Source organism: Flagellimonas maritima (genome assembly GCF_003269425.1).
Classification (GTDB): Bacteria; Bacteroidota; Bacteroidia; order Flavobacteriales; family Flavobacteriaceae; genus Flagellimonas; species Flagellimonas maritima.
In genome coordinates this window covers 3115685-3231027 of sequence record NZ_CP030104.1, presented here as the reverse complement: position 1 = coordinate 3231027, position 115343 = coordinate 3115685, and the positions used below count along the sequence as shown (strand labels likewise).

General features: G+C 35.9%; 97 protein-coding genes and 1 tRNA gene (1 of these 98 cut by a window edge). 51 read left to right on the top strand and 47 right to left on the bottom strand.

All coding sequences use genetic code 11. The features are described 5' to 3' along the window. Window positions 1-10: the 5' end (the start) of a DUF493 family protein gene (locus tag HME9304_RS14325; protein ID WP_112379233.1), read on the bottom strand. Its footprint begins 278 nt before the window's first position; 10 of the gene's 288 nt are visible here — the first part of the coding sequence; it begins with the start codon at window positions 8-10; its stop codon lies off the left edge, out of view. A gap of 88 nt (window positions 11-98) precedes the next feature. On the opposite strand from HME9304_RS14325, the gene HME9304_RS14320 reads away from it, so the two are divergent. The 5 genes from HME9304_RS14320 (at window position 99) to HME9304_RS14300 (ending at window position 4638) form a co-directional block, all read left to right on the top strand. Next, window positions 99-662 (top strand): AAA family ATPase, encoded by a 564-nt coding sequence (locus tag HME9304_RS14320; protein ID WP_112379843.1) that lies wholly within the window; start codon window positions 99-101, stop codon window positions 660-662. Beyond that, window positions 662-2554, top strand: coding sequence for a RecQ family ATP-dependent DNA helicase (locus HME9304_RS14315; protein WP_112379232.1), 1893 nt, complete (start codon window positions 662-664; stop codon window positions 2552-2554). Before HME9304_RS14320 ends, HME9304_RS14315 begins: the two co-directional genes overlap by 1 nt. Continuing rightward, a complete protein-coding gene (gene fmt / locus HME9304_RS14310) occupies window positions 2538-3500 on the top strand; it encodes a methionyl-tRNA formyltransferase (RefSeq protein ID WP_112379231.1) in 963 nt (320 codons plus the stop codon). Before HME9304_RS14315 ends, fmt begins: the two co-directional genes overlap by 17 nt. Window positions 3501-3675: 175 nt before the next feature. Further along, window positions 3676-3948, top strand: a complete 273-nt coding sequence (locus tag HME9304_RS14305; RefSeq protein WP_112379230.1) for an HU family DNA-binding protein — start codon at window positions 3676-3678, stop codon at window positions 3946-3948. Between the two features lie 129 nt (window positions 3949-4077). Then, complete coding sequence (locus tag HME9304_RS14300; RefSeq protein WP_112379229.1) at window positions 4078-4638, top strand: YqgE/AlgH family protein; 561 nt, start codon at window positions 4078-4080, stop codon at window positions 4636-4638. Here HME9304_RS14300 and HME9304_RS14295 read toward each other — a convergent pair. Together HME9304_RS14295 and HME9304_RS14290 are read right to left on the bottom strand one after the other, a co-directional pair. Then, a complete protein-coding gene (locus HME9304_RS14295; RefSeq protein WP_112379228.1) occupies window positions 4635-5486 on the bottom strand; it encodes an aminotransferase class IV in 852 nt (283 codons plus the stop codon). The two genes, HME9304_RS14300 and HME9304_RS14295, sit on opposite strands and share 4 nt — an antisense overlap. A 51-nt stretch (window positions 5487-5537) precedes the next feature. Next, window positions 5538-5921: an START-like domain-containing protein gene (locus HME9304_RS14290; RefSeq protein WP_112379842.1), complete on the bottom strand. Its 384-nt coding sequence runs from the start codon at window positions 5919-5921 to the stop codon at window positions 5538-5540. 135 nt (window positions 5922-6056) lie between these two features. Between HME9304_RS14290 and HME9304_RS14285 the strand changes: the two genes are divergently transcribed. The 3 genes from HME9304_RS14285 to HME9304_RS14275 all read left to right on the top strand — a co-directional run bounded on the left by HME9304_RS14285 (window position 6057) and on the right by HME9304_RS14275 (window position 8556). Continuing rightward, window positions 6057-6130: transfer RNA gene (locus tag HME9304_RS14285), tRNA-Met, on the top strand. 286 nt (window positions 6131-6416) lie between these two features. Then, a complete protein-coding gene (locus tag HME9304_RS14280) occupies window positions 6417-7538 on the top strand; it encodes a helix-turn-helix domain-containing protein (protein WP_112379227.1) in 1122 nt (373 codons plus the stop codon). A 73-nt stretch (window positions 7539-7611) separates the two neighbouring features. Continuing rightward, window positions 7612-8556: a Vgb family protein gene (locus tag HME9304_RS14275; protein WP_112379226.1), complete on the top strand. Its 945-nt coding sequence runs from the start codon at window positions 7612-7614 to the stop codon at window positions 8554-8556. 51 nt (window positions 8557-8607) lie between these two features. On the opposite strand, the gene HME9304_RS14270 is transcribed toward HME9304_RS14275, so the two are convergent. Then, on the bottom strand, window positions 8608-10380 hold the full coding sequence (locus HME9304_RS14270) for a MutS-related protein (protein ID WP_112379225.1): 1773 nt from the start codon (window positions 10378-10380) through the stop codon (window positions 8608-8610). A gap of 151 nt (window positions 10381-10531) precedes the next feature. Between HME9304_RS14270 and HME9304_RS14265 the strand changes: the two genes are divergently transcribed. Both HME9304_RS14265 and HME9304_RS14260 read left to right on the top strand, forming a co-directional pair. Further along, window positions 10532-12451 carry a DUF294 nucleotidyltransferase-like domain-containing protein gene (locus HME9304_RS14265; RefSeq protein ID WP_112379224.1) on the top strand — a complete coding sequence of 640 codons (1920 nt, stop codon included), beginning with the start codon at window positions 10532-10534 and terminating at the stop codon, window positions 12449-12451. Continuing rightward, on the top strand, window positions 12451-13128 hold the full coding sequence (locus HME9304_RS14260) for a 3'-5' exonuclease (RefSeq protein WP_112379223.1): 678 nt from the start codon (window positions 12451-12453) through the stop codon (window positions 13126-13128). Before HME9304_RS14265 ends, HME9304_RS14260 begins: the two co-directional genes overlap by 1 nt. 6 nt (window positions 13129-13134) lie before the next feature. Here the strand turns inward: HME9304_RS14260 and acs are convergent, their stop codons facing one another. From acs to HME9304_RS14210, 10 genes are all read right to left on the bottom strand, one after another. Beyond that, entirely contained in the window at window positions 13135-15042 is a 1908-nt protein-coding gene (acs, locus tag HME9304_RS14255) for an acetate--CoA ligase (RefSeq protein ID WP_112379222.1), read from the bottom strand. Between the two features lie 40 nt (window positions 15043-15082). After that, the gene (locus HME9304_RS14250; RefSeq protein ID WP_112379841.1) at window positions 15083-15445 is read right to left on the bottom strand and encodes a response regulator transcription factor; all 363 of its coding nucleotides are present in this window, start codon (window positions 15443-15445) and stop codon (window positions 15083-15085) included. A 2-nt stretch (window positions 15446-15447) separates the two neighbouring features. Next, window positions 15448-18135, bottom strand: coding sequence for an ATP-binding protein (locus HME9304_RS14245; RefSeq protein ID WP_112379221.1), 2688 nt, complete (start codon window positions 18133-18135; stop codon window positions 15448-15450). Further along, entirely contained in the window at window positions 18128-18328 is a 201-nt protein-coding gene (locus HME9304_RS14240) for a hypothetical protein (protein ID WP_239023294.1), read from the bottom strand. Before HME9304_RS14240 ends, HME9304_RS14245 begins: the two co-directional genes overlap by 8 nt. 81 nt (window positions 18329-18409) lie before the next feature. Further along, the gene (locus HME9304_RS14235) at window positions 18410-20125 is read right to left on the bottom strand and encodes a sodium:solute symporter family protein (protein ID WP_112379219.1); all 1716 of its coding nucleotides are present in this window, start codon (window positions 20123-20125) and stop codon (window positions 18410-18412) included. Between the two features lie 20 nt (window positions 20126-20145). Further along, on the bottom strand, window positions 20146-20409 hold the full coding sequence (locus HME9304_RS14230; RefSeq protein WP_112379218.1) for a DUF4212 domain-containing protein: 264 nt from the start codon (window positions 20407-20409) through the stop codon (window positions 20146-20148). 15 nt (window positions 20410-20424) lie between these two features. Then, window positions 20425-21654 (bottom strand): hypothetical protein, encoded by a 1230-nt coding sequence (locus tag HME9304_RS14225; protein ID WP_112379217.1) that lies wholly within the window; start codon window positions 21652-21654, stop codon window positions 20425-20427. Between the two features lie 98 nt (window positions 21655-21752). Beyond that, on the bottom strand, window positions 21753-22166 hold the full coding sequence (locus HME9304_RS14220) for a transposase-like zinc-binding domain-containing protein (protein ID WP_112379216.1): 414 nt from the start codon (window positions 22164-22166) through the stop codon (window positions 21753-21755). Between the two features lie 139 nt (window positions 22167-22305). After that, on the bottom strand, window positions 22306-23262 hold the full coding sequence (locus tag HME9304_RS14215; RefSeq protein ID WP_112379215.1) for a phosphoribosylaminoimidazolesuccinocarboxamide synthase: 957 nt from the start codon (window positions 23260-23262) through the stop codon (window positions 22306-22308). Between the two features lie 187 nt (window positions 23263-23449). Then, window positions 23450-24403: a PhoH family protein gene (locus HME9304_RS14210; RefSeq protein WP_112379214.1), complete on the bottom strand. Its 954-nt coding sequence runs from the start codon at window positions 24401-24403 to the stop codon at window positions 23450-23452. A 123-nt stretch (window positions 24404-24526) separates the two neighbouring features. On the opposite strand from HME9304_RS14210, the gene HME9304_RS14205 reads away from it, so the two are divergent. The 5 genes from HME9304_RS14205 (at window position 24527) to dnaN (ending at window position 29391) form a co-directional block, all read left to right on the top strand. Continuing rightward, on the top strand, window positions 24527-25357 hold the full coding sequence (locus tag HME9304_RS14205) for an SAM hydrolase/SAM-dependent halogenase family protein (RefSeq protein ID WP_112379213.1): 831 nt from the start codon (window positions 24527-24529) through the stop codon (window positions 25355-25357). After that, a complete protein-coding gene (locus HME9304_RS14200; RefSeq protein ID WP_112379212.1) occupies window positions 25358-25657 on the top strand; it encodes a putative quinol monooxygenase in 300 nt (99 codons plus the stop codon). A 98-nt stretch (window positions 25658-25755) separates the two neighbouring features. Further along, window positions 25756-26487, top strand: a complete 732-nt coding sequence (gene gldF / locus HME9304_RS14195; RefSeq protein ID WP_112379211.1) for a gliding motility-associated ABC transporter permease subunit GldF — start codon at window positions 25756-25758, stop codon at window positions 26485-26487. Next, the gene (gene gldG / locus HME9304_RS14190) at window positions 26484-28151 is read left to right on the top strand and encodes a gliding motility-associated ABC transporter substrate-binding protein GldG (protein ID WP_112379210.1); all 1668 of its coding nucleotides are present in this window, start codon (window positions 26484-26486) and stop codon (window positions 28149-28151) included. Before gldF ends, gldG begins: the two co-directional genes overlap by 4 nt. 121 nt (window positions 28152-28272) lie before the next feature. After that, a complete protein-coding gene (dnaN, locus tag HME9304_RS14185) occupies window positions 28273-29391 on the top strand; it encodes a DNA polymerase III subunit beta (protein WP_112379840.1) in 1119 nt (372 codons plus the stop codon). Between the two features lie 53 nt (window positions 29392-29444). Here dnaN and HME9304_RS14180 read toward each other — a convergent pair whose 3' ends face one another. Then, the gene (locus HME9304_RS14180; protein ID WP_112379209.1) at window positions 29445-29804 is read right to left on the bottom strand and encodes a DUF4870 domain-containing protein; all 360 of its coding nucleotides are present in this window, start codon (window positions 29802-29804) and stop codon (window positions 29445-29447) included. A gap of 86 nt (window positions 29805-29890) precedes the next feature. Between HME9304_RS14180 and mnmE the strand changes: the two genes are divergently transcribed. Together mnmE and HME9304_RS14170 are read left to right on the top strand one after the other, a co-directional pair. Then, window positions 29891-31261 carry a tRNA uridine-5-carboxymethylaminomethyl(34) synthesis GTPase MnmE gene (gene mnmE, locus HME9304_RS14175; protein ID WP_112379208.1) on the top strand — a complete coding sequence of 457 codons (1371 nt, stop codon included), beginning with the start codon at window positions 29891-29893 and terminating at the stop codon, window positions 31259-31261. A 241-nt stretch (window positions 31262-31502) separates the two neighbouring features. Further along, window positions 31503-32642: a site-specific integrase gene (locus HME9304_RS14170; protein ID WP_112379207.1), complete on the top strand. Its 1140-nt coding sequence runs from the start codon at window positions 31503-31505 to the stop codon at window positions 32640-32642. Between the two features lie 217 nt (window positions 32643-32859). Here the strand turns inward: HME9304_RS14170 and HME9304_RS14165 are convergent, their stop codons facing one another. Continuing rightward, window positions 32860-35157, bottom strand: a complete 2298-nt coding sequence (locus HME9304_RS14165; RefSeq protein ID WP_112379206.1) for an ABC transporter permease — start codon at window positions 35155-35157, stop codon at window positions 32860-32862. Between the two features lie 667 nt (window positions 35158-35824). On the opposite strand from HME9304_RS14165, the gene HME9304_RS14160 reads away from it, so the two are divergent. The 5 genes from HME9304_RS14160 (at window position 35825) to HME9304_RS14140 (ending at window position 38747) form a co-directional block, all read left to right on the top strand. Beyond that, entirely contained in the window at window positions 35825-36112 is a 288-nt protein-coding gene (locus HME9304_RS14160; RefSeq protein WP_112379205.1) for a helix-turn-helix transcriptional regulator, read from the top strand. Then, complete coding sequence (locus tag HME9304_RS14155) at window positions 36109-36966, top strand: toprim domain-containing protein (protein WP_112379204.1); 858 nt, start codon at window positions 36109-36111, stop codon at window positions 36964-36966. The genes HME9304_RS14160 and HME9304_RS14155 overlap by 4 nt, the downstream gene beginning before the upstream one ends. A gap of 158 nt (window positions 36967-37124) precedes the next feature. Next, window positions 37125-37421 (top strand): mobilization protein MbpA, encoded by a 297-nt coding sequence (mbpA, locus tag HME9304_RS14150; RefSeq protein ID WP_099544857.1) that lies wholly within the window; start codon window positions 37125-37127, stop codon window positions 37419-37421. Window positions 37422-37426: 5 nt separating this feature from the next. Further along, window positions 37427-38287: a relaxase/mobilization nuclease domain-containing protein gene (locus HME9304_RS14145; RefSeq protein WP_313789982.1), complete on the top strand. Its 861-nt coding sequence runs from the start codon at window positions 37427-37429 to the stop codon at window positions 38285-38287. 4 nt (window positions 38288-38291) lie between these two features. Continuing rightward, complete coding sequence (locus tag HME9304_RS14140) at window positions 38292-38747, top strand: DUF6730 family protein (protein ID WP_112379202.1); 456 nt, start codon at window positions 38292-38294, stop codon at window positions 38745-38747. Between the two features lie 269 nt (window positions 38748-39016). On the opposite strand, the gene drt3b is transcribed toward HME9304_RS14140, so the two are convergent. The 6 genes from drt3b to HME9304_RS17030 form a co-directional block, all read right to left on the bottom strand. Beyond that, window positions 39017-41056: an antiviral reverse transcriptase Drt3b gene (gene drt3b, locus HME9304_RS14135; RefSeq protein ID WP_112379201.1), complete on the bottom strand. Its 2040-nt coding sequence runs from the start codon at window positions 41054-41056 to the stop codon at window positions 39017-39019. Next, a complete protein-coding gene (drt3a, locus tag HME9304_RS14130; protein ID WP_112379200.1) occupies window positions 41057-42385 on the bottom strand; it encodes an antiviral reverse transcriptase Drt3a in 1329 nt (442 codons plus the stop codon). Between the two features lie 210 nt (window positions 42386-42595). Next, window positions 42596-44431 carry a DUF2779 domain-containing protein gene (locus tag HME9304_RS14125; RefSeq protein WP_239023292.1) on the bottom strand — a complete coding sequence of 612 codons (1836 nt, stop codon included), beginning with the start codon at window positions 44429-44431 and terminating at the stop codon, window positions 42596-42598. A 175-nt stretch (window positions 44432-44606) separates the two neighbouring features. Continuing rightward, complete coding sequence (locus tag HME9304_RS14120; protein ID WP_112379198.1) at window positions 44607-45587, bottom strand: nucleotidyl transferase AbiEii/AbiGii toxin family protein; 981 nt, start codon at window positions 45585-45587, stop codon at window positions 44607-44609. After that, window positions 45584-46315 carry a DUF6088 family protein gene (locus tag HME9304_RS14115; RefSeq protein ID WP_112379197.1) on the bottom strand — a complete coding sequence of 244 codons (732 nt, stop codon included), beginning with the start codon at window positions 46313-46315 and terminating at the stop codon, window positions 45584-45586. The genes HME9304_RS14120 and HME9304_RS14115 overlap by 4 nt, the downstream gene beginning before the upstream one ends. Before the next feature lie 381 nt (window positions 46316-46696). After that, window positions 46697-46855: a hypothetical protein gene (locus tag HME9304_RS17030; RefSeq protein ID WP_164674853.1), complete on the bottom strand. Its 159-nt coding sequence runs from the start codon at window positions 46853-46855 to the stop codon at window positions 46697-46699. Between the two features lie 66 nt (window positions 46856-46921). On the opposite strand from HME9304_RS17030, the gene HME9304_RS14110 reads away from it, so the two are divergent. The 3 genes from HME9304_RS14110 (at window position 46922) to HME9304_RS16835 (ending at window position 48154) form a co-directional block, all read left to right on the top strand. Continuing rightward, complete coding sequence (locus HME9304_RS14110; protein WP_112379196.1) at window positions 46922-47146, top strand: ribbon-helix-helix domain-containing protein; 225 nt, start codon at window positions 46922-46924, stop codon at window positions 47144-47146. 6 nt (window positions 47147-47152) lie between these two features. Beyond that, window positions 47153-47512, top strand: coding sequence for a helix-turn-helix domain-containing protein (locus tag HME9304_RS14105; RefSeq protein WP_112379195.1), 360 nt, complete (start codon window positions 47153-47155; stop codon window positions 47510-47512). A gap of 435 nt (window positions 47513-47947) precedes the next feature. Then, the gene (locus HME9304_RS16835) at window positions 47948-48154 is read left to right on the top strand and encodes a hypothetical protein (RefSeq protein ID WP_123877526.1); all 207 of its coding nucleotides are present in this window, start codon (window positions 47948-47950) and stop codon (window positions 48152-48154) included. Window positions 48155-48300: 146 nt separating this feature from the next. On the opposite strand, the gene HME9304_RS14100 is transcribed toward HME9304_RS16835, so the two are convergent. The 4 genes from HME9304_RS14100 to HME9304_RS14085 form a co-directional block, all read right to left on the bottom strand. After that, window positions 48301-49407 (bottom strand): AraC family transcriptional regulator, encoded by a 1107-nt coding sequence (locus tag HME9304_RS14100; protein WP_112379194.1) that lies wholly within the window; start codon window positions 49405-49407, stop codon window positions 48301-48303. A 47-nt stretch (window positions 49408-49454) separates the two neighbouring features. Continuing rightward, window positions 49455-50153: a hypothetical protein gene (locus tag HME9304_RS14095; RefSeq protein ID WP_123877523.1), complete on the bottom strand. Its 699-nt coding sequence runs from the start codon at window positions 50151-50153 to the stop codon at window positions 49455-49457. Between the two features lie 204 nt (window positions 50154-50357). Then, window positions 50358-51068 carry a LytR/AlgR family response regulator transcription factor gene (locus HME9304_RS14090; RefSeq protein ID WP_112379192.1) on the bottom strand — a complete coding sequence of 237 codons (711 nt, stop codon included), beginning with the start codon at window positions 51066-51068 and terminating at the stop codon, window positions 50358-50360. Beyond that, a complete protein-coding gene (locus HME9304_RS14085) occupies window positions 51065-52114 on the bottom strand; it encodes a sensor histidine kinase (protein WP_164674852.1) in 1050 nt (349 codons plus the stop codon). The genes HME9304_RS14090 and HME9304_RS14085 overlap by 4 nt, the downstream gene beginning before the upstream one ends. A 224-nt stretch (window positions 52115-52338) precedes the next feature. On the opposite strand from HME9304_RS14085, the gene HME9304_RS14080 reads away from it, so the two are divergent. Then, window positions 52339-54744: a TonB-dependent receptor gene (locus tag HME9304_RS14080; protein ID WP_239023291.1), complete on the top strand. Its 2406-nt coding sequence runs from the start codon at window positions 52339-52341 to the stop codon at window positions 54742-54744. 137 nt (window positions 54745-54881) lie between these two features. Here the strand turns inward: HME9304_RS14080 and HME9304_RS17025 are convergent, their stop codons facing one another. From HME9304_RS17025 to HME9304_RS14055, 5 genes are all read right to left on the bottom strand, one after another. Next, window positions 54882-55052: a hypothetical protein gene (locus HME9304_RS17025; RefSeq protein ID WP_164674851.1), complete on the bottom strand. Its 171-nt coding sequence runs from the start codon at window positions 55050-55052 to the stop codon at window positions 54882-54884. Between the two features lie 116 nt (window positions 55053-55168). Beyond that, on the bottom strand, window positions 55169-55858 hold the full coding sequence (locus tag HME9304_RS14070; RefSeq protein ID WP_112379188.1) for a LytR/AlgR family response regulator transcription factor: 690 nt from the start codon (window positions 55856-55858) through the stop codon (window positions 55169-55171). Then, the gene (locus HME9304_RS14065) at window positions 55855-56838 is read right to left on the bottom strand and encodes a sensor histidine kinase (protein WP_123877520.1); all 984 of its coding nucleotides are present in this window, start codon (window positions 56836-56838) and stop codon (window positions 55855-55857) included. Before HME9304_RS14065 ends, HME9304_RS14070 begins: the two co-directional genes overlap by 4 nt. A gap of 53 nt (window positions 56839-56891) precedes the next feature. Further along, complete coding sequence (locus tag HME9304_RS14060; RefSeq protein ID WP_112379186.1) at window positions 56892-57575, bottom strand: 3-keto-alpha-glucoside-1,2-lyase-like domain-containing protein; 684 nt, start codon at window positions 57573-57575, stop codon at window positions 56892-56894. Between the two features lie 18 nt (window positions 57576-57593). Beyond that, a complete protein-coding gene (locus tag HME9304_RS14055) occupies window positions 57594-59912 on the bottom strand; it encodes a TonB-dependent receptor (RefSeq protein WP_112379185.1) in 2319 nt (772 codons plus the stop codon). An 858-nt stretch (window positions 59913-60770) separates the two neighbouring features. Here HME9304_RS14055 and HME9304_RS14050 point away from each other — a divergent pair. The 5 genes from HME9304_RS14050 to HME9304_RS14030 all read left to right on the top strand — a co-directional run bounded on the left by HME9304_RS14050 (window position 60771) and on the right by HME9304_RS14030 (window position 64623). After that, window positions 60771-61700, top strand: a complete 930-nt coding sequence (locus HME9304_RS14050) for a sensor histidine kinase (RefSeq protein WP_123877517.1) — start codon at window positions 60771-60773, stop codon at window positions 61698-61700. Next, window positions 61691-62401 (top strand): LytR/AlgR family response regulator transcription factor, encoded by a 711-nt coding sequence (locus tag HME9304_RS14045; protein ID WP_164674850.1) that lies wholly within the window; start codon window positions 61691-61693, stop codon window positions 62399-62401. Before HME9304_RS14050 ends, HME9304_RS14045 begins: the two co-directional genes overlap by 10 nt. 176 nt (window positions 62402-62577) lie before the next feature. Then, on the top strand, window positions 62578-63681 hold the full coding sequence (locus HME9304_RS14040) for a pyridoxal phosphate-dependent aminotransferase (protein WP_112379182.1): 1104 nt from the start codon (window positions 62578-62580) through the stop codon (window positions 63679-63681). Between the two features lie 14 nt (window positions 63682-63695). Beyond that, complete coding sequence (locus HME9304_RS14035) at window positions 63696-64136, top strand: nuclear transport factor 2 family protein (RefSeq protein ID WP_164674849.1); 441 nt, start codon at window positions 63696-63698, stop codon at window positions 64134-64136. Between the two features lie 10 nt (window positions 64137-64146). Then, complete coding sequence (locus HME9304_RS14030; RefSeq protein WP_112379180.1) at window positions 64147-64623, top strand: nuclear transport factor 2 family protein; 477 nt, start codon at window positions 64147-64149, stop codon at window positions 64621-64623. A 650-nt stretch (window positions 64624-65273) separates the two neighbouring features. Here HME9304_RS14030 and HME9304_RS14025 read toward each other — a convergent pair. Genes HME9304_RS14025 through HME9304_RS17020 form a run of 4 tightly spaced genes read right to left on the bottom strand, consistent with a single transcriptional unit; the run spans window position 65274 to window position 69889 of the window. After that, window positions 65274-67091, bottom strand: coding sequence for an OmpA family protein (locus tag HME9304_RS14025; RefSeq protein ID WP_112379179.1), 1818 nt, complete (start codon window positions 67089-67091; stop codon window positions 65274-65276). 2 nt (window positions 67092-67093) lie between these two features. Continuing rightward, window positions 67094-69076, bottom strand: coding sequence for a flagellar export protein FliJ (locus HME9304_RS14020; RefSeq protein WP_112379178.1), 1983 nt, complete (start codon window positions 69074-69076; stop codon window positions 67094-67096). Between the two features lie 7 nt (window positions 69077-69083). Then, entirely contained in the window at window positions 69084-69707 is a 624-nt protein-coding gene (locus HME9304_RS14015) for a hypothetical protein (RefSeq protein ID WP_123877514.1), read from the bottom strand. A 26-nt stretch (window positions 69708-69733) separates the two neighbouring features. Further along, a complete protein-coding gene (locus tag HME9304_RS17020) occupies window positions 69734-69889 on the bottom strand; it encodes a hypothetical protein (RefSeq protein WP_164674848.1) in 156 nt (51 codons plus the stop codon). 775 nt (window positions 69890-70664) lie between these two features. Between HME9304_RS17020 and rimK the strand changes: the two genes are divergently transcribed. Together rimK and HME9304_RS14005 are read left to right on the top strand one after the other, a co-directional pair. After that, window positions 70665-71540 (top strand): 30S ribosomal protein S6--L-glutamate ligase, encoded by an 876-nt coding sequence (rimK, locus tag HME9304_RS14010; RefSeq protein ID WP_112379176.1) that lies wholly within the window; start codon window positions 70665-70667, stop codon window positions 71538-71540. Beyond that, window positions 71530-72495, top strand: coding sequence for a succinylglutamate desuccinylase/aspartoacylase family protein (locus HME9304_RS14005; RefSeq protein WP_112379175.1), 966 nt, complete (start codon window positions 71530-71532; stop codon window positions 72493-72495). Before rimK ends, HME9304_RS14005 begins: the two co-directional genes overlap by 11 nt. 185 nt (window positions 72496-72680) lie before the next feature. Here the strand turns inward: HME9304_RS14005 and mgtE are convergent, their stop codons facing one another. From mgtE to HME9304_RS13990, 3 genes are read right to left on the bottom strand one after another with little or no spacing between them, the layout of a single operon-like run. After that, window positions 72681-73994, bottom strand: coding sequence for a magnesium transporter (gene mgtE / locus HME9304_RS14000; protein ID WP_112379174.1), 1314 nt, complete (start codon window positions 73992-73994; stop codon window positions 72681-72683). Window positions 73995-74004: 10 nt separating this feature from the next. Continuing rightward, window positions 74005-74817 carry a CBS domain-containing protein gene (locus HME9304_RS13995; protein ID WP_112379173.1) on the bottom strand — a complete coding sequence of 271 codons (813 nt, stop codon included), beginning with the start codon at window positions 74815-74817 and terminating at the stop codon, window positions 74005-74007. Then, complete coding sequence (locus HME9304_RS13990) at window positions 74814-75611, bottom strand: mechanosensitive ion channel family protein (protein WP_112379172.1); 798 nt, start codon at window positions 75609-75611, stop codon at window positions 74814-74816. The genes HME9304_RS13995 and HME9304_RS13990 overlap by 4 nt, the downstream gene beginning before the upstream one ends. Before the next feature lie 457 nt (window positions 75612-76068). On the opposite strand from HME9304_RS13990, the gene HME9304_RS13985 reads away from it, so the two are divergent. From HME9304_RS13985 to HME9304_RS13975, 3 genes are all read left to right on the top strand, one after another. After that, on the top strand, window positions 76069-76896 hold the full coding sequence (locus HME9304_RS13985) for a phosphatase PAP2 family protein (protein WP_239023287.1): 828 nt from the start codon (window positions 76069-76071) through the stop codon (window positions 76894-76896). Between the two features lie 87 nt (window positions 76897-76983). After that, window positions 76984-77553 (top strand): phosphatase PAP2 family protein, encoded by a 570-nt coding sequence (locus HME9304_RS13980; protein WP_112379171.1) that lies wholly within the window; start codon window positions 76984-76986, stop codon window positions 77551-77553. A gap of 49 nt (window positions 77554-77602) precedes the next feature. Further along, window positions 77603-78346, top strand: a complete 744-nt coding sequence (locus HME9304_RS13975) for a tyrosine-protein phosphatase (protein WP_112379170.1) — start codon at window positions 77603-77605, stop codon at window positions 78344-78346. Between the two features lie 54 nt (window positions 78347-78400). Here HME9304_RS13975 and HME9304_RS13970 read toward each other — a convergent pair whose 3' ends face one another. Genes HME9304_RS13970 through HME9304_RS13955 form a run of 4 tightly spaced genes read right to left on the bottom strand, consistent with a single transcriptional unit; the run spans window position 78401 to window position 84657 of the window. Beyond that, window positions 78401-80767 carry a GumC family protein gene (locus tag HME9304_RS13970; RefSeq protein WP_112379169.1) on the bottom strand — a complete coding sequence of 789 codons (2367 nt, stop codon included), beginning with the start codon at window positions 80765-80767 and terminating at the stop codon, window positions 78401-78403. A 47-nt stretch (window positions 80768-80814) separates the two neighbouring features. Continuing rightward, window positions 80815-81606, bottom strand: coding sequence for a polysaccharide biosynthesis/export family protein (locus HME9304_RS13965; protein ID WP_112379168.1), 792 nt, complete (start codon window positions 81604-81606; stop codon window positions 80815-80817). Between the two features lie 28 nt (window positions 81607-81634). Further along, window positions 81635-83572, bottom strand: coding sequence for a polysaccharide biosynthesis protein (locus tag HME9304_RS13960; protein ID WP_112379167.1), 1938 nt, complete (start codon window positions 83570-83572; stop codon window positions 81635-81637). Further along, complete coding sequence (locus HME9304_RS13955) at window positions 83572-84657, bottom strand: DegT/DnrJ/EryC1/StrS family aminotransferase (protein WP_112379166.1); 1086 nt, start codon at window positions 84655-84657, stop codon at window positions 83572-83574. The genes HME9304_RS13960 and HME9304_RS13955 overlap by 1 nt, the downstream gene beginning before the upstream one ends. A 551-nt stretch (window positions 84658-85208) precedes the next feature. Here HME9304_RS13955 and HME9304_RS13950 point away from each other — a divergent pair. The 6 genes from HME9304_RS13950 to HME9304_RS13925 all read left to right on the top strand — a co-directional run bounded on the left by HME9304_RS13950 (window position 85209) and on the right by HME9304_RS13925 (window position 92478). Next, window positions 85209-86225 carry an NAD-dependent epimerase gene (locus tag HME9304_RS13950; RefSeq protein ID WP_112379165.1) on the top strand — a complete coding sequence of 339 codons (1017 nt, stop codon included), beginning with the start codon at window positions 85209-85211 and terminating at the stop codon, window positions 86223-86225. A gap of 218 nt (window positions 86226-86443) precedes the next feature. Beyond that, entirely contained in the window at window positions 86444-87442 is a 999-nt protein-coding gene (locus HME9304_RS13945) for an SDR family oxidoreductase (RefSeq protein ID WP_112379164.1), read from the top strand. A gap of 7 nt (window positions 87443-87449) precedes the next feature. After that, entirely contained in the window at window positions 87450-88778 is a 1329-nt protein-coding gene (locus HME9304_RS13940; RefSeq protein ID WP_112379163.1) for a UDP-glucose dehydrogenase family protein, read from the top strand. 2 nt (window positions 88779-88780) lie between these two features. Then, a complete protein-coding gene (locus HME9304_RS13935) occupies window positions 88781-90061 on the top strand; it encodes a nucleotide sugar dehydrogenase (protein WP_112379162.1) in 1281 nt (426 codons plus the stop codon). 401 nt (window positions 90062-90462) lie between these two features. Next, complete coding sequence (locus HME9304_RS13930) at window positions 90463-91335, top strand: glycosyltransferase family 2 protein (RefSeq protein ID WP_112379161.1); 873 nt, start codon at window positions 90463-90465, stop codon at window positions 91333-91335. Window positions 91336-91368: 33 nt separating this feature from the next. Next, a complete protein-coding gene (locus HME9304_RS13925) occupies window positions 91369-92478 on the top strand; it encodes an EpsG family protein (RefSeq protein ID WP_112379160.1) in 1110 nt (369 codons plus the stop codon). Between the two features lie 457 nt (window positions 92479-92935). Here HME9304_RS13925 and HME9304_RS13920 read toward each other — a convergent pair whose 3' ends face one another. Continuing rightward, window positions 92936-94057, bottom strand: coding sequence for a glycosyltransferase family 1 protein (locus HME9304_RS13920; RefSeq protein WP_112379159.1), 1122 nt, complete (start codon window positions 94055-94057; stop codon window positions 92936-92938). Window positions 94058-94382: 325 nt separating this feature from the next. On the opposite strand from HME9304_RS13920, the gene HME9304_RS13915 reads away from it, so the two are divergent. From HME9304_RS13915 to HME9304_RS13905, 3 genes are all read left to right on the top strand, one after another. After that, complete coding sequence (locus tag HME9304_RS13915) at window positions 94383-96308, top strand: right-handed parallel beta-helix repeat-containing protein (RefSeq protein ID WP_112379158.1); 1926 nt, start codon at window positions 94383-94385, stop codon at window positions 96306-96308. 511 nt (window positions 96309-96819) lie between these two features. Continuing rightward, complete coding sequence (locus tag HME9304_RS13910; RefSeq protein WP_112379157.1) at window positions 96820-98358, top strand: oligosaccharide flippase family protein; 1539 nt, start codon at window positions 96820-96822, stop codon at window positions 98356-98358. 11 nt (window positions 98359-98369) lie between these two features. Beyond that, entirely contained in the window at window positions 98370-99434 is a 1065-nt protein-coding gene (locus HME9304_RS13905) for a glycosyltransferase (protein ID WP_112379156.1), read from the top strand. Window positions 99435-99437: 3 nt separating this feature from the next. Here the strand turns inward: HME9304_RS13905 and HME9304_RS13900 are convergent, their stop codons facing one another. After that, complete coding sequence (locus HME9304_RS13900; RefSeq protein WP_112379155.1) at window positions 99438-100412, bottom strand: glycosyltransferase family 8 protein; 975 nt, start codon at window positions 100410-100412, stop codon at window positions 99438-99440. Window positions 100413-100919: 507 nt separating this feature from the next. On the opposite strand from HME9304_RS13900, the gene HME9304_RS13895 reads away from it, so the two are divergent. The 3 genes from HME9304_RS13895 to HME9304_RS13885 all read left to right on the top strand — a co-directional run bounded on the left by HME9304_RS13895 (window position 100920) and on the right by HME9304_RS13885 (window position 105370). Next, window positions 100920-102095, top strand: a complete 1176-nt coding sequence (locus HME9304_RS13895) for a glycosyltransferase family 4 protein (protein ID WP_112379154.1) — start codon at window positions 100920-100922, stop codon at window positions 102093-102095. Between the two features lie 355 nt (window positions 102096-102450). Beyond that, window positions 102451-104697 (top strand): NeuD/PglB/VioB family sugar acetyltransferase, encoded by a 2247-nt coding sequence (locus HME9304_RS13890; RefSeq protein WP_112379153.1) that lies wholly within the window; start codon window positions 102451-102453, stop codon window positions 104695-104697. A 67-nt stretch (window positions 104698-104764) separates the two neighbouring features. Further along, window positions 104765-105370 carry a sugar transferase gene (locus HME9304_RS13885; protein WP_112379152.1) on the top strand — a complete coding sequence of 202 codons (606 nt, stop codon included), beginning with the start codon at window positions 104765-104767 and terminating at the stop codon, window positions 105368-105370. 24 nt (window positions 105371-105394) lie between these two features. Here HME9304_RS13885 and HME9304_RS13880 read toward each other — a convergent pair whose 3' ends face one another. Next, a complete protein-coding gene (locus tag HME9304_RS13880) occupies window positions 105395-106801 on the bottom strand; it encodes a phenylacetate--CoA ligase family protein (RefSeq protein ID WP_112379151.1) in 1407 nt (468 codons plus the stop codon). Between the two features lie 849 nt (window positions 106802-107650). Between HME9304_RS13880 and HME9304_RS13870 the strand changes: the two genes are divergently transcribed. Together HME9304_RS13870 and HME9304_RS13865 are read left to right on the top strand one after the other, a co-directional pair. Further along, a complete protein-coding gene (locus tag HME9304_RS13870; protein ID WP_112379149.1) occupies window positions 107651-109903 on the top strand; it encodes a TonB-dependent receptor in 2253 nt (750 codons plus the stop codon). 1 nt (window position 109904) lies between these two features. Continuing rightward, complete coding sequence (locus HME9304_RS13865) at window positions 109905-110270, top strand: heavy-metal-associated domain-containing protein (RefSeq protein WP_112379148.1); 366 nt, start codon at window positions 109905-109907, stop codon at window positions 110268-110270. A gap of 33 nt (window positions 110271-110303) precedes the next feature. Here HME9304_RS13865 and HME9304_RS13860 read toward each other — a convergent pair whose 3' ends face one another. Both HME9304_RS13860 and HME9304_RS13855 read right to left on the bottom strand, forming a co-directional pair. Then, window positions 110304-111668 carry a tyrosinase family protein gene (locus tag HME9304_RS13860; RefSeq protein WP_112379147.1) on the bottom strand — a complete coding sequence of 455 codons (1365 nt, stop codon included), beginning with the start codon at window positions 111666-111668 and terminating at the stop codon, window positions 110304-110306. A gap of 29 nt (window positions 111669-111697) precedes the next feature. Further along, window positions 111698-113527, bottom strand: a complete 1830-nt coding sequence (locus tag HME9304_RS13855; protein WP_112379146.1) for a fibronectin type III domain-containing protein — start codon at window positions 113525-113527, stop codon at window positions 111698-111700. Window positions 113528-114209: 682 nt separating this feature from the next. On the opposite strand from HME9304_RS13855, the gene HME9304_RS13850 reads away from it, so the two are divergent. Next, a complete protein-coding gene (locus tag HME9304_RS13850) occupies window positions 114210-115262 on the top strand; it encodes a GNAT family N-acetyltransferase (RefSeq protein ID WP_112379145.1) in 1053 nt (350 codons plus the stop codon). Window positions 115263-115343 lie beyond the last annotated feature (81 nt).

Genomic DNA, 115343 nt, shown 5'->3' with positions numbered 1-115343 from the left:
CTTTATCCATGTTTTAATTTTATACAAATATATGGGTTAGTCCACGATTTTTTTTCCTAGTGCCTAATTCATTACTTTGCGTGGAAAAAATATATTTTTTGAACACGAAAAAAGTAGTCATTACAGGTGCCCCCGGAACAGGAAAGACATCCCTGATCAATAGATTGGAAGATAAAGGGTTCTATTGTTTCCATGAAATCATTAGGGACATGACCTCAAAAGCCAGGAACAATATCAAATCTGATGTTGTAGGATCAAATCCATTGGTCTTTGTTAAGGATGCACGGCAGTTCAACAAAGATTTGCTTTACGCCAGAACCCAACATTTTAAAAAATCGCTTGATTTGGATATCGCCATCAGTTTTTTTGACCGAGGGATCCCAGATGTGCTTGCTTATATGGATTTCTTTGGACAAGATTATAATGAGGATTTTATAGCTGCCTGTGAGAACAATCGCTATGATGAAATTTATATTGTACCGCCCTGGAAAGAAATCTATGTTTCTGACAATGAACGCCTTGAAAGTTTTGATGAAGCTGAAGAAATCCATGAAGTGCTTATGGGCACTTATACTCGATTTGGTTACAAGCCGATTACAGTTCCAAAAAATACCGTTGAAGAACGAATATCGTTTGTTTTGTCAACTCTCAACCCAATCTAGTGCAGAAGCAACCTAAATCTATTTTAAAGGAATTTTGGGGCCATGATGCGTTTAGGGGGTCACAAAAGAAAATTATCGATTCCGTAATTACGGGTAATGATGTTTTGGCGTTATTGCCCACTGGAGGCGGTAAATCTATCTGTTACCAAATTCCCGGTCTGGCCAAAGAAGGTATTTGCATTGTAGTATCACCTTTAGTGGCTTTAATCCAAGACCAAGTAAATCAATTAAAATCAAAAGGAATAAAAGCTATTGCCCTAATTGGGGGTATATCTCATGAAGAGCTGATCAATCTACTGGATAATTGTTGTTTTGGAAATTATAAATTTCTTTACCTATCTCCTGAGCGTTTGCAACAGACCATGGTGCAAGAAAGAATAAGAGAAATGAACGTAAACACCATTGCCATTGATGAAGCTCACTGCATCTCACAATGGGGCAATGATTTTAGACCTGCCTATTTGGACTGCGCAATCTTAAAAGAACTCGCTCCAAAGGCACCCATGATAGCCCTTACGGCAACAGCTACGCCTAAAGTTGTGCAGGACATTTTAGAAAACTTAAAACTGGAACAGGTTCAGCTATTCAAGGATTCTTTTTCAAGGTCTAATATAAGTTTTAAGGTAAAACAAACCGAGGATAAACTATATCAACTAAAAAAATACTTTTCCACTTCCAAGGGTAGTGGAATTGTTTATGTAAGGTCACGGAAAATGTCCGTATCACTTTCGGAATTTTTGAATAAAAATGGGTTTACAGCCTCTTTTTATCATGGCGGCATTGCCAAGATTGAAAAAGAGGAGAAATTGAATTTGTGGCTAAAAGAAGATATTAAAATTATAGTAGCTACAAATGCTTTTGGAATGGGTGTGGACAAATCAAACGTTCGCTCGGTTTTACATTACCAAATTCCTGATAGTTTGGAGAGTTACTTCCAAGAAGCTGGCAGAGCTGGTAGGGATGGCCAGAGAGCTACGGCACTAATGCTGATTACTAAAGAGGATGAAGACTTGGCAAAACAACAGTTTTTATCTTCTTTGCCGAATGTAGGTTTTGTAAAAAGACTATATCTTGAATTGAACAACTATTTTCAAATTTCCTATGGTGAATCAACCATGGAGACATTCGGATTAGAGTTTAATTTATTTTGTAAGCGATACAGTTTTAATCCAAGCATGACCTATAATGGGCTGAGAATTCTTGACCAAAATTCTGTAATAGCATTATCAGATCGGTACAATGAAAAAAACATGCTTAGGTTTATTGCTTCAAAAGAGGGGATTTTTGATTACTTGAACCACAACAGAAAAGTTGCACCGCTTATACAGACAATTTTAAGGACTTACGGCGGAATAACTGAATACGAGACCAAAATCAATATTCATTTGATTTCACAAAAAACGGGGAAGACCGAAAAATATATAAAAATTATTCTTCACCAAATGCATATTGACGGGATTGTAGCATACAAAAGCTCATCCAACGATTTAGAAATAACTTTTTTGGTGCCTCGTGAAGATGAACGTACGATAAACATTTTCGCGAAAAAAATCACTGATTTCAATATCGTGAAAGAAAAAAATATGCGAACTATGTTGGATTATGTTAACAATTCCAGTTTATGCAGAAGTACCTTCATATTGAGGTATTTTGGTGAAAAAACCAAAGAAGATTGTGGTTCTTGCGATATTTGTCTGGAAAATAAAGGCGCTGCGCAAACAGATATAAAGGAAGAAATCATTAATTGTTTAAAAACCGAACCTAAAACTTCAAGAGAACTTGTTCCCTATTTTGCTGTTGAGGAAAAGGTACTTTTGGAAAATCTTCGACAATTACTTGAAGACGAAGTGCTACTATTGAATCATAACAACGAATATGTCATCAAACAATAAAAAGTCATTGCGAATAGTATTCATGGGAACTCCCGACTTTGCCGTTGGAAGTTTAAGAACCATTGTAGAATCAGGTTACTTGGTAGCGGCTGTCATTACGGCACCTGATAGACCTGCAGGCAGGGGAAGAAAGATTCAAGAATCCGCAGTTAAAAGTTTTGCGGTAGCTCAAAATTTAAAGGTGCTACAGCCCGTTAATCTAAAAGACGAAAGTTTTCTGGATGAACTCAAGAGCTTAGAGGCCAACCTTTATATTGTGGTCGCCTTTAGAATGTTGCCAAAGGTTGTTTGGCAAATACCAAAATATGGGACATTTAATCTTCATGCATCCCTACTCCCACAATACAGGGGAGCCGCTCCAATAAATTGGGCTATCATCAATGGCGAAACCGAAACCGGGGTCACTACGTTCTTTATTGATGAAAAGATAGATACGGGAAGCGTTATTCTTCAAAAAAAAGAAAAAATACATTTGGACGATACGGTAGGTACACTTCATGACAGGTTGATGGACCTTGGTGCCAAACTGGTTGTGGAAACCTGTAAAAGAATTGCCGATGATGATGTTTCTATTACGGTACAAAAGAATTTTGAAAATTTGAAACCTGCTCCCAAACTCAATAAAGAGAATCGTAAAATTGATTGGAATATATCACTGAAAAAAATTCATGACTTTATAAGAGGCTTGAGTCCTTACCCTGCTGCATGGTGTTACATTGTTAATGGCAAAAAAGAAGAGCCCATCAAAATTTACAAGGCCAAAATGGAACCTACGGAACATGACTATGAAATTGGAAAGTTGATTTTAGAAAAAAAGGAATTGAATGTTGCCACAAAAGATGGTTTTTTAAGAATCCTGGAAGTACAATTGCCCGGGAAGCGAAAAATGGAAATAGCTGATATTCTGAACGGTCTTAATCTCGATAAAAATGCATATCTCCGCTAAGCCTTATTTTTACTAGGCTCATAAATGACCTCTATTTTTTTCTACTTTATCAACAAACGTTTCAAGTTATTAACAAAAAACCCTATTTCCCTTGGTTTTACTTGCGTTAAACACAAATCCATATAAATTTGTTCAGCATTAAAGTTATTTTAACAACAATTAATTTAATTCCATTATGAACAAAACAGAATTAATCGATGCTATGGCAGCTGATGCAGGCATCACTAAGGCAGCAGCCAAAAAAGCATTGGAATCTTTCTTAGGAAATGTAGAGGGATCGCTTAAAAAAGGAAACAGAGTTTCTTTGGTTGGATTTGGTTCTTGGTCAGTATCCAGAAGAAATGCAAGAGAAGGTAGAAATCCACAAACTGGAGCTACTATTAAAATTGCAGCTAAGAACGTAGTTAAGTTCAAGGCAGGCGCAGAATTGAGTGGTGCAGTAAACTAATCAATTAGGTTTTAAAATATATTGGAGCACCTCTTAATTAAGAGGTGCTTTTTATTTTGACCATATTATGGCGTTTCTTGTAATTATCATACTATTATATTACATTTAGTAATATGAATTTATATTTTTATGGTTAGCCTTAAGCCAAAAAAAGGGAAACTACTGGTTGCTGAACCTACATTGACAGGCGACGTTTCTTTTAATAGGTCAGTAGTTTTGCTTGCTGAACATAACAATGAAGGATCAGTAGGTTTTATCCTCAACAAACCTTTGGATTATACTTTAAACGACCTTATTTCAGAAATAACCGTTCCATTTGAGGTTTTTAATGGAGGTCCCGTAGAACAGGATAATCTATATTTTATTCACAAAGTGCCACATCTGATCAAAGACAGTATTGAAATTTCCGATGGTATATTTTGGGGAGGGGATTTTGAAAAAACGGTAGAACTTATCAATAGTGAGACCATTACCGCACAAGATATACGATTCTTTTTAGGTTATTCGGGCTGGGATTCAAGTCAATTGGACCAAGAACTTTCTTCAAAATCTTGGATAGTTGTTCAAAATGAATATGAAAGCGGTATTTTAGAAAAATCTTCCAATGCTTTTTGGAAAGAAAAAATGGTGGAACTTGGTGGTGACTATCTCTTATGGTCCAACGCACCGGAAAATCCATCATTGAATTAAAACTGATCTATTCTGGCCTTTGCGTTCAGTTTTCCCAAAAGGCTTTTGCCCGTACTATTTCTATAATCCTTTTTTCTGTATTTAGTTATCGGTCGTATACCACTTATACTATTGGTAATAAAAAGTTCATCGGCCTTTTGAAGTTCAAATGGGGAAATCGAATCCTCTTGTAATTCAAGACCTTCGGTTTTCTTAATAATTTCGATTAATTTTTTTCTGATTATCCCGTCCAAACAACCATCGCTCAAAGGTGGGGTTTTTATTGCATTATCTTTTACCAAGAAAAGATTGCCGTTGATGACCTCAACGACTTGTTTATCATTATTTATGAGAATACAATTTTCATATCCGTTCTCCTGTGCATAAACGCCTGCAACTACATTTAGAATTTTATTGGTGGTTTTTAGATTGGACAGCATATCCTTATTTACAAAATAATCCTTAAAAAGCTCAACTTCATAACTATCGGAGCTAAGAAGGTAGAACGGAGACTCCAATGTACCTACCTCTATTAAATACGACACGTCATTGGTTATAGGACTGTAAAGACCACCATCTTTTCTGAATATTGTAAGTCTAACTCTTGCAGCAGTATTTTCCAAACCGTTGTTTGCAACTACTTTCTTTATCTCTTCTTCCAAAAATTCCAAAGTAAATTCCATTGGGATTTCCATTCTTAAAATACGCATGGATGACATTAACCTAAAATAGTGATCCTCCCAAAAGAAAACGTTGCCATTAATGCAGCGAATCGTTTCAAAGAGCGCATCACCGTATTTAAATCCTCTATTGTTGTAATTTAAGATCTCTCTGTCTTTGGAAAAGAGTTCCCCGTTAAAATTGAACATAAAAAAGTCCCGATTTTTATCGGGACCAAATATAAGGTATAGTTAAGAATTTTATTTTGAACCCAGTACTTGTTTTAAATCGGAAACTTGATTTTCCCATAACATTTTAGCTTCATCAACCTCATCTTCATCAGCAAAGTCAGTTATAAAAAGGGACACATCTTTTGTAATCTCATCTACAATTATGCGAATTTCAAAAAAACTATCATCATCATTTTCCTCCCAAGAAAACTTAACGAATTCATCACTTTTTTTCTTTAGCATTTTTGCATTTTCTTCAGAACCATCCCATATGAAAGTAAATAATTCACTACGGGAATTTACGTTGTCCGCATACCATTCAGATAGACCGGAAGGGGTAGATATGTACTGGTAAAGTAATTGTGGCGAAGCTTGAATAACAAATTCTATTTCAAATTTAATCTTATCACTCATTATGATACTCAATTTTTCTTTCAATATTGATATAATTTGGGAAGATATAAAAATTAATATCAAATAATAAATTAATAATGAATTTTGATTGAGCAAAAATTAAACTTTATATTTGCACCCGCTAAAAAGCACCTTGGCGAGGTAGCTCAGCTGGTTAGAGCGTCGGATTCATAACCCGGAGGCCGAGGGTTCAAGTCCCTCTCTCGCTACATTTTAACTAAGAAAATCCAAGATGTACATCTTGGATTTTCTTTTTTTCCCAAATATTCAATGCTTTGCTCCAGAGAATGATAATCGTTATTTATTATTAACATTCCAAAAGCAAAAAAATGCAATTTCAAGATAATCAGTATTTATACGAATAGCATTTAATTCTTCTTAAAATGAATCATAGCAAAATTATGTGCTATTATAAAGTTTATATGGTACGATTCTATATATCCGCACGTGCTGTCAAACTTTAAAGAATAAATTTGTGCAATCCAATAATCTTTTATGAGCAGTTTTAATTTTGTTGATGTAATTTTTTTGATAGGTATAGCCCAAGGTTTGTTTTTAGGTATTACTTTACCTATAGTCCACCAAAAGAACACTTCTGCAAATATCATTCTTTCGCTACAATTGATTTTTGCCTGTCTTATGCTTTTAATGAGGATGATTATCTACAAAGCGGAAGAAATATGGATTATACGGTATATCTGTATTGTAGAGACCTTTATTTTTATGTATGGCCCTTTGGGTTATATGTATTTAAAAAGACTTTTAGAAAAAAATCAACAAAACTACACTTTGGGTTGGGTTCACTATATTCCTGCCCTACTGTACTTTTCTTTTTTACTGGTCATTGCGAATTATACCGATAAAGAATATATAAGTAGATTGTCATCAGGTAAGTTTTATATTCCATTTCTTGTTGCTGAGACTGCTGCATTGATTTTGAATATTTATTATTGGTACTTGTGTGGCCGCCTTTTTTTATCGTACCAGAAGAATCAAAAGCACCAACTATCCTTTTCACAGCGAGCTATATCTTTTGTGAAAATTGTCCTATTCGTGATTGGGAGTATTTTATTTTTATGGGTTTTGGGTTTTATCAGTAAATACTTTTTAAACTACAATATCGATATTATCAGTTATAATATCATTTGGATCGGAATACCTATTTTAATTTATGTTGTAGGATACTATGCATTAAGGCAGCCCGAAATATTCAGGATTTCCACAAATAAAGACAAGCCCAATGCTGTTAAGTTCAAATTGGAAGATGAAGAAATTATTCATTTAAAACAGAATTTGGAAGTACTTATGGATAAAGAGAAAGTCTATCTGGACAACGAACTTACGCTCGTTGAACTTTCTAAAAGGTTGAATACCTCAACCAACAATCTTTCTTGGTTATTGAACAATATTTATAAAAAAAGCTTTTACAATTATATAAACCAACAAAGGGTAAGTGCTTTTTTGAGAAAGATCAAGAATAGGGAGCATTTGAGCAAAACCCTATTCTCACTTTCTTTAGAGGTTGGTTTCAACTCTAAGTCAACGTTTAATAAAGCTTTTAGGGAAGTAGTTGACGATACACCAAGTGGTTACATAAAAAAACATGCTATAAAGTAGTTCTACTCTATATAAACGGGCGATTTTCACTAGTAAATGAATTAGAATTGTTGAAATTTTAATTCAAAATATTATGAATGTAGTCAACCGTATCAAAAAGTTTAAATTTTTAATTTTAGTTCTTGCGGCCTTTACGGGAATACAATTTTCCTGTACCGAGGATTTTATTGGTCCAGTGCTTAAAAAAGCCCGAGTGGAAACCATTGTAGCTGACTTTCCGGCAAACGATGGTCTTTCTGTTGACCGATCAGGAAACGTTTATGCCAGTAATTTCTCTGGATATAGTGGAACGCAAATTTTCAAGGTAAATCCAAGAACAGCATCTGTTGAAGCAGCCGTAGATAGTCTAGTGGCGCCAACAGGAAACGTAATCGATAAAAATGGGTCTATATATGTAGCGAATAACATAAGAAAAATTGCCCCTGACTCTGGTCTGTTGCAAGGAGACATAGTACGAATTGATAGTGACGGTACTCGAACGGTTTTGGCAACCTTACCAGGTTTTCCATCTGGAATAGCTATTGACCGTAAGGGTAACATATTTGCCGCAAACTATTATTTTCCAGGAGTGCACAAAATAACCCCAGAAGGTGAAGTCAGTGTTTTCGTTAGCGACCAAAGGTTATTGTATTGTGTAGGAATAACTTTTGATGAAAAGGGAAATCTTTTTGTTGGAAATTTTAATAGTGGAGAAATATTGAAAATTAATAGCGATGCTTCCATTGAATCATTGGCAACTCTACCGACTGTTGTAGAAGGACTGGTTATTGGATATATTACCTATTTTGCAGGTTCTATATTTGCAACGGGAATAGGGGAAAATGTGATCTACAGGGTTTCAATGTCAGGTGAGGCAAAAATATTTGCGGGTAGCGGGGAAAAAACAACAACGGATGGCAATCTGATGCAAGCATCTTTTGATAGGCCAAATGGTATCACTGCAGATCATTTGAGAAAAGTTCTTTACATAACCGAATCTGGTGATTCTGTTTCTTTACGGGCAATAAAATTTAAGTAAACACATAACTGCTCAAATAGTTTATAACTTGTGAATGCTTCGTTCTAAAATCTACGTAATATTCATTTTACGCAACAAGAACGAGGCATTCATATTCTTGCACACCCCCTGTTTTAGTTTATAATCAAAAAAAAGTTCATCATCCCGTATTTCAGTTTCAAAAAAATAGTTCTTTACACTTTCTAGATTATCGGCTATTTTACAAAGACTTAGATCATGCGTTGCTATAATACCGGAAACGCCCATCTCCACTAATTTCTCAATGAGCTTTTTGGAACCTGCGGCTTTATCTATACTGTTGGTCCCTTTTAAGATTTCATCCAATACCACTAGGTAAGAATCTTTTTGTAACTGTTTAACAATAAACTGCAATCGTTTTAACTCCGCAAAAAAGTATGAGCTATTGTCTGTTAACGAATCGCTTGTTCTCATGCTGGTTATAAGTTTAGTAGGCTTATAGTAGCTTTTCTCTGCGCAAACTGGAAGACCCGCATTCGCCATTATTATAAAAAGTGATACTGATCGTAAAAAAGTACTCTTACCGGCCATATTTGCACCCGTAATTATAAAAAAATCGGTACTGTCCAAGACCAAATCACTTGTAACTCTATCTTCATAAGGTATCAAAGGATGCCCCAAAGATTTTATATCAATTGATACAGTATTGCTTTCACGTATATCCGGGTAAGCAAAATTTGGATGGTTATATGCAAAGGTTGCAAATGAGTTAAATGCATCAAAAAATGCAATGGTCGTAAACCATTGGTCCACTGTATCCCTATACTTCAAAATCCATTTTTCTATTTTCAAAGAACATTGTATATCCCAGAGAAAAAGTCCATTTCCCACCAAAGCAACTATGAGATTGTTTCGATTGTCCAATGCATCGAGTGCTTTTGAAAAGTTTTTAAAAATCCGGGAGGCCATTAACCCCTTAGATCTTATCTTATCCTTTTCCTCTTTTAGAAGTGGTGAAATGAATTCTGTTTCTTCTATTATATCAAGTAATTGGGCGTATTGCTGAATGGTCTCTTTTATTCGACTGGTTTTTAAACTTAAAATATTAACCTTTCTTACATAAACTAAAGTAAGCGCCAAACCGAATATAAACCAACAGAGCAGCAGTAATGGGTTTATAAGTTTTAAAACCAAGCCTAGTATCAAGAGTGTTGAAACCAAACCAAATGACATGACCACCCATTTATAAAAACCGGGAAGAAACGGTTTATAATTGTTTAGCCATTGGATTATTGATTCATTCGATGTTTCGCTCTTAATTGTACGGGCGATAGCAGTATACTTTTGTCTCCATTCATTTTTGCCCGAAAGTTCTTTTATGCCAGCTTGTCGTTTTTCAACATCACAAATACTGTTTGCCGTGAGTAGTTCAACTAATTTTTTAGTACCTTCTGTTAGTCCTGTTCTATTGGTATATTGAAAAAAAGAACCCCTACCGAACAAATCAATGTCCGAACTGAAAAAATGCATCGTATCATCAAATTCAGAACCATCAAACCGTTCTAAATAATCATTATCCAGAATTTTAATTTCTTCTTCATTGATCGCTATTAATTCTTTGTTGAAATTATATTGGTGCTTACGGGACACATACATTTTCAATAGTAAAAGAAAAAGTGAAATTCCAACAATCGCGATTGCCCATGCCAAATAGCTATTTTCAAAAAATAAGTAGACCAATAAAACAGTGCCCACAAAAACGGATAATCTTAGAAAACTTATGAGATTGAGAGCACTTCGATTTTTTTGTATCTCTTGTTCAAGTATTTTAATGCGCTCATTGTAATAGGAAATAGGCTGTTGCATAGACCAAGATGCTAAATGTATTCAAATTGAGTTGAATGTTTCTTAAATCAACACTTTTTAATCTAAAATCGCTAAGATAAAATCTAAATAATTAAAAGCTGTTTTTCATTTTCAGTATCCAAACTAATTCGACTTGGATTAAATTTGTGATATGAAAAATACTGTTTCAGAACGGGTATCGGATTTCTTGAAGAATTATCCACCTTTCAATATCCTTGAAGAAAATCAACTACAAAAACTATCTTACGAGGTTTCGATTATATATAAAGAGAACAATAGTATAATATTTACCGAGAAAGAAGTTCCGCACGATCATTTTTATATCGTCCATAAAGGTGCAATAGCATTGGCAAAAAAGGATTCCAAAACTATAATGGATATCTGTGATGAGGGCGATATTTTTGGTCTACGCCCACTAATGGCGAACGAAAAATACAAACTTGAAGCAAAGGCCCATGAAGAAAGCATTTTGTACGCTATCCCTATAAAAGAATTTAAACCATTGGCTCTTGAAAATCAACGGGTGGGGAATTTTTTGATAGAAAGCTTTGCTTCCAATACCCGTAACCCATACTCCTTAAAACATCGTGGTAAGTTGTATGGGCTACCAAACGATACAAGCAACCCACCTGAAAATAAACTTTTGGATTTACAACCTGTTGGGTATTCAACCAATTTGGTCACCTGTTCTGAAACTACCACTATTAAAACTCTGGCAAACAAAATGACAGCTAACAATGTAGGCTGTATTTTGGTTGTAAAAGATAATTTACCCGTAGGGATTATTACTGACAAGGATATTAGAAATAAAGTTTTTTCCGGTAATGTTCCCGTTACCGGGACCGCAAAAAAAGTTATGACAACACCTGTCATCACCTATCCAAAAAACTTGACCATTACTCAGGCACAAATGGCCATGATGAAAAGCAACATAAGTCATTTGTGCCTAACAGAAGATGGCACACCTGAAACTCCAGCTGTTGGAATCTTATCCAAGCATGATGTCATGCTTGCAGTGGGAAATAATCCTGCAGTAATGATGAGGGCCATAAAAAGATGTAAGGACACTCAAAAATTAAAGTCTGTAAGGCGTGCCATGATGAACTTGCTTAGAGGTTATCTAGACCAGAATATCCCTATACGATTGGTTTCTAAAATTATCTCTGAACTAAATGACGCCATTATAAAACAATTGATATACGTGGTAGTTAAAAAGATGGAAAAACAACCCCCTGTCAATTTTGCTTGGTTAGCGATGGGCAGCCAAGGAAGAGGTGAACAATTATTGACCACCGATCAGGACAATGCCATACTATTTGAAGATGTTCCTAAAAATAAATCAAAAGAAACACAAGCTTATTTTTTAAAATTGGGGAGCCTTATTACAAAAGAATTGAATACCATAGGTTACGAATATTGTCCAGCAGAAATGATGGCCTCAAATCCATTGTGGTGCCATAGTCTTAGCGAATGGAAAGATGTAACTTCCTACTGGATCGGTAACCCGGGCCCTGACGAGGTGCTCCTCTCCTCAATCTTTTTTGACTATAATGTGACGTATGGCGATAAGTCCCTTGTTACGAAATTATCGGCCCATATATTTCAACAAATAAAAAAGCATCCCTTGTTTTTAACACATTTGGCAAGCGGAGCATTGCAAAATCCCTCTCCAACAGGTTTTTTTAGAAGTTTTTTGGTAGAACAAGATGGAGCGCACAAAGATTTCTTCGATTTAAAACTTAGGGCGCTAATGCCCATGATAGATGCTGCAAGGGTCTTAATCCTGTCGCATTCCATAAAATCTATAAACAACACATCAGAACGCTATGAAAAACTTGCAGAACTAGAACCCCAAAACAAAGAATTTTACCTCTCCTGTTCTTATGCGAGCAAAGCTTTATTGAAATTTAGGACTATCCAAGGACTATTACATAACGACTCGGGAAGATTTATTGCTTTGGATAAATTAAATAAAGAGGAAAAAATAAAATTGAAAAGAACTTTTAAAACAATCAAGGAAATACAGGAATTGCTGCAATTACGGTTTCAGGTAAAGAATATTTTGGGGTGATGGGATTCTTCAAAAAGAAAAGCAAATTAAAGTTACCCGTGTTTTGGTCAAATTATTACGACTATTTCAAAAATAAGTTGCCCGATACTATTGAAGCGAACCAATTTGTAGTTTTTGATACCGAAACCACTGGTTTGGATTATAAAAGGGACCGAATACTTTGTATTGGAGCCCTAAAGTTGAAAAATAATAAAATATCGGTAAAAGAAAGTTTGGAAATTTATATTTCACAAACACACTATGATGCTGAAAGTGCTGAGATTCATGGTATTCTTAAGAAAGATAAAAAAGCACAAATCTCTGAATTGCAAGCCTTGGAACTATTTCTTGGGTATATAAAAAATCACGCTTTGGTGGGGCATCATGTCATGTTCGATGTAAACATGGTCAATGAAGCCTTAAAACGAAATGGTCTGCCCAAACTTAAGAACAAAACTCTGGACACTGCTTTACTCTACAAGAAGACACTCTTGACTACCACCCTACTTCAGCGAAAAGAGCAATACACTTTGGACGATTTGGCCGAAAAATTCAGTATCTCAAAAAAAGATAGACACACTGCATTGGGTGATGCATTGATTACTTCCATTGCCTTTCTTGCTATTGTCGATAAATTAAAGCCAAACAATCTCAAGGAGCTTATTAAAAAACAGCATCCTTCTAAATATAGTCTTTGATATCGTCTATAAACTCTCTCGCATAATTATATCCACTACTTCTGGATTCAGCAGTGTTGATGTATCCCCTAAATTTCCGGTGTCCTTAGATGCAATCTTTCGTAAAATACGGCGCATAATCTTACCGCTACGGGTTTTTGGAAGTCCAGGTACAAACTGAATTTTATCCAACTTCGCTATAGGACCAATATGCTCGGTAATCACTTGATTGATTTCTTTCTTTAGATTATCCCTGTCACGCGATTGGCCGGTTTCCTTTAAAATTACATAACCATAGAGTGCATTTCCCTTAACATCATGAGGGAATCCCACAATTGCGGATTCTGCAACAGCTGGGTGCTCATTAATCGCATCTTCGATTGGGGCAGTACCCAAATTGTGTCCTGAAACAATAATCACATCATCTACCCTACCCGTAATTCTGTAGTAACCGACCTCATCCCGTAAAGCGCCGTCACCCGTAAAATACATACCTTTAAAAGCACTAAAATAGGTATCCTTGTAACGCTGATGATCACCCCAAATAGTCCTAGCAATAGAAGGCCAAGGAAACTTTATGCATAAACGTCCGTCAACTTGGTTCCCCTTGATTTCCTTTCCATTTTCATCCATCAAAGCAGGTTGTATCCCTGGCATTGGTAAGGTTGCATATGTTGGTTTGGTAGGTGTCGAAAATGGAATTGGGGAAATTAGGATTCCACCGGTTTCTGTCTGCCACCAAGTATCTACGATTGGGCATTTTTTTTCGCCTACATGATCATTGTACCAGTGCCAAGCTTCTTCGTTGATGGGCTCGCCTACGGTACCCAAAACTTTCAAGCAAGAAAGGTCGTATTCGGTAACAAAATCCAGATTTTCTTTGGCCAATGCCCTTATCGCTGTTGGTGCCGTATAAAATTGGTTGATTTTATGTTTTTGAACAACGTCCCAAAAGCGACCAAAATCAGGATAGGACGGTACTCCTTCAAACATTACCGTAGTTGCCCCGTTCGCCAAAGGGCCGTAAACGATATAAGAATGTCCTGTAATCCAGCCAATATCAGCCGTACACCAGTACACATCCTCTTCACGATATTGGAATACATTTTTAAAGGTGTAGGCCGTATAGACCATGTAACCACCTATAGTATGCATCATTCCTTTTGGCTTACCCGTGGAACCGGATGTGTAAAGAATGAAGAGCGGATCTTCGGCATCCATAATATCTGCTGTGTAATCAGCGTATGCTTTATCCAATAAAGGTTGTAACCATTGATCTCTACCTTCCTTCATGGTTATCTTTGATTTTGTTCGCTTTGCAACCAAAACGGTTTCCACGCCAGGGCATTTTTCCAAAGCTTCATCTACAATTCCTTTAAGGTCAATGGTCTTTGCACCACGGTATGAGCCATCAGACGTTACTACCATCTTTGCTTTACAATCATTGATTCGGGTAGCCAGGGCAGTTGATGAAAATCCAGCAAAAACCACCGAGTGTATTGCTCCAATGCGCGCGCAGGCCAAAAGTGAAACGGCCAATTCTGGAATCATCGGTAAGTATATCACCACCCTATCCCCTTTTTCGATACCATTATCTTTCAATACATTGGCAAACCTACATACCTTTTCATGCAATTGTTTGTAGGTAATGTGTTGGGCCTCTTCTTTTGGGTCATTCGGCTCGAAAAGTATTGCCGTTTTATCTCCCCTAACCGGTAAATGGCGGTCAAGACAGTTTTCGGTAATGTTCAACTTAGCGCCTTGAAACCATTTGATTTCAGGTTTGGAGAAATCCCATTCCAGAACGCTGTCCCATTTTTTTCGCCATACAAAATGTTCTTCGGCAACTTCTTCCCAAAAATTTTCTGGATTTCTGACCGATTTACGATAGACTTGATAGTACTCTTCAAAGTTTTTAATATGGTAGTTGCTCATGATTTGTTGTTTTAGTTATGTTTATTTAAGCTTTACTTTTTTACATTATTAATTTTTCTACATCGGCTACGACTTTTTTAATGGAAAAAGGTTTGGTCATATAACTGTCAGCTCCCATTTCAAGTCCTTTTTCAACATCTGCCATTTTGCTTTTCGCGGAAAGGAAGATAACCTTCGTCTTTTCCAGGTATTTATTGGCTCTTAACTTTTTTAAGGTTTCGTAACCATCCATTTGCGGCATCATGATATCCAAAAGAATTACATCTGGCAACTGTTTTTCGGAAATTTCCAAGGCCTCTGTTCCATCCCTGGCCACAAAAACCTCAAATGCTCTTTTTTTAAAAGCATACTCCAACGACATTACAATATTTGGTTCATCGTCAACAATTAATATTTTCTTTATACTCATCTTGCTTTAGGTATTGTAAACACTAATCTTGCTCCCTTCTTAAAGTTCTTGTCCGCCCAAATACTACCACCATGGCTTTCCACAATCTTTTTACAGATAGCCAACCCAAAACCACTGCCTTGTGGTTTTTTGATGTTTTGGTTTTGTGATTGGTAAAACTTATCGAATATATATTTTAGTTCTTCCTTTGGAATTCCCTTACCATTATCTTCCACTACTATGGTTACTTCCTTTTCATTGTCTTGTGTTGCAATGCGAATTATCCCCTTTCCATATTTCACAAATTTCAAGGCGTTGGAAAGCAAATTGGTCAATACCTGCAATATTCTATCCTCATCATAAAGTCCTTGAGAATTGTTTCCTTCCTCGAATTTAATCTGAACACGGTTTTTGGAAGCAATCTGCTCAATTCCCTTAATGGCCTTGGCAATTGTTCTATTGATTTCCCGTCTTTTGATATCAAGTTCCGCCCGCTTACCTGATAATTTTTCTAAATCGAGAATATTATGGATCAAGATTGCCAAACGCTCTGTATCCCTACCGATATTTTCCAAGAATTGTTTTCGCAGTTCTGAAGGCATTTCATCATCTTCCAATACTTCTGAGGCAGCTTTTATTGATGTAATAGGGGTTTTTAATTCATGCGCCACAGTATCCAAAAACTCATCCTTAAGCTTATCCAAAGAACGAAGCTCCTCATTGGCCATCTGTAATTGTTCGGTCATGATGGAGAGTTCTTGTGACTTTTCCGTGAGCAGCTTGTTACTCTCTTTTGTTTCTTTGCTTTCCTCTAAAATCTTGATTACTTCAACCAAGCTGATCGGCTTTTCCTTAGACACCGATGCCAGTAAAATTTTAGCCGAAGCACTACCAATACTTCCTGTCAATAGTTTTTCTGAAAAATTGATGAGTCTGGCATCAGCTTTCTCCTGTTGTTCGGGAATATTATATTTTCTGTTGAAAATATTGAGCGCACGGTCTGTTCTCTGTATACCAAGAAATCGATATAATAGTTTTTTTATATCTGCCACGTACGCTTCACCCTTCCATATAAAAGCTTCTTCTTGTAAGTTTTCGTAATTGGCATTGTTCACGAACATTTCGGCATAGTTCCGTTCTCTGTAATTACCTTTGGCCAATAAGGAAAAAATCGCGAAGCCAAGTGTATTGAATGTAAGGCTCCATAAAAAAGTATTGCTCTCTGGGGTTAAGTATTCCAAGCCAAACAGTTGGGTTGGTCTAAGCCAGCCGTAGCCGAAAAAACCTTCGTTCAAAAAACTAATATTTGGTGAGATTGCATTTGCAACTATCGGAAAAATAAGCGTGTAGCATACCACTAAAAGTCCTACGACTATTCCTATTTTGGCCGCTTTAGCCGTTCCTCTTCTCCAAAAAAGTCCCAAAAAAAACGAAGGTGCCAATTGTGCGATCACTACAAAAGAAATCAACCCTATCGAGTAAAGTGATAGCTGGGTGGAAAACTTTATGTAAAAGAAATATGCGGAAATTATTAATATAAAGATGGCAATCCTTCTAATGTTCTTAATGCGTTTTGCATTTTCTTCTGGATTGCCTTCCACCAACTTTTTTATAAAGCCGTAAGGAATAATGACATTATTACTCACCATAGTGGACAAAGCAAGTGTAGAAACCACAATCATCGAAATAACAGCTGAAAAACCTCCAATAAAAACCAACATGGAAAGAAAAATATTTCCTTCTTGCAAAGGCAGCAATAGTGAATAGTAATCAGGATTTAATGTATCCGGTAATTTTAATATTCCTGCCCAAGCGATGAAAATTACAAATACATTGAACAACAGCAGATATAAAGGAAAAAGCCAAATAGCCTTTTTTAAATGTTTTTCTTTTTGATTTTCTACCACGGCAACGTGAAATTGTCTGGGCAACAAGAAAATAGCAAAAAAAGATAGGCATATGGTAAACAACCAATTAAACCCATTTTCCAGTCCCCCGAAAGAGGACAACTGTTTAAAATTTTCAGATTGGGCTGCCTTTTGATATAAATCCGTGGTTCCGTCGAATAAATAGAAGGTAACGTAGATCCCTACAATTAGAAAAAAAACCAATTTCAAAATGGATTCCAAAGCCACCGTTGCCATAATTCCCTTCTTTCCCTTGGATGCATCGGTGGAGAGTGTGCCAAAAAACGCCACGAAAATTGCAATCAACAAGGCGATATAAAAAGTGGAGTCGTCCAAAATACCTGTAGACATATAGCTATTGGCACTGGAAACGATATTAAAAGTTTCTGAAATCGCTTTTATCTGTAAAGCGATATAGGGTATAATTGCCAAAAGGCAGGTAATGGTCACTAAGGCCCCTAAAGGTCTATTGTTGCCGTAACGCATGGAGATGAAATCCGCTATACTGGAAATTTTATGCTGCTTCGATATACGTATTACCTTTCGCATCAACACAATCCAAAGCGGTAAGGCAATCACGGGTCCCAAATAAATGGTCAAAAAACTGATTCCGGATTTGGAAGCAATGCCCACACTGCCATAGTATGTCCACGCCGTGCAATAAACGGCCAAGGACAGTACATAGATGTATGGATTATTTATCCATCTGCTGTTTCTGTTTCTTTCGGCGAAATAAGCCAGTCCAAAAAGTAAGCCTAAGTAGCATATGATGACCAATATCAAACCATAATTACTCATAGTACTTTCTTAGAATAATATAGGATACGATAACCGCTATAAACCAACTTACGAAAATGAAAATGTAAAAAGCCGGAAATCCCATAATCTGATAATCCACATCAAAAATGGTAATAAACGGAACATTCCATAAAAAGAAAATCAATATGGAAAGTACAACAAGTTTCTGTTGATGCCTTTTTTTCATCTTCATAGAAAGCGATATTCTTTTAAAATTATAAAAAAAACGGCGTGGTGAAGTACCAAACCGTTTTTTACAACCAACTAATTATTATCAATGTGATGAAGCATCACCTGCACCACTAGGGATTCTTATGTTCTCAACGATTTCCTGTACTTGTTCTGGCGGTGCGTTAGTAAATTTATTTACCACCAAAGAAACCGTAAAATTGACCAGCATGGCAATGGTACCAAAGCCTTCAGGCGAAATACCGAACCACCAGGACGCTTTTAAACCTTCTACCGCAGCTTTACCTCCATCAAAAATTCCAAATTTAAATTTTAACATATAGAACAGCATGAGCAAAATACCGACCACCATTCCCGCTACTGCACCTTCCTTGTTCATTTTTTTGTAGAAAATACCTAGCACAATGGCTGGAAAAAATGAAGCGGCCGCCAGACCAAATGCCAACGCAACCACGGCTGCAACGAAACCAGGTGGATTGATTCCAAAATAACCAGCAATAACGACAGCAACGGTAGCGGCACCCCTGGCTGCCCATAGTTCTCCTTTTTCGGATATGTTGGGAACGAAGATCTTCTTGACCAAATCGTGGGACACCGATGACGAGATTACCAGTAGAAGACCAGCAGCAGTGGAAAGTGCTGCCGCCAAGCCACCAGCGGCTACCAAAGCGATCACCCACGCTGGTAAATTTGCAATTTCAGGATTTGCCAATACCATGATATCCCTATCAACTGTCAACTCATTCTTTGCCTTATCCGCAACATATTGGATTTTTCCATCCTTATTCTTGTCATCGAAAGCAAGCAGACCAGTGCCTTCCCAATTCTTGAACCATTCAGGCATTGCGGAGTATTCTTCGTTGCTAACGGTCTCAATCATATTCGTTCTTGCAAAAACAGCAACTGCCGGTGCTGTTGTATAAAGTATGGCAATCAAAAGAAGTGCCAATCCAGCGGATTTACGTGCATCTTTCACTCTTTTCACGGTGAAAAATCGGACTATTACATGGGGGAGTCCAGCTGTTCCCACCATTAATGCCAAAGTAATGGCGAAAACATCTATCAAACTTTTAGAACCAGATGTATATTCGGAAAATCCAAGTTCGGTTGACAAGCCATTCAGTTTATCCAGTAAATACATTCCTGAACCATCATTCACAGTACCTCCCATTCCCAATTGTGGAATAGGATTGCCCGTCATCTGTATCGAAATAAAAATTGCAGGAACCATAAAGGCAAAAATCAATACACAGTATTGGGCAACCTGGGTATAGGTAATACCTTTCATACCACCCAAAACTGCATAGAACAGCACAATTACCATCCCAATAATAACTCCTGTATTGATATCAACTTCCAAAAATCTCGAAAAAACAACACCTACGCCTCGCATTTGACCTGCAACGTAAGTAAAGGAAACCAACAAGGCGCAAAATACGGCCACCATTCTGGCAGAATTCGAATAATAGCGGTCACCAATAAAATCTGGAACCGTAAATTTTCCAAATTTCCGTAGGTATGGTGCCAATAAAAGTGCCAATAACACATAGCCCCCGGTCCATCCCATTAAATATACCGATCCATCATAGCCTGCAAATGCAATGATTCCGGCCATGGAAATAAAGGAAGCGGCTGACATCCAATCTGCCGCTGTAGCCATGGCATTCGCCAGTGGGGAGACCCCTCCTCCTGCTATGTAAAATTCTTTGGTAGATCCCGCTCTGGACCATATTGCGATTCCTATGTAGAGACCAAAGGTTAGTATAACCAACGCATAGGTCCAAATTTGAACATCATTCATGTGATATTTTTTTTAGTTAGTTAATCGACGTCGTAACCGTATTTTTTATCCAGTTTGTTCATTAACCTCACGTAAACAAAAATGAGTATAACGAATACATAAATGGAACCCTGTTGGGCAAACCAAAACCCGAGCTTAAATCCTCCGATCTTGATATTGTTCAATACATCTTTGAAAATGATTCCAGCTCCATAGGATACCGCGAACCATATGGTCAAAAGTATCAACAGATACCTTAGATTTTCTTTCCAATAGGCAGTTGCCTTTTTTTGTTTCTCTGACATAATTAGTTGTGGTTTTTATAAATAAATCATTGCTTGCACCGTGAACACTCCGGTGCTATCATTGTCGCCATATTTAAAATTGGAATACTCAAAAGAAAGTTTGGAGTGGTGTCCAGTGAAGTAAATATTCCCTCCTATTCCAAGTCGATTTGCGGAATCATCCATGGCGTCGACATTTCTATTTTGGAAAGAAACATAGGGTTGAAATCTGGTCTTGTCGGTTTCCCCTGCAAGTAAATATCCAACATGGGCATACAACATATTGCCCGAGTCGTATGTAGTTCCTAACGTAAAGTCCCTTCCGTAGTCATTGTTTTGATATACTGCATATGCTGTAATGGCACTACCGTCAGCTCCCAAAGGAGCATCATAAAAAACGTCGACCGCAAAAATCGAAACATCTTCTCCTGATAAATCACCAGCTGTATTAGCAACTACCGAACCGTTCGGATGTACCAAAAAACCAGCACCGATATTGAACACTTCCTTACTGCCTAAATAAGATCCAACTTTATAGGGTAAAAAATTCGATTCCTGATCTAAAAAGTTGTAGGCGAAATAACCTTGAACCAATTTTCCAGCATCTCTGGAACCTAGTAATCTTCTGCCTCCATAAATTGCTGCGCCATCGGGTGTTGGTACTATATCTGCCTGAAGATTGTTAGTACCGGCCTCATCCAAAGAAAGATTGTAAAACAATTTGCCGAATTTTCCCTTCATATATACACCTATGTGTCTTGCGAACTGATCTGAAAGACCAAGTACTGCCCATGACTGTCGGTTATTGTCCAATGTCATAAAATTGAGTGTACTTGCGCTGTTCAATCGTGAAATACCGTTCCAATAATGAAGCCCTGCACCAATTTGATGTTTGTCATCGTAAGACCATTCTCCCCAGAAATCATGAAAGAACAATTGCGAATTGGACCCAGTACCTATTGCACTTTGATTATTTCCATTTAAAGAGTTTAAACCGAAATGTGTCAATATCAAAAACTTTTTGTTCAACTGCGTATAGGTCAAGAGTCTCGCCCTACGTACACTTAGGTTGAACTTGCTCGCGTCATCAGCAACATTGTCGTTGTATTGTGCCCAAAACTGGCCCCAAGCGATAATCCTGAAGTATTTAGAACCATCTTCGTTTAACTTCACCTTATACCCACCACTATACTCTGTACTACCCTGAGAATGAATTACCTGTATAACCAGCAAACTGATTGCCAGTCCAAAGACTATTTTTTTCATTTTTAGTTGTTATTAGTGATTTGTTGCATGCACTACGAACATCCTAAAAATAAAGTGTGAAATAAAAATTAATATACTTTTTTGGTAACTTAGTATAGTTATTCCCTGAAACGCTCCCACTTAATGAGCATAAACTTATCACCTAGCTCCGTAACCAGAACGCCAGCTCCTTTTATATTAGACGTCTTTTGAAAGTAATCCCGAAGTTCTGAATGATTCAAAATCCTATACGTTGGATGATATGCCGTGTTATATGGCCGCTTAATGTTATATTTACGGACCCAGTTCATTATAGACACGTGTGAAACCCCTAAAATGCGTTCTATCTCCCTATAAGTGAGTCCCTCCAAGTACAACTGTAAAGCCTTGTTGACGTAGTAATCATCAATTCGTTTGCCTAACTTACCTGTTGTAAAAAAATAGCCACATGATTTGCATTTGTAACGTTGTCTATTCTTGATTATTCCAGCCTTAATGAACGTATCTGACTGACAATTAGGACATGCATCCATAATAGCTATACTTAATTAGCATAAATATACTAATTTAGCACGTATATATGGAATGTTAAACTTTTAAGATCATGTAGTTAAACGAAATTTTTGATGCCAAGTAGACAACAACTACGTTAAAATCTTAAAATAAGAGGTGTTAATTGATGGTTTTTAGATATTCCGTGACATTCGCCAGTATACGTTCTTCTATATTAGCTAGATTGGCCTTCACAAAGGTTTCGCCAGTAATACTTTCATATAATTCTATGTAGCGCTCTGAAACAGACTCTATGTAAGAATCTTCCATTTTAGGGAGTTTTTGTCCTTTCAATCCTTGAAAACCGTTTGAAATAAGCCACTGGCGTACAAATTCCTTGGAAAGCTGTTTTTGGGCCTCTCCCCTCGATTGTCTTTCTGAATATCCTTCAGCATAAAAGTAACGTGAAGAATCTGGAGTATGAATCTCATCAATCAGGACAATCTCGCCATCCTTGGTTTTTCCAAATTCGTATTTGGTATCCACAAGAATCAACCCGCGTTCAGCTGCAATTTCAGTTCCTCTTTGAAATAAGGTTTTTGTATATGTTTCCAGTACTTCGTAATCCGATGCGGAGACTATTACCCTATCCAATATTTCCGTTTTGGAAATATCTTCATCATGATCTCCTTTTTCGGCCTTGGTTGCTGGAGTGATTATGGGATCGGGAAACTTATCATTTTCCTTCATTCCATCTGGCATAGGCTCCCCACAAAGTACTCTTTTCCCTGCCTTGTATTCACGAGCAGCATGGCCAGAAAGATACCCCCTTATGACCATTTCAACCTTAAAGGGCTCACATGCTTTTCCGACCGCTACGTTTGGGTCAGGGGTTGCCAATAACCAATTGGGAACAATATCTTCGGTAGCTGCCATCATTTTTGTAGCAATTTGATTGAGGATTTGTCCCTTGTAAGGAATACCTCTTGGCATTACCACATCGAAAGCGGATAAACGATCTGTTGCTACCATCACGAGAATATTATTCTCCAAAGTATATACTTCACGAACTTTTCCCTTGTAGACAGATTTTTGCCCTGGAAATTGAAAATTGGTATCCATCAAGGTACTTTTCATGTTATAGTTTTATAAAAGACTTTTAAGCGGTTTTAAAACGACATAAATCTCACGAATTTTCACGAAGGACTTAATAAGCATGCATTTCATTAAATCTAGTTCAGATTAGATTATACGAAGAATACGGTGTAGACAAGCTTCATATTTCTTACTTCTGACCTCGTAATTCTAACTTCATATTTTACAACTAGTTATGGTGTTCAATATTCTTATATGCGTCTATGACTTTTTTGACGAGTTTATGGCGAATCACATCTTTGTCATCCAAATAAATCATACTGATTCCCTCAACGTTCTGTAAAATCAAAAGCGCTTCTTTCAATCCTGAAATTACCCGTCTTGGCAAATCTATCTGTCCTGGATCCCCTGTTAAAAGAAACTTGGCATTCTTTCCCATACGTGTTAGGAACATTTTCATTTGCGCATGGGTCGTGTTCTGCGCTTCATCCAAAATAACAAAAGCATTATCCAAGGTTCTACCGCGCATAAATGCCATAGGTGCTATTTGAATTGTACCATCTTCAATATACTTGTCCAAACGTTCCGGTGCTATCATATCGCGCAATGCATCGTATAAAGGCTGCATGTAAGGGTCTAGCTTTTCTTTTAGATCCCCTGGAAGAAAACCAAGATTTTCGCCAGCTTCTACCGCTGGCCTGGTTAAAATGATACGGCGTACCTGTTTTTCCTTTAAAGCTTTTACCGCCAACGCCACACCTGTATATGTTTTTCCGGTTCCGGCAGGGCCAATGGCAAAGACCATATCGTCTTTTTTACAGGCATCCACAAGCCTACGCTGATTAACTGTTTGTGCTTTTATAAGCTTACCACTGACTCCATGTACCAAAACATCTCCGCTGCTTTTTGATGAGGCATGATCTTCTTTACCGTCACTGGTAAGCAAGCGCTCAATGGAATTCTCATCCAACTTATTATATTTGGCAAAATGGGAAGTGAGCATATCAAAGCGTTTGTCAAACTCCTCTAAGAGTTCTTCGTCCCCGTATACTTTTATTTTGCTCCCTCTCGCAACAATTTTTAGTTTGGGGAAATATTTTTTAAGTAGTTCAATGTTCTCATTTCGCTGACCAAAAAATTCTCGGGGGCTGATTTCCGTAAGTTCTAATATTAATTCGTTCAAAAAGAGTGGGCTGTTTATAAGGTTATTTTTGAAGAGACTTTATTGTTTCTTTTTAGTTAATTTTACTTCGCAAACTTAACCAAAAATCAATTTGAACAGACAAAAACATATCAACAGTATTGCATGGCAATCATAACATTAACTACAGATTTTGGGTATAAAGACCACTTTGTAGGTGCCATTAAAGGTACTATTTTAAATAATCTGCCAGGAATCAGTGTTGTTGATATATCCCATGCCATCAGTCCGTTCAATATTCAAGAGTGCGCATATATCCTCAAGAACGCATATCGATCATTTCCTTCTGGAACCGTTCATATTGTTGGTGTTGACTCTGAATTGTCTCCAGAGAATCAGCACATAGTGGTTCAAGTGGACGGTCATTATTTTGTTAGTGCCAACAATGGTGTAATTTCTTTGATTACTTCAGAAATAAAACCAGAGAAAGTTGTAGAATTGAACATTCCGAATATAAACTCCGGCTCTTTTCCTGTTTTAAATGTTTTTGTACAGGCTGCCTGTCATATTGCAAGGGGTGGAAAATTGGAAGTTATAGGAAAACCTTTCGATGCACTTAAAGAATTAAGGCAATTTGAGCCTAGGATACTAAATAATGGCAAAACGATTACGGGCAATGTGATATACGTTGATAATTATGGTAATGTAATCACCAATATTCAAAAAAGTCTTTTTGAAGCATACCGAAACGGAAGGGATTTTGAAGTAATAGCCAGAACCAATAAGTTGAAAACCATTCAGGAAAGTTATAACGACATCATCAATTTTGATTTGGATAAAGCGCAGCGCAAAGGACCAGGTGATGCTTTGGCTCTTTTCAATTCTGTTGGGTATATTGAACTCGCCATCTATAAAAGTGATTTGAACACCGTTGGTGGCGCTTCAACCTTACTAGGGTTAAATTATAGGGATATCGTAACCATAAATTTTCTGTAAATGTTGATTCGCATTGTAAAATTGACTTTTAAACCCGAAAATATTGCTAGTTTTAAGCAGATTTTTGAAGAATCAAAACCAATTATTTTGCAGTTCAATGGCTGTACCTTGTTAGAATCATATCAGGACATCAATAATCCAAATATATTTTTCACTTATAGTCATTGGGCTACTGAATCTGATTTGAACAATTACAGGGTTTCGGATTTTTTTAAAAATGTTTGGGGGGATACAAAAAAACTGTTTTCTGAAAAACCTGAAGCATGGAGCGTTGAGAGGGTTCAAAAAATTAGTAGTTAGAAAAAGACTTGTCATGCTTAAGTGGAAAAGAAGAAATTGTAAAACGTGTAATCATACCCTACTGAATATTAATTTCTGCTTACTTACAACTGAATATTATGTTCGCAATATTTAAGCGAGAAGTACAATCCTTCTTCACTTCGCCGATAGGGTACTTGATCGTTGGACTTTTTTTGCTCCTTAATGGACTTTTTTTATGGGTTTTTAAAGGTGATTATAATATTTTTGAGTATGGTTTTGCAGACCTTGGCAATTTCTTTTTATTGGCTCCGTGGATTTTCATTTTCTTGGTTCCTGCAATTACGATGAAGAGCTTTTCCGAAGAGCGAAAAGTAGGCACATTGGAATTATTGCTTATTAAACCTATATCATTGTGGAAATTGGTTTTGGGCAAATTCTGGGGTGCTTTTATTTTATGTGTAATCGCCATTATACCCACAATAATCTATGTTTTTTCAATTTCCGATTTAGGTATAATAGAAGGAAATTATGATTTAGGTGTTGTTTTGGGGTCATATTTTGGCCTTTTGTTCCTGATTGCATCATATACAACTATTGGTCTTTTTTCTTCTACGTTATCGGACAATCAAATTGTATCATTTATAATAGGAGTGCTAATCTGTTTTTTAATTTATAATGGATTTGATGCTATGGCATCAGTATCAAAAGATGGAGAAACCCAACGGTTCATTCAAAATATTGGGGCGAGAACACATTTTGACAGTATTGCAAGGGGTATTTTGTATACTAGCGACTTGATTTATTTTATTTCGATAAGTCTGTTTTTTTTATATCTCACGTTTGTTAGACTTAAACAATTACCAAGATGAGGGCAGCTTTTTTGATTTCGGTTTTTAAAGCACTTGCGATTGTAGTTCTTTTAAATATAATTGGTAGCTTTTTGTCCGCTCGTTTCGACCTTACAGAGGATAAACGTTTCACTTTGTCACAACCGGCCATTGAAGTGGCAGAAAAATTTGATGCTCCCGTAGTTATCGATATTCTTTTAGAAGGTAATATTCCTGCTGAGTTTTCAAAACTAAAAATCGAGACTCTTCAGTTGATAAAATCCTTTGCTGCTAAGAATAAAAATATCGAGTACAATTTGGTCGATCCCTTGGAAAATCAATCACAAAATCAACAGACCATTGCAGATTTGCAACGTATCGGACTTACTCCTGCAAATATTACGGTTGAAGAAAACGGAAAAGTTACCCAAGAAATGGTATTTCCTTGGGCAATGGTCAATTATAAAAATCAGACCGTAAAGGTCCCATTGCTCAAGAATAAGTTGGGATCGTCTATTGAAGATAGAGTAAATAATTCGGTACAGCAGTTGGAATATGTTTTTGCAGACGCCTTCACCAAGCTTAATATCAAAGAGAAAAGGCGTGTGGCTGTAATTAAGGGAAATGGCGAACTGGAAGATAAGTTTTTAGCGGATTACTTGACCACAATCAAAGATTACTATAATATCGGAGCAATTACTTTGGACTCGGTCGCTACCAATCCACAAAAGGTTTTAGAGCAATTAAAAGGTTTTGACCTAACTCTTGTAGCTAAACCTACAGAAGCATTTTCAGATGAAGAGAAATACGTTTTAGATCAGTACATAACAAACGGGGGCAAGTCTATCTGGTTGATTGATCAAGTTGCGATAGAACTGGACAGTATTTTCAAGAACGGGGGTAGTGCCTTGGCATTGCCCCGTGAATTAAACCTTAGTGATTTCTTCTTTAAATATGGTGTTCGAATCAATCCCGTTTTAATAAACGATCTATATTTTACTCAGATAGTATTGGCATCCGGTGAAGGTAATGATTCACAGTACAATCCTGTGCCATGGTACTACAATCCTATGGTGTTTTCAAGAAACGACCATCCTATAAATACGAATATTGAAGCAGTCCGTTACCAGTTTACGAACGCTATGGATATTCTTGAAAATGATTACGAGAAAACCATTTTATTGCGTAGCTCTCCATTATCAAAGACAGAGGGCACTCCCAAACAAATAGGACTTGACGTTTTGAACAATCCGCCCAATAGAGAATTGTACACTAATGGTAATCAACCCCTTGCCGTATTGATTGAAGGTAAATTCAGTTCCACGTTTAAGAATAGGGTAAAACCTATAAAACTTAAGAATACTTTAGAAGAAGGCCCTAATAATAAAATGATCATTATCTCTGATGGTGACGTAATTAAAAATCAGATAAGAAATGGTCGTCCTTTGGAATTGGGATATGATAAATGGACCAATAGCTCATATGGCAATAAGGAATTTTTGGTAAACTGTATTAATTACCTTTTGGATGACAACGGACTTATAAACATTCGAAATAAGAAAGTTTCCATTCCATTGCTAGATACTGAAAAAATTATCGAGCATAAAACAAAATGGCAGCTTTTAAATATAGGGGTTCCTGTATTATTGACATTGGTTTTAGGTATATTTTTCAACTTCCATAGAAAAAGAAAATTTGCCGCTTAGGTGTTGATAAATTTGTTTCTTTTCTAAAGCGTTTTAAGATATATTTGCTTTTATCGATTTTAATGGCCCTGTCCAAGAAAAAATGGTCAAAAGGGCAATCAATTTAAAAAGAATTTCTTCAATGAAGTTTATTGTATCCAGTACATATTTATTAAAACAATTACAGGTTTTGGGAGGTGTAATCAATAACAGCAATACCTTGCCCATTTTAGATAATTTTTTATTCGATTTAAAACAAAATAAGCTGACGGTTTCCGCTTCAGATTTGGAAACAACAATGAGTTCCGTTTTGGATGTTGATTCTGATGCCGAAGGTACAATTGCGGTACCGGCAAGACTCTTGTTGGATACGTTGAAAACGTTCCCGGAACAACCTCTGACCTTTGTTGTAGAGGACAACAATACCGTGGAAATCAGTTCCAATCATGGTAAATATGCCCTTGCCTATGCAGATGGCGCTGAATTTCCGAAGGCTATAGAAGTTTCCAATCCTAGCTCCACTACCCTGCTTGGAGATATTTTGGCAACAGCAATCAACAAAACGATCTTTGCCGCTGGAAACGATGACTTGCGCCCTGTAATGAGCGGTGTTTTTTTTCAGTTTTCAACAGAAAATTTGACTTTTGTTGCTACTGATGCACATAAATTGGTGAAATATCAGCGAAATGATGTAAGTGCCTCCGAGGTGGCAGAATTTATTATGCCAAAGAAACCATTGAACCTTTTAAAGGGTATTCTCTCGGGCTCTGAAACGGAAGTTACCATCGAGTACAATGATAGTAATGCAAAGTTCATTTTTGATGACTCAGAATTGATCTGCAGGCTTATTGATGGAAAATATCCCAACTACGAAGCTGTCATTCCAAAAGAAAATCCTAATAGATTGTCCATCTCAAGAAATCAATTTTTGAGTTCTGTGCGTAGAGTTTCTATTTTCTCAAATAAGACCACGCACCAAATTCGCTTAAAAATTGCGGGAGCTGAATTAAATATTTCAGCAGAAGATGTCGATTATAGCAATAAGGCAGAAGAGCGACTTTCTTGCTCTTACCAAGGAGACGACATGCAAATTGGATTCAATTCCAGGTTTCTCGTAGAAATGCTAAACAATTTGACTTCAGACGAAGTTTCTTTGGAGATGAGCCTACCGAACAGAGCAGGAATATTGACACCGACCGATGGACTTGACGAAGGGGAACATGTTACAATGTTGGTGATGCCCGTCATGCTAAATAATTAACTATATTCCAACCTAAATACTTGAAAAGCTAGAGCAATTGCTCTAGCTTTTTTTTACACAAAAGGAATGGTCATAAAGTTTGATGGCGATTCCCCGTTTGCAGCGCGTACCGCGTTGATTATAGGAAGTACAAAACCAAGGATGGCAACTCCTATCAAGCCTAGAATTCCAAGTCCCAATAATAAAATCGCAGGAATACTTATAATAATGTATAATAATAAGCTCAATTGAAGGTTAATAACGGATTTTCCATGCTCGTCCATTCCTTCAACAGTTTTTCTTGATGTCAACCAGATAATCAGAGGTACAATAAAACCCCCAAATCCAGTAACATAGTGCAATAATTGTGTAAGGTGTGTGATGGATAACAATGTATTATCCTTTCTAACTACATTTTGATTAATAATTTCCATTTTTGATTGATTTTAATGATGTATTATATCAGTATATATATTCAAGAAAATGTTACAACGATTCGCTAATTTGTACTTTTGCGGATATGTCCAATACAGAAACGATCATAGCTTTAGCAACACCTTCAGGAACAGGGGCAATAGCGGTTATTCGGGTTTCAGGACCTAGTTCCATAAGTATTTCGGATACGGTCTTTAAGTCCATTAAAAATAAAAAATTATCTGATCAGAAGAGCCACAGCATCCATTTGGGACACATTACCGAAAATGGCAGAATTTTGGATAAGGTACTGATTTCTTTATTTAGAGGGCCGCACTCTTATACTGGAGAAGACGTCATTGAAATTTCCTGCCATGGTTCGCCATACATTCAACAACAAATTATTCAACTGTTTTTGAGAAAGGGCTGTAGGACCGCCTCCGCGGGTGAATTTACGCTACGGGCTTTCCTAAACGGAAAAATGGACCTAAGTCAGGCAGAAGCTGTAGCAGATTTAATAGCCAGCAATAGTGAAGCCGCCCACGAAATAGCCATGCAACAAATGCGGGGTGGTTTTAGCAATGAAATTCAAAAATTACGTGAAGAACTACTGAATTTCGCTTCGCTTATTGAGCTGGAATTGGATTTTTCCCAAGAGGATGTTGAATTTGCAAATCGTAGCCAATTTAATGCATTGTTAAACCGTATCAGTGAAGTCCTAAAAAAACTTATCGACTCCTTCACCCTTGGTAATGTTATTAAGAATGGTATTCCTGTGGCCATTGTTGGACAGCCAAATGTTGGTAAGTCAACCCTGCTAAATGTTCTATTGAATGAAGAAAGGGCCATAGTGAGCGATATTGCAGGTACCACCAGAGATACGGTTGAAGACCAAATTACCCTTAATGGAATAAATTTTAGGTTTATCGATACTGCAGGGATTCGAGAAACAGAAGATGTAGTTGAGCAAATAGGAATCAAACGAACTTTCGGTAAAATTGAGACGGCAAGACTTATTATTTTTCTTTTTGATACTATTGATTTTGACCGGTCTGAACTGAAACGAATAGAAACAAACTACCCAAAAAAGGAAATCTTACCAATTTGTAATAAAATCGATATGCTAACAAATTCGCAGCTGGATTCTTTGGAAAAAGAATTTCCAAATGCAATTTTTCTCTCGGCTAAAAATCGGGTTGGCATAGATGATTTAGAAAATAAATTACTTTCCTTAGTGGATTCAGGTTCTTTAACGGGTGATAGTACGATTATTTCCAATAGCAGACATTATGACGCTCTATTGAAAGCTCTTGAGGAAATACAAAAAGTAAAAGAAGGAATGGAAATAGGATTGGCCAGTGATTTGATGGCCATCGATATTCGACAGGCTCTTTTTCATTTGGGAGAGATTACTGGTAGTGTTACTACGGACGATTTGTTGGGAAATATATTCTCAAATTTTTGCATCGGGAAGTAACTGCTGGTTTTATTTGGTCTCATTTGGTTTCATTTGATTGCAAATCAGATAGTTACAAAAATTTTTATCCTCGTTTATTTTCCTTTTTCTACCCATTTTCATACTTTTAGTACACCTCCAGTACACCTCGAACCCAATTTTAACAAAAAGGTGTACCAAAGGTGTACCAATTTCACCTCAGGTACTGTAATTGTTGTCTTTGAGATTTTTTTCGAGGTGTACTCATCTAAAAATTAAGGTTATGATTATAAGTCTAAAGCGGAAAAAACTTAAAAGTGGAAAGTCCAGTTTGTACCTCGAATACTATGGTGGAAGCCGAAAGGACAAAAATGGTACGAAAAAGCACGTCAGGAGTTTTGAATATTTGAAACTATACGTCTATAACAAACCTCAAAATGCAGAACAACAACGAAAGAACAAAGAGGCATTGAAATTGGCAGAAAGTATTCTTACCATTCGTCAGTCAGATTTCATTAAGGGGAAATATAACATGCGGAATGAAAAGAAAGGGCAAATCACTTTTTTGGATTTCTTTCGCCAGATGAAAGAAGAGCGCTATGAAAGCAATGCCAACTATGGCAATTGGGATGCCGCTCTAAAACATATCGAAAGATACTGCCCAGAGCATGTGCAATTGAAAGATATAGATTCCGATTTCGTAAAAGACTTCAAGAAATATTTGGATACCAAAGCTATGACCAAAGGAGGTACTCCCCTATCCCAGAATTCAAAATACACCTATTTCAATAAATTCAGGGCTGCACTTCGTGAGGCCTATAACGAAAGTTTTATCCTGCAGGATGTTGTTAAGTCAGTAAAAAGTTTCGAGCAAGCGGAATCGGTACGGGAATATCTTACCCATTCTGAATTACAGGCGTTGTCCCATGCACATTGTAAATATCCTGTTTTAAAAAGTGCCTTTATCTTTAGTTGCCTTACTGGATTACGATGGAGCGACATCGCCAAATTGAAATGGTCTGAGGTCAGGGACGAAGACCAAGGCGCACGAGTCATTTTCCGGCAGAAGAAAACCGATGGATTGGAATACCTCTATATTTCAGGACAGGCAAGAAAATTACTCGGTTATCGAAAAAACCCTAGTGACAAGGTGTTTAAAGGCCTTAAATATGGTGCGCATTTCAACGCTCAAATCCTTTCTTGGTGCATGCGGGCGGGAATAACCAAACATATTACTTTCCATAGTGCCAGGCATACCAACGCCGTATTGCTGTTAGAAAATGGAGCGGATATTTATACGGTGTCCAAAAGATTAGGACATCGGGAAATTCGAACCACAGAAATCTATACCAAGATAATTGATGAAAAAATGAAAGCAGCGGCAAACATGATCCCAGAATTAGAAATGAACATTGCAGTTTAAAGCAGCCAGCCAATTTGGGTCTAATGGAATTTTATAAAAGGTTACTTTGTTAAACTATTAAAAAAGAGGAAAATGAGACTGAGATAAATATGTGTTATACTACTTCTATAAGTCTTGCAAGATGGCCGTTTTATTTGAATTCGTGAAGAAAATGCACTGTTTACCGTAAATTGTTACAAAATAAAAAATCGAAGCCCTTTAGTTGATACAACAATTTCTACTCAGTGCTTATTTCCTCGATTGGATTTTTTCTTGTCGCTTTTATTGTTTGCATACTTAAAGTCAACACAGAAATTAAAATTACAATAAGGCCCGATAGAATAAAAATCCATATGCTGAGATCAATCCTGTTTGCGAAACGTGTAAGCCATTGATGCATCAAATAATAGCCCATGGGGATTGCTATTATGAAAGCTAGGAGTATACGTTTGCTAAACGCGTAAGTCAACAAGTTCACAATATCTCCTGTCGAGGCTCCTAGTACTTTTCGAATTCCCATTTCTTTAGATCTACTTTGAGTAACTGCCCATGACAAAGCAAACAAGCCGAAACTTGCCAATATCATACTTATAATTGCAAAAGTCACAATGATATTATAGAAAAATGTGTCCTCTTTATACTTCTTCATGAGTTCTTCTTCAAGAATTTTGTAAGAAAAGAAATAATCTGGAAATAGTTCTTTCCATTTTGTTTCAATTTCCGGAAGAAGTAATCCTAAGTTAGTGCCTTGGTAATCAATGAGTAATGAAGGTCCATCCTCATAGTAAGCTATTATAACTGGCGGAATCTCCTCTTTAAAAGAACCACATGTAAAATCTTCCACAACACCAACAATTAAATCCTCAGTACCGGGCACTTTTTTTCCAATTGGATCACTTAGGTCAAACTGACGGATCAGTTTTTGATTGACAAGTTTACCGTTATGTACTGCCGAAGGCAAACTACCTTCGATTAAATTTAAATTAAGCGTTTCAATGAAATCTTTATCACCCCCAAATAAAAAGGGTGTATAATACTTTTCATTTTCAAGTTCATATCGCACAATTCGATTTCCGGATATCGGGTTTCCACCACTAACGGTTACACCTTTAACATTTGGCAACTGACCAATTTTCTGTTTGAGGACAGGAAGAACTTTCGAGTATTTCGGGTCGGGGGTATCAAGTTGAATAATATTTCGGTTGAAACCGAGCGGAGCATTCTCAATATAGTTCATTTGTTCAATAATCGAGATGGAGCATATTGTTAGTGTAATTGAAATAATGAACTGGAAAGTGAAGAGAAATCCACTAAAGGTAACCTTGGAGGATTCGTTTTTCATTAAATTGACAGGTTTCATCCTCCATTGTTTGGATACGGAAAATGTTACTATCAAGGCGGCCGAGAAAAGAATGACTAAAGCTATATGTGAAGCAACCTCTATATTCAACAAATACTCTGGTGATAGGTTCGCCTCAAAAACAGAATTGAATACAGGAATTGTTAGAAGTGTTATAATAAGCGATAATAAAAAACTAGTAATAATGTAAAATCCTGCTTCTGCTATTGAGAAGTAGAACAATCCTTTTTGAGTAATTCCAAGAGTTTTTTTAATACCCATTTCCTTTCTTCTATCCTGCCAAAAAAGCAAGAATAGATTTATGAAATTAAAGCTTGCAATAAAGAGAATCAAGCCGCAAACTATATACCCGACCTTCAAAAAGGTAGGGTTTCTTGTTTTCATGTATTTCATTTTATTTTCAGCGGTGAAATAAGAATTACTTAAGGGCTCAAAGAAGTAGTCCATTTTGCCAGGGCCAAGTAATCCTGGTCGTATACTATCTGCCTTGATCTTGCTTTGCAAGGCTTCCGTAGAACTATTGCTCGTCATTAAAGCATAGCTGGGTCCGCCATTCCATCTATTTTCAAAATTGGAATGATGCACTAAGGCATCAAAAGATAAATGACTATTCGAGTTCGACTTTTTTGCAATAGCCGAAACGGTCATTTGCTGGATAGTATCGGGAGTAATTAAAGAAACAGACTTACCGACCGCTTCCGAATCCCCAAATAAAATAGCAGCCTTTTCTTGTGTGAGTACAATATTACCAGGTGACAATCCCCCACTTTTATTTCCTTGACCAATAGGGAAATCAAAAACTGAAAAGAATGACTCATCGGCCAACAAAATATTTAAATCTTTAAAAATGGTTTTTTCAACCTCAATTGAAGCTTTATCTAAATTTCCAATCTGACTTACATCGGCAATTTCTGGATAATTGTTGGTTAAATAGCCATAAAGAAACTTGGGTATATAGGGAATGCGGCCACTTTCGCCAAATGGATCATTACTGAATACTTGGAATATCCTATCTTGCTTGGAATGAAATTTATCCGTATTTGTTTCATAAACGAGAAATGATATGAGGATATTGCAACATACAAAAGCCACTACTAGGCTCAATAGAATAATAGAAGTATATATTTTATTTGCCCACAAATTCCTGATTATAAGTTTAAGATTATGACGTATCATAGAATGTTCAATAATTTAAAATATCCTATAATTAATGCTTGTAGCATAACTCACATTAATTATATACTTCTTTATTAAAAATAACAAATCCCTTTATAGTAACATATATCAAGGAATAAAATTAATCTCGAGCTAACTTCACAGCAATGAGTTTTGCTCATTTCGTGAAGTTTATTCAAAGATTTTGACTCCTGCTATTAAGTCGATATATTAATCGGTATTGACTAGAAAGAAAATTTCTTTATTTCTTTGGTCTCAAGAAGCAAACCTTTAATATAATAGAACAGCATCCTTCATATGCATGTTAACATTCTTCAAATAGCAACTATGTAATGGCCTGCTCCTAAAACAATATAATCGACCCTTTTTTAAACTAACATTTTCGTATTTAGCTATCTCAAATTGTTGATAACTCAAAATTCTTTGATTTTTGCCAAAAATCAAATGATAGCATTTGAAGCCATTTGAAACCAAATCTAAATTTCCAAATTATATATGATTTCATTTGAATTCATTTAACATAAGTCATTGTATATCAGTTTTTTGTGGATAACTTAAATCAAAAAATCTAGCTTCCCCCTTTCCTTTATTTTACCTTTATCCCAAGAATTATTTAAAAGAAAACAAAAGCGCTTTTGTTCATTTCGTAACCCTAAAAAGGAAACCAATGGACAATTTTTTAATCCTTGAACGACTTGATCGTTTAGAACGGCTTTTAACAGCCCATAAGGAAGTACTCACCTTTGAAGAAACCTGTGACTATACCGGAATATCGAGAAGCTATCTGTACAAATTGACAGCATCTGGAAATATCCCACACTCAAAACCCAACGGTAAACTGATATTCTTTGAAAAGGCCAAACTCAATACGTGGCTTTTACAGAACAGTCGAAAATCAATCTCGGAAATCGAAACGGAAGCCCTGAACTACACCTTTAAAAATAAGCGCAGATGAAAAAGGAGCCGATATGCTGGGAAAAAGTCCGTGCCGTTTGCATCGTAAAAACGATGGCCAAAGCCGGACACTTTCCGAAAAGGGAGACGGAGAAAGAAGCTTGGTTCCTAAGTCCATTTCGGCCGGAAACCCATGCCTCTTTCAAGGTGTCTAAAATCAAGAACCTATGGTTTGACCACGGTGCTGGTTTTGGGGGAAACGTTCTCGATCTGGTCATCCGGTTTTACGACTGCCGTCTTCGAGACGCGCTCGACTTCTTGTCGGACGTACCGCCCTCTCTTTCTTTTCACCCGCAACCGTTTATTCCGCCATCCAACAATAAATTGATTATAAAAAGTGCCAATCCTATTTGGCACTACGGACTGAAAGTTTACTTGAAGAAACGAAACATAACCCTAGAAACCGCAAATAAATACTGTAAGGAAGTCCATTACTCCCGAAAAGGAAACCACTATTTCGCCATTGGCCTACAAAACGATTCGGGCGGTTGGGAACTTCGAAACATATACTACAAGAGTTCTTCCTCCCCAAAGGACATTACCTATTTTTCAAACGGATGTATGCAGCTAGTGGTAACGGAAGGAATGTTCGATTTTTTAACGGTCACCAACTTCTGCCACGACAACATGTCCTTTCTCATTTTAAACTCGCTGTCCTTTCTTAAAAAGGCCATGAAACACATAGAAATGTTCAAGGATGTGAAACTGTATCTAGACAATGATAAAGCAGGAAAAGAAGCGACAAATTGGTTGATGCAAAACCATAAAGGATGCATCGATAAATCTTATTTATATAAAGATTACAAAGATATTAATGAGATGTGGATAGGGACGAATGGAGGATACGGAACGTAGCTGTAAAAATACGTCTGAGTAAGAATTCAAGATGTGTCATTGTCATGACAAATCTTGCTTTTGCTCCCGTTGGTCGCAAAAGAGTAGGAACTATTAACTGAGTTATTGATTAATGATTTAGAAAAACGTACTTCGATTTAAAAGATAAAAAGGCTAAAGTGAAAAAGGAATTTGTACAATTTCGATGTTCCATTTATGAGAAGAAACTGCTCAAAATTAAGGCCAAAAAGAGCGGACTTTCCATAAGTGAGTACTGTCGTCGTGCCGCCTTTGACCATAGAATTGTCGAACGGTTTTCCGATGAACAAATCGATGTTTATAAATTGTTGGTCCAGTATCAAGTCAACTTTAAACGTATAGGGAATATGTACCGAAAACGAAATCCGAAATTGGCCGATGAAGTGGTACAACTGGCCAATGAAATACGCAAACATCTTTACAATTTTAAAAAATGATAGGCATGGGAAAATCCATATCGCATACGGGAGCCTCCATGGGTTATGGGTGGAACGAAGAGAAAGATGCCAAGGTGGTTTATCGCGAACATTTGGCTGGCGACAACCCCAAAGAGATTACACAAGAATTCAAAATCATTCAATCACAAAACCATCGCTGTAAAAAGAATACGTTGAGTTTCGTCCTTAGTCCCACGATACAAGATGGACAAAAATTAAAAGAAAAAGAACTGAAGGAAATTACAGAAAGATTCATTAAAGAAATGAAACTACAAGAACGACAGGCCATCGCCTTTGTACATCAAGATAAAAGTCATTTGCACATCCATTTATATGTGAACCGCATCGGTTTTGACGGCAAGGCCTTCAAGGACAACTATATCGGGAAACGAAGCCAACAGGCGGCAGAAAAAGTGGCTCAACAAATGGGTTTGACAACGGTAAAACAAGTGCAACAGGAAAAGTTGAACGAAATTAATTATGTACGCCTGGAAATAAAGCAAGTCCACGAAAAGGTTATTGCGGATATGAAGCCCAAGGATTTTGACCAATACATCAAATACATGAAACAAAGGAATGTAGAAGTCATTCCAAGCATCAATAAATCGAATCAGTTGCGGGGTTTCCGTTTTGAATACAAAGGCCAAAACCTTAAAGGAAGTGAAGTACATCGTTCAATGTCAATGGGGCGAATTGCCGAACGGATTGGTTTTGATAGAAATGTTGCCCAAAAGATAGCCAAGGAAAACTCCCTATCAATGCTCGGAAAAACTGTAGAGATAACGCCCAACTTGGCAACGAGCATCACAAAAAAGGCACTCAAATTGGCTGTTAAGAAAACAATTGGATTAGGAATGGAAATTTAATATTATGGCAAAACTAGACGAAATAGCAGAATTGCTAACAGAGGAAATCAAGGAATTCGAAAACTCGATAAGTCGCTTAGAAGAGATGCAAGCTTTTTTGAGAAACTATAAAATCAAGCCCGACACCACGGACATTGACTTTATCCTACGACGTTACAATGACGACCAAAAGAAAGCCATTGATGACCAACACAAACTAATGGGTAACGTGGTCTACTATATAAAAAAGTCCATGACTTTTCCGAAATGGGCAGTCAAATTGTTCGTGGGGTTAATGGTTTGCGTAATTTTGGTGCTAGGATTCTCCATTTATAAAGTCTCCCGAATCCCTGAAATAAAGCAGGAAGCTTATGGACAGGGAGAAGAAAAGGCGGTCGGGCATTTCAGGGCTTTCTTCGAGGCAAGCCCAGAGGCCAGCGAACTCTATAAAGAATGGCTAAAACCCCAAAGCAAAAAGTAGGGTGCGCCCTATCCGGTTTTTGCTTCACGCTAATCTGCCGGAATCACTACAAAAACCGGACAGGATCCACGCGCAAAGTTTTGGGGTAAGATTTGGGACTGAAATTATCTAGGCAATTACAACCTTTAATTCCGTCACTATAAATAACCATAAAAAAACAGCCCGCTCAGGCTGCTTCTTTATATTTAATCTTCTTTTATCGAAGGTCAAATAGAACGCTTGTGTGTGAACCCTCGAAAGAGTCATTTATTTGAGCGGAGCGTATATTTTTAGTACACTTCTTGGCTTTTTTTAGCCTCTAACTCTTTCCCAAAATTAAAGTTATCCCATTTAGTAAACCAATACTTTCTATAATTAATAATACTAGTCCTGAGCCTTCCCTGAGTAGACGGAATCCCAAAAAGTAAAAATAGCTTGTTTTTAAATACTCTATCAATATAGGGACAGCTTAACAAATCGAAAAACAATAAGATCAGTTCTGTTTTTCTAAATCTATTTTCTTTTGAGACATTGGACATTAGTTCCAAAATATAATTTTCTAAAATCTTTTTCGTTTTCACATATCTGGCTTTGTTACCTAAATAAAATAGCAATACCGTGATTGTAAAGTAGTGCAATTCATAATTGCACTTTTTCTTTGACAAATCGATGCAAAAATAAAAACACAGAACCTCTTCTTCCAGTCGATAATCTCTACCTAAATCATTAAGTGTAATAAGAAGATATAATGTCTCAATTTGAACATGCTCTTGAATTCTTGATTTTTTGAGCACCAAAAATATCTCATCATAAATTTTCTTAAATATTCGGTTCTTTAAATCCGAGTTTAAATTAAGTTTCGCAAATTGAATAACCTTACTCAATATTGAACACAATTTAATTGTGCTGTTTACTCGTGGAGTGACCGCATAAACGAAGAATGCAAAATCTAGAATTTCCAAAAAGACCTTTCCTAATTGTTTCTCGTTTTGAACAGTATCGGAGCAAAGATGAATAAAGCTTATTACTTTGTTGTCAATACAGCCAAGTGTAAAGTTTTGAATATCCTTGTAATTAATGTCTGCTGACTTTAAAATAATTTTAAACTCAGTAATTAAAGTACTAGAACTGACATAAAAAGTTAGAATATTATCGTCAGAATCATTGGCAAGGGAACTTGTCTCTTGTTTAGACTTAAAAGACATTTTTTTATCTAGAAGCTTGACTATTCCGACCTTGGCAGCGGTTATTCCTGTTAGTATTGGCTTTTTGTACTCTTCCGATTTTCCCTCATTCAGTCCTAATTTGTAATCTCTTAGATGTAATCTAAAAAGCCCAAGTACCTCTTCTTTAACGTATACATCATTATAAAAAATAAAGTAGTCGTCAACATATCTGAAAACTTCATAATCCTTTCTGAAAATTATTGGTTCGTTTCTATTCGAAAGCTTTAACTGAACCGTTTTATCAATTTTCTGTAGTATAATTTCAGCAAAAATTCTAGAAAACTCAGGGCCAATGACAATACCGTTTGTCTCTCCATAATTTAAATCTTGCATTAACCTGTCAAATTTGCCCCCAAATGTTAGCTTTGAAATTGGTATTTCATCTTTAACCATATCCTTATCTAGCAATGCCCAAGTAATAGAGTGAGAATATATACTATCGAAACATTTTGATATGTCAAACTTGAAGAGGTTTTTATACTTTTTCTCGCACCGATGATATTTATAGGATTCATAAAATTTATGAATGTTACTAATTTCTTTGTACGAAAAAAATGTTTTCAAATTTTCGTATTCCTTGTCAAACTCCTCGACCCCAACCACTTCGTGATCTTGAGCCAATTTATCGTAGTGAAGTCTATCCTTGAAATAAGTGAATTTAGCCGTTTTAAATGGTTTCCTTATAGAGAATTTGCTCTCATCGCAATAGTAAAGAATTAACTCCTTGCATAAGTCATAAAACTCAATAACCGCTAGTTGATTTTTTGGATGAACAACGGTAAGCTCCCGAAATTCCTTTTGTTTATGTGAAATTTTGTAGTGAAAAGGTATTGCTTTAAGTGCGCCTGGGGACAAAGTTATTTTTCCATCCGTTTCATTCGCAATCTCTTTAGGACCAAGAGCAAATATTAATTTGACGATTTTATTTAAAGTCTGATTTCCACTTCTCCAAGTCAACACATTCCCCCTCAGTTCGATACCATTTGATATCAAAAAGTCATAAAAATATCGATTTGAAAATGTTGCAGGTGTTTCAAAGGGTAAAATATCGGATAATACCGCTCTTTCCTTTTTGTTTGTAATATTCTTTTTACTCTTTGGCATTTATTTCCAAATTTGCATTATTGCTTTTAGTTCATCGGAACTGAAAGAAGAGAAATTCCTGTTCTCAAAACTGTCTATGAAATCATACCTATTTAGTCTTTTTTTGAGCGATACAGATGTAATTCGTGTATTTATTTGCCTTTTTAGTCTTGCATTTAACCTTTTGATTTGCCCCATTTCTGTAAGAGAACTATTTGAATAATAAATACCAATTAAAATTTTTGCCTTATTGTTGGCCAATCTAGTATTGCCAGTTAAAAACCTAATCCGTTTCACAAGTATTTTTCTTGCTTCCTTTTTGTTAACTTTTGAAAAATTTACATAGTGGTCAAATGCCAGTTCAGTTCTTTTTTCCAGTTTATCAAACTTGGCTGATGTCAGCTTGGTCTTTACTTTGCCATGTTGTATGATAAATTCGTATCCTAAAAATTCAAAATTGTGTTTGATGCTTAAATCAACAATGGAAAGTGGAAAAGTTTTAGCAGGATTCGTTCTTATGGAACTATTTTTTTCGATAGCATATTTCACTTCATTTAGATATACTCTGCCTGGTTCATTTGGATTTGGAGTAAAAATTACCACAATGTCATCAACAAATCTGGCATAATATGTAACACCCGGAATACTTCTAATGGTTTGATCAATTCTACGCATAAATAATTCTGATAAATATGCGCTTACCCCTATCCCACGAGGTACGCCTTTATTTGAGCCGGAGAGAACCTTGTAGCTCCTAAGAATACTGTTTATTATCTTTCTAGATTTTGGGGATAGCAAATTATCATGATTTATATGCTTTGCTAAAGATTCATGGTCTATGGATTCGTAAAAGCTAGATATGTCTGTTCTAATAACAGTCTTGGGAAACTTGTCATTAAGTAATGTGAATAGCTGTTCAACTATGCTATGACGATTAGATTGTTTTACTCCAAACAGTCTTGAAATGTTAAATTGAGCCTGCTTTATTGCAAAGAAATACTCAGGCTTATTTGTAATGGTATACAAATCTTTTCCTCCAGGGATTTTAATTTGTTTCAATTCGATTTTAAAATCGCTCTGTGATATTATTAAGCTGATTTCTTCAAGTACATTATCAATTTCAACATTCCTTACTTCTCTCAACTGCTCCTTTACTTCATTAAAAAAATGAGCAAGTACTTTATTTCCAGATTTATTATAGCTTTTTGCTAGGTTGCCATAAACCTTAATCTCCTCGGTTACTTTTCTTATTGAACTTAAACTCAATTTATCTTCTACAAAAAAGCCGTTTCTATTTGAGATGTCAAATATGATTCTAAAGTTCTTCGCTGAAAATGATTGGTCTAACATAAGCTTAAAAAGCTATTAGCACATTCATTGTAAACCTTTCTGAAAGATTGTTGGCCTGGATGTATGAGGCACTTCTTAAGTACTAAATCTTGTAGTAGAATCATCTGATTGGTTAGGATTGTTTAGGTCTCTAAAAATAAAGTATTTTTCTGATTGAAGGAAAAATCAATCAAATGACTGCGGAATTAATCCATGAAAATAGCAACTACTCTAGACCAGCTCCTTAAAATGCTCAAAAATCATAACCATAGCTAGGGTGTCGAGTTCACAATAACGAAGGAGAGCATTTTCCAAGACACCTCTTTCTTCAACAGAAACATCTTCAAATTGCAATTTTGCATAGGCCGTAAGAGCCGCCCCACCATCGGAAATTATACCAACGCCTGTTAAAGCATTTTCTAATTGGTCCTGCGTCCAGTCTTCGTAAACTGGAGGAAGTGCTGCATATGGGTTTATTGCATTTCCATTTTCCAAGTGTAGAAATATGTAATCAGGCGGAAAGTTTTTAGAGGTAATGTTAATAGAGCCTATATCGTTTTGGCACTTTTTCTTAATAAAATGACTTGTATTTAAAATAGCAGGTAGAACCGCCTTTATGGACAAACTACCATTCATCGCGGGGTTAAAATAGTAGTTTTTAATTACTTGATACAAATCGATCATATCTCTATCGCCACACCACTTTTTGCTCGAACTATCGGTATTATGGCTTATATTTTCAATAAAGTCGATTAGTTCTTCTTTATCTGACTCTGAACTTGCCAAAAGTTGTTCATGAATCTTATTTAAAATAATATTTTCATGGTTGTGATATCGAAAAATACTACCCTCATTTATAGACAGTGTTTTCTTTAGAGCTCTTATGAAATCAAAATTTGGGAAGTGGCCTACGGTTGTATCAAGATACTCATTGAAATGTTCGATTCGACCATCTTCAAAAAAAATATGATGACTAAACTGAAATGCTAGCTGTTCATAGGGGTGTCTGCCCGCCGTAAACGGAATAGCTACCGCTGTAGTTTCAAAATCAATAAAATTCAATGGATAAATCCATTTCGCCATTTCAATTTTTAACCCATCCAATTCTACAAATGGCTCGCTGCTATTTTGTTTTGTCTTTTCAATCTGTAACCATCGTCGTTCTGAATTACTTATAATACCAGCTTCTGGTTCTATCTCTATTTGATATTCTTGAATTTCATCCATAAAATAGACACCCTCATCCATAAGTTTTTTACTTCCACGAAAATTCCAAACTTCATACACTTTTGGTGCATCGACACGGGTTTTTGAAATTGAAAGCTGAGACATCCAGCACTCGTGAAAACCACTTTTTAAATTTTTATCGATACCATCGCAATGAAACTCACAACCATCACAATGCTTACCAATAGGTGTTTGTATTTTTATATCGTTTGCGTAATGTTCTTTGAAATTAGTAATACTATCTTCAAAAGATTCACTATTAAATGCTGGGTTCTCATCAAATATCAATTGAATCTCTTGAGAAACATTTATCAAACACAAAATTGGATTGCCAATATCCATTTTGGTAAGTCCCTCAGCTTTTAATATTCCTGTTCTCATTTCCGAGTTCTGAACAATCTTAAACTTTTGATTTAAGCCATCAACAGAAGTTAATTTAGATTTATCAACTAGGTTAAGATATGGCGTTACATTCCAAGCGGGATAACATTTTTGTATTACATATTTTTGGAAGGCCACATCGTACAAATATTCTAGCCAACTTAATCCACCTCTTTTTGTAATAAAGCTCTGATGTAAAGTACTATCAACTGATTTTGATTTGACTTCAATTAGCTGAATTTCAGAACCATGTTTTACTAAAATATCAACCCGGATGAATAGTCCGTTTACTAGAAAAGCTGGTTCAAAAATGACAACATTTTCTTGTTTTAGTAATTCATTTGTTCTAGCTACTAATGTATCATAATCCCAATCCCTTCCTAGAATGGCAACACCTTTGGGGTATTCCATTCGTGCTAATTCTTCTACTTGGAAACCACCTTGGGCCAAAGCCTCCAAAAAAGTATCGGTTTTACTTGTATTTTCATAATCTGTCTTATTTGCATAAAACAGTTTGGTAGGGCAGCTCAGTGCCAATTTAAATCTTGATTTGGTTAGGTAGCGTGGTTTGGTCATAATATTAAAGTAAATACAAGTACGAGAATAAAACCATTAGAGTTGAAAGTTCATTGTTTTATTTTAGCAATATTGACCATTTTACTTTTTCCAATCTCTCAGAAACCTTAATAATTACTTTCAATACGCTTTCCTCTTTTGGCAACTCCCCATAAACCAAAAACTTAAAGTCATTCTGATAGGTGTCTTTAAGTTGGTTCCACGTTTCTTCAAGTTCTTTAAAAATCAACGCTTTTTTTGGGTGGTGTTTTAACCAATCGTTGTTGTTCTTAAAACTTTGTACGTCATCATGAGCTACTTTTAAAAGCATCGTATCAAAGGCATCCGAAGTAAAAAACCCTTGCACCGTTTCATCCTTTAATAATTGATGAATATCATACACATGCCTGATTTTAGCATTCAAGTCGATAATTGGTTTTTCAGTATATGAAAACCGAACTAAACTCATTATCTTTTCACAAAGCGTCCTACGAGAATCCAATACAAGTACTTCAAAAGGCAGTAGGTTATATTCTTCCGCCAATGTCATTTGGTTGGTGGCATTCATCATATCATAGATATAGGTATTCAGGACTCGCTTAGTGAATGGTTCAAAATGGCCCAACCATGTTGCTTCTATGATAATGGCATCTCGTACCTGTCCGTAATTTCCTTTAAAAATTTTGGGGTAGTTATATGCTATCTTTCGAATCATTCCCATTTTGTTGGTAATCCCTTCCATTTCTACCTCTACGAATGGCGCGGTTATTTCCTTAGTAATTTTTTTGAGCTTCGTCTTTAGTTGGTTCCCTGTTTCTTCTTCCCTGCGCAATACGACTAGATCAATATCCTCGGAAAAACGTTCGATGAATTTATAACACTTTGACAAGGCCGTGCCGCCCTTAAATATGACTTCATCTTTGATTGCACTATCAAAGATCAGTTTTAAGGCATAGCATACCCAATAGTCCTTTTCGATGTAGATATCTAAAATACCCATCCGTTGTGCGGTTGCTTGTACCGCTTGCCTGAAAAGTTGTTCGTTCTCGTGCAGCTTCATTTTATATTCCAGTATTTAGCATTTGACAACACCTTTTCAGGAATTTCAAGGTTATAAACTGTTATTGGGTTTAAACTATCTTGAAGGTCTCTCAGTTCAGGCACTGCCTTGCAACCCATCTCGCTTAGCAATGCACCTAATAAAGCTCTGGTTGCTGGAGAATATTTAAAAGCCAATTTTATTAGCTTTATTTTTTCGCTGGTTTTCAATTCGTGCAATAATGCCATCAATCGAATACAGCTTTTCTCAATGGTGGTATCGGGTATTTTCTTGATGTAGCGTATGGCATCCAACAATCGTAGTAAAGGAATATTTTCCTTATTTATGGTATTCTTCTGTTTGATGAACGAAATTCTAAAACGCCCTCTTTTAAAAGAGGGGCGTATCTCCCGTTTGCCTATCTGTATCGTGCTACTTACTTGTGTGGTAAGTCCGAGGGAATTATAAACGCTATACCCCGTAATATATCCGACAAGTTTGCCATCTTCTTCCAATAAGTCTTTTACAATCTGGTGTTGGTCTGGCAACAACGTACCAAATACGGTTTCTTGCGGCTTGAAGTATTTCCCCTTGGATAGCTTGTTTATCTTACGAGAAGCAGCCATTCTATTCAGATGTTTAATGATGGCTTCCCTCCTAGTCACCTCATTCATAAAATCCATATAGGTGAATACATACCCTTTGGGCAACTTATTAATCTTATCTTCAATGTATTCAGAGGTTTTCATTGGAAACTATTTATACAAAGGTATTTAAAATGTCCAGTTTATTTGTTAAAAAACTGGACATATTTTAATAAGTACTGATAACTTTAGTTGCATTTTGCATGTAACCCTTTTACCTTGCGGGCTTCTTAACTGCCCGCAAGGTAAAAGGGTTACAGTATAGTATCGCTTAGTTTATTCACAAACTACCCATTCAATTTTTTCTTCCGAAAAGTAACTAAAGGCAACAAGTCAAGTTTTTTGCGCAAAAAACTTGACATTAAAAATGCCGACATAATTCTTAATCTTATTTGACAGCTATTCTATCATAATGATTGACAATACTGATGAACCCTATAAACATAGGCAACAGCTTATTTGACCGTTATTTGATGATTAAGGTAATTATCGGTTTATTGCGGTTTCCGTCTTATAACTCCATGTTCCTTCGGAAGTTGAAAAACCTACGGGTTTTCCAACACCCTCGGCACCGCGCATAACCGCATGGAGCGCGAAAAAACGCTCCATGCCCTTATCTTTCCCACGCTCAATGATTATAATCAATAAACATTTTGGATCTGAAATCGGAAATTGAATTAGATTGTATCTTTATGACTCAAAGCTATAGCAATGAATATCACTATTAATAAAAGACAACAGGATTATATAACCAAACTAGTTAAGTCTGGCGAATATCAAAATAATAGTGAAGTGGTAAGGGATGCTATCAATTTACACCGCATTTACCGTGAAACAATAATCAAAGATTTAAGAGAAGAAATCAGAAAAGGTTGGGAAGGCCCTATTAGCAGTAGGACCATAAAAGATATTATTGCTTCCAAGAAAAAATCTTAATCTTCTATGACTACAGTATCACATAAAGAATACGTCAAAGCCTGTCTTCGCTTAGAGGAATTGATAAAAGTTGTAGATGATAGCACTCCATTGGAAAACCCATTATCCAAAGAGTTTATAGAAGTCAGCAATATCGTTGAACGATATGAAGAAGTCCACTACCCTATCGGCTTACCCAGTTTGCGAGAAGTAATCGAGTTGCGAATGCTGGAAATGAACCTGAAAAGAAAAGATTTAGCCGCTCTTTTAAACACAAGCGAATCTAAAATAAGTGGGTATTTGAAAAGCGAAAGCGAAATAACTTTTAAGCAAGCCAAAATAATTCATAAAGAATTGAACATTGATGGCGATATTATTCTGCAATAATTGATTTGAATTTACAATTTCCAACATTGACCAATCCATCAAATTCAAAATTTACAATTTCAAATAAGGGGTATTTTTAGCTCAAAATCGCACAATTTTTATACCTTTAAAATGTTAAAGTTTTGCGCGGGAATATTTTCGAATAGTTGCAGGAAAACATTAAAAAATAAGTACACCTCGGGTACACCTTTCCCTTCCGAGACCCGATGCCACAAGGGTTAGTTAGTTACTGCATCGGGAAGTAACCGCTAGTTTATTTTGTCTCATTTGGTTTCATTTTATTGAAAATCAAATAGTTATAAAAATTATTTTCGTTTAATTTCTCACTTACCCCCTATTCCGACTTTTAGCAACTCTATTCCAATACATTTGGGGCTGCTCTTTGTGAAGCCTATAATAAAAGTTTAATCCAGCATGATATGGTGAAATCGGTAAGTGAATATCTTACGCATTCCGAATGACAGGCTTTGCCAAAGTGCATTGAAAATATCCTTTTTAAACGGAGTAGATATTTATATCATTTCAAAACACCTCGGGCACCGTAAAATTCGCACCAGAGAAATCCATACCAAAATCATTGATGAAAAAATAAAAGCAGCGGCAAACATGATTCCTGAATTGGAAATGAAAATTGCAGTATAAAAATAGCCCCGCAATTGATTCTAATAGAGTTTCATAAAAGTCAACTTCACGAGACTATTAAAAAATACGGAAAATGAAACCGTATTGAATAGATTCTGCACGACTTCTAATAAGCTTTGTAAATAGGGCATTTTATAATACAAAGATTATAGTTTTTCATTGAAATAGGCAGAAGGAGAAGTGCCCATTAAACTCCTAAACGCCTTGTTGAATGTTGTTTTTGAATTAAACCCGGCCTCTTGTGCCAAACCAAAAAAAGTAAGTTCTTTTGCCTTATCCGTTTTAGCCAGTACTATAAACTCCTTAATCCGATAATAGTTCACAAAATCAAAGAAATTCATACCAATACGTTCGTTTAAAAGACGTGCCAATTCTGGGTTGCTTATTCCTAACATAGATGCAAGTTCGGCCTTCATCAACTTGGTGTTCAAATAGGGTTTTTTGGCAGTCATCATCTGCTCCAGCTGTGTCTTCAATATATCTAAGTCCTTATGACTCAATTTTGACTGACTATATTTTTGAGAAAGGTTTAACGATTGTATTCGGAATAAATCTGGTGCTATCATTCCATAATATGCAATGAAAAGAATGATAAAAGCGATTCCTAACCAAATGAATTTTCGCGCCTCTCTTTCTATGGTTTCCAGCCCAAAAAGACTGATGAAATACATACTTATCCAAACCAAAAGACAAGCCCCTATAGCAATCAAAAAATTCAAAAAGAATTGTGTTTTTATCGTATAACTAAGTTCATTTTTAAGGCTGTTCCTAAATTTTAAAAACTGTCTTAAACTTAAAAACCAATAGGTACAATTAAACGTAAGCCCAATCCCTACTAAAACATTAACTACGGCGTATAATTCTCCTCGTTGTATTCTGGCAACAATCACTTCATCCGAAGGTATCATAAAGTAAAAGACCACAAATAAAATGTAGCCAATAGCCGGAATATAATGGACTAAATCCCTTGCAATAAAACGTTGATTGGTTAGAGATGATTTGGTAAAAAGAAAAACGGTTGCTCCAAAAAGAAGAATAGCAAATTCAGAGATGGCAATTAAACGAAAATTATCTCCAAATACTTTAGACATGTGCAACACACGGCCACTTAATCCGATAAATAGCACAAAAATTAAAAAAGCGATGTATCCATTCACGTTTTTACGATTCTTAGCGGAAAACAGATACACACCTAACAAGAATAGGCTTTGAAAAAAGCCAAAATAGACCAACTGATTTAAAAGTGTTTGCATATTTTAAAATGAGCTGGCAAGCATAGTTAACTTGCCAGCTTTATTGCTTATTTGATTATAAATTGGTTCACGTTCTGGATTCCCTTTTCGCCCATTTTCATGCTTTCTTTAGAAAAAGCATCAAAGGCCGCTCTATCATTCCACTCCGTTAATACTATAAAATCTGGTTTGTACATGTAACCAACTGTAGACATTGGGTCATTTAATTCCAACAGTACTTTTCCTCCGTTATTCTTAGCTGTTTTAAGCCATTCTTTTTTAAAGTTCATAAAAGTGTTAGTATCGTCCTTCCAGTAAGATGTAGCGACTAATATCTTATCAGGATTAGCCTCAAATGAAATGTCTTTTGTTACTTCATAATATGCCAAGTTGAAAGAAGACCACATTCCTCTTCTTTGCTGGTGAAAATCTGGAACTCTATTTACTACTTCATTAACAAATGCTTTTCTACCAGCCAAATTCGTCCATTTTCCAATTACATAAGTATCTGGTTGATATCCTCCTTGCGTAGTTTCTGCAACTGCGAGCAATGGTTGCGGTTGATATCCTTTTTCAAGTGCAAAAGCAAAAGCGGTTTCCTTATACCTTGGGAAAAGCTTAGGTAATTCAGGTTTTCCATTAAAAAGCAGAATATCCAAGACCTCTCCCTTTTTAAAATCCCATTTTTTGGTTTTTGATTGTGCGTTTACCAACAATCCACCAAGAAAAATTACGGTAAATACAAGAACTAATTTTGTTTGTTTCATACTGAAAATTTTAATTTTTAAATTCATGTGGCTAATGTAAAATGAGCTCATTAGCTGACAAAAGAAAATAGGTTGAGATGGGTGCGCATACGGTATACGTTCTTGTTTTAAGGGTGTTTCAGCGATTTTCGACCAAATATGTACATGTCTAGCATGAATACAAAATCACGTTCACCTGAGAAAAAATCAAGTGTGATCTTGAGATTAAATCGATTTTAAAAAGGGGAGTAGATTGTCTTTGTAATTGTTTCCAATCGGGATTTCCATCCTTCCGATTTCAACATCATTTTTGGTGTAGGCGGTAATTTTTTCGCTGTTCACAATATAGGAACGGTGCAAACGAATAAACCGATTATCCAATCGCTTTTCAAAAGCAGAGATACTTTCTTTTACGGTTAATGGATCTTCTTCTTGAAAGTGTATTTTAATATAATCCTTAAGACTCTCGGCATACAAAATAGTATCAAAAACAACCTTAATCTGTTTTTTGGCCTTGTTTACAAAGAGGTAGTCACTTGCATTGGAGGTAGTATTATTTGAGTTACTTACTTCAGTCTTTTCTACCTGTTTTAAAAATTTCTGAATTGCCTGAAAAAAGCGTTCAAAGAAAATCGGCTTCAATAAGTAATCTAGCGCGTTCAGTTCAAAACCGTCGACCGCATAATCTCTATAAGCCGTGGTGAAAATTACCTCGGGTTTATGAACCAAATTTTTAAAGAAATCTGTGCCCTTTAATACTGGCATTTCAATATCTAGGAATAAGAGGTCAACCTTGTTTTTGCTTAAAATAGTACTTGCATCGATAGCACTTGGGCAAGAAGCCACGAGTTCAAAATCCGGAATCTTCTCGAGGTAGCCTTCAAGTAACTCCCTTGCCAATGGTTCATCATCTATAATTACACATTGGTAACTCATGCCATGGCTAGTTTAAGATTGGCGGAAAATGTACTTTTCCCATTTTCTATAATAAGGTCGTAAGCCTTAGGGTATAAAAGCTCTAATTGCTTTTTTATGTTTTGAAGTCCAATTGATTCTTTATTTTCCAATTTTTCGGATACCGCGGGCTTGCTGTTTTCAACTTTAAAAAGCAAATCTTCTCCTTTTTTAGAAATGGTAATATTTATATGGGCCTGATTTATCTCATTGGCAACACCATGCTTAAAGGCATTTTCCACAAAGGTCAGCAAAAGTAAAGGTGCAATTTTTTCCTGGCCAGTTATATTTTTACTGAACTCGATTTTCACTCTATCCGCATAGCGTATTTTTTCTAAGGAGAGGTAGTTTTCAATAAGCTCGATTTCCTTTTCCAGCGAAACATAGGATTCATTGCAGCGGTACAGTATGTAATCCAATATTTCCGATAATTTGCGAATGACTTTTGGGGTGTCTTCCGATTTCTTCAATGCCAATGCATATAGATTATTCAATGTATTGAACAAAAAGTGTGGATTTAATTGGTTTTTCAATGCGGCAAGTTCGGCAGTTTTCTTCTGTTCGTTCAATTTTAGCAATTGCTGCTTTTCGGTATATAACTTTAGTACTAAGATTAAAAAGGTGGGATAAAGCAAATACAATGATTTGGAAACGAATTCACCAAAATTTAAAAAGCGTCCAGTAAATGAGGGGTCTTCAAACCGCTTGATATAGTTCACATAAGTTGACGGAAACATTGGTTCAAAGAAGTGAATGAAAATAAGGTTGCAAATGGCATAAAATGAAAAGAGCACCAATGTAACGCCTACTATAAATGCACTTGTTTTCCCTCTACTTAAAAGTTTTGGAATTAAAACCTCAACAATAATGAAAGCCATTGCAATTTGAAGTGACACCCTAACACCAAAAGTCACCACTAATTCATAGGTGCTTGTATAGTACCAACTTGAAGTTGATGCGGAGAAAGCAAAAATCAAAAGCGCAAATACCAGGTATTTGTACTTTGAAACTTCTAAAAAATGCTGCATTCTTTGCCACATATTTATTGCTTTTGTCATAAAGATACAAATCTAAAGTAGGGCTCTTTAAATAACCGACCAATAGCGTATTAGCGATGCCAGAAACTTCCCTTTTGTAGACCAAAATATTCAGCCCCATTTGTGTGGTATTTAACATCCTTAACTGGCTATGTAACCTCACAGGTAAAAAGGTGCCATTTCTACTTCTAGTTTCGTCTAAAATTTAATTTTTCATGATGAAGCATTTTCCAAATTCTTATTTTTTAGTAGTCGCTCAAAAGAGTTTAAAGTTCCTTTTTATATCGATTTTCATATTGTTTTCCTTTTTTAGTTTTGGTCAAAAAGGAGTTATTTCAGGCTCGGTGTTCGATACTGGTACACAAGAACCTATCCCATATGCCAATGTGATTCTGAAATCGGGCGATTCTATTGTTACAGGGGGCATCACAGGGGAGAACGGTAGTTTTGACCTAGATAATATTTTATTCGGAAACTACAATTTTGAGGTCCAATATATCGGCTATAAAACACACGTTAAAACACTAACTCTCGATACCGATCTTAAAAAATTGAGCTTGGGAGCTATTTTTATAGAAGAAGATGCTGTGGCATTGGAAGCTGTCGAGGTCTCTGCAGAACGTTCTACGATAGAGCAGAAAATTGATAGAAAGGTCATCAACGTTGGGAAGGACCTTACCACCGCCGGTGCTTCCGCAAGTGATATAATGGGCAATATTCCATCGGTGAGTATTACCCAAGATGGGGATTTATCTCTACGTGGCAATGAGAATGTACGTGTGCTTGTAGACGGTAAACCTACAAATATTAGTTCTCGAGAGCTTTTACAACAGATACCCTCCACATCTATTAAAACCATTGAACTGATTACGAACCCATCTGCAAAATACAATCCTGAAGGGATGAGCGGTATCATTAATATCACTCTGAAAAAGAATACCAGCCTAGGGTTCAACGGTTCTATAAATACCGGTTTTACCTATGGGGAACGTGCTCGCTACAATAATTCCCTGAGCTTAAATTATAGAAACGGAAAAGCCAATTTCTACGGTAGCTACGGCAACAGATTGGGAGAGGGAGTTACCAACGGATTCATCAATAGAACCGTGGAACGCACGGGCCAAGATATTTTAAGTGTTGCCGACCGCACTTCGCACTTGTTCAAATTTGGGGTCGACTACTATATCAATGACAAAAACACATTATCTGTTTACACCAATCAGAATATATTTGATGCTATATCGAATGCAGAACGAAACATTACATTTTTAGACGATCCAGGTTCAGATTTTAATCAGTTCGATTTGATCAATCGGGATAATACCAATGCCTCCTACAATGTAGATTTTAAGCATGATTTTTCAAACGAAGGACATTTCGTAGAACTGGAAGTTGATTATAACACCTTAAAAAGTGACACCAATAATGATTTGGATTTTACTGGAAATACGCCCCTAGCAAACTATGATGAATTTATTGATGACACCCGAACCAACACCACCATAAACTTGGATTATGTAAATCCGCTCTCCGAAAATGCAACTCTAGAAATTGGTCTGGAAACTCGTTTACGACGCACGGAAAATACTTATATCACTGACCGTTCCGATTTTAGGAATTCAGATTTTAGATATGATCGTGATATACATTCCTTTTACACCACTTTTAGCCAAAGTTTAGGTAAATGGCAATATAATCTTGGAATTAGATTAGAAGATTACAATGTGGATACCCAATTCAACGAAGTTTCGGAAGCGCCATTTAATTTTACCGATAAGCTTTTTAATATTTACCCATCAGGTTTCTTAAAATATAGTCCTAGCGAGGAGAGCAAAAACTCGTATCAGTTGAGTTTTAGCCGAAGAATTGACCGCCCTTCTTTAAATCAGATCAATCCTATCAGGCAGTTAAGTACACCACAGTTAATCCTTACGGGAAATCCAAGTTTGGTACCTCAATTCACCAATTCGGTAGAACTCAATTATAGCAGAAGACTTGAAAAAGGCAATTTTACGTTTGGCGGTTTTTATAGAAGAATCAATGACGAAATCAATAGAAGAGGGTTTTTCGATGAAGACAATCCTACGGTCTTAATCGTTGATTACGATAACTTTGATAGCAATGACGCCTACGGAGTTGAATTATCCGCTACTTATCGGCCTACCCATTGGTGGAGCCTTAACGGAAGTTTTGATGTGTACTCAAGAACCCAAAAAGGTTTTATCGAGGGAGAAAGCGTGGAAGTGAACAATACGTTAATGAATACGAAGCTGAATAACAGTTTTAAAGCCACAAAGGACCTCACCTTTCAATTATTTACGTTTTATAGTGGAAGGCAAAGTGTTTTACAATATGATTTAAAAGATAACTTCTTTATGAATGCCGGTGCCCGCTACAATTTTGCCAAAGGCAAGGGAACACTTAGTCTAAACTTCAATGATATTTTTAGAACACAACGCTTTGCTTTTGAAACCTTTAGAACCATCATTCAGGAGGGACAGTTTAAAACAGATTCACGTTCTGTTTACTTAGGCTTAGCATACCGCTTTGGAAGTGGAAAGAATAAAAGTGTGAAAAGGAAAAATAGGGATAAAAACGAGAAGGCAGATAAGCTTCTGTAGCATTTCTATTTACAAAAATTTGGATTAGTGTTTTAAATTCTCCCTATCTATGGCCATGTGTCATGGGTAGGGAGTTTTTTATAGTTATGCTTTTTAACTAAGGTGCCTCAAAGGCCCTACCAATTTGGGGTATAGATTTAAAATTCTTTAGGGATGTCTACTTTTTCATACCTGCTACTATAGTTTTCATCTCCAAATTCCAGAAAATTGGCAGTATGTTTCTTTAGTCTTTCTTTTATGAATCCGCTACCTTGAGGACTGTGAAAGTAGGTTTGTATCGTAAGTCCCGCCCTGAAATAAGTTGACACAAAATTGATTTGCAATTAAATTAAACATGAAAAATAGGACAATTGCTTAATCGGTATGGTTTAAGTGGCAATGTACGCCGTAAGTGTTGCTAGAAAGTTGACAACTGTAGACGATCTTAAAAAAGCCCTGTTTTTTGTAAAGCCTCTAAAAAATCTTGTTTATAGGTTCTGCCAATGGGAAGAGTATTACCCTTTACGAAAACTTGATTTCCAAACACCTTTTCTATCTGGTCTAGGTTAACCATATAGGAACGGTGTATTCTTCTAAAACTAAACGGATTCAATTTCTCGACCCAATTATTCAAGCTATCTAAAACCAACACTTCCCTTTCTTGCGTCACAACGTTGACGTAGTCTATCTCGGCTTTCAAATAAAGAATATCCTCAATGGCAGTTTTGTATATGGTTTTATCAGCATAGAGAAACACCTGATTTTTCTTGTCTTTTTTGTGTTGTTCCAACAGAGAACGAGCCCTAGCAAGGGATTTATAAAAGCGTTCATAAGAAAATGGTTTAACCAAATAATCGGTAACCGCTTCTTCAAAAGCTTCAATGGCATAATTTGGATAGGCCGTTGTAACGATAACCATTGGAGGGTTTTGCAAAGTTTTTAAAAAGGATAGCCCATTTAACTCTGGTAACTGAATATCTAAAAACAGTATGTCTGCTTCTTGCAATTGTTTTGGAGGAACATCCAATCCGCTTTCATAAACACCTAAACAATGTAAAAAGGGTGTTTTTGCAATAAAGGCTTCCAATATTTCCACAGCGGACGGCTCGTCCTCTAAAATCACACATTGAATCATAACTGCATTTCTAATTTCACATTAAATACCTGTTTTTCTTCTCTTACTTCCAATGTGTGATTTTCAGGATATAATAGCTGTAATCTATTCTCGGTGTTCTTTATCCCGACACCACTTTCCTTCCAATCCACATTAATTTCTTCAACTGCTTTATCATTAAATGGATTGTTGCAAAGAAAACTTAGCTTTTTGTTTTGCAGCTTTATGTTCATATCAATTTTGTGCCCTTCTCCTTTTAAGATACTCGTGTATTTGAAGGCATTTTCTACAAAACCGATACATAACAAAGGTGCGATTTGCTGTGTTTCATCATCTATGTTAGTGGAAAAATTTACAATCACTTTCTTCGCCAATCGTTCTTTTTGTAGATGCACATAATCCTTTAAGTGTTGTATCTCCTGTTCAATAGTAACAAACTCCTTTTGGCCCTCATGCAGCATATATCTAAATCCATCAGAAAGCTTTAAAATCAATTCAGGTGTTTTATCATCTTTTCTAAGCGCATTCGCATAGATGGTGTTTAGCGTATTGAACAAAAAATGCGGATTCACCTGCGCCTTAAGCGCTCGTATTTCGGCTTGTTGTTTTTCTTGCGTAAGTTGATGTATTTCTAGCTGTTTTTTATAACTTCTTTTAATGATGAAAATGGTAAAAAATACGAAGCCGAATGCAATGTAGGTTAATGATTGGGAAACAAAATCTAACCAAAAATCATGTAATTGCGGATGAAAATAGTTATCGATATACTCATATCCCAAGACATTAAGCACAAAGACAATAAGCAAAATTGGTAGATATTTAAGTTGCTTCTTCTTAGGGAAATACCATACATATAAAAAATATGAGATGGTCATCTTAAAGAATAACGAATTCAGCTCATGCAAAAAAGACATAGGATATCCACCTTCTCTCCCCATATACTTCATATAAGGATAAAATAATACCACGCACCAGAGAAGCCCATGAAAATAGGGTTCCATTTTAATGAACTTCTGATAGGTATTTTGGTTTTCCAAGAGTTACAAATAACGCCCTATTCGTATGAAATAACAATATCTTTAAAAGCGGCCTTGGCAAAAATGACTTTTTCTCCAGTAGTACCGCTTATTCTAAAAATCAATCTGCCTTTTTGATAGGGGTCAGTATCTTCTACATCAAAAAAAGTTTTTCCATTCATCTTGAACCATAATCGGTTTTCTTTTTTTCCAATTTCGATATCGTACCATTGGCCAATTTCCATGATATTTACCTCCAGTCTTTCATTAAAACCTCTGGAACTGGGTGGTATATTCTTGAAAAAGAAAGGTGTAATACCGTGCGAGCGATTATTTATGGTTAAGTTGTACTGTTTCATATTACTTCGCCAGTCCCATACCTCTCGCGGGGTAGCCGAAATCGGAGGGACTGAAAAAGTGCCGTAATTACCTTCTTGCAAGACCGAAAACAAGGTAATCAACACGGTTGATTCCGATAGTGCCTTTACTTTATACGTAAGTGTAAAATCAGTCTCATATTCTTTAGGGCTTATTAAAAAATACCCATCTGAGCCTTCGGTTTCCTCAACAATTAGCATATCATCCTCTACGGTAGTTTTACCTTTATCAAAAGTTTGCCATGTAGCCAATTCCTCAGGTGTTATTCGTTCTTTTTTTTGCCCGCAGCTAAAAGCCGTAGCGATTAACATTGCAATAAGTGCTATTTGTAATCTTGTTTTCATAAATAGTAGTTTAAAAAATTAGTCTGTTGTACCACCGTATTGGTAGTTTCTGTTCTTTCTGTTTCTTGTTTTTCCTTTATTTTGAAATAGCTTGTAGCTCGCGCTTAAAAGAAAGCCAAAGGTCTGTGATTGAAAACGCCATACCTCATTCTGTTTTACGTTTTGGGTAACAGCAGTTCTATACATTAAATTATTATCCAGAAGGTCAACAATACGCAAGTTCATAGCCAACCTATTTTCTAGGAGCTTTAGCCTAACCGCGACGTCTATTCGATTTCTAGGTTCAATAAAATCGAAGGCGTTTTGTGTTTTAAAATTCTGTCTGTAAGAGATATCCGCACTTAAGGCCTTACTTATTTTAAAGGTGTTTTTAAAAATCAGGTTAGATGAATACAGCTCGTCCCAACTCAGAAATATATCTTGGTCTACTGTGGTGTGATAATAGTTGGCGGAGAGTTGACTGTTCCAGAAATCCATGAGTTTATAACTCACACTTGCCTCCACCCCGTAAGAATGTTTTTCACCTATGTTATCAAAAACGTTGCGCAGAACTCCTTCGGCATCAATATTCTGCAAACGCTCTATGACGTCAGTTCTGTATCGATAAAAGAAAGCAGCAGATGCACTTAACTTCTCTCCATTGTACTGGTAATTGGTTTCTAGGTTATTGCTGAATTCTGGACGAAGACCAGGATTGGCAACCCATTCAAAATATTGATTCCGAGCTTGAAAAGGATTAATGTTCCTAAAATTTGGTCGCGATACCCTTCGGCTGTATCCCATATTTAATGTGTTTGCTTCATTAATACTATAGGATACATGAAGGGAGGGGAAAAAGTTTGAAAACTTTAAATCTGTGGTTTGGCTATTGGAAAGATTAATAGAATTAGATATAAGGTTTTCATATCTAAGCCCCACCTGATAGGTTAATTTTCCAGAAGTAATATTGGTTAATCCGTAAATTCCCAATAATGATTCATCATATTTAAAAACATCGAATGATTCTGAAGCTCCAGCGAGATTAGTAAAAAGAGAGCTGGTTAAGTTTCTACCGTTCCAAGAACCTCCTGCTTCTACCAAAATTTTTTCTGTTAGTGGTAAGGAATAGTCCAATGCAATAGCATTGAGAATATTATCGTTTCTGCGCTCCTCGTTGAAAAGGAAAACATCTTCTTCAAAATCAATAGCGGGTAAAAGATTATCGTTGTTGGAAAACTGATAATCAAACTCTAAAAAGTGATTCTTTCTAGTAAACTTTGTCCTATAATTGACGTTAAAATTGGTGGTTTCATGGTCGTGCGAAGAATTACGGGTATATACATAATCCTCCCTATCAGTCACATTGCTGTAAAAGGTATCGTTAAAAAATCCATGAAAATCCCTTGTATAATCTAACCCAACGGAGAGTTCATTATTCTCGTTGATGAAAAAATCCAACCCAGTATCCAATCTTCTTGACAGGCCATAAAAATCATGAGGGGCAAAAAAATCTCGAGTATTCCCGTTATCATATAATTGAGAAATAGATTGCTTACTGTTCATACCCCTGCCGGTTTGTGAAAGGTTCCATCTAAAATTAATCCAAGAAACATTGTAGTTACCGTCGACCCCATAACTATAACGCATAGTTCCAGCTCCTGCATTTAAGTTCGTATTTAGGCCCTTTGCACCATTCTTTTTAAGAATTACATTAATAATGCCCGAAAGCCCATCGGCCTGATTTTTAGCCGAAGGTGAGGTAATAATTTCTACGCGCTGCACTGATGATGCAGGTAACTGTTCTAACAGTTCTGTGGGGTTCATGCTGGATGGTTTCCCGTTAATAAGAAGGCGAACATTACCGCTTCCTCTTAGCGATAAACTTCCAGTACCCAAATCGGTCTGTATTTCTGTAATTTGGTCAAAGGCATCAAGTGTGGTAGCTCCTGCCTGTTGTAAGTCGGCCCCTAGATTAATGATTTTTCGGTCAATTTTTAGTTGCGAAGTAGTTTGTTCTCCCTGCACGACTACTTCGTCCAGAGCTGTAATAGATGGTGTGAGGACAAACCTAATATTTTTAAGATTTTGTATTTCTGTAAATTGAACTGTGGTATTTTCATACCCAATAAAACTGACTTCAAAATGGGTGAAGTCTTCTGCTATTTTTAATTTGAATTGCCCGTTTTCATCTGTTGTTGTACCGTTCACCAGAACATCGGCGTTATAAACAGCCACTGTTGCAAATGGTACAGTTTCTTTAGAATTATAATCTTCAACTACTCCTTGATAGGTGTCGTTTTGTGCGTTTACAAAACAACAAGCCAATCCAAAAAACGGTAATAGAATTAAGAATCGCATTTGCTTTACTTTACAGCAAATGTGATAGAATGCTATTTTAAAGAAAATTTTATTCTGTTAGTGTGTGGGTTTGGTCTGTAAATGACAGCTGAAAACCACTATATTTTTAGTTTACAGGCAGGTTTTATGTTATATTTTGTTGTCTTCTAAAAGGAACTTTTAATTAGACAAAATTCATTATAATATTGGAAATTTTTTTAAATAACAATTATATAAGTGACTTCTCCTGAAACAATATAATCGACTATTATTAAACCAGAATTTTCATATTTAGTTATCTTAAATTGTTGATAACTCAAAATCCTCCTATTGTCTATTTTTAAAAAAAATTGGCCGGCAAGATTTATAGGAAAATCCTTGTTTGTCGGTAACTCGGGTTTGTATGATAAAGGAATGGAAAAGGAGATTTGACCATTCCATATTTATTTTTCTTCAATGTTCAATAATCTCTAATTACAAATGAAAGTTAAATCTATGGCCGTAATCTGGAATAATTCTTTTGATGAGAATTTTATATCTTTTGTCAAACAACCTTTCTGAAGGATATTATACATTTTAGAAGAAATAATAGGTTCTTTTAAAAGAATTGTATTTTGTTAACGGTTTAGAAAATACCCAATAGTTTTGAATTTTACCCTAAATGAAAGTATTCTGGTCATTGTTTCCATTCTTGTGACATCAGGATGTTTTAATGTAGCGCTATACTTTGGGTACCATAGAAAATTGGCTTATTTATTCTTTGCTTTTTATTGTTTTTTCCATTGTTTCAAAATTTACCTCAAAACATACCAAGACAACGAAATTCTAATTCCTCTATTTAGTTTAACTGCGTTCGATCTGGTTTATCTGTCGGTACTTATGGGCATGATTTCATTGAGTGCTTTTTTGGCTCTTCGCTTTGAGCAACCGTATAAAAGTCTTTTGATCCCTGCCTACATTATGGTTTCACTGTGCTTCTTTTTCTTTATTGAAGAGCTACATTATATCTTTTTTAGTCTTGGAATTGCCATGATTCAATCGATTTATGCCTTACGTGCCAACAAGAATGCGATGCTCATTTTAGTTGGTCTCGTAGGCTTTGCAATTTGTGAAGGCCCTGCTTTGGCCGGTGTCCTGAACTGGGGCTATTTTGTTGGAGTCATCTTCTTGATATTATGCATGGTATTGTCCTCAAGTATAGAATTAGCGGCGCAAAACAAGGAATATCAGAATGCATTACTGCGCTCAGCACGCCTAGAGAATCAGTTATTAAAGACTACCATTCAACCTCATTTTATATTGAACTCGTTAACTTCACTACAAGAACTAATCGAACATGATCCTCAAAAGGCCTCGAACTTTGTTCACGACCTTTCAAAGGAATTTGAGCTTTTTGCAAAAATCAGTGATAGAAATTTGATCCCTGTCATGGATGAAATCGCACTCATTAACTCATATATAGGAATCATGAGTGTTCGAAAAAGTGTACGGTTTGAACTAAAAACAGAAAATCTCTCAGATTCGGACGATATTCCTCCTGGAGTATTCCTTACCTTAATAGAGAACGGTATTTCCCATGGCTATGAGAATAGAACGAAGGGAACTTTTAGAATTTCAAAGTTTGAAAATGGTAATTCTATAGTTTATCGCGTTTCTAACGATGGTGATGTTAGCGGAGAGTTCAATAATTCAGGTATTGGGCTGAACTATGTTTTGGCCAGGCTAAAGGAATCCTATGGAGAAAATTTTAAATTCGAATCTTCTGCCGTGTCGTTTGGATGGCAATCAACAATAAACATATGGAGTTAAAAAAAATACTTATATGTGAGGATGAAAAGCTGGTTGCCAATAGATTGAAGCGATTTGTGGAGAATACAATCGACTTTCCCGCTCAGATCGAGCTGGTGCCCACCCTAGATCGGGCTTTTGAGTTTCTCTCTAAAAATAGAATAGACCTGCTTTTTCTTGATCTTAACCTGCATGGAAGGAACGGTTTTGAGATTCTCAAAAAACTGGCTTCTGAATCGTTTCACACCATTATTGTGTCTGCCTATACCGATAGGGCCATCGAAGCCTTTGAGTATGGCGTTTTGGATTTTGTAGGCAAACCATTTACAATGGATAGGTTGAAGATAGCGATTGATCGCTTCAAAAAAGATGATACAACAAAAGTCCATAGTTTAAGATATATTGCGATAAAAGGCAGAAAAGGAGTGGAGTTCATTTCCGTTGAGGATGTTGATTATATAAAGGCCTCGGGCATATACTCTGAACTAATCCTAAAAGATTCGACGGTAAAAATTTATGATAAGCCTATGAACCAGTTATTGAAGCTATTGCCTGAGGACTTTGAAAGAATTCATAAGTCTTTTGTAATTCCCACTGGGCACATAAAATCCATTTCCCAAAGAAAATCCAATACGTTTGTTGTTGAGTTGAAATCGGGTAGCATTGTCCCGATTAGCAGAACCATGCGTAAAAAGTTAATCAATAAGGCTTCTTCGGCCTAAATACAAATCAATGCCCAAGAACTGTGATGGTTAATTCGTTAATCACACCACCTCTTGAAATTTCGCCGTACCCGCTCTAACAAACTTTTTAAATGTTCAATTGACAGTTGAGAAGGTTGCCTCATGAGTCTTGAATTATATTCTATTTCTTGCTCTTGAAACTAAATTCCAAATGTATGAATCGAAGAAATTGGATTTCTTCATCGCTGATACTTGGTTCAACGGCAATTTTGGCCCCAACGGATGTAATTGGGGCAGAACAATATGGGACCAATAAGCCTACGGGAGTAATCAAGTTAAATTCGAATGAAAATCCGCATGGCCCATCCAAAAAAGCCCGTGAAGCCATCGAAAAAGGAATCATAAACGGCAATCGGTATCCAAACGAAATAAGGGAACGATTGATATATAGTATCTCCAATAAATTCGATCTAAGCGCAGAGTCGGTTATTTTAGGTGCTGGATCTTCGGATATACTACAGCTTTTAGCCTGTTGGTGTGTCAGCGAAAAACATAACATAACCACTTCAAAACTTACTTTTGATATTCTTCCCAATTACATCAAAAGATTTGGTGGAAAGGTTTTAGAAACTGAACCAACACACGAAAAAGGTTTTGACCTAAATGCCATCGAAACCATATCCGAGAAAAACCCTGGAGTTGTCTATTTGGTAAACCCCAATAACCCAACTGGGTCAAAAGTTGATTATACTGAGTTGTCGAGTTTCTGCGAACGGGTCTCCAAGCATTCTTACATCATTGTAGATGAGGCCTATATAGAGTACCTTATAAGAGATGAAAGTATGGTGCCTCTTATAAAGAAAAATCCGAAAATTATAGTTGTACGCACATTTTCGAAAATTTATGGACTTGCCGGTTTACGCGTCGGTTATGCATTGACAGATGCCAGAATAGCCGGTGTGTTAAGGGCGTATCAAATATGGACAGCCTCAAACCTGAACAGTTTAGGAATTGCGGCTGCTATTGCAAGCTTAAACGACCCAACTTTTGTTAAAACATCAAGGTCAAGAAACACCGAAAATCTTCACTACACGCTTAATGAATTACAAAAATTAAAGCTGTACTGCGTAGAACCGCACGCCAATTTTATTTGGTTTAGAGGCAAACCAATCGAAGGGGATTTAAATAAAATTTATGCCAAGTACAGTATTATAGTCGGGGTAAAAGAAATAGACGATGCTACTTGGATACGAGTAACTATTGGCAAAAAAGAAGCAATGCTTCGTTTTATTGAGGTTACAAAATTAATATGGAATTAAAATTAATGAGAAGAATGAGAACAATTAAGTTGACCATCGGTATTTCTTTACTATGTATATTTTCTTATAGCGGATATGGGCAGTCCGGTAAAGAAGAATATCACGCAATCGTCGAAACGCTCAATTATTATCTGGATGGGGGTACTAATAACGACTTCAGTACCTTGAAAAAAGCATTTCATGACAATGCTATTATGAGTTCTATTGGCGATGATGCATACCAAGAGGTAAATGCCCTGGAGTTTTTTGGTAATGCCATGAAGCCGGGACCAAAATCGAATAGGGAGACCTATATAGTACATATATCCCAAACAGGTACAACGGCCAATGCGCGTTTGGAACTTATATATTCCGATGCCATAATCACCGATTACATGAATCTTCTAAAAGTGGATGGCCAATGGAAAATTGTTAGTAAGATTTTTTTCAAGAAAGTACTATTGAACAAACCATAAAGCTCATCAAATGAAAAAAACAACAATTTTATTATTAATGGCAATTCTAAGTGTTTCATGCAAAAACAAGAATGGCATTCATCAGGAACAAAAGGGGGATGTTGTCAAGATTACAGAGGAGGAGGCCTTGAATTTATTGCATACTTGGACGAATGCATATCTGGCTGGAGACGTCAACTCTCTAAATGAGGTTCTGGATAATTCTTGGGCATACTCCGGTTCTGCAGACGGGAAAGTGTCGGATAAAACAACTACAATTGAAGAATTCTCCAATGCCGACTATACATTTCATAACATATCTTATGACGATTTGAGTACCCATATATACGGTGACATCGCAATTGTAAGGGGTAAAGAAAGTATGGTGATTGTGGGAAGCTCAGGTGAGGACACTACTAAATTGAGACTTCGTTTTACTGACGTTTACCAGAAAATTGATGGAAAAATCAGGGCAATATCCACACACAGTTCACCGATTATTGATTAGTGCAGGTGTTTGAATTCTATAAAAAATGCTCCGCATAGGTATCTTCGCCTATCATTGATTATTGAGTTGATAAGAGCTATTATAATAGAATCACCTTCTAGCGAAAGGTTATTTAAATAAGATTGAAATGCTCTTGAATCTAAAGTATATTTCAAATTAGATGTCCGAGCTTTAGGGAGTTTTACGAATTACTTAAAGTCAATTTCCCAACAAATTCATTAACTCTAATCGACCATTTAGGATATCTAGAAATTCGTACTACGGAAATCTAGATTTTAATATGAAATGAGTTCCATAAAAGGTACGTTAGAAAATTACTAAAATAAATCACAAATGGGACATTCTCAGAGAAAGTAGTCTGGTTTTTAAAAACGTCCTCATAAAATGATTTTTTGAAAGAACTACTCTAAAAAGGTAGGTCGCAAAATCATATTTCTGATAGACATGACCTATATATCTTCATGAAGGGTAGAAAGTTGTTTCGATTTCACTTACGGACATACCATCTCTTTCAATTTTTGATTTGTGTTGTTCAGTAGATCTTCTAACCCCAATGCTTCTGTTTGAGCCAAATCTTGACCATAGTTACTACCAACATCAAGAGTTAGAATAATGACCGCTATAATATGTATGGTTTTTATAATTGTCTTTTAATTGGGTAGTACCAAAACCTCGACTCTTCTATTTTTTGCCCGATTTACGTCACTATTGTTTTTGACCAAGGGTTTTGACTCCCCCAATCCAATTTCTTTCCACCTAAAATTGCTGGAGGGAATCAATATCTTAAGTTGCGCAGAGACACTTTTAGCCCTTGCCAATGATAATTTTCGATTGGTTTCATCACTGCCCACATCGTCCGTATGACCCTCGATAATAACATTGCCTCTCTTGAGTACTGAGATGCTTTTGGCTAATTCTTTCAACGCTTCAATACCTTCGGGCTTTAGTTCAGATTTACCTGTTCCAAACAGTACCTTGCTATCCAAATTCAAGCGCATGGCAGCCCCAATAGCTGCTATTGCATCTACATCTGCTCCTGGCAATGCGCTTTGTTCCTTCAAATCTTTAAGCCGAACATAATAGAATAGTTCGCCCGGTTCTACGAAGGCTGCAATATCCACCTCGGCCACACCACCATCAATTTTGCCCACCTTGATCCATTTTTTACCATCTTTTGAGATTTCAAGACTGGTAGGCTCTATTGCGCCGATTTCAAAAATGTAGAGGTCGGGTCCATTTACATCAGTCAAGGCATTGTCTAAAAATTGTACGGTCAAATCTCCTGCCAGCCCAAGACTATAGATACCAGTAATATCTTCAGCATCAAAGCCAGCTATGACATCAGGTTCGCCCAGAACATTCTTACTGTCCTTGGTCAGAAGTTTTGGGTGGTTCACTTCAATCAATTTATCGGCAAATGCCAATTTACCAAGCGGAAGATACACTGCTTTTTTTGTAAAACCACTACCAATGTAGGTGTCTCCGGCCTCTTCCCCGAAATATAGATCAGGGTTCAACTGCTTAAATTTTTTCATGGCCGCCTTCGATTTTCGGGCAATATCGGAATGGAAAATCTTGGTCGTCTTTTTGCTGTGGGTTATGGCTCTTTGGTACCTAGGACTTGCTTTTAACTTCCCCGAGGTAATATCCCTTTCGGTCTTTTCGAGTTTTGCCAGTAGCTCCCTGCCTTCTTTCTTGCTATGCAACTGCCCGGAAAGCTTTCGAAGCTGCTCTATTTGATTAACCTCTTCCGGGCTGGCCTTGGGTTCGTTCTTTCGTTCAACATCATTGAATACGTATTGGGCATCATCAAGATCCATTTGCTCCATAACATTGGTGCCGGCCAGGGAATCTATCAACTTTAGCTTTTCCATAGTGGCATCCGGACCAGATTCGGCCTGAACCAAAAGAATGGCTTCTTCCAAAGACACTCCTGTAGGGGTATTTTTGTCTTTAAGCTGTTGTTTCGAGATTTTGCCTTTGTTGGCGAGGGTAGCTTTTTCTTTAATATCCATTTCTCTTTGCTTTCTGGCCTCCGCTGCCAGAATGGCCAAACTATCGGGATTGCTGATCAATTTTTCCATCTCTTCGCGATTGACCCCACTTTTTTCGAGCATGTCCAAAATGGCTTCGGTCGTAAGCATATCAGATGAAGACATATCCTTGGTCAATAGCTCCTGAAATGCCTCTGAAGCGCCTTGGTCATCCATACCGCTCATCTCTAAAAGCTTTTGTAGAGCTTCCACTTCGGGTAGGGTAGCATTGTCGCCTTTGCCATCCTCGCCTGTATTGAAAAGGCCACCCAATTGTTCTATGGATGCCTCTACATCTTCGGAAGAAACATCGGTGCTATTTTCAGTTTTGTCACTCTCAATTTCCCCTAGTGTATTTGTGGGTTCTTTGCTGGGGATTTCATTACAGGAAACAAATAGTATAAGCAAAGCAATAAGAGTTCTAAAATGTTTCATAGTTAGTTTCTTTTGTATTTATCGGCCATAAATTGGTAATAGATAAAACCGGCATGGTTGTACCAATTTTCATAACCTAGCAGTCTCTCACAGCGATCAATCTCTAATAGATTCTCTTCTAAAGCTTCAATCATTTCAGCATATTTATCATCATATGCCTTATTGAGTGTCGGAATCGATTCTTTAAGAATAATCATTTTTTGACTTTGCCATGCCAAACCCGAAACTCCATGAACTCCTGATACGTTGTCACCAAAGGCAATACCAGCATTGATTTTTTTCATGGAGTGGGCATAGATTATCCGTAGTCGTTCAAGGTTAAGCCTTCTTTTGTCCAATTCTATATAGGCCCTATCCAAACAATTGCATGCCTCTTCATTTGCGCTACCGCTATTACGGTTAGATGAATCTGCATTATTTTGGGATTGTGAAGATGATGGAGAGTTCGAGTTGTCATTTGATCTATTCCCAGCATTTGAACCATTACTTCTATTCCCTAGCCCTTTGCCTTGTGAATCGTCATTTTGTTCTTCTTTTTTTGCATCCTCATCTTCTTTTTCATCTTCATATCGTTCGCGCAATTTTTTAAGACCACGTTCTAGCTCCATATCATTTCGATTTCTTTGTTCCTGAAATCTTGTCTGCATTTGTTGTATTCGATTTATATGAGACCTGGAAAAGGATGCGGTTTGATTGGCGTATGCAGTGGTCAATGTTGCTACCAATTCGGCGTTTCCCTCCGCTGCGGTTAATTGGGCATTAAAGGTTGTCCTGGCATTATCCATTACTTGCTCGTGAACTTTATTTTCATATTCCAATTGTTCATCCAATGTTTCCTGGGCTTGTTGGTTGCGATTTTGGTGTTCATTTCTTAATTGATTTTTTTCTGCTTCGTAATCTTGGGCTTTTTCATCGGACATTGGAGATTCGAAGTCCTCATTCAAACCTTTAGAACTGCTGCTGTCAGATTCAGCATCAGCAGAACTATCTTCGGAATTTGGGTTCGAAGAACCACTTGTCATAGAAGTATCTTCAAAATTTCCAGATACTATACTGCCTCCTAAGGTAGAAGTGCCATATCTGGGAGGAAGACAAGAAGAGGGTAATCTAGGGCCGCCACCAGTGCTTACATCCGCTTCAGCATCCGCGTCTGCTATAGGGTCAAGGGGTCGTCTTCTACCCAAGTAGCCTGCATCTTGAAGATTACGTGCATAGGTTCCCAAATCTTTTACGCCTGTGTATTCTTCAAGAAGACCATTAAGTACGACCTCGCTCATTGATTGTGCTTGGGCTTGTATGACTTCATTTCCCCCGAAAAAGAGCACGAAAATCAATAACATAGCGCCTTTTTTCTTTCTAAAGACCATTACCCCTAGAAGTACTGCTATTATGACCAGAATGGCGATTAAAGCTAAAGTCAAATAATTTGTATCGGAATTGTCATTTGAATTGTCACCATTTTTTCCAACGGTAGTTACGCCATAGCCATTGGTATTTTGATTTAAGGCCGTATTTTCTTCCGAAGCGGGATAATAAAGTGTTCCCATATCTGGAACTAATGCACCACTTGTCCATACCGCCAAATAAAAAGGTTTACCAGGTACATCACTGGTTACTACTACTCCAAATCTTCCAGCAGTATCAAAGCGCTCCTGAAAAGCACCATCTTTTAAATAGCCATTTATTTTGCTATCCTCCCAGTGATCTTTAACAATGTCTACCTTGATTTTTGCAGTTATATCAGTAGAAAGTACGGTTACCATTACATTTTGAATTAAAATGGTACCCTCAGCCCAAAATCGTAGTGAGTCCTTCACGGTATTTCCCTTCATATAGGTTGAAATCACTTTCTCGTTTTTAGAGTCTGGGCTAAATTCTAATGTGTAAACATCATTTTCGGCATCAAGCTCGGGCATTTTGAAGTCTTCTTGGCCGAAACCAAGTGCTGCTAAAACAAAGATGAGTATGGTAGCTGATATTCTCATGTCAAATTTATTTTCTATGTTTCTTTAAAAGATAATTGGCCAGATCGGTCATTTTAAGGCGTAGTGCTTCGTGCTGTTCTTCTGTTCGATCGGTATTTGCATTTTTTTTATCATAATTGATCAAAAATGCCTGATCGTAATTCTCATTGTAGATGATCATCCTTCCTTGGGCCGGTTGGTAGGCCAGATAGCAGTCCCCCGTTTCAGCGAGAGCTATATCCATGCCCATAAATTGCGTACCTTCTTTTTTATATTTTAGATAGTTTGCTATTTCCTTCCTGTTTTGCCCTTTGGAGCTTGGAAAGGGGCCCCAGTAGAGTCGTGTGCCACCTCCCAATCTGTTTTTGCCAAAACCATTGAGATTAAAGGTGCATTTTCCAGGGGTTTGGTATTCTGAAAGACTTAAGTCAGCTTCCAGAACTTGCAATACCTTTGCTAATTCTGGAATGTCCATATCACAACTATAATTGATAAGGAGTGTGCTATAATCACCAGACTTCATGGGCTTAGCTCCCTCTTTTTTTGTCTTGGTTGTAGTGGCTTGCGATTCCGTAGCTGCCGACTCTTTTTTTGTAGCGGTATTACAGGCCATACAAAGCCCCAATACGAGTATTGCTATACTTTTTTTCATTGCTATTTGTTTAAAATTGGTCATTGTCATTTTTTCTTGTTGAATGTGATTTCCTTAATAATCCTATTCCCATGCATTATTTTCAAGACATAGGTGCCATCTTCTAAATAATTGATGTTTAAATAAATCTGGTTTAGGGGGATATTCTCAAGGTTTCCTTCCAAAGATTTTTGCCTCTTCATTTCCTTATTGAAATTGGAGACAAATGAAATTCTGCCCTTATTTCTTTACTAAAGTAGGGGAGACTTGGAGAAAGGCCTATGAAATATGTAACAAAGGGTATGACGTATGTAACAGAGCTGGGGACGCCTATTTTTACTGGGATTCCAAAGTGGTAGATTTTTTTAGAATGTTACGTCGGGGGCATTTGTAGGCTTCTCTGAAATACTTTGTGAAGTAAGCGGCATCATTAAAGCCAACACTGTACCGTATTTCCGAAATAATTGTGTTGCCAATTTAAGTCGTTGTAAACCAATGAATTACGATGCAGACAAACTGGTAAGGGTTTTCAATTTTCTGTGCAACTGCATTCGGCTCATATGCATGGACTTGCTAAAATCTTCAACGGTAAATGATGGTTCTACCAGTTTTTAATCAATGGTTTCCTGGACTCTGCTTCATTAAATTCAAAGTTTGGCACGCGAAGATATTATCGATTTAAAATGTTATTGATCGTGAATATATAATGGAGTATATTTTTGTTATGATTTTAGCGATTTTATCTGGCTGCTTCAGCGGGTTCACCCTTGGTTCTTTTAGTTTGAACCTAACTGGCCTAAAACGTAAAATCGAACTTGGTGATACTAGGGCAAAAAAAAGGCTATCCCATTCGTGAAAATTATTGATTGCGGTCAATTAATGAGTATCTTGTGATTGTTGTAGAGAATATTCTTTTTCATTTAGAATCATCTTGATAATACCAACTTCTTCTTTTTAATCTAAAATCTTAAAACAAGTATGAAAATAGTCATCCTCTCCCAAAACGCCAACCTTTATTCTACCAAACGTCTTATCGAAGCAGGTAAGGGCAAGGGTCATGAAATGCATGTTATAGATCATGCTAAATGTGACCTTGTCATCGAACGAAAAAGACCTGGTCTTATTTATAAGGGAGAAGAAATAGAGGGTGTAGATGGTGTTATTCCGCGTATTGGATCATCGATTACTTTTTATGGAACTGCCGTGGTCCGCCAATTTGAAATGATGAAGGTTTTTACCGCGGTCGAGTCGCAGGCCCTTGTGCGCTCTCGAGACAAGTTGAGAAGTCTTCAGATTTTATCGCGAGCAGGATTGGGACTACCAAAAACCGTATTCAGCAACTACTCAAAAAATGTAGGAGCCATTATTGATAAAGCTGGTGGTGCGCCCGTTGTCATAAAGCTTTTGGAAGGTACGCAAGGTCTGGGGGTGGTACTTGCGGACAATCGAAACTCGGCAGAATCCATTCTTGAGGCCTTTAATGGATTACAGGCACGGGTAATTGTTCAGGAATTTATAAAGGAAGCCAAAGGTGCAGACTTAAGGGCATTTGTTGTAGATGGTGTTGTTGTAGGGGCAATGAAACGACAGGGAAAAGAAGGCGAGTTTAGGTCTAACCTGCACCGTGGAGGTTCCGCAAATATCATAGAACTTAGTGATGAGGAGGAAAATGCTGCAATTAAGGCTGCAAGAGCTATGGGCCTGGGTGTTGCAGGTGTTGATATATTGCAATCGGCAAGAGGTCCATTGATATTGGAAGTAAATTCCTCACCAGGACTGGAAGGTATCGAATCGGCTACGGGGAAAGATATTGCCAGTATGGTCATAAAATATGTTGAGCGTAATGCAGAGTGAAAAAATTGAAGTTCTCGGTCATGCCATTTCCAACGGAAAAGGAGTACAACTTAACCTGGATATTGCGAAGTTACATACCAGAACTAAAATCCAAGTGCCCATTATTGTGGAACGTGCCAAAAAGGACGGTCCTACCTTATTGATTACGGCAGGTATACATGGAAACGAAATAAACGGTATTGAAATTGTCCGAAAGTTAATATCCAAAAAGTTCAATAAGCCTGAACGCGGAATGGTTATTTGTATTCCCGTTGTAAATGTTTTCGGGTTCTTAAATCAAAAACGACAGTTTCCAGATGGTCGTGACCTGAACAGGGTTTTTCCAGGAAGTCCCAGAGGTTCACTGGCAAGTAGATTTGCCTATCACATCGTAAAGGAAATTGTACCGTTGATCGATTATTGTATAGACTATCATACTGGTGGTGATGGACGTTTCAATGTTCCCCAAATACGAATTAGTGAAAATGATGATGAGATTTTAAATTTGGCAAAAATATTCGCACCACGTTTCGTGATCCAAACTGAACATCGGGATAAATCTTTTAGGCACACTCTTCAAAAGCTTAATAAAAAAGTTTTGTTGTTTGAAGGAGGAAAGTCTTTACATATTGACGATAAGGTTACCAATGCAGGAGTTGTTGGAGCATTACGAATTATGGAAAATTTGGGCATGAGGGATTTTAGCAAGGAACTTGAATCAATAGAGGGTAAAGTTTTTAATACCAGAATCATAACCAAATCTAGTTGGGTGCGTGCCAAATATTCGGGTATGTTCCATTGTTTTATACGATTGGGCAGCAAGGTGAACAAAGGAGATATTATTGGAAGTATTTCCGACCCGTTCGGATACTTTGAAAGGAATATAAAAGCTCAATTCCCCGGCTATGTTATCTGTATCAATCAATCGCCCATCGTAAATCAAGGTGACGCTATTTTTCATATTTCAAAGCAATAGTATCCTTATCAAAACTTAACTTCAATATTGCTTTAAGTAAAAGGTATTGGTATATATAAAATTATACTCTAATGGACTATGCATCAATATCAAGACCGTTAATAAGTAAAGTCATAAAACTAAAAGTCCCATAAATTATTTTAATGTTTCGCTATTGGTTTTAATTTTCCGAATGGTATATAACATTAGACAATTCCCAAAATAGAAGATAAAGCCGTTGCCAATCCCAAAAAGCTAAGAAAACCACAGATATCCGTAACAGTTGTAAGGATTATGGAAGATGAGGTGGCCGGGTCCTGTCCTATTGCTTTTAGCCCTATGGGAATTATGGCGCCAGCAAAACCTGCTATGACCATGGATACTATCATGGAGATTCCTATTACTATTGCAATTCCAGTTGAGGATGCCCAAAAGTAAACAATGATACCTGTGGTCAGCGCAACAGCAACTCCATTTATAAATCCGACCATAATTTCTTTTCTGGCTACTTTAAACCATTGTGATATTCTAATTTCCTTTAATGCGAGCCCACGCATGGTTACTGCCAAAGCCTGTGATCCCGTGTTACCTGACTGACCTGCGACCACTGGTAAAAAGATGGCCAATATTGTAATTTTTGCAATGGTATCTTCAAAAAGTCCGACCACCATGGAAGCTAAAAATGCAGTCGCAAGGTTGACTTGTAACCAAGGAAGCCGTTTGCGTACCGCAAAGGAAATCTTGGACATTGCCTGTTCTTCCCTACCAGCACCGAACATTGCCTGTAAGTCTTCAGTAATTTCTTTTTTAGTTTCACTTATTAAAGTATCGTTCCTAATTACACCTAAAAGATTATTATGGATATCTATGACGGGAATCTGTAAAATGTCTTCTTTATCCATAACTTTTAATACTTCTTCCCTTGAGGCCATGGCATTAATAGAAGGGGCCCGTTCCATTAGGTCAATCAATATTTTAGTGGGTTCGGAAATAGCGATCAGTTGCACGGGAACTTTTCCCAACAAAATTCCTTCGTTATCAATTATATAGACAACGGCGATTTTACGGTCGCCAAGTTTGCGGATTCTTCGTAGCACATCTTCGACGGTATCCATACTGAAAAAAGTGATAACCGATGTTTCCATGAGATGTCCCGCGGTATCTGGTCGATAATTTAAAAAGTCCTTTATTTCCCTTGAAACCAAATTTGGCAATAGGCCAAGTTTTTTATCAACTTCTTCCTTGTTGAGCCTAGAAAGTAATCGAGCGCCCAAATGTGTATTTACATTGGCGAACAATCCAATAAAAAGGGATTCGTCCATCATTGAGATTAAATCGGTAATCGTATCGGGATTAAGGTTGAACAAAATAGCCCGTGCAGTATCGAAGGGTAAATCTTTTAAGTATTCCAGTATTGCATGTTGAGGTACTGATTCCAATGTATGTGCCGCATCTCTTGGATATTTGGTAAAATATTCAATGCGTAGCGCATTTTCAACTGTTTCAGCTTTTGGTATCATTTAAATTTTTTTATGATGATTGTTTACCTGCACTTTGCAGCAAGCCTGTAAGTCCTATTAAATACAATTCGCCAAGGGCACTGCCCGTTTGCAGGATTCCCCTGGTTGAATTATCGGTGTCCTTTGATCTAATATTCATTATCGCTTTATACGAAAGCGTTCCAAGAAGTTTTTTTGATCTATTGATAACTGGAACATGTCGATTTTCATACCAAGCATTATGGTTGAAAATTTTTTTTATGGGGGTATCTGTAAAAAAATTTGGTGTTGGTCTTATATTTAATTCTTCAAGTTTACTGTTCTTATCTGCGAGCAAAAGTTGTTTTAGTCTTACCACGCCTTTCAAAACGCCTTCCAAATCCACAACATATAGGTTGGACTCCAAATCTCCCTCGTTTCTCCGTATCTGTTCAATAGCATCAGCAACGGTCGTTTTTTTATCGGCTCCAACGGCAGGGACCATTAACGTTCCAACAGTATTGGGAATCTGCTCTAATTTCAGTTTAATAATTGTAGATTTTTTAGGGGACATAGCATCCAATAGATTTTTACGGAACGGTTCCTCAAAATGCCTGCACAAGGATTCAGCCATGGAGTCGCTGGTATCCTCAATCAATCTTTTAGTAAGCTGTGGTGGTAACATAACAATGCATTTAGCTACTTTGTCCACCTTCATTAAGTTGAGTAATTGTACACTTTGCTCAACGGGCAATTCTTGAATGAATTCCGCTACCTCCGATTCATCCAACATATCCAATGTTCGAGCTGCGGCAGATGGATGATTCTTTATAAAATCTTCTAAGACAATCTGGTTCGGATTCATTGATCAACTTTTGTTATTAAAAAGGATTTGGTTTCATTGAAATTTTTTGCAGGTACGGTCGCTTGCCCTATTTCACTATCGAGAATAACGCTTGTAGCATCGATTTTTACGATTGTACCTTTTATTTCTCCAATTTGTACTTCATCTCCCTCTTTATATCTCTTACGAACATAGAAAGACGCTAAAATATTGCTTATTGAGGTCCTCGCACCTAAACCAAATGCCAAAGCAGCTCCAAATAGAAGAGCGGCCAAGACAATATCAATAATATTAACTAGAAAAGATATTTCAATCCCGATTTGATCCATGGCAATAACGATTGCCATGGCAAGGAGTAAGAATCTTGCAATTCTCCCCAAGGTAGTACCATATTCCAACCCTAAACGCTTGCTAACGGATATTATGAGATCGGATAAAAGGTTTCCGATAATGATTGAGGCAAAAATAATGAGGATGGCCGCAAGTAAATTTGGAACATACTTAATTACGCTTTCCAGCCAATTTGTCAAAACTGTCAGTCCTAAAATATCGGTAATCAAGAGAATACTTGAAAAAATAATGAGCCAGAAGAAAGCTACGCCTATGAAAGAACCTGCTTGTTTAAAATTAACAGTCTTAAATCTGCGGCTTACAATAACCGCTATATAATTAACAAATCGAATTACAATATATTTGACCAATCGTGCAATTAAATACCCACTGCCCAAAACCAAGAGTGAAATAATAATGTTTGGGGCAAGCTCTAAAAAATGATTCTTTAATTTGCTTAAAATTATATTGATTTCTTGCATCATATTATTTTAAAGATATTGAATTAATTAACAAGCATACATTTTTTTGGTGAATACACATAGAAAAAATAAATAGTAAAGCATACATGCGCTTTACAGATATGGTCTTGTTATCAAGCTTGATAATTTAACGTAAATGTATGTTGATGTTCATATAAGGTTGTTTTTATACGAATAATACATCACGTGCAAGTTCTTTTTTACCCAAACATATAAGGACTCATATATTTTTCCCATTTATTTACAGACTGCCTCTCTTTGGTTAAATTTTCATCTCTTGTTTTTATAGCCCACTAGAAAACTTAAGATTTTTTAGGTGAGCACAAAATCTGCAATTTTCAAATTATAGCAAGAAGTTTAAGTGTATTTTCCAGATAAAAATATGTGAAGTCAATTATATTTGTCAATTAAAAAATAAACATTGATTTCAAGCCTTTCTATTATTGTTAAAAATTCATTTTTGGTTTTTTTCATCATTTTTTTTTCGCTTCAAATTCATGGACAAGAGAAAAATGGTTTGGATTCATTTAAGAAAACTACCTGGCAGCTATTCAAACACGATATAGAAAGCGTTTTTGGAGGTATAGGATACTCATATTCCAGACCATTGCATTGGAAAGGTGAACAATGGAAAACATTTGGAGCAGTTTCGGCCGGGACGGGCTTACTTTATTTGTTTGATGAGCAAACTTCTGAATTTGCAAGAAATCAAAAAGAGGGAATTCCACTTTTTATTCGTAAGTACGGTTCTGAAATTGGCAAACCCGAAAATAACTATATACTTACCAGTGGTGTTTATCTGACGGGATTGTTTACCAAAAATGAAAAGCTGAGACGTACAGGTGTTCTTTTGCTCGCTTCAGCTTCTTCAGCTGGCTTTCTACAACAAGTGACCAAATCTTTTGTTGGGAGGGCACGCCCCGTTAGCGGAAAAGGTAAAGATACTTTTGATCCCTTTAATCCAAGCAGAAATTTTCATTCATTTCCTTCAGGGCATGCCATATTGGCTTTCACAAATGCATATGCGATTGCTAAGCAATTCAAGGATCCCTGGCTTAAGACGGGTATTTATGTTGTTGGTCTTGTGCCCGGCGTATCAAGACTATGGGATGGACAACATTGGCTTACCGATGTTGCATTGGGAGTTGCCATAAGTATTTTTACGGTAGAATCCATAGACCGCTACCTTGATAAGCGCTATAATGAGAAATACAATGACCAATTAAAAAAGGTCAGTTGGAGCATGAATTTTGGACCTGGCCAAATAGGGTTTACGGCACATTTTTAGTAATGCCATTTTTCTGTTGATTATATTAAAGATGATACTTTTGTTTTCGTTTTCGGAGTGAAAATAATACATAATCAATATGGGATTATGCTTGAAGAAATTATAAGAATCGATAAAGAACTTTTTTTGTTCTTAAACGGATTGGGGAGACCTTTCTGGGACGGTTTTTGGGCATATCTTTCCCGTACCCTGAGTCTTATTACAATTCCAATTTATGCCTTTGTACTCTTTTGTTCCTTCAGAGCTTTTGGATTGAAAAAGATGGCAGTGATGATAGCTGCAATAGCACTGGCCCTTATTTGTACGGAGCAATTATCTATATTTTTTAAAAGCGGTATTGGTAGATTAAGACCTTGCCATGATGAAGATATCAATAGTGTAGTTCGATTAGTGAATAATCATTGTGGTGGGAGGTTTGGTTTTTTTTCGGCGCATGCAGCAAATTCATTTGCTTTAGCCAGCTTTTTTAGTGTAATTTTTATGAAAAAAAATAAATGGATGGGATTTTTCTTAATTACATGGGCGCTATTGGTTAGTTATAGCCGTATCTATCTGGGCGTTCATTTTCCACTTGATGTTTTAACAGGAATTGTTTTAGGTATATTTTTTGGCGGGCTCTTTGCAAACCTCTTTAAAAAAATCAAAATAAAATCTTAAGTATTCTCAAAGAACGCTATGGCATATCTTTGCAAACCAAACATTTAATATGTTCAGTTTTTTCCATAAAAAAATTTTTTTGGTAGACCACATTCATGGTCTAGTGGATATGCACAATCATATTCTCCCAGGTATTGATGATGGGGCTAAAAATGTTGAGGATTCAATAAAATTAATTAAAGGATTTTCAGGATTTGGGGTCACAAATTTTATCTGTACCCCCCATATTATGCATCACTATTATCCGAACACCCCTGTAAGCATTGAGAAATCATATACACTTTTAAAAAAGGAATTGTTGCATCAAAATTTGGATGAAATATCAATTGATACCGCTGCGGAACATATGATTGACGATAATTTTGAGAAAATTCTCGAAGAGGGCAATACAATGAGACTGAAAAAAGATTTTTTACTTGTTGAAATGTCCTATCTGCAACCACCCATCAATTTTGAAACTTCAATAGAAAAGACAAAATCAAAGGGAATTCATCCTGTTTTGGCACATCCAGAGCGCTATGCCTACCTGCACAAAAAAATGGATAGGTATTACGATTATAAAAAGAATGCCAATATATTTTTTCAGTTAAATATGTTGTCTTTGAGTAATTATTATGGGAAGCAAATTAAAAAAACGGCGCTTAAGCTTTTGGATGAAGGCCTTTACGATTTTATCTCCAGCGATGTCCATAACCTTAAACATCTGGAATATATAAAATCAATAAATCTGGACAAGAAAAGACTTGATACTATTTTACATTTAATAAACAATACGATAATCACATTTGCTTAATAACATAATTTTTACAATAGCATTGGTCTTTTGTTCATAGTGTTATGAATACTTTTAAAATTTCCACCATTTTTTAAGTTGTTTACTGTACCCGTACCCATACTTGCCCCCATAACCCAGATCAGAAGCTTTTACATTATTAACTACGAATGAAAGATTATTAAGCTTTCCTTCATTTTTGAGCTTTAATGGAAATTCCAATACTCTATTCTCTGTAACACCTGCTTTAGTTACATAAATAATCTGGCTTGCATGCTCACTTATCAATAAAGTATCGGTAACTACCATTAATGGTGCAGTATCCACAATCACGTAATCGTAAATTTTTGATACCTCGTCCAAGAGTTTGCCGACACGATCGCTCATAAGGAGTTCTGCAGGATTTGGTGGTATTTTACCTGAATAAATAATGTCTATGGTATTTTCATGTACAAGCATAGGAGTAATTACATCCTTAGAGGTGAGTTCATCGTTAATAAGATATTCGGTGAGACCAACTTCTTTAATCCTTCTAGGTTTGTTAATTGCATCTGATTCAACACCAGAGAAAAATTTGTATAATTTTGGATTTCTTATATCAGCACCGATTAAAAGCACCTTTTTATTTGTACTGGCGAGTACCATGGATAAATTGGAAGAAAGAAAGGTTTTACCTTCACCGGATATACTTGATGTGACAAAAATCAAGTTCTTTTTATCAATTTTTTTGTTTGAAGCGATTATATAATCCAAGTTGGTTCTCAGAATGCGTAAAGATTCTGCCAATACAGACCTATCCTTATTGTATATCAACTTATTTTCTTTTTTGGACAATTTCGGTAGCTCTGCAAGGACGGGTACATCACCTACCAATTTCTCTACATCCAATTTATTATGGACCTTATCATCCAATAATTCCCCAGCATAAATAACTACAAAAGGAACAAAAAGACCGACTAAAAAAGCTACAGAATAAATTATACTTTTTTCTGGAGATACAGGCGCGGAACTTTCGCTGTATGCACTATCTATAACTCTGGATTTAGGAGCTGCTGAAGCAAATGCAATTTGTGATTCTTCACGTTTTTGGAGCAAATAAAGGTATAATTGTTCTGTTGTCTGCTGTTTTCTGGTGATATCCCTTAAAGCACGCTCATTGCCCGGTGCGGAATAAATTCTAGAATTAATCTGAGATCTTCGAACATTGAGATTATTCAATTGCAATCCCAAATTATTGGTCATACTACTAAGACTGGATTGCATATTTCGTTTTAATCCATCCAGCTGTTCATCTAAATTTACAATGATTGGATTTTTCTCGTTGGAACTTTTTAGTAAGCGTTTGCGCTCAAGAACCAACTCGTTGTACTTGGCTGATATATTACCAATTGTTGGGTCAGATAATCCAATATTGGACGGTAATACCTCATAACCCTGCTGATTGTCCACAATATCTTTCATAGAGGAGGCAATATTGAGCTGCGTATTCGTATTTTGCAATTCCTGTTGGTTTGTAGCACCAACGGTCAAGTTTATATTGGATTCTGAAGCAATATCGGTAAGGCCCCTATCCGTTTTAAAATCCTCTGCCGACTGGTCTACATTTGAAAGACTGGAAGAAATATCCGTAATTCTATTGTTTATAAAATCCGATGTCCTATTAGCTATTGTCCTTTTATCCTCTACAGCGTTTTGATTATATAGAAATATTAAACTATTAATTATATCCTGTGCTTTCTGCTGAATGTTATCTTGTAATGTAATATCAATTATAGTAGAAGCATTTTCCGCAGGAAAAATATTAATTCTTTTTAGATAATCCTGGGCTACATAATGAATTGGAGTTATGCTTATTCTAAATTTTCTTCCTATATAGTCGTCTATCCGTTCCAAGTTAGGGGTAATTACTAGTCCCCCAAGCTTGGTGTTTATTTTTTTTCCAAATGAAAATGCCCGATCAGGTCCTTCCTCACTATCTGAGAATGATAACGAGTTTTCTGAATTAATAGTTATATAGAATTGTGCATTTGAATTATGTATTACAGAATCCGGTTCTATGAAATTAAGATTAAATGGCGTAACCCCATAAATTTCAGAATCCAATAAATTGCCTAAAAGAACTATTTTGACATTCAATTTAAGTGATTTAACTATTTCAATGAAGTTAGATCTTGATTTTACCGTTTGTATCTCATCCTCTACTGGATTGGAACTACCGGCAAATACATCTAAATCTTGAAATACACTAAGCTCAGGAGTTGAGCTTTGGCTGTCAAGTATTTGTACCTTTGCTTGTGCAGAATATTGAGGCGTTGAATATCTTATAATCATAAAAGCAATTCCTAAGGTTATAAACAAAGAGAGTATAAACCATTTCCATTGTTTTGTATAATTGCTTAATAAGCTTTTTAAATCAATTCCTTTAGACGAATTGTTTTCCATATTATTACGTTAATCTGAATATAAGATAGAGGTCTTTAAGTTTTAGCTTAGTTTCTTGTAATTAGAATAACACTTGTAGTTACAAGTAGAGAAACTATCGATATCGCAATTGTTACCCTACTGTCCAAGCTGGAAGATGAAACAGCAGAATTATTGGGCTCAACATATACAACATCATTTTGAGTAAGATAATAGACCGGGGATTTCATAGCATTTTTACTTGTCAAATCAATTCTGTTGTAGACCTTGGTCCCATCAAAATCCCTAATGACCAGAATGTTTCCCCTAAGACCCCTGATTGTCAAATCTCCTGCAAGTCCCAAAGCTTCCAAAATAGTAATCTGTTCGCCTGTAACCGGATAGGTGCCGGGGCGCTGAACCTCCCCTAGAACGGTTACCGTAAAATTCAATATTCGAATATTGATTATGGGATCCTTTAAGTATTCAGAGAGTAAATTTCTTAATTTTACACGTAATTCTTCTTGAGAAAGACCTTCTACCTTGACCTTGCCCAAAACGGGAAAATCGATTTCTCCGTCTTTGTCCACTAGGTAACTTACTTGCTGTCCCCCACCTATACCAGGGTTGGAACCTGCATCTTGGGAAACACCTACCACAAGATTAAATGGAGCACTTGCTTCTGGATTCAATGTAGAAACATGAATACTTATCAAATCATCCACTTTAAATTTAGGAGAGAATGCATTATCACTTACCAAAGTTTCAAAATTACCCGCATCTTGAAAATAAATTATGTCTTGTCGTGAAGCACAAGAAGACAATAACATTATGACTGTTACTAATGGAAATATCCAACTATTACTGTTTTTTTTACGCATGTGTTTAGTTTAATTGCTTGAGTAACGTTTAAGAATGCAAAATTTCATCGTTCTGACGTTTGTGAACGATTTTGACGCTCTTATCCTCGTCCAATTTACAAAGCTCAGAATTATTCGAGATATATTCCGGCACAATTTTCTTCATCAAAGGAACCGTATTTTCCTTAAAGAACATATTCGCGACACAAAGTTCATCTATATAAGACTGTACTTGTGCATAATTTAGCTCTCTTACCTTGCTTATCATTATTTTCTTATGATATGTTGGCAATGTGTTCTCGCCATTGGCCAAAAGCTCTTCGTATAGTTTTTCGCCAGGTCGTAAACCTGTAATTTTGATATCAATATCTTCAGGATAGCGTAGACCAGATAATTTAATCATATTCTTGGCCAAATTAAAAATCTTTACAGATTCTCCCATATCAAATAAAAATATCTCACCGCCATCCCCCATGGCACCAGCCTCCAAAACTAATTGTGAAGCTTCTGGAATCGTCATGAAAAAACGCGTAACATTTTTATCCGTAACGGTAAGCGGTCCTCCTTTTTCTATTTGTTTTTTAAACAACGGTATTACTGAGCCGTTTGAACCTAGAACATTTCCAAAACGCGTTGTTATAAACTTGGTCTTGCTTTTCTGTTGCATGCAACTGATGTACATTTCTGCAATACGTTTGGTGGCTCCCATAACATTGGTAGGATTAACAGCCTTATCAGTAGACACAAATACAAATTTGTCAACGTTATAGTTTGAGGACAAATCAGCTAAAGCCTTGGTTCCCGCAACATTTATTTTTATAGCTTCATATGAATTGTATTCCATTAAAGGAACGTGCTTATATGCAGCAGCATGAAAAACCAGATTGGGGCGATATTCCTGAAAAATATGGTTCATTCTATTTTTATCCCGAATATCTCCGACAATGGCAACAAAATTATGGAACCCATTTTGTTTCAGTTCTTGTTGTAAATCGTACAACGCAGATTCAGCCTGGTCTACCACAATTAACGATTTGTAACTGTATTTGCAAATTTGTCTTACCAGCTCACTACCAATAGATCCTGCTCCGCCACTGACCAAAATTACCTTGTCATCAAGCTCGGTAGGTATTTTAGAGTTATCGATATTTATTGTGGCCCTATCCAAAAGATCTTCAATTTGAATTTGCTTGATTTGGGAAATTTTCAATTCGCCATTTATCCAATCTTCAACTGGGGGAACAATTTTTACCAATACTGGAAAATCGACGAGGCTTTCCACCAATTTCCTTAACTCTTTATGATCAATATTTTGAATTGAAAATATTACTTCGGATATATCTTTGCTCTGTATAAAGCTTTTAGTAAGTATTTCGCTCCCAAATACTTTTACACCATTAATATGTTTACCTACCTTTTGTTTATCGCCATCAACATAGCCCACGACCTTAACGCTTTTGGTAGTATGGTTGGTAATAGCGCTATAGGTTAGTATTCCGGATTCACCGGCACCATAAATAATGACGTTTTTAGAGGCCTTGAATTTATTTATCAAATTGTAATAAAGACTTTTAAACAAGAACCTTGAAGCGGTAAGCGATACAAATCCAATCAAACTATGGATTATAATTATTGACAAGGGAATAGTAAAATCGTCCAAAAAATTCATTTGCCTGTTGATAATGACCATAAAAATTGATAGGACACTTGATAGACAAATAGCGTTGAATAGATTATATACGTCCCTTACCCCAGTATGCCTGACCACACCCTTATATGATCCTGTAACGAGAAAGGAAATAAAAGCCATCCCTATTATGAAGGGAAGTTGTACAAACAACTTATTTACATCAAAATTCAGGGTTAAGTTGAATCTGATAAAATAAGATAGCACAAAGGCAATACCGACAATTAAAAGATCAATGCACAGCACGATCCATTTTGACGAATGTCTAAAGATTGTTTTGGTCAAGTATTTTTCTAACATTATAGGGCTTTTTTTAAGGTATAGACTATTCTGTCTAAATCTTCAGAATTTAAATTGGAACCGCTCGGAAGACAAAGTCCTCGCTCAAATAATTCTTCTGAAGTACCATTCGTAAAATTTGGGGAATTTTTAAAAATCGGTTGTAAATGTAGAGGTTTCCAAAGTGGTCTTGATTCTATATCTTCCTCAAGTAAACCTAAACGTATTTTTTCCCGTATTTCAAAAGAAGGGGTCAAGATACAACTGAGCCATCTATTGGAATAGAAACCGTTAGGCTCTTCCAGAAACTTTAATTCCTGTAAATGACCAAGATTGTTTCTATAAAAATCAAAATTATTTCTTCTAGCACTTACTCGATTGTCCAGTACTTCCATTTGTCCGCAACCTATGCCAGCTAAAACGTTGCTCATTCTGTAATTGAATCCCACTTCTGAATGCTGATAATGAGGTGCGTCGTCTCTTGATTGTGTAGCAAAGAAAACTGCTTTCTTCTTTACATTAATATCATTTGTAATCAAAGCACCACCACCCGAGGTCGTAATAATCTTATTTCCGTTGAATGATAGAATTCCGATATCACCAAAATTTCCACATTTTTTATTTTTGTACGAGCTACCTAATGCTTCAGCACTGTCCTCTATGACAGGTATTTCATATTTTTTGGAAATTTTGGTTATCTCATCTACCATATATGGCATACCATATAAGTGAACCGCAATAATGGCTTTTGGTTTTTTCCCCAACGCTGTCCTATCAACAATTGCTTTCTCCAACAACTCAGGGGATATATTCCAGGTAAGGTTTTCGCTATCTACAAATACTGGTGTTGCACCCAAATAAAGAATCGGGTTCGCCGAAGCTGAAAATGTGAAACTTTGGCAAATGACCTCATCGCCATGGGAGACACCGAGCAACTTGAGTGCCAAATGGATTGCTGCTGTACCAGAACTTAATGCCGCAACTTGTGCACCATCACCAATATACTCACCTATAGTATTTTCAAAACGATTTACAAAAGGGCCAAGGGGAGCTATCCAGTTGGTATCAAAAGCTTCCTTTACGTATTGCTGTTCACTTTCACCCATATGTGGTGATGAAAGCCATATTTTTTGGTGGGTTGAAATTTTCAATTTGGAGGTATTTATTATAGTAGTTTTAGTTTTATACTTTAAGTTCTAGTTGGGTCAGCTATTGTGTATATTTAGTTAAATGGTTATTTCAATTAGGTTTGGTAAATAAGTAATTCATGTAAAATTAGTTCTAAAACAGTTGGAGAAATGTATATTTCGCTCAATGCATTAAATAATCGGTCAACTGCCCTACTAAAATCAATACTCGGCTAAAATACAGAAAATATGAAGTTTTAGCTGGTATTCTGATGCCTCAAAAAATAGCTTCCAATTACTCGTTAGATTATATTTTCAAAATGTACAAGTCCATTTAAATACTTCATATTCAATATATTGAAATACTAATTAAGCAATCAAACTTTGGCACTCAATTTAAGAAAACAATCTTTAAAGAATAGTGCTCTTCTACTATTATTATTTGTTAGTAAATCAAAATTCCAAAAGTATATTTAAAAATTTTTATTGTTTTTTCGCATCGCAAAAAAAGTTTTGTTGAAATTTGAAATATGAAAATACTGGTTACAGGTGCTGCTGGTTTTATAGGATTTTATGTTGCTAAAAATCTAGCGGAAAAGGGACACACGGTCGTTGGTCTTGATTCCATTAATGATTATTATGACACAGACCTAAAGTACGCTCGCTTAAAAGAGCTTGGCATCGATAAAAAAAAGGCTGAATTGTTCAAAAATATCATTGCTAGTGATGTTTTTGGAGCGTCTTTCAAATTTATCCGCTTGCAGCTGGAAGACAGGGTTGAACTCCCTAAATTATTCAAATCTGAAAAATTTGATGTAGTTTGTAATCTTGCTGCACAAGCTGGCGTGAGATATAGTCTTGAAAATCCAGAAGCATACGTTGACAGTAATATAGTTGGTTTTTTAAATATTTTGGAATGCGTCAGAAACTACAAAATAAAACATTTAGTATATGCCAGTAGTTCCAGTGTATACGGACTCAATGAAAAAATTCCTTTTGAGACTACTGACAATGTAGATAATCCAATTAGCCTTTATGCTGCAACAAAAAAGAGCAATGAACTCATGGCACACACCTACAGCCACTTGTATGGTTTTACTACTACGGGACTTCGCTTTTTTACGGTATATGGGCCATGGGGCCGTCCAGATATGGCCATGTTTTTATTTACCGAGGCAATAGTCAAGGGTGATCCAATAAAGGTTTTTAACGAAGGTAAAATGGAAAGGGATTTTACCTATATAAATGATATTGCCGAAGGTGTAGTCAGAATTATAGAAAAAAATATTGAACACCGGCCTAGATACAAAGTTTACAATATTGGCAATAACAATTCTGTACCGCTTTTGGATTTTATCGCTAACATCGAGAACGAACTTGGAACGAAAGCAACAAAACAATTATTGCCCATGCAACCAGGGGATGTAAAAAAAACCTGGGCCAATGTGGACGAACTTATGAAAGACTATGAATATCGCCCAAATACGCCAATATCAAAAGGCGTGAAAGCCTTTATAAAATGGTATCTTTCTTACTACGATATATAGAGTTCAAGAATACTGCTTTCTACTTAATGGGACTATATACGAACAAATTAAAAAAATCTTTTTGGTCTTGGATTCATAATGAAATTTAGTGCCGTAAAATGTGAACAGAAACTAAAATTTAACCCAGATGTTCGTTTCATCGGATTTAAAGGAACTTGATATAAAATTAAGTCCGTTTTCATAACTTTTATTCATCTTTGCGCGAGAAAAATCAATCCATGAAAATAAATGCTTTAGGTCTAAATCCCAATTATAAAATTTTAGTTACCGGAGGTGCAGGATTTATAGGATCTAATCTATGTGAATCCTTATTGGAAAATGGAAATAGCGTAAGTTGCTTGGATAACTTTGCTACAGGAAAAAGGTCTAATATATCCCATTTACTTTCCAATGGGAACTTTACCTTATTAGAAGGTGATATAAGAAAATTGGAAGACTGTAAAAAAGCATGTGAGAATATAGATTATGTATTGCATCAAGCCGCTTTGGGTTCGGTTCCAAGATCGATCAATGACCCAATAACCAGTAACGATGTAAATGTTTCTGGATTCCTAAATATGTTGGTAGCAGCTAGAGATGCAAACGTCAAACGGTTTATTTATGCAGCAAGCTCATCAACGTATGGAGATTCCGAAAGCATGCCCAAAGTCGAGAGTAACATAGGGAAACCACTTTCCCCGTATGCAATTACCAAATACGTTAATGAACTCTATGCTGACATTTTTGCCAAGACCTATGGTTTGGAAACAATAGGTTTGCGCTATTTTAATGTGTTTGGCAGAAAGCAAGACCCAAATGGAGCTTATGCTGCCGTCATTCCCAAATTTGTTATGCAGTTAATGAACCATAAAGCTCCCGTAATAAATGGTGATGGATCCTTTTCACGCGATTTTACGTATATAGACAATGTTATTGAAATGAACGTGAGAGCTATATGCTGCACTTCTAAAGAAGCAGTGAATACAGTATACAATGTGGCCTATGGTGAACGCACGGATCTAAATGAACTAGTATCAATCTTGAAACAATATTTAAGTACTTTTGATCATAAAATTAATACCATAAACCCAGAGTATGGCCCAAACAGAAAAGGTGATGTACCACATTCACTGGCATCCGTTGAGAAAGCCAAAAACTTATTAGGCTATAATCCAAAATACGATATTAAAAGTGGATTACAGGAAGCCGTAAACTGGTATTGGAAAAATCTAAAATAAACTAATAATGAATTTAACCGTAATAGGGACAGGTTATGTAGGTCTAGTAAGTGGTACGTGTTTTGCTGAAATGGGCAACACGGTTACCTGTATAGATATAGACAAGGCAAAAATAGAAAGTCTTAAAAAAGGGATAATACCTATTTATGAGCCAGGTTTGGAACAAATGGTAAAACGTAATGTGGAAAATGATACACTTCGTTTTAGCACGGATCTTTCCAAACATTTGGACAAATGCGATATTGCCTTTATCGCAGTAGGTACCCCAATGGGCGAGGATGGGTCTGCAGATTTACAATATGTGCTACAGGTTGCCAAGGAAATTGGCGAAAACATGTCCCACCCTTTAATTATTGTAGATAAATCCACAGTTCCTGTTGGCACCGCAGATAAGGTAAAGGAGGCTATACAATCGCAATTGGACAATCGCGATGCCAAGATTCAATTCAATGTAGTTTCCAATCCAGAATTCTTAAAAGAAGGAGATGCCATCAGTGATTTTATGAAACCGGACCGTGTGGTCATTGGTTCTGATGATGAAGAGGCCACTGAAAAAATGAGAACGTTGTACGCGCCATTTTTTAGGAGCAGTCTTGACAGGTTGATTACCATGGATGTTCGCTCCGCGGAAATGACAAAATACGTTGCAAACGCTATGCTGGCAACTAAAATATCATTTATGAACGAGGTAGCCAATATCTGTGAACTTGTTGGTGCGGATGTGAACAAGGTGAGAATTGGAATTGGTTCCGATAGTAGAATTGGCTATAGTTTTATTTATCCAGGTAGTGGTTATGGTGGTTCATGTTTCCCAAAAGACGTAAAGGCCTTAAAGAAAACTGCCGAGGAGAATGGGTATATTCCAAACTTGATCAAAGCCGTTGAGGATGTTAACGATAAACAAAAATTGGTTATTGCCAATAAAGTAATAGCCAAATATGGTGAAGATCTCTCTGGTAAAGTCTTTGCAGTTTGGGGATTGGCATTTAAACCGGAAACAGATGATATGCGTGAAGCTCCAGCAATATATATCATAAAAGAATTGGTGAAAAGAGGAGCAAAAGTTCAAGCTTATGACCCAAAAGCCATGGAAGAGGCCCAACACTTCTATTTAAAAGATATGAATGATGTTTCATATCATAATTCAAAGTACGATGTACTTCAAAATGCCGATGCCTTAATTCTATTGACCGAATGGAAAGAGTTCAGGTCGCCTGATTTTGAAGAGCTTAAAAAACAATTAAATAAGCCCATAGTTTTTGATGGACGAAACCAGTACAATCATTCACGTATGCTCAAAAATGGTTTTGAATATTTCCAAATTGGCAAAAAATAATTATGAATCCAGATAAAATTGCAGTAATAGGCCTTGGCTATGTTGGCTTGCCGTTAGCCCGGTTGTTTGCCACCAAATATCCCGTAATAGGTTTCGATATCAATCAACATAGAATAAATGAGTTACAGTCCGGAACAGATAGCACGCTTGAGGTTGATGATTCAGTTTTACAAGAAGTTCTTCGCGATTCACCTCATATGGAAATAGGGCTGTTTTGTACAGATGACTTGAATTTGATCGCGGATTGCAATTATTATGTTGTTACCGTTCCAACACCGGTCGATAAAAACAACAGACCGGATTTGACCCCGCTCTACAAGTCTAGCGAAACCGTTGGCAAGGTTCTTAAAAAGGGGGATATTGTTATCTACGAATCTACTGTGTACCCAGGTGTTACGGAAGAGGAATGTATCCCTGTATTGGAGAAAGTAAGCGGCTTAAAGTTTAATGAGGATTTTTATGCCGGTTACTCCCCAGAAAGAATAAATCCCGGTGACAAAGAACATACCGTAGAGAAAATACTAAAGGTTACCTCGGGGTCAACCCCTGAAATAGGAAAAAAAGTTGATGAATTATACGCATCGGTTATTACCGCAGGGACACATTTGGCGCCAACCATTAAAGTTGCTGAGGCTGCAAAGGTCATTGAAAATTCGCAGCGTGATATAAACATTGCTTTCGTCAACGAGTTGGCAAAGATTTTTAACCTTATGGAAATCGATACCCATGCCGTGCTTGAAGCTGCCGGTACTAAGTGGAATTTTCTTCCATTTAAGCCAGGACTCGTAGGCGGTCATTGTATTGGTGTGGACCCCTACTATTTAGCACAAAGGGCGCAAGAGTTTGGGTACCATCCAGAAATTATTTTGGCTGGAAGAAGATTAAATGACAGCATGGGCAAATATGTGGCCTCCGAAGTCATTAAGCTTATGGTTCAGAACGACTTAAAAATTAAAGCTGCGAAAGTGTTGGTTCTGGGCATCACTTTTAAGGAGAACTGTCCCGATGTTCGCAATACCCGAGCAATAGATGTAATACGTCAACTTAAAGACTATGGTACGGATGTTACGGTTTACGATCCGTGGGCAAACCCTAAAGAAGTTACCCATGAATATAGGCTTGACATTGTACAAGATGTTCCCAATGAAAAATTTGATGCCATTGTCCTAACCGTTGCGCACAAGGCATATGAAAAATTGGAACTTGGGTCCTATTTAAATTCCGATGGGGTAATCTATGATGTAAAAGGTGTGCTTACTGAGAAAATTGCTCAACGGCTTTAGATTGTATATCGTGAACTCTTAATTAGTGAATTATCCTTTTCATACTGATGAATCAGCATTCTATATAATTGTCAACTAGTTCTGTATATCCGTTTCTTTGTATGAACAAAACTTTAAGTGATAATATTTGTAGTATTTATTTCATCAGTTAATTCAAGATGAGATGAATTAATATTTTTTGGACTTAGTAATCTACAGATGGTTTTTCCATTATGTTGATTAAATCTTAGATTGGTTGTAATCATTTTACTATATGACAACAAATATCTTTAAAAACTGAACAATTATGTGATGTGATTCAGTGGTTGGGAGTAAGTCCAAAATGTACACATAAGTAATTGGACAACGTTAATAGATCAAGCTCTTAGAATATCTTGAGTAATTTGATATAATTTGATGTAATGAATAAAGCACCATTAGTTTCTATTGGAATACCATTTTATAATTCAGATTCGTATTTAAAGTTTGCGATTAATTCAGTTATTATGCAAACGTATTCTAATTGGGAATTATTTTTATTAAATGATGGAAGCACTGACAATTCTGTCAACATAGCATCTTCTTTTGAGCAGGAGGATGCTCGTATTACCTTGATTAACGATACCCGTAACAAAGGATTGCCTGCACGACTTAATCAACTTTCCGAACTAGCAAATGGACAATATTATTGTCGAATGGATGCGGATGACATCATGCATCCCAAAAGAATAGAGGTTCAAGTAAATCATCTATTGGAAAATCCGAAAATCGATTTACTTGGAACTAAAGTAATTGCTATCGACAATGAGAATAAAATTATAGGTCTGAGAAAAGGATTGACCAAAAAAAAATACACTTTAAACCATGTTGCTCATAGTGGATGGTGTGCCCATCCTACTATTATAGGCAAAACAAGTTGGTTTAAAGATAATAAATATGACGTATCCTTAAAAAGATCACAGGACTATGATTTGTGGATAAGAACTGTAATAAAAAGTAACTTTATAAATTTAGAAAATCCTTATCTATACTATAGGGAAGCTAGTACCCCTACGCTCAAGAAGTATTGCAAAGCAACACTTTATAAATTAAAAATTTTCTATAAAAACAAACGCATATTAGGTCAGTGGACAAGTTTTGCTCTATCTATTAAAAGTATGTTGAAGGTTTTAGTGTATATATTTTATTGGCTTCTTGGTCAAACTAATGGACTTATCAAAAAAAGATCTGTTTCTTTGAATCCTGACCAACTATATATACATCAAAAAATATTAAAAAAAATTATAACATTATAGTGAAGTTTTTATTTTAATAAACTCCATCCTTATATGAAATTTCTTTTTGAAGGATTCACTGAGCAGCACTATGTTTTGCTTTTTAAGTACATACTTGTTTTCCTTATTGTCGTGGGGTCACTAATACTAAGGAGCTTAGAATACAAGAAACTTGTTTTTTTAAGAAATGATCGTAATTTATTAATAATATTCTGTGTTTTTATAATTATCTTTTCTGGCACCCGAGGCTATAGAATTGGAACAGATACTTATAACTACTATATGTTTTATTACATTAAAGGTTTGGGTATCACTAATATTTTCACTTTTTTATCATATTTCAAATCGGATTTCTTATTCGAGGTTCTCGCATATATAACCTTTCAATTTAAAAACTATACCGTTTTTTTAATGGCTGTTTCAATCATTATCAATGGATGTTTGTATATGTTTGTGAGAAAGTTTACAGACTTTGGTAATGCGGGCAGCAGCTTATTGTTTTTTTTAACAATAGCAAGTTCATTTTCTTTCTTATCTATTGAAATCAACATTATTAGAAATGGTCTTTCTATTGGATTCGTTCTTTTAGGCCTGTATTATTTGGATAAGAAATTTTTCAAAAAATGTATTATCTTCTTTATAATCGGGTATTTGTTCCATAGAACTGCTGTAATTCCCATATTTATAGCATTTAGCGCATATTTTGGCTGGAAAGTACAGCTCAAGTATTATTTGGCACTTTATCTATTGTTTATAGGTTTGTCATTCGTTGGTTTTGGATTTGATAAAATTTCAATTTTATCAAGTATTAGCGGAGAAGATTTTAAAAGATTGGCTTTTCAAGGTGAAACGACATATAGGATTGGATTTCGTTATGATTTTGTGTTGTATAATTCTTTTTTTCTTTTTCTATTTATAAAATTCAGTGACTTAAAAAATAGAACGGACCTTTTCTTCATAAGATTTTACATACTTGCTTCTATTGTTTTTTTCATGAATTTTAATATTCCTTTTTCAGATAGAATTGGGCTTTACAGTTGGATTATAATTCCTATTTTACTTTTTAACACAATTAAGAATTCATTTCCTAAAAAACAATTGTATTACTCGAGTTTGGCAGCTCTATTCTATTGTATCCTAAATCATTTTATTTTGTTTTCTTGATAATTGATTGAACTCAATATTAGAAAAAAATGGTGTAATTATCGAGCTTTCTACTAAATTTCATATTTCCACAGTTTTCGAATAGTTAAAAAGCTACCATTATCCATACAAAATGAGTCAAAATTGGTCAAGTTTCACGTTTCAAATGTTTTGACCATTATTAACTGTGTAGCTTAAAATTATACTTTATTAATGAGATTTGTTTAATTGATACATGAAAGGATCATAAAAAAAATATAATACAATTTATCAATCACTTAATTTGTAAAAATCACCAAAATAATTGATTCATACTTTCAATGTTAATAAAGAAAATTTAATTTATAAAGAGGCTACAATCAGAAAAAATATAGTAATCAGAGAAGAGGCTAATTTTAAACTTCTAATTATAAAAGTAAATAAAATCCTGATAACTGAAGATTTAATAAAATATAGCTAAATCTTTTTTTTATTCAATTCAAAAAAATTTATCACCTTGACCATACAAGTTCTCTAATCTTTCAACGCTAACATTAATATCAAAGCCCTCAGCAATAAAGGTTTGTCTAATTTCATCTTGAGTTGGTTTTTTCGACTCTGTAAGTTGCACAATTTTTTCAAACCAAGTATTAAAATTATCTTCTAAGTCAGAGAACTGTACTAGACCCAAATTCAAATCTACTTCTTTAGAGATATTAGAAGATATTAAAGCTGGCATTCCAGTAGCTTGCGATTCTACAAGTACGACTGGAAAGCCCTCATGGATAGATGGCATGATCATCAAATCGGAATTCGACATTATTTGTTGAATATCTTCTCGTACTCCAAGGAGCGTGACGAGTCCACTTACATCTAAACTATTAATTTTTTTTATTAAATCTCCTTTTAAAGGTCCATCACCAACAATGAAAAAATGTATATCTACATTTTTATCTTTTAAATATTTGGCAAAATCAATTGTAAAAATGTGATTTTTAACAGGATTTAATCTACCAACTTGACATACAATAATTGTATTGCTGTTCAGCTTATATAACTCTCTCAAGTCAGGTACAATAGTTGTTTGAGTCGAAAATTTTTTTAAATCAACTGCATTTGGCAGTAAAATTATATTTTTTGAGTACGGAAATAAAAACTCGCCAGCTTGTTTTCCACATGCTATAAAATGTGTGGCAAGTTTTGATATAAGAAGCCGAGAAACTCTTTGATATACTCTTCCACTCCATTTTTTACTATTCACATCACTTGTGTTATGGGAATGTGCAATTCTAAAATCAATTCCAGCCAAGTAACCAGCTAATAAGTGAAAAAAATTGCTGAATAACTGATGACAATGAATAGCATAAAATGGATGTTCTTTTTTAATTAGCCTTTTAATTTTAATGGTTCTGCTTATTGGATTTTTAGAATTTTTTTCACTTATTCTAAAAATACGTCCTCCAAGCTGTTCTATTTCTTGATCATAATCACATTTTTCTTCAGTAAAATACAAGAAATCAAATTGGTATTTTTCCCGATTTATCTTTCTATAAAGATTCATGATCATGGTTTCAGCACCCGCACGATTCATTCCGCCAACTACGTGTAAAATTCTATTCATCAAAATTAATAAGTAAATGGAAAATATATTAAAAGTCTGTCCGATTCGTCATAAACACAAAATTGTATTTGCGATTGAAATACGAAGTAAAACTAATATTTGGCATAATAAAAACTTATTCGATAGGGAATGAAATTTATCGATAAAACCAAAATCTTTTAAAATAATACTTTCTTGTGCATTTCATCGATTTTTTTGTTAAAAACTGTTAACTAAGAAGTCTAAAAAAATATACAATCCGTAAAACAACTGTAGTTCATCGAAAAAGTATGCGCTTTACCGATTAAAAAAATAATAAATTTTAAATTGCACAAAACCCCAAACTATGAATTTTTACCGATTTAAACCTACTTCAAAAATCCTTTTGTCAATACCTAAACTCACTTTAAATTACAAAACAACGTTTTGTATTTTATTTTTAAATGTATTTATCTTTTCCTCGTGTTCTGCAGAAGATGTTTTTTTAGATGCAATCCTGGAAAAATCTTCTGAAGATCAGGAAGATTCGGGCAATGATGAAAATGATGAGGATACAAATAGTGAAGATGAGAACCGGGATTCTTTTAAACCAGACACAGAAGTGGTAGATTGTGATTCGACTTTCTTTGATATTGAGGCTAATTCCACACTTTTAGTTAATTGTAACTTTGATTTAAAGGGAGCACATATAAAATTACCAACGAATATCAGCTTATTATTTGAAGGAGGGTCTATTTACAATGGCGCCTTAACCTTTAATGGAGGTGTTATTTCAGGTGAATTACTTAATACAGACTTAGAGATTGATGGCCAAGTAAGTTTGGAAAATTCCGAATTTACATTTGATAAGAATAAGTGGAACATTAAAGAAGGAAAGGTTTCCGACGATACCGCCTTCAATAACTTGAACTCCATTAAAGACGCGATTGCTTTGGTTGAACGTCTAAACGGCGATACATTTGAAATTGATGAAATTGATGCCTATTTTGACGTTTCCAGAAAAGAAAAATGGCATGAGGAAAAGGCATCTATAGCTATACCATCAGATTTTCACTTTAAAATGGGGAGTAGTTGTACGCTGAGGGTACAACCCAATGAAGAACCTGGTTACGCTTTATTGTATATTAAAAAAAGAAAAAACGTGGTAATATCAGGTGGTAAACTAGTCGGTGATAGATTTTCCCATGATTATTCGTCAGGTGGTGCTCATGATTGGGGTCATACTATGGTCATCGACGGGGTACATAATATCACTGTCGATGGTGTTGAAATGAGAGAGGGAGCTTCTGATGGTCTCGTAATCGAGGGAGTAAGGGATCGAAATCGGGATGGATCATTAGTTGATGGTGGGCAAGAATCTTATAATGTCATTATAAAGAATAGTCTATTTGATAATAATAGGCGTAATAATATAGCTATTGTAGATGGAACCAAGATTTATATAGAGCAAAATACTATTCGAAATGCAGGTAGTGGAGTTCCTGATCAAGGATTTCCTAGCTCAAATGGTACTTCACCGAGGGCGGGTATTGACATTGAGTCTAGAAAGTATAATTATCCTGACGGCAATTCCTTAGGCCATACAGAGAAAACTGAGGATGTTCACATTAGAAATAATAATTTTTCTGATAATTACGGAGCGGATGTGGCATTGTTTAACAATGAAAAAACTTATGTTTATGAAAACACTTTTCATGGTACAATTTCATCTGCATATTCTTTCAATTGTAAAATTTATGACAATACTTTTATTAATGATCAGGAACTTTCTGGAACCAAAGCCATCAGTTTTGAACCTAGATATTGGGCAAATGGTGAACACCGAACCACGAACTTTGAAATATATAACAACAGTATAGAGGGTTACCAATTTGGAATTGTGCTTGGAGGACAAGATAATTATGTACACAACAATATACTGACTAATAACCAGAGAGGAATTATTTTATTGAACTCCGTGAGCAATAGATTTGAGAATAATGATGTGTCTAGTTCGCTACCAAATTCTTATGGTTATTTTACTTTTTCCTCAAATAATTCCTTAAAAGATATCACAATCAAAAATAGCAATGTTGACGTTGAATATTTTGGCTTATTTTTTAGTAATGATAACGAGGGTGAAAGTGGTGAAATTCTTATAGATAATCTTAATTTTGATAATAATATTTCCTTAAGAAATGCTCACGGCATTACAATTAAAAATTCTTCCTATAATAATATAAGTATTACCGATTGTCAGCCTATATTGATTAATAATGTGAGCAGGCAATAGGTTAATACCCTTAGCCTATTTATAAATCATTTAATAGAGCCATAAATATTTATGGCTCTATGTACAATAGTGCATAATTGCAATATATTATAGTGTATGCATATTTTTAAGTGATTTAAATTTCTTATTTGAAATGAAGCCACTTTTTAAAATCCAACATATTTATTGAACCAATGATACCAAAAACTACATCATTCATCGAAAATTTAGAATAATTTTTCGAAGATATTATTAGTATTGAACAGGCTTACCCATTTGAAATCTTATAAATAAAAAAAAATGCCATGTTTACCATAAGTTGGTCTACCTTTACATTTATTTTGGTCTATAATTTTCGTGACAATAGCTAAAGATTTTTATAAAAATATTGATTTTAACAAACATATGATAGATTTAAGCGAATTGGCTTAAAAATTTGACATACTATAACCTTATATAAAATAGAATAAAAAAGACATAACTCTAACGTTAATCTATACATCTACAAAAGCCACGAAATTATAATTTTTAAATGAGTCAAATCAAAACTGCTTCCCTTGTTTCTTATGTGACCATAATTACTAATATCCTTGTTGGTTTAATGTTGACTCCTTTCATTTTGAAAAGCTTAGGTAAATCAGAGTATGGGCTGTATATGCTTGTAGGTTCTATAATAAGCTATTTAGCACTTTTTGATTTTGGATTCAATAAAACAACAATAAGATTTGTCTCAAAATACAGGCATGAAGGAAACAAAGAGAAAGAAGAAGTTTTCATTGCGACAAATCTAAGAGTCTATTTTGTTATTGCTATAGTCATAGTATTGTTTGGTTTGGCAGGGTTTACTTCCATAGACTATTTCTTCCTAGAGAAATTTACGGACCAAGAACTCTACTCTTTTAAGGTCATGTATCTATTTATGTTATTAAACGTTGTATGGGTGATTGTTAGTGGTTCTTTCTTAGGTATCATTATTGCGTATGAACGATTTATATTTCCAAAAGCATTAAACTATCTACGAATCCTATTAAGAGCAGTTACAATATTTATAGTTTTGTCATCTGGGGGTAAAGCAATAGGTATCGTTTTAGTTGATACCATTTTTAACCTAGCTGTCCTGTTAACTTATTTTATATTTATCCGTTCTAAGCTTAAAATCAGATTTAAACTATCAAAGTTCAATAAGGGATTTATCAAAAAGATTTTTTCCTATTCTATCTGGATTTTTTTAGGTGCTTTAATGGATCAACTTTATTGGCGTTCTGGCCATACAATATTGGGAATCAAATCTACTACTGAGCAGATTGCTGTCTATGCCATAGGCCTGTTATTTATAAGTTATTATATGACCCTTTCCTCAGCTATTTCTGGGCTATTCTTGCCTCAGGCAACACGAATGTATGTCAACAAAGCTACTCGTAAAGAATTGGCGGACTTAATGATTAAAGTGGGAAGGATTCAATGGTTTGTCATTTCTTTAATGCTTTTTGGGTTCTTGTTCTTTGGTCAACAGTTCTTGCTATTGTGGGTTGGTGATGGGTATCAAGATTCATGGATGATAGCGGTAATCATTATGATTCCTCTAACCATTCCTTCTATTCAAAATGTTGGTAATTCGTTGACAGAAGCTTATAATATTCATGCGAGGAAAATTCAGGTCAATGCGGCTTTTGCAGTAATAAGTGTAATTCTTGGTGTATATCTTGCTGGCAATTATGGCGGTATTGGAATTGCCGTTGCCTGCTCAATTTCGATTATATTAGGACAGATTGTATTCAATAATTATTACTTCAAAAGTAAATTGGGGATGGACTTGATTTATTATATCAAAAAAATGTTGTCTGGAAATATAATAACCATTCCAATACTCATTGGATTGGCATACGTACTTAATATGATTTCTTGGAATGGAAGCAATTGGTACAATCTTGGACTAAAAGTTGTTCTTTTTATAATCCTTTCATCAATAGCAGTCTATGCTATTGCTATGAACAACTATGAAAGAAATTTAGTGAAAGAAATTCTTGCTAAAATTCCAGGTATAAAAAGTTTAAAGAAAAAAACTGAATAAAATAAACTGTATTGAAAAATATAAGCTTTTTCATTAATACTCTCGGTGCAGCAGGAGGTACGCAAAGAGTTCTGACAACTCTGGCAAATCTTCTGGTTGAAGACTATTTAGTAGACATATTAATTATTAATGATAGTAAACCCTTTTTTAAATTGGATTCTAGGGTAAATCTCAAACTTCTTAGACCTAGCGGTAATTTTAAAATTATGAGTATTTTAAATTTGAATAAATTAATTTTCCGCGAGCTTAAGTCCAGTTCCTGCGATTATTACATTAGTTTAGATTCGAATTCAATATTATTTCAAAGTCTTTATTTGCCAAAAAAAACCAGACTTCTAATCTGGGAACATTTTTCCTTAACCAAGAATTCAAATAAGCTGCTGTTCAGAATATCCAGATACTATGCAACTAAACGTGCACAAGCTATCGTATTGTTGTCAAATGTGGAAAAAAAAGATTGGGCCGAAAGATATAATATTCCAGAAAGTAAACTCAAGCATATATATAATCCTATAACCATTGAAGAAGTTAATAATCATGATTCAGACCAATTATACAGAAATAAAAAAGTTTTGGCAATAGGCAACAACATTCATATTAAAGGCTTTGACTACCTTATACAAGCTTGGAGCTTACTGGAAAAAAAGGGCTGGACTTTAGAAATAATCGGTCTGAAAGAAAAAGAGCAAGAGAAACTTGAAAAGTTAATGACTTCTTACAGCTTCAAAAATAAAGTTATTATAAAGGGCAGAGTATCGAACATTCGCCAAAAATATCTGGACTCCTCTATTTACTGCTTATGTTCAAGAAACGAAGCCACACCTTTGGTTCTTATCGAAAGTCAATATGTTGGTTTGCCTGCAGTCATTTTTGATAATTGTCCTGGAGCGCTCGAGCTATTGAATGATTCTGGAAACGTAGTTGCCTACAATCATGTTGACTTACTATCTCAGGCTATAGTAGATCTTATTGACTCAAAAAAATCTTTTAAGCAAATTTCCATAAAAGCTAGGCAAAATGCTGATCGTTTTAATCGACAAACTTTTAAATTAAAGTGGAAACAAATTTTGAACTGATTGCTATTTAATATTTCCTTTAGGTCTTTTAATATTAAGTACTTTAAGAAATATCGAAAAAGGCAAGAGATTGAATAATATTCCCACAAGTTTGACATTGAAAGTTCTATTATCCTTTTTTAATTCAAAATCCTTCCATGGTGTCTTGTTAAGATACATTAGGAATTTTTTGGTCAATGGATGCCTTGATCCTTTAACCCACGGTCGTGTAATAAAAGATGGGGTAAAATGAACAAATACTGGATTATCTACAGCTCTCTGTAGTGCCTCATCATTATAATAGGATTTCATCCTGTAAATCGTCATTATTTGCTCACTATTCATAAGATAATAAGGCGTAATGCAATTATATTCTGGAGGTAAAATATAAAATTCTTTATAAAACAATGCATTGATAACGGCTTGATCATTGCTATACTTTACTTTTCTTTTTATATATGATTTCATAAACTCCTCAACCCTGTCCAAACTATTTTCTTCTCTAAATTTCTTTAAATTAAAAATTAGCATTCCCGAATTAATGTATTTGCAATTTACAGGCATATTTATGGAAGTTTTATGTCTCTCGAATACAACATCTTCTACTCCTGCAAATGAATATTTGTCAATTTTTATTTCCCACAATTTTTTTAACGAACCCAATACGATTGCATCACAATCCATATAAATGACCTTGTCAACAGTTTCAGGTAATAATTTGGGCAAATAAAGTCTTGCGTATTTATTTATTTTAGAAACTCCAAAAATAAACTCACCTACTATATCTTGAGAACTATGAAAATCATATATAATACATTTCCTGTTATTGGCGGCAATCATATCTTTCATTTTCCCTTGGCTTTCTTTACTTATTCCGACAGAAATAATATGAAATGTTATATCGGGGATGTCTATATTGTTTTCAATCACCGAAATAATGGCAGTGGCCATAAAAGGAGTATAATTTTCATCACTTGAAAGTGCGATGTGTAAATTCATAAGAAATATAGTTTTGTTATTTTTTTCTTTTTATAGCTATTGGCATAGTTGAGTTAAAAAATAAGCAATTTGTTATTTGAAATTATATGCTTTACCTATAACATATCGTAAAAGTAATATTCTAAAAGATTTGTATATAAATCAAAGATAATATTTTCATTAAGCAATAGGATTTCATTCTAAATGTTTGGTACTAGCGATAATTTACTTATGTTATCAAATTGAGATATTTAATTGAGTAGTTTCTTTAAATTCAGGAAAAATTAATTATCAAAGAAATTATCTATGGCTCAATACTAACGTAAAACATAAATCCAACTTACTGGATATAACATATATAAATAGCTTATATTTCTATAATTTATATTTCAATAGAAACCAGTATCTCAGACTGAAGTATAACAAGGTTAAATCCTACTAAAAATTAAATCACGTCCTTGATTTTTCTAAAACAATTTAAATATATTTGCTGTACCATTCCGCTATAACCCATTTCATTATCATTTAATGACCAAAGAAAAAATTATTAGGATAACTACAGTTCCTAGATCATTGGGCGGTTTGTTAAGAGGTCAACTCAAGTTTATGACCCGTTCTTTTGATATCGTTGGAATCTCGTCTTCTGACAATGGGCGCTTGGACAAAGTAGCTCACGATGAAAATATAAGGGTTATTCCTCTGGAGATGACCAGGAGAATCACACCAATTAAAGATATTAGAGCAGTAATTCAATTATACCGCATTCTAAAAAAAGAAAAACCTCTAATCGTTCATAGCCATACTCCAAAAGCAGGAACTGTAGGTATGATCGCTGCAAAACTTGCAGGTGTACCGCACCGATTGCACACTATTGCCGGACTTCCGCTAGTAGAGGCTACGGGTATAAAAAGATGGTTGTTAAATTCCGTTGAAAAACTGACGTATAGTTGCGCAACAAAAATCTATCCCAATTCTTTTGGTTTGGAGAAGATTATACTGGAACACGGCTTTACAAAACCAGAAAAATTAAAGGTTTTGGCCAATGGAAGCTCAAACGGGATAGATATGGAACATTTTGACCCATCTCTATTTACTATTGAACAAAAAGAAACACTCAAAAAAATTACTAAGATAAAACGCGAAGATTTTGTATTTGTCTATGTGGGCCGTTTCGTTACTGATAAGGGAATCAATGAACTTATAGCTGCATTTACAGAAATCAATAAATCCTATTCCAATACTAAGTTATTGCTTGTTGGCAATTATGAGAAAGAATTGGACCCAATCCTACCAGAATCAGAAGATCTAATTGATAAACACTCCAATATAATTGCCGTAGGATGGAAAATAGACGTAAGGCCCTATTTTGCAATAGCAGATGTACTCTTGTTTCCAAGTTATAGAGAAGGTTTTCCCAACGTTGTTATGCAAGCGGGAGCAATGGGTCTTTATAGTGCTGTAACGGATATCAATGGTTGCAATGAAATTATCATCGAAGGTGAAAACGGCACGATTTTTCCTCCAAAAGATACTACCGCATTGATTAAGGTCATGGAAGATATTTTGAACAAAAAAAACACAAGTGTTTATGATTCAGAAAAAATAAGGGAATTAATCGCTAATAGGTACGACCAAAAGATGATTTGGAAAACTATAGAAGCAGAATATCAAACTTTAATCGTACAAGAAAAAAATAATCAATAGCATTATTTGTAGTAAAAAAACAAAAATCAATCTTAGAACGCACTATTTAAACAAATCATCAAGAAAAAACGACGTTAAACGCAATTAATAAATTATTCAATGTTTTTAAGATAATTTTACCGTAAGTTAAGATGTCATTTATAAATTTGCATGACTGACCATATGTTAAAGGGTAAGGAATGTTTAAAGATAAACAACAGAAATATAATTAATTTCTGCTCATGTTCTATCATATTTATTTAAGATTTAAAATTTTCAGGTCAACAAAATCCCCCCTCAATTTTTATTGGAAATAAATAATACTAGAGCACAATATCCATAAATGTTATATGAACTCAATATTTAGTATGGATTAATGGAAAATTCGGTAATCATAGGGGCAGGAACCCAGGGACAAGTTTTTGCCTCTTATTTGAAAGAAGCGGGCATAAACCTCATAGGATTCATTGATGATAGTCAAGAACTGGAAGGGAAACATATTTTGGGAATACCCGTTTTAGGAAAATACAATGATTTATTTGAAGATACGCTTAAAAATAGAGTCCAAAATATTTATTGTCCTATAGGCGATAATACAATACGCTCAAAATACCTTTCTACATTAAAAAAAGAAGGCTACAACATCCCCAGTTTTATTCATCGTTCCGTATCAATCGCACCTGACGTAATCTTAGGTGAAGCTATTTACATGCTAGCGGGAAATATTGTGATGCCCTTTACCAAAATAGGTAGCTACCTAATGGTGAACCAAGGAAGTACCATAGCACACCATGTTGAAGTTGGCGAAGGTGTCTTTATTTCTTCAGGAGTAAATATTGGTGCCAGCATGATAGTTGAAGATAGGGCTTATATTGGTATGGGCGTTACGGCAATGACTGGAATCAAAAAAATTGGAAAAGACTGTCTTCTTGGTGCTGGTGCAGTCATTATTAGGGATGTTCCCGACTATGCAACCGTAGTGGGCAATCCTGGAAGAGTTATCAAAATTAAAAACCAAACTAAAAATATGGATGCTATCAAGAAAAATTATGTTTATGATATGGCCTTTGTTGGTTCAGGTATATCGACGGCGTTCACGTTACTCCAATTTCTAGAAAAAATAAAAGATGTCAATCTTGAAAAACCCATCAAGATAGCGGTAATTGAAAAATCAAAAGATTTTTATATGGGATTGCCCTATGGAATCCGTTCTGGGTTTTCATCCTTGTTGATTACTTCACTGGCCGATTTTTTACCACAACCTGAACTTGATTTTTTCCTCAAATGGCTTTCCAATAATAAATTATGGTTATTAGAGGAATTTAAAAAGGATGGAGGAACCCTATCGAAAGAATGGTTGAAGAAGCACAAGGAAGATATTGACAATGACCAATGGGAAGATCTTTTCATCCCAAGACGATTTTTTGGTGAGTACATAAAAGAAAAAGTGCTTTTCCAGATAGAAAAAGCAGAATCAAAGGGCAAGATCAAAGTAAATCATATATCAGTCATTGTAAATGATATTATCAATAATGACGGGGCTTATCAAATTATTTCTGAAAAGGAAAAAATCGTTTCCAAGAAAGTAATTTTGGCCATCGGTTCCCCCCCACCCCGAAAAATCTGGTCAACGGATACTGACGAATCAAAAAATAATACCGGTATAAAGCTGTTTGGTGACCCTTACGCCGTAGGGATAAATAATACGCTAAAAGACATAGATGACTTTTTATCCGAAAGAAAGGATTCCCCTACCAATGTTCTAATTATAGGAGCAAATGCCAGTGCACTTGAAATGCTCTATAAAATCAATGACGACCCCAAACGCGTTGACCATATCCACAAGTTCTATTTTATGTCTACGCTTGGTATTGTACCAGATGCCGTAGAGGATGAAACAAAAGGAAAAAAATTCAGTCCAAAAAACTTGTTTTCGTTACAAAGCTCAGAACATCTGACCGCAGAACAAATAGTCCATGCTGCATTTGCAGATCTTGATGTAGCTGAAGCCATGAAAATAGGTGCAGCGACTACCGTAAAACCTATTTCAGAAGCATTTGCAAAACTACTGGGGTCTCTAGAGAAAGAAGAATTGGAAAATTTTGCGTGCTTTGCCGGAAATGAAATCGGTAGAAGACAACGTTGTGCAGGACAACATTATTCAGAAACAGTAATGAATCTTAAGGAAGAGAAAAGATTTGAACACATAGCTGGGCGTTTTTTGGGATTGGCGGAACAACCAGACGGTACTTTTAAATGTCGATACTTAAAAACGGACACAGCAAAGGAGGAAATCCTTGATGAACCGGTAAATATTGTAATCAACTGTATAGGAAGCGAACTTCTTGATAATCAAAACATCCCGTCACTTTACAAGAATCTAATTTCATCCGAAACTTGTATACCCAACAAATCCTTTAGGGGTTTTACCGTTAATAATGATTTTGAGGTCGCACCAAATTTTCATGTTATTGGACCCTTACTTGCAGGTAACTTAATTGATGATAAACCTGTTTGGCACGTAGAACATTGTGGTAGAATAATATGGTTGTCAAATTTACTGTCAAAAAAACTGAGTGATTATTTTCTAAAGCCAGTATTAAAAGAAACTCAAATCCAGTGATTCTGCATTTCTAATCAACTTAGAGCTATTAAATTTTTCTCCGTCAATTCATTTTGAAAGTAAGATTATGTATAAAAATGTGTTTAAACGTCTATTGGATATAGTGGCATCCCTTTGTGGCTTAATCCTCCTATCGCCCATTTTCATAACGGTTGTTTTGATTTTGTTTATCGCAAACAACGGAAAACCCTTTTTCTTTCAGAAGAGACCAGGAAAAAATGGTCAGATTTTCAACATTGTCAAGTTCAAGACCATGAACGATAAAACGGACGAAAAAGGAGAATTACTTCCTTTTGAACATAGGGTTACCAAAATTGGACTTTTTATAAGAAAATACTCTTTAGACGAGATTCCGCAATTATTGAACGTTATTGGAGGGCAAATGAGCATCGTGGGACCACGGCCCCTTTTGGTACAATACCTTCCTTTATATTCAGATTTTCAACAAAGACGACACGAAGTAAGACCGGGAATCACGGGATGGGCTCAAGTCAATGGTCGAAATGCTCTTTCTTGGAATGAAAAATTCAAATTTGATGTCTGGTATGTTGAGAATCTTTCATTTGCATTGGATGTTAAAATCCTGTTTTTAACCGTAAAAAAGGTTTTCTTAAGAGAAGGTGTAAATAGTAGTGATACTGTAAATATGGAAGCTTTTACGGGTAATGGTTAATTGTTCGTATAAAAAGAGGCTAGGCTAACTTCTATATTCTGTTTCACATTCCTCACCGCACGAATCTTCGCCTCTCCGTTCTGTTCTATCTGATTCTTTTGAATTTAGCGTGTTGATAGCTTTATTGATGACCAATTTTCGTTTACCTGATAATAATAAAGGTATTTCATTTACATATTCTACCTTTATTTTAGCATCGTCTCCAAAATAAGCTTTATACTGCTCAATAAGCTTTACTTCATTGCTATAGTCAAAACGATTCAATAATTTAAGTTTAATAATGTAATTAGAGTTTTCCTCCTGTATAAACTGAAATTGATCAATTTGGTCGTACTGTAAAATTTGATGAATGATATGGGGTGACACATATTCACCTCTAGTATTGGTAAACATATCCATTTTTCTACCCTCAATTTGGGTAAAAACCATCGGTTTACCAGGATTCTTAGGGTCATAACCCAATTTCCCTACATCTCCAGTATCATATCGTACCAGAGGCATAGCACAGTTAAAGAGATCGGTGACCACAATCCTGCCTGTCTCACCATGGGGTAATGGAACATCTTCGTTCATTGCAAAAATTTCCACATGATAACTTGCCCAGTTTATTTCATAATCGCTCTCGTTGTTATCAATTAAATTCTGTTGGGCAATGATTCCATTTTCACTATTGGAATACCTTGAAACAGGTTTTACGCCAAAATGGCGCTTTAGCGCGTTTCTTGTATAATCATTTAGGCTTTCAGCCATCGATATTACAGTTTTAACCTTGCAATCCTTGATTTTCCTTTCAGAATTGTCCAAATGTTTGCAGATAGATTGAAGACCTGATGAATATCCAAGTATCCCCTTGACAGATGAATCATTTTCAAGCTGGTCAATCACTTTGGAAAGATATTCTTCATTGAAATCATCAACAGAATGCATAACCACGTTTTGAATCCAAGAAAGTAAATTACTTTTCCTGTATTGTTTGTCCCATAATCTAAAATAGTATAGCCTTGATCCAATTTCAAATCCGGCCATCTTTCCATAATAGATGGTATCGGCCGTACTTCTGTTTCTTTTATTCCTGTCATGGTATATCTTGAATGGATTCCCCGTAGATCCGCTTGTTACCACTTCGTATTGATTTTTATCCAAAAAATTCTTGCTTCTAAAAAGGTCATAATTTTCCCGGATTGTAGCTTTATCAACTATTGGAAAGTCTGAAAGAGTAATAGGTAGTTTGAACGAATTATAAAATGGTACTGTTTCAACAGTATGCTTAAGTACCTTCTCTAGATTACTTTTCCTTCGTAGCTTGGAATTTTCGGAACCGAAATCTTCATGGATTGATTTTATATCATTATAATGCTTTCTAACCCCTCCACCGTAAAGAAAATCAACGGTCCAAAATAAATATTTACGGGTAAACTCCAATATTCTCATTGTAAAACAAACAATTTATCATTTCAAAAAAAAGACTTTGGATGGGGGCATTCGCTAGTCGGATAATAATAGTCAACTCAAATCGGTCAAGGATCTATTTGAAGACTTACATGAATAACTTTGTATTTCATATCAATACTATCCACAATGTAAGTGCTTCTCTCCATCTCTTGAGGTATTTTTAAGTAGAGTGCCAAATTTTGACCTTCCACTGTTGTATATATTAACGGATCGTCTCTTAAGCTATTGTACTTTAAAACTCTATAGCTACTTATTGCTTTAGGCTCTAAGTCGTTAAAAGACATAGAAAATAACGATACATTTTTAAGAAAATATTCACTATTGTTCAATACCCGTATTTTAGTAACCATTTTTACTTGGTTACTTTTACCAGGTGCGCAAACTATTATCAATGACATTATGAATATAAAACTTATATATTTCATAACCATCTATTAACGTTTTTTTTGTTAACACTTTTTCCTCTTTTTTTGGCAAATGATTTTTTATTAAAAAATACAAGAGATTACGTAAATCTATAATCTGTAAGTAGAGGATATAAAGCAATATTTTTTTATAAAATTAATGTTTTTAAGTCCACATAGATAGAATACCCGCTAAGTGTCAAAAAACTCTGTCAAACGTACATTTCAACGATATACAACTCTTCGAATTCATTTAAACCAGAACATCGATTCTTATATTTGTAAAGGATTCTTGGTAAGAATCTAGTATCGGAAATACAGATTGGCATACTTTTATCCATGACTTTATAATATGTTTTTTAACTCGGGTTATCATTTATATTATGTTGCAGTCCTTTAGCAAAAAAACCTCAAAACCAACTATTTGCTCTATAAAAGTTTTTTCATAATTCTTTTAAGCCTATTTGTCCGCTTTGCAGCGACGGCCCAGCTACAGATAAAAGGGGTTGTCGCCGCGTATGTTGATGAGAAAGAAGTTCTATTGCCAGATGTAAATGTTTTTTGGTTGGGCAGCTCTATATGTACCGTAACCAATAATAAAGGGGAATTTTCAATACCGTACCAAAAAGATTACAGGAATCTCGTCATTCAACATATTGGTTATCTAGCAGATACCATAAATGCCAATAGACCAAATTTGGGTAAAATTAGACTACGAAAGCAATTGGATTTAGAAGAAGTTGTCGTTAGAAAAAAAATAAATCCTTTACAAAAATCGTTGTTCGATGTTCAAAATGTGGTTACGGTGGATAGTCGTGAAATGCTAAAAGCAGCTTGTTGCAATCTTTCCGAAAGTTTTGAAACAAACCCATCTGTTGATGTTAATATTTCTGATGCAGTAACTGGGGCCAAACAAATACAAATGTTGGGGCTAAATAGCCCTTATCTTTTATTTACGCAAGAAAATATGCCTTCAATAAGGGGCGCATCACAAATTTATGGACTCTCTTTTGTGCCAGGCTCTTGGATAGAAAGTATTCAGATTACCAAAGGTGCAGGTAACGTACTCAATGGGTTTGAAAGTATTTCCGGCCAAATCAATACAGAACTGGTAAAACCTTTAACCGATAAAAAACTCTTCCTTAATCTTTACGCCAACAACTATGAAAGATATGAGTTCAATGCACGATACAATCATGTTATTTCGGAAAAATGGGCTACAGGTATTTATTTACATGGTAATTTAAGGAATGGTGAAATAGATCGCAATTCTGATTCATTTTTAGATACTCCCTTAGCAAACCAGGTCAATTTCATGAACAGATGGCAATATTTAGATACTGATAAAGGTTGGGTGGGATTTCTGAACCTACAATATTTGGATGATGAAAAACAGACTGGACAACTTACCTTCAATCCAGATGTGGATAGGTTTACGACCAATGCTTGGGGAAGTGAAGTAAATACGCGACGCTTGGATATTTCCACAAAAGTAGGATATGTTTTTCCCGAATTACCTTACCAGAGCATAGGCTTTCAAGCTGCTTACAGTAATCACGAGCAAAACTCGTACTATGGATTCAATTTGTACGATATTGCACATCGCTCCTTTTACTCCAACGCTATTTTCAACAGTATTTTAGGCAGTACACAGCACAAATTTAAAACTGGCATAAGTTTTACTTACGATGTTTTTGATGAAAATGTAAACAGTGAAATACTACAAAGAACGGATAACACATTTGGAGGATTTTTTGAATACACCTATGATAGCCTTGAACGCTTAAGTTTTGTAGCCGGTCTTCGATTAGATCACGGCAATAGGCTTTCAACTTTTATAACGCCTAGATTACATGCAAGATATTCACTATGGGACAAGGCAAGCCTAAGGGGTTCTATCGGAAGAGGTAAAAGAGCGGCAAATATCTTTTCTGAAAACCAACAACTATTTGCTTCATCAAGACAGATAAATGTTATAGATAACGGTGGGGATATTTACGGATTGAAGCCAGAAATAGCTTGGAATTTTGGAGCTGGATTTATACAAAAATTGTATTTATGGAACCGGACTATGGAGCTTTCACTTGATTTTTATAGAACAAGTTTTCAAGATCAGGTCATTGTTGATTGGGAAAACGCAAGGGAAATCTCTTTTTACAATCTATACGGTGACAGTTATTCCAATAGTTTTCAATTTGATTTTAATTACGAATTGGTTCAAAATTTAGATGTAAGGGCCACTTATAAAAATTATGATGTTGTTATAGACTATACCTCAGAAAGATTACAAAAACCGTTACAGCCAGAGCACAGGGTTTTCATGAATTTGAACTATGAAACATTGAAAAAAGGAGAAGGTGCCCAATGGCGATTGGATTTTACTTGGAATTGGTTGGGAAGACAGAGAATCCCTAGTACTGAACTTAATCCAGCAGAATTCCGGTTCGATGATTTTTCTCCCTCTTTCAGTACTTTGAATTTTCAGGTTACCAGAGTATTTTCAAATCAATTCGAAGTATATTTAGGGGGTGAAAATATTACAAATTACACGCTAAGGAATCCAATTCTGGGTAGCAATGATCCATTTGGTCCATATTTTGATAGTACATTGTCATTTGCTCCCGTTCTAGAGGCAACTTATTATATAGGATTACGATATAAAATTAATACCGATTAAAATGAAAAAATCATTTATGCTTATTTTGTTTCTAACAATTTCGATTCAAATAAGCGCGCAGCAAAAAAACAAAAAGGTGACTTTTGAGGTAAAGGGCAATTGCGGTATGTGCAAAGAACGGATTGAAGAGACCGCAATAAAATTGAAAGGTGTCAAATACGCTTCTTGGGATATTCCAACCAAACAACTCTCACTTATTATCAACGAAAACAAATGCAACCCTTTGGACATTAAAAAAGCTATAGCTGAAGTAGGCCACGATACTGATATGGCTGAAGCGGAGGCAGCAGTTTATGATAAATTACCTGAATGCTGCAAATACCGTGATCCAAATACCATACATATGGACCACTCCAAAAAACATTAAGTAAGTAATCGTGGGAATTAAAACAAGAAATACCTATAGCTTTACTACTCGTTTCGCCAAAAGAATATCTCCGTTACCATCTACGACCCTTATAACATAAAAACCTGCCGAAAGACCATAAAGTTTGTTAATTTCGAGCCTGTCCGTATTCTGAAAGGTCTCTTGTTTGATTAACATGCCCATCATATTAAAAACCTCTATGGCACAATCTGTTTTTTTATCGAGGACTATTGTAATTTTATCCTTAAATGGATTCGGTGCTGCTGTTAGCAGAACAGGCTTCCCCTCACCCTCGCTCTCTTCCCATACTATTGGTTTTAAATCTGCTATAAAATCATAGGGTTTTTTACGGTCATTTGAAGCCAAAGGCCCAGATTTATTTATCAGACCTCCATTAATAACATCTATAGAAGCTTCAAAAGAAGCTCCGGGCACTACTTCAAAACCAGGTATAAAATTGATTTCGGTCACGGACTTCATGGAACAATTTGTTCCAGTAGGCACTATAAAATTATTCCCGGCCTCTATAACGAATTGATAGTAAAACACTTCCTCAGCATTATACGTATTGCTAACGATATAATTATCAAGTTGAGCCAAACCATTTTCTCCGTAAAACACACCTAATGCTCGTGAATCCAAAATATCGTTTGGATTAACGAGTGGTAAGGTAACTCCATCAAATACATAAGTTCCATCATAACGCAACATGTCTGTTCTTATAAAAGAAGATGATTGATGTATTTCTTCCCAATCCTGCCAAACTTTATCCACAAATGAATGATGGAAATAAAAAACAGGATCTCTAGGGGAAACTGGTGTTGGCATTGCACCTCCAACCCAAACATGCGCCCCTCTATGAACAGGTCTTCTCTCCAATTCATTTGAAAACAGAAGAAAGTCAGTAAAGTTCATAAGGTTGGAAACGTCTGTTGGAGTAGGTAATGGACCATTGCCCCCAAGATTTCTATTTAAATTCCAATTATTATCGAAACTTCCTAAAAACTCTTCGTCCCATAAAGGTCCAGTAGTGGATTGGTTTACTGAAGAATCCCAAAATGCTAGACTGATTTCCGGATTTATTTCCTGTACAGCCTGCTCCATTTCGAACATTTGCCTTCTATGCCAGGCTAGAAAAATATCTCTTTCGGCTTCATTGGGCAAATTAAAGTGCAAATCAAGTCTAGTTGGATCCGCAGTATTGTCAAAATTGAAAAAGTCCATATGAAAATCGGCCAAATCATCAAAAAGATCAGGACCTTGACGCAATTGATAAAATGCATCTACCAATTCTGTTTTTTCATAATCGGTCATTTCAAGAAAATTCTTTCGAATACTCTGTGACCTCAAAAGACTGGAAAAACAAAATAAAATAACTATAAAATAATGTTTTCTCATAATATAGGTTTGTAGACTGGAACTAAAACTTATTTATCGATTTTTTTGATATACTTTTCAAGTTCTGTAACTCTTTGAAAAAGGGATTCTAGTTTTTCATTTTCTTCCTGCAGCTTATTTATTTTCCTTTCTTGATAAATTGTATAAAGTGTGAGTTCTTCGATTTTTTGAAGTAATGTTGCATCCATTTTGCCTAAGTCAATTCCTTCTTTTTCAACTTCACTTGCACTAGGTACACCAATGAGGTACCCATTATCGGTGATATGCTTTTCAACTGTTTTTAAACTAGGTAGTTTATACTCATCCTCAAAAACAAAGTCAGGCCAATCAACTTGCAAATCAACTTTGACACCTTCACTAATCATATTTCCTGCGACAGCTAAACGATAACCTTGGGTATCGGTAGTTCCTATACCGATATTCTGGCTAGCATATAAATCTCTAGTCTGCCAATCTACTGTTGGTAAATTGGAATTCTCAGAAGTATAATCAACAATTCCTACTCCCGCCAAAGTGGTCACGCTCTCCACGTTGCTCACCGCCGAGGCGTTGCCCGCGGCGTCCCTTGCCACAACGGTAAAGTCGTAGCCCGTGCTGGCCGAAAGGCCAGTAACGCTGAAACTTGTCGCGCCACCGGTACTGCCAAGGCTCACGGCGTCCCGGAAGACCTCGTAGTCCGTCACCCCGACATCGTCGCCCGGGTCGCCCCACGAAAGGTCGGTGCCCGTGGCCGTAGTGTTGGAGGACGATAGGTCCGAGACCGCATTGGGGGCCTGGATGTCCGCTCCCGCCAAAGTGGTCACGCTCTCCACGTTGCTCACCGCCGAGGCGTTGCCCGCGGCGTCCCTTGCCACAACGGTAAAGTCGTAGCCCGTGCTGGCCGAAAGGCCAGTAACGCTGAAACTTGTCGCGCCACCGGTACTGCCAAGGCTCACGGCGTCCCGGAAGACCTCGTAGTCCGTCACCCCGACATCGTCGCCCGGGTCGCCCCACGAAAGGTCGGTGCCCGTGGCCGTAGTGTTGGAGGACGATAGGTCCGAGACCGCATTGGGGGCCTGGATGTCCGCTCCCGCCAAAGTGGTCACGCTCTCCACGTTGCTCACCGCCGAGGTGTTGCCCGCGGCGTCCCTCGCCACAACGGTAAAGTCGTAGCCCGTGCTGGCCGAAAGGCCAGCAACGCTGAAATTGGTCGCGCCACCGGTACTGCCAAGGCTCACGGCGTCCCAGAAGACCTCGTAGTCCGTCACCCCGACATCGTCGCCCGGGTCGCTCCACGAAAGGTCGGTGCCCGTGGCCGTAGTGTTGGAGGACGATAGGTCCGAGACCGCATTGGGGGCCTGGATGTCCGAAGTAGAGGCAAGTATAGAAATGTTATCTATAAAAATAGTATTTCCAGCGGTGCCCGAGGTAGTAGAGTTTCCCGTATAAACTCTAATTCTGGGTCTGGTGCTATTTGCGGTAACATTGAAAACATACTCGGTCCAATTGGTACTTGTAATAAGTGTCGTAGTAAAACCCGCCAATGATCGCCAAGCAGCAAAAGCAGGTGAAGGTGTCCCTGATACATAAGGTCCAATTCGAGCCCATATGCGAATTGTATATTGTTGTCCAACAACAGCATCAAATCGATGGTCAATAAACCTTCCACCTGAAGCGGTAGATGCAATATTTAAGCTAAAGTTACCTAACTGTGGGTCAACAACACTTGAAGATATGTCTGCGTTTCCTGTCCAACCATCAGTAGCATTTATTTCATTGGACACTGAGGCTGCATTAAAATCATCGTGTAAATCTTGAGAAATTCCAATTCTGAAAATTCCAATAAAAATTATAAAGGTTAGGAGTAATTTTGATTTCATCGAATATGAGGTATTGGCGGTTATCAAAAACGTATGAATTATACCTAAAAAAGAGTATAATTCAATACAAAATTAGGAGTATTAAAAACCCTGTAGAATTTTTATCTACGAACTGCAATTAATTACTATGAAATACACAAAAATTTTACAGTTTTTATTCTTGCCAAGGCCTAAACTATATCAATGCTCATCGGTAAACAACATGGTTAATTGCAATATTCTTTGAGAAACAAAAAAATGATTGCGGAAATCAAAATAAAACTTATTTGAAATAGCAATTTTTTCAGTAGGAATTCTTTTGGATATATTTTTTTATCCACTTACTTTTTTCCCTGGAAGTCAGTTCTTCTTTTTAAAAGTAAATTTTAATAAGGAATCGACGATGTTATGTTGTTCTATTTAAAAACTGTTTTGGAAGCTGCCAATTTTTTAATCGATTTATTTAAAACTAAATTCAAAATAAAACGTTTAATAGATATAACATTAATAATTCATGGTTATCAACGTTAGTTTTAGAGTTAAAATTTATGGCAACAACCCAACATAAAATAGAAGATAATAACTTAGATTTGAAAAAATGACGAAAAAATACTACAGGATTGTTAAAATAAAAATCTCTTTATCAAATAGTATTTCTTCAAACTGAAAGTTTTATAAAACTTTTTATTTAACGGTTCCCCCAATGGTGTACAAAAATGATTCTGTATTTCAGGTTATTACTGGTAAAAAGCAATGGATGCAATTGCTTTTTGAAATTGGGGATTTTGATTTTTATCACACGTACGACTATCATTGCATATCAAAAAGTGATGGTGAGCGACCAAAATTAATTGTCTATAGAAAACAAGATAAGATAATTGCCCTTCCCATAATTGTGAGACCAATTAGTAATACAGACTACTTTGACGCGACCTCTGTCTATGGCTATGTAGGGCCTTTGACAAAAAATATTACTGAAAAGTTCGATACGCTAGATTTCCAGCTCAAACTGAATACTTTTTTTAAAAAAGAAAATATTATAAGCGTATTTACGAGACTCAATCCTTTTCTACCTTATCAAGAGCATGTCTTGAACAAATTGGGGAAAATAGAAAAATTGGGCAAAATTATATATATAGACTTATTGGATAGCGAAATTGAGCAAACCTCCGGATATTCCCGAACCACAAAAAGATATCTAAAAAAACTGAAAGATTCTTGTTATTGTAAGATAAGCAATGAATATGCTGATATTCTCAGATTCATAGATTTATACTATGAAAATATGGACAGAGTAGAGGCAGCTTCTGAATATTATTTTGGTGAGAAATATTTCCGCGAATTACTGAACAGCCCTGATTTTGATGCAGAACTAATGTTTGTTCACCTTAAAGACACTGATGAAGCTATTGCAGCGGCCTTAATTGTAAAAACGAGTGACAGAATGGCGCAATACCATATATCTGGAACATTGATGAGTCATTTAAAGATAAGTCCAATGAGGTTTTTGATAGATCAGATGAGAGCTAAATGTTCTGAAGAAAATTATAATTACTTCAATATAGGTGGAGGATTGGGTGGACAAAATGATTCACTTCTTCAATTTAAATCTTCCTTATCAAAAAAATTCAAAACTTTCAAAGTGTGGAAATATATTGTTGATGAAAATGTATACAATAAATTAAGTAATGAAGTTAAAACAAATCCAATGGAGAAAAGACATCGTTTTTTTCCAAGCTATCGCTCTAAATTCTAAATACTGTTAGCAGAACTTTATCTTCATTAAAATAACCAAAAAGTTACTATCTGTCCTCAACTGAATAAACCCTAAGATGAA

Coding starts and splice junctions, on each gene's coding strand:
- fmt (WP_112379231.1), top strand. CDS start 2,538: ATGTCATCAAACAATAAAAAGTCATTGCGAATAGTATTCATGGGAACT.
- HME9304_RS14305 (WP_112379230.1), top strand. CDS start 3,676: ATGAACAAAACAGAATTAATCGATGCTATGGCAGCTGATGCAGGCATC.
- HME9304_RS14300 (WP_112379229.1), top strand. CDS start 4,078: ATGGTTAGCCTTAAGCCAAAAAAAGGGAAACTACTGGTTGCTGAACCT.
- HME9304_RS14295 (WP_112379228.1), bottom strand. CDS start 5,486: ATGTTCAATTTTAACGGGGAACTCTTTTCCAAAGACAGAGAGATCTTA.
- HME9304_RS14290 (WP_112379842.1), bottom strand. CDS start 5,921: ATGAGTGATAAGATTAAATTTGAAATAGAATTTGTTATTCAAGCTTCG.
- HME9304_RS14280 (WP_112379227.1), top strand. CDS start 6,417: ATGAGCAGTTTTAATTTTGTTGATGTAATTTTTTTGATAGGTATAGCC.
- HME9304_RS14275 (WP_112379226.1), top strand. CDS start 7,612: ATGAATGTAGTCAACCGTATCAAAAAGTTTAAATTTTTAATTTTAGTT.
- HME9304_RS14270 (WP_112379225.1), bottom strand. CDS start 10,380: ATGCAACAGCCTATTTCCTATTACAATGAGCGCATTAAAATACTTGAA.
- HME9304_RS14265 (WP_112379224.1), top strand. CDS start 10,532: ATGAAAAATACTGTTTCAGAACGGGTATCGGATTTCTTGAAGAATTAT.
- HME9304_RS14260 (WP_112379223.1), top strand. CDS start 12,451: ATGGGATTCTTCAAAAAGAAAAGCAAATTAAAGTTACCCGTGTTTTGG.
- acs (WP_112379222.1), bottom strand. CDS start 15,042: ATGAGCAACTACCATATTAAAAACTTTGAAGAGTACTATCAAGTCTAT.
- HME9304_RS14245 (WP_112379221.1), bottom strand. CDS start 18,135: ATGAGTAATTATGGTTTGATATTGGTCATCATATGCTACTTAGGCTTA.
- HME9304_RS14240 (WP_239023294.1), bottom strand. CDS start 18,328: ATGAAGATGAAAAAAAGGCATCAACAGAAACTTGTTGTACTTTCCATA.
- HME9304_RS14235 (WP_112379219.1), bottom strand. CDS start 20,125: ATGAATGATGTTCAAATTTGGACCTATGCGTTGGTTATACTAACCTTT.
- HME9304_RS14230 (WP_112379218.1), bottom strand. CDS start 20,409: ATGTCAGAGAAACAAAAAAAGGCAACTGCCTATTGGAAAGAAAATCTA.
- HME9304_RS14225 (WP_112379217.1), bottom strand. CDS start 21,654: ATGAAAAAAATAGTCTTTGGACTGGCAATCAGTTTGCTGGTTATACAG.
- HME9304_RS14220 (WP_112379216.1), bottom strand. CDS start 22,166: ATGGATGCATGTCCTAATTGTCAGTCAGATACGTTCATTAAGGCTGGA.
- HME9304_RS14215 (WP_112379215.1), bottom strand. CDS start 23,262: ATGAAAAGTACCTTGATGGATACCAATTTTCAATTTCCAGGGCAAAAA.
- HME9304_RS14205 (WP_112379213.1), top strand. CDS start 24,527: ATGGCAATCATAACATTAACTACAGATTTTGGGTATAAAGACCACTTT.
- HME9304_RS14200 (WP_112379212.1), top strand. CDS start 25,358: ATGTTGATTCGCATTGTAAAATTGACTTTTAAACCCGAAAATATTGCT.
- gldF (WP_112379211.1), top strand. CDS start 25,756: ATGTTCGCAATATTTAAGCGAGAAGTACAATCCTTCTTCACTTCGCCG.
- gldG (WP_112379210.1), top strand. CDS start 26,484: ATGAGGGCAGCTTTTTTGATTTCGGTTTTTAAAGCACTTGCGATTGTA.
- dnaN (WP_112379840.1), top strand. CDS start 28,273: ATGAAGTTTATTGTATCCAGTACATATTTATTAAAACAATTACAGGTT.
- HME9304_RS14180 (WP_112379209.1), bottom strand. CDS start 29,804: ATGGAAATTATTAATCAAAATGTAGTTAGAAAGGATAATACATTGTTA.
- mnmE (WP_112379208.1), top strand. CDS start 29,891: ATGTCCAATACAGAAACGATCATAGCTTTAGCAACACCTTCAGGAACA.
- HME9304_RS14170 (WP_112379207.1), top strand. CDS start 31,503: ATGATTATAAGTCTAAAGCGGAAAAAACTTAAAAGTGGAAAGTCCAGT.
- HME9304_RS14165 (WP_112379206.1), bottom strand. CDS start 35,157: ATGATACGTCATAATCTTAAACTTATAATCAGGAATTTGTGGGCAAAT.
- HME9304_RS14160 (WP_112379205.1), top strand. CDS start 35,825: ATGGACAATTTTTTAATCCTTGAACGACTTGATCGTTTAGAACGGCTT.
- HME9304_RS14155 (WP_112379204.1), top strand. CDS start 36,109: ATGAAAAAGGAGCCGATATGCTGGGAAAAAGTCCGTGCCGTTTGCATC.
- HME9304_RS14145 (WP_313789982.1), top strand. CDS start 37,427: ATGGGAAAATCCATATCGCATACGGGAGCCTCCATGGGTTATGGGTGG.
- HME9304_RS14140 (WP_112379202.1), top strand. CDS start 38,292: ATGGCAAAACTAGACGAAATAGCAGAATTGCTAACAGAGGAAATCAAG.
- drt3b (WP_112379201.1), bottom strand. CDS start 41,056: ATGCCAAAGAGTAAAAAGAATATTACAAACAAAAAGGAAAGAGCGGTA.
- drt3a (WP_112379200.1), bottom strand. CDS start 42,385: ATGTTAGACCAATCATTTTCAGCGAAGAACTTTAGAATCATATTTGAC.
- HME9304_RS14120 (WP_112379198.1), bottom strand. CDS start 45,587: ATGAAGCTGCACGAGAACGAACAACTTTTCAGGCAAGCGGTACAAGCA.
- HME9304_RS14115 (WP_112379197.1), bottom strand. CDS start 46,315: ATGAAAACCTCTGAATACATTGAAGATAAGATTAATAAGTTGCCCAAA.
- HME9304_RS14110 (WP_112379196.1), top strand. CDS start 46,922: ATGAATATCACTATTAATAAAAGACAACAGGATTATATAACCAAACTA.
- HME9304_RS14105 (WP_112379195.1), top strand. CDS start 47,153: ATGACTACAGTATCACATAAAGAATACGTCAAAGCCTGTCTTCGCTTA.
- HME9304_RS14100 (WP_112379194.1), bottom strand. CDS start 49,407: ATGCAAACACTTTTAAATCAGTTGGTCTATTTTGGCTTTTTTCAAAGC.
- HME9304_RS14095 (WP_123877523.1), bottom strand. CDS start 50,153: ATGAAACAAACAAAATTAGTTCTTGTATTTACCGTAATTTTTCTTGGT.
- HME9304_RS14090 (WP_112379192.1), bottom strand. CDS start 51,068: ATGAGTTACCAATGTGTAATTATAGATGATGAACCATTGGCAAGGGAG.
- HME9304_RS14085 (WP_164674852.1), bottom strand. CDS start 52,114: ATGCAGCATTTTTTAGAAGTTTCAAAGTACAAATACCTGGTATTTGCG.
- HME9304_RS14080 (WP_239023291.1), top strand. CDS start 52,339: ATGATGAAGCATTTTCCAAATTCTTATTTTTTAGTAGTCGCTCAAAAG.
- HME9304_RS14070 (WP_112379188.1), bottom strand. CDS start 55,858: ATGATTCAATGTGTGATTTTAGAGGACGAGCCGTCCGCTGTGGAAATA.
- HME9304_RS14065 (WP_123877520.1), bottom strand. CDS start 56,838: ATGGAACCCTATTTTCATGGGCTTCTCTGGTGCGTGGTATTATTTTAT.
- HME9304_RS14060 (WP_112379186.1), bottom strand. CDS start 57,575: ATGAAAACAAGATTACAAATAGCACTTATTGCAATGTTAATCGCTACG.
- HME9304_RS14055 (WP_112379185.1), bottom strand. CDS start 59,912: ATGCGATTCTTAATTCTATTACCGTTTTTTGGATTGGCTTGTTGTTTT.
- HME9304_RS14050 (WP_123877517.1), top strand. CDS start 60,771: ATGGGCATGATTTCATTGAGTGCTTTTTTGGCTCTTCGCTTTGAGCAA.
- HME9304_RS14045 (WP_164674850.1), top strand. CDS start 61,691: ATGGAGTTAAAAAAAATACTTATATGTGAGGATGAAAAGCTGGTTGCC.
- HME9304_RS14040 (WP_112379182.1), top strand. CDS start 62,578: ATGAATCGAAGAAATTGGATTTCTTCATCGCTGATACTTGGTTCAACG.
- HME9304_RS14035 (WP_164674849.1), top strand. CDS start 63,696: ATGAGAACAATTAAGTTGACCATCGGTATTTCTTTACTATGTATATTT.
- HME9304_RS14030 (WP_112379180.1), top strand. CDS start 64,147: ATGAAAAAAACAACAATTTTATTATTAATGGCAATTCTAAGTGTTTCA.
- HME9304_RS14025 (WP_112379179.1), bottom strand. CDS start 67,091: ATGAAACATTTTAGAACTCTTATTGCTTTGCTTATACTATTTGTTTCC.
- HME9304_RS14020 (WP_112379178.1), bottom strand. CDS start 69,076: ATGAGAATATCAGCTACCATACTCATCTTTGTTTTAGCAGCACTTGGT.
- HME9304_RS14015 (WP_123877514.1), bottom strand. CDS start 69,707: ATGAAAAAAAGTATAGCAATACTCGTATTGGGGCTTTGTATGGCCTGT.
- HME9304_RS17020 (WP_164674848.1), bottom strand. CDS start 69,889: ATGAAGAGGCAAAAATCTTTGGAAGGAAACCTTGAGAATATCCCCCTA.
- rimK (WP_112379176.1), top strand. CDS start 70,665: ATGAAAATAGTCATCCTCTCCCAAAACGCCAACCTTTATTCTACCAAA.
- HME9304_RS14005 (WP_112379175.1), top strand. CDS start 71,530: ATGCAGAGTGAAAAAATTGAAGTTCTCGGTCATGCCATTTCCAACGGA.
- mgtE (WP_112379174.1), bottom strand. CDS start 73,994: ATGATACCAAAAGCTGAAACAGTTGAAAATGCGCTACGCATTGAATAT.
- HME9304_RS13995 (WP_112379173.1), bottom strand. CDS start 74,817: ATGAATCCGAACCAGATTGTCTTAGAAGATTTTATAAAGAATCATCCA.
- HME9304_RS13990 (WP_112379172.1), bottom strand. CDS start 75,611: ATGATGCAAGAAATCAATATAATTTTAAGCAAATTAAAGAATCATTTT.
- HME9304_RS13980 (WP_112379171.1), top strand. CDS start 76,984: ATGCTTGAAGAAATTATAAGAATCGATAAAGAACTTTTTTTGTTCTTA.
- HME9304_RS13975 (WP_112379170.1), top strand. CDS start 77,603: ATGTTCAGTTTTTTCCATAAAAAAATTTTTTTGGTAGACCACATTCAT.
- HME9304_RS13970 (WP_112379169.1), bottom strand. CDS start 80,767: ATGGAAAACAATTCGTCTAAAGGAATTGATTTAAAAAGCTTATTAAGC.
- HME9304_RS13965 (WP_112379168.1), bottom strand. CDS start 81,606: ATGCGTAAAAAAAACAGTAATAGTTGGATATTTCCATTAGTAACAGTC.
- HME9304_RS13960 (WP_112379167.1), bottom strand. CDS start 83,572: ATGTTAGAAAAATACTTGACCAAAACAATCTTTAGACATTCGTCAAAA.
- HME9304_RS13955 (WP_112379166.1), bottom strand. CDS start 84,657: ATGGGTGAAAGTGAACAGCAATACGTAAAGGAAGCTTTTGATACCAAC.
- HME9304_RS13950 (WP_112379165.1), top strand. CDS start 85,209: ATGAAAATACTGGTTACAGGTGCTGCTGGTTTTATAGGATTTTATGTT.
- HME9304_RS13945 (WP_112379164.1), top strand. CDS start 86,444: ATGAAAATAAATGCTTTAGGTCTAAATCCCAATTATAAAATTTTAGTT.
- HME9304_RS13940 (WP_112379163.1), top strand. CDS start 87,450: ATGAATTTAACCGTAATAGGGACAGGTTATGTAGGTCTAGTAAGTGGT.
- HME9304_RS13935 (WP_112379162.1), top strand. CDS start 88,781: ATGAATCCAGATAAAATTGCAGTAATAGGCCTTGGCTATGTTGGCTTG.
- HME9304_RS13930 (WP_112379161.1), top strand. CDS start 90,463: ATGAATAAAGCACCATTAGTTTCTATTGGAATACCATTTTATAATTCA.
- HME9304_RS13925 (WP_112379160.1), top strand. CDS start 91,369: ATGAAATTTCTTTTTGAAGGATTCACTGAGCAGCACTATGTTTTGCTT.
- HME9304_RS13920 (WP_112379159.1), bottom strand. CDS start 94,057: ATGAATAGAATTTTACACGTAGTTGGCGGAATGAATCGTGCGGGTGCT.
- HME9304_RS13915 (WP_112379158.1), top strand. CDS start 94,383: ATGAATTTTTACCGATTTAAACCTACTTCAAAAATCCTTTTGTCAATA.
- HME9304_RS13910 (WP_112379157.1), top strand. CDS start 96,820: ATGAGTCAAATCAAAACTGCTTCCCTTGTTTCTTATGTGACCATAATT.
- HME9304_RS13900 (WP_112379155.1), bottom strand. CDS start 100,412: ATGAATTTACACATCGCACTTTCAAGTGATGAAAATTATACTCCTTTT.
- HME9304_RS13895 (WP_112379154.1), top strand. CDS start 100,920: ATGACCAAAGAAAAAATTATTAGGATAACTACAGTTCCTAGATCATTG.
- HME9304_RS13890 (WP_112379153.1), top strand. CDS start 102,451: ATGGAAAATTCGGTAATCATAGGGGCAGGAACCCAGGGACAAGTTTTT.
- HME9304_RS13885 (WP_112379152.1), top strand. CDS start 104,765: ATGTATAAAAATGTGTTTAAACGTCTATTGGATATAGTGGCATCCCTT.
- HME9304_RS13880 (WP_112379151.1), bottom strand. CDS start 106,801: ATGAGAATATTGGAGTTTACCCGTAAATATTTATTTTGGACCGTTGAT.
- HME9304_RS13865 (WP_112379148.1), top strand. CDS start 109,905: ATGAAAAAATCATTTATGCTTATTTTGTTTCTAACAATTTCGATTCAA.
- HME9304_RS13860 (WP_112379147.1), bottom strand. CDS start 111,668: ATGAGAAAACATTATTTTATAGTTATTTTATTTTGTTTTTCCAGTCTT.
- HME9304_RS13855 (WP_112379146.1), bottom strand. CDS start 113,527: ATGAAATCAAAATTACTCCTAACCTTTATAATTTTTATTGGAATTTTC.
- HME9304_RS13850 (WP_112379145.1), top strand. CDS start 114,210: ATGGTGTACAAAAATGATTCTGTATTTCAGGTTATTACTGGTAAAAAG.